The sequence below is a fragment of the Acinetobacter sp. WC-743 genome, from assembly GCF_000335555.1.
Taxonomy (GTDB): Bacteria; Pseudomonadota; Gammaproteobacteria; order Pseudomonadales; family Moraxellaceae; genus Acinetobacter; species Acinetobacter bereziniae.
In genome coordinates this window covers 1-115343 of sequence record NZ_AMFQ01000118.1, presented here as the reverse complement: position 1 = coordinate 115343, position 115343 = coordinate 1, and the positions used below count along the sequence as shown (strand labels likewise).

The following is a 115343-nucleotide window of genomic DNA, read 5'->3' as shown; positions in this document are numbered from 1 at the left end:
AAAGAGGACACCTCAATGAAAGCCTTTTTAAATCAACTCAGTGAAGAATCATTTATTTTTGATTTGGAGTATCCAATCGAGCCCATCACTGTTGACATCATCGGGGTTAAATTTAATTTAATTGATCCAATGACACTAGAAGTCACGATGGACAAAGCACACGCTTTAAATGATTTATTCCAACTTTTAGAAGCTCAAGGTATTCGTGTACGCAGTATGCGTAATAAATCGAATCGTCTGGAAGAACTCTTTGTTAAAATAGTGGAGAAAAACCTGCAAGGAGCAGCACAATGAATTTTAATCAACTGCAAATTGCACTTTACACACTGGTCTTAAAAGAAATTCGCCGCTTTATGCGAATCTGGCCACAGACACTATTACCACCTGCCATTACCATGAGTTTGTACTTTGTGATCTTTGGTAATTTGGTTGGTTCTCGGATTGGTCAAATGGGTGGATTTAGCTACATGCAATTCATCGTACCCGGTCTGATTATGATGGCTGTAATTACCAACAGTTATGCCAACGTCTCTTCAAGTTTTTTTAGTGCCAAATTTCAAAAAAGTATTGAAGAGCTTATCATGAGCCCAGTTCCATTACACATGGTTTTATGTGGTTATGTGATTGGCGGGGTGTGTCGTGGTGTGCTTGTCGGTGCGATTGTCACTGCCATGAGTATGTTTTTCACTGACCTTTATATACATAATATTTTCGTGACCATATATACGGTGATTGTGACCTCACTATTGTTCTCTTTGGGTGGTTTTATCAATGCTGTATATGCAAAATCTTTCGATGATATTTCAATTATTCCAACCTTTGTATTAACACCACTGACTTATCTTGGTGGAGTATTTTACTCGATCAGTGCTTTAAGCCCATTTTGGCAAAATCTCTCTTTAGTTAACCCGATCGTATATATGGTTAATGCTTTCCGTTTTGGAATTTTAGGTCATAGTGATGTCAATGTTACTTTGTCTTTAATCATAGTGACACTTTGCTGTGGCTTACTCTATGGTGTTGCTTACTATTTACTTTCTCGTGGTTCAGGAATGCGTGAATAATGTCTGTTGAACAATCTTTATTGGGTAAAGAAACCAATTACCCGACTACCTATCAGCCTGAAATTCTTTTCCCAATATCACGTGCACAAGCACGTGAACAATATGCTGAAGTTGAAGGCATATATCAAGGTCAAGATTGGTGGCATGTTTTCGAAATTTCTTGGCTAAATGCTAAGGGAATTCCTCAAGTTGGGATTGGGCGTATTGCACTCCCAGCAACATCACCGAATTTGATCGAATCTAAATCACTCAAGCTGTATTTTAATAGCATGAACTTTACTCAGTTTGATTCCCGTCAAGCTTTTATCGATACTGTTGAAAAAGATTTGTCTCAAGCAGCGCAAGCACCTGTCACTTTAACCTTGTTTCAAGTGGATGATTTAGACATTACCAAACCGACAGGTATTTGTATTGATGATCAAGAACCTGACCGTCTGGTCAATCATCCAGATGCTAGCCTTTTGGAATTCGATCAAAACACTTCAAACACAGATAAAAATGTTGAAATTCAACTATTTTCACACTTATTAAGAAGTAACTGCCCTGTGACAGGTCAACCTGATTGGGGAACTGTTTTTATCCGTTATCAAGGTAAAAAACCTTGTTATCGTAGTATTTTAGCTTATATTATCTCCTATCGTCAGCATAATGGTTTTCACGAACAATGCGTGGAACAAATTTTTGCCGATATTTGGCAAAATTTAAAACCAGAAAAGCTGATGGTTTATGCAACATATACACGCCGTGGCGGTTTAGATATTAATCCGTGTCGTGTATCTGATGAATCATGGATGCCAAGCCCAATTCGATTGGCGCGACAATAAACATTGAGGTTGAACACATGCCTTTTTTTGGTTTTGTACCTTCTGAAGAACTACTCAAGAATATTCAGACAGGTATCGAGAAAAAAAACTCTAACGAACCACTCTATCCTTTACGTGATCAAACAGCCTTACTCATTAATGAAGAAATTATTGATACGCTTTTGATTGAACTTGTTCGTCGTTTCCCTGCAAGCGACAAGCGAGACACTGCGGAAAAACTCGCGGGTTATGTCAAATCAACCGTTGCTGTATTACTTAAACAGTTATTAAGTAAGGCAGACAATGATGTGGTTCGCCAGTCTGTAGATTTTTCAGAACGTAGTCTATTTAAAGATCCGCAAGGTCAATATCGGGTTGGGGTTAACTTAGATCCTAATTTGGTTATTAACCTAAAAAATAGCTTTGCTGAAGTTCAAGCCAATGGCGATGTCAATCGTGCCGTTTTAGCAGAGCAATTTAAACAGTTTGCTGATGCAACTACCAACCACTTTATGCGTGACTTTAATAAAACCCTAGATTTAGGAATGATTAAACGTAAAGCAGCAGATATTGGTGCAGCAGCTGTAGGTAAAGCTGTACATATCGCAATTGATAAATTGATTCCAAATTTAAATAAGGATGAAATTACAGCAGTTGCAGAATATTACGACACTTTATTTTTTAATTGATCAATAAATTTTAATTGATTTTTTGAATATAAAAATGCCCTTTTGATTCAGGGCATTTTTTTTCATGCTCTCAATCTGTCAGTTTTAAAATATATAATTTCTTTTTAAATTCAAATAATTATTCATAGTTATAATTATATACTATTGGAGCGTACAGAAAATTGTTGAATTAATCTCACCATATCAGCGTAAATTGGCGATTCAGCTTTAGCTTTAACATCTTTCATCTATAAAAAACTCCCTCTAAATATTCAAACATAATTTTGTTGCGAAGTATTGATATTCATTGCCTTCGGGGGGGATTGTGATAGCATGCGCGAAACATGTTTTTGTACAAAATAGACCAATGGCACCAAGCGCTCAATATAAATTTTTACGGCATTCTCCTCGTGATGGTTTAAGCACCGCCACGCTCCCTTCTCGTTGGCAAAGACTACATATTGACCCTTGGTTGAGTTTATTTCTCATTTTAAATGCATTACTGGGCTTAACCGTGCTTTATAGCGCATCGGCACAGGATATGGGGTTGGTTTCCAAACAAGCAATGAGTTTTGGGATCGGTTTCTTAGTGATGTGCAGTTTAGCCCAAGTCCCACCCAAAGTTTATCAAGCATTCGCACCATATTTTTATCTTTTTGGTTTGGTCTGTCTGGTTGCAGTTAAGCTATTTGGTGAAGTGCGAATGGGCGCACAGCGTTGGATTGGTATCCCAGGCTTCGGTAGTGTACAACCCAGTGAGTTCTTAAAAATTGGTATGCCCTTAATGATTGCTTGGTTTTTATCACGTAATCCACTTCCACCAAGCTTTAAGAATGTAGTGTTGTCATTATTGATGATTGGTATACCTTTTATCCTAATCGCTGAACAGCCTGATCTAGGGACATCACTGTTGATCTTAGCCAGTGGAATTTTTGTGCTGTTTCTCAGTGGGCTTTCATGGAAAATGATTTTAGGTGCGGTTAGCGCAGCTGTTGTGGTTATTCCAGTGGCTTGGGAGTTTTTACTGCATGATTACCAACGACAGCGTGTTCTCACCTTATTTAATCCTGAAGCTGACGCCTTAGGCACAGGCTGGAACATCATTCAATCTAAAACGGCGATTGGCTCAGGCGGATTTATGGGCAAAGGCTACTTAGAAGGGACTCAATCACATTTACACTTTTTACCAGAAGGTCACACTGACTTTATTATTGCTGCATTTTCGGAAGAATTTGGTTTGATTGGTATTCTACTACTCATCACTATCTATTTTTGTATCATCTTTAGAACCTTTCAAATGAGTCTACAATGCTTTCATAATTTTGGACGTTTGGTTGCCGGTGCTTTTGCTTTGTCATTTTTTGTTTATGTATTTGTAAATGCAGGCATGGTCAGTGGTATTTTACCTGTAGTCGGTGTACCACTACCCTTTATGAGTTATGGTGGCACGGCAATTATTACTTTAATGGCCACTTTTGGCATTGTGATGTCGATCCATACGCATCGTTAATTTTTTATCATAAATAATTAGGAAATATAACCTATGCTTACTTTTGGGCTTTTACAGAAGGTTAAAAATATCACTTTCTGTGCGGCAGCATTTTCACTGACCAGTTTTTGTCAAGCCAATGATTTTGCCAGCAACCCTGAATACAATAATTTTAAAGCCAGAACTATGCAAACATACGGCTTAAGTGCAGAACAGATTGATTGGGCAATGAATGGTTCACGCAATTTACCGAATATCATCAATATCATGGAACGCCCAGGTGAAAGCAAGCCTTGGTATCAGTATAAGACTAACTTCTTAGCCGAAGGCACTATTCAGCGTGGCGTGCGTTTCAAACAACAATATGCAGATACCCTAAATCGCGCAGAACAGCAGTTTGGTGTGCCTCAATCGATCATTTTGGGCATTCTAGGGGTTGAAACAGGATATGGGTCGAATAAGGGCTCATTTATCACCCGTGATGCACTTGCTACACTGGGTTTTGGTTATCCTCGCCGTGCTCAATATTTTCAGGATGAATTAGGTGCCCTTATTGCATGGTCATATAAAGATGGTGTTCCAACCAACTCGATTGTTGGTTCCTATGCAGGTGCTGTAGGCTATCCGCAATTTATGCCAAGTAATGTGTCTAAGTTTGGTGTGGATTATGATGGCAATGGTCATGTCGACTTGCGAAACTCTGCTGTAGATGCAATTGGTTCTATTGCGAACTATCTTGCTCAGCATGGTTGGCAACGCGATCAACCGATTGCATTTTTAGCGCGATATACAGGAAACAATCCTGATGCAATCATTGCCAAAGATTTAACCCAACCTGTTCCTTATGGTTCACTGAAAAATTTAGGAATTTCTCCATTAAACCCAATTGTTAAAATTGATGATTTAGACTTGGTCAATATTATTCAGTTACAAGACACAAATGGTCCTATTTATTATATTACTTATCCTAATTTTCAAGTGATTACCACATATAATAGAAGCCGCATGTATGCCACCGCTTTATGGCTTTTAGGCACTGAAATTGTAAGTCGATAAGACTTACAATTTCCTTTAGATAGAATAAGTCAAGAAATATTTTTGTTAATTTGATCACATTATATACTTTTTAAATAAATCGTTACAATATTGGTTATTTTTTAATCAAAACCTGTAAGAATTTGTCCTTTTTGTAACGGTTTCTTAAATAATGCTAGACACCTTTAATGCAGCTTGAATATTATCCTTTCCGTTAAATGCAGTTGCAAAAGTGAATTTACAGACCTCTATGGTTAATTTTCAGCGACTTAGAAAGTTAAAATTGAGGTTCCAAGGAGTTAAACGATGCATGCTTCACTCAAATGTGTGATGGCCCTGACCATGGGTCTGAGTATGACGCAAGTCAACTCAGAAATGGTTCAGTCATCATATTTAAATAATGATTCGGATAGTTCGAGTCTAGCTTCTCGTGTGATTAGCAAAGATTCAACAAATTTCAATTCTCATTTTTCAAACCTAAACAGTTTGTCAATTACTGAACGTTCTGGCGACCAAGTACGTCGTCAAACTATTGCAGCAAAGATTCAAGTTCCTGAAGATGAGCCTTCAGTAATTGATAAACTTAATGAAGTTGCTTCTAATACAGTTCGCAAATTTAGCCAAACTGGTGTTGCATCTTGGTACGGTCGTCAGTTTCACGGTCGTAAAACTGCAAGTGGTGATACATTCGATATGAATGATCTCACAGCAGCTCATCGTAGCCTGCCATTAAACTGCTTTATTCGTGTAACCAATAAAGACAATGGCAAGAGTGTTGTGGTTAAAGTTAACGATCGTGGTCCATTCCATGGTAATCGTGTACTCGATCTCTCTTATGGCGCTGCGAAGCGTTTAGGTATTACAAATTCAGGAACGGCACGCGTTAATATTGAACGCGTAGACGGTCCAAACTCGTAAATCACTGCATGCATTTAACAAAAGCCACTTTCCAGTGGCTTTTTTATTATCACTTAAAAATACTCATGTCCGAATTGCCCCCTTATTTTTTAATTATTCCCCTTTTCTTTAAAATTATTTCCAATCAAAATTAAAATTCAATGAGCACAGGAAGTGTTCGAGAACATATCCAAAAAAAGCAAAAATCTAAAATTAGGCAAGTGAGTCCAGCATGGAAGCAAACCATAAGATCCACCGTGTAGATCATCGAATACTCAGCAAAACACACAAAGTGATTGCGCTCGGGTTTGCGACACAAGGACTTGGTTATGCCACAGTCATGACTGCTCTCCCCACGATAAAAGACCGATTTAAGTTAACTGAAGACCAGTTAGCAATGATCATTCTAGGAGTCTGTATTGCTGCAGCACTCGGTTCAATTTTAGCCGATCGTATAGCGGTTAAACTGGGGTCACGACTTGCCATTGTGACTGGTTTTATTTTTGAAGCCATTGGAATAGCAATTGCTGCATTTAGCCCAAATGTGATGCTGATGATTGCGAGCTTCTTAGTGTATGGGCTTGGACTAGGCTGCTTAGATGCAGCACTTAATATGCAAGCCGTCATGATGGAACAACGACTTGGGAAAAGTGTTTTTGGCGGTTTCTTTGCTTGCTATACAGCGGCTGCTTTTCTAGGCGCATTGATGATGTCAGTCACTGTTTCAACCCCACTTGGCGCAACGACAGCATTATGCATCGCTGTGGTGATTGCATGCATCACCTCGCATTTGTCTAGAAACTGGTTATTTCAGCAAAAACAGTGTGCAGAATTAAATCCACAGCAGAAGCCAGCCATCCCATATCAACAACTACTTATTTTTGGGCTAATTATCCTAATTGTATTTACTGTCGACTCCGCAATCAGTACTTGGAGCTCCATTTATCTCAAAGATGTTTTAGCAAGTTCAGCAACGATTGCTCCTTTAGGTTATGCAGCTTATCAAATTGGAATTTTACTGACGCGATTAAGTCTTGATTATTTGCTGCGATTTAAAACAGCCACATGGGTTGCATTAGTCACAATCCTGATCGGAGCATTTGGATGTGTATTATCTGGAATAAGTCATTCACTCGTTACCGTAATCATTGGTTTTGCGCTGGCTGGTGTCGCCGTAGGTGCCTTGGTTCCATTGACCTTTTCCGCCGCAGGTCGTTTAGATGAAAATCGACGAGATGAAATTATTGCTCGAGTTAATATTTTTAATTATGGCGGTGCTGTTGCAGGTGCAGTTATTGTTGGCTTACTTGCAACGCCTTTTGGTTATGCCCCATCATTTATTGGCTTGGCATTTGCTTTGCTGGGCATCCTTTATTTTAGAAAAAGACTGGTTTAATCTGTATCAATTCTAATCTTACATTCATAAAAGTGACTAAATAGCCCAGTTTAAATATGTGAAAAGTAAACATCATTTCTATACTTAGCATGAAATCTTTGTTAATTTAATTCTTATTCTATTCGCTATTTTGAATTCAATTGTAGCGACGTATATTCAATTCTAACAATACAAAAACTAGGGTGATTCACTATGTTGCAACTTAACCCATCCCAGCTTGTTCGATTTATTGCTCCTATCATCTGCATCAGTAGTTTTGGCTTGCTCAGTGCTTGTACCAACATCGCTCAATCAGATCCCACAAAATCTCAAACTGTCACAACTACCCTTCCACAAGCCAGTACACTTTTTTATGGTGGCTCGATTTTAACCATGCAGGGGATGTCACCACATTATGTAGAAGCATTGTTTGTCAAAGATGGAAAAATTGTCTTTGCAGGTGATTTAAACCAAGCACAGAAACTTAAACAAAAGAATACTCAAGTAATTAACTTAAAACGTCATACTCTACTCCCCGGGTTTATCGATGCACATAGCCATTTAAACAGTGTGGGTTTACAGCAAACTGTTGCCAACCTCTATCCAACACCAGATGGCAATGTATCCGATATCCCCTCTCTGATTCATGAACTTTCCTTGTGGCAACAAAAAAATCCTGATTTTATTAAGGCAACCTCAGGATGGATTATTGGCAATGGCTATGATGATGCGCAACTGAATGAAAAACGCCACCCAACCGCTGATGATTTAGACTTGGTTTCGACCAACCATCCTATTATTGTCTTACACCAATCAGGTCATTTAGCCTCAGTCAATCATAAAGCGCTTGAGGTTTTAAACATCAATCAGAATACACCTAATCCAACTGGAGGGATTATTCGCCGTAAAGCAAATTCTCAAGAACCCAATGGCGTACTTGAAGAAGCTGCCGTTTTCTCAGCAATGGCAACTGCTTTTAGTCAAGTGCCACCTGAGATCATGCAAAATATGGCAAAAACAGCGCTCAATACTTACATCAAAAATGGCTATACCACTGTACAAGAAGGTCGTGCTGATCACGGCACAGCTGAATTGTGGCGAAGTTTTGCCGCCATCAACCAATTAAATATTGATGTTGTAGTTTATCCCGACATCATGAATGAAAAAGACTACATGCTTAAAAATGGCAGCAGTCTAAATTACCAAAACCATTTTAGAATTGGCGGGGTAAAAATCAGCCTAGATGGTTCTCCTCAAGGCAAAACTGCATGGCTCACTCAGCCTTATCTTGTTCCACCAGAAGGCAAAAGCAAAGATTATCGAGGTTATCCTGCTTATCCTGATATCAAACAAGTTCAAGATGCAATTAATCTTGCTTATCAGAATCACTGGCAAATTCTTGCACATGCCAATGGAGATGCTGCAATTGATCAATATTTAACAACCATTGAAAAAGCAAATACTCAATATGGATATGCAGACCGCCGTAATGTCATTATTCATGCCCAAACCATGCGTGAAGATCAATTAGATCAAGCCAAAAAACTTGGACTGATTCCATCATTCTTTTCATTACACACCTACTATTGGGGTGATTGGCACAAACATGAAACGCTTGGCGCAGAACGCGCTAACCGAATTTCCCCAACTGGATCTGCTTTACGCAAGAATATGATTTTTACTGAACATCATGATGCGCCTGTTATTCCACCCAAGAATATGATGGTGATTGATGCCACTGTGAATCGAACGACCCGTTCTGGAGATGTTTTAGGTGAAGATCAAAAAGTCAGTCCCTATATTGCTTTAAAATCAGTGACTGATTGGGCTGCATACCAGTACTTTGAAGAAAAAAATAAAGGTACTTTAGAGCAAGGAAAATTAGCGGACCTTGTACTTTTAGATCAAGACCCTTTAAAAGTCCCTTCTCAAAAGATCAAAGACATTAAAATATTAGCGACCTATAAAGAAGGTCGATTGATTTATCAACGCCCTCAATAAAGATCAAAAAGGATAAGTCATGCTCAAGCAAAAAATTTTAATCATGATTTTATTCCTGCTCAGTGGTTTTGCTTATGGCGATATTTCCATATTCAAAGCCACTTTTCCAGCGTTGAAAAATAACAAAGCGCCACATCAACAACACCACATCGAAAAGCTGCCAGCGACCAGACTTAATCATGATGTTTTCGTCGACACGTATATTGCTGCCATTCCCAATCCATTTAACGATACTGGCTTTTATAAAGACGATTCCGTATGTAACAACAACAAAACCCAAGCTGTGAAGTGTCAATTTAATTATCAATTGTCCACAACACAGGCTAAAAATTTCAAAATTATCTTGTTACCTGGTATTGGTCCCGTACTCATCCCTAAAACATGGCAGGTCATCAGTACAGATTTAGGACCTTCTGGTGTCGCTTATGCTGTACTCGCAAGTCCTCAAAAAGATGAAGCGATCACAATTTACAATTCATCTGCTTGTGTTGGCTGTGCCATGCACAGTGCCAGTTTATATTTTCCAAATGTTCGAAAACTCAGTCTAGCCAATGAGTTTGGTGCTATTGAGGACAAAAATCATCTATTAAAGATCGTCAGAGTGAACAAAAACAAAGTTTATTTTAGTTATCAGATTCCCAACCACAACGCACATACACATGGTATCGCCTACTATAGCGATGAAAGTGACGGTAATGACATCACCAACTTTCAAGAAATCAAAGTCACGCTCAAACCGCAACACCAAACTTGGGCACGTGATATCTTAAATTTTTATCAAAGCATGCATTAAAATAGGTCGACTAAAACAATCGGAATTGATTTGGTCAGTCGGATTTTGACCTCAAGCCAATTCTGAATTATATTATTTTCAGGAAAATTAAAGCTAGATGAACAATAAAGCCAACCATCTGCATGGAGCGCCAAATGAAAAACATTACTGAATGGTTTGATGAATATAGTGAAAGTCATCAAAACAAAACCAATAAAGCCATCCATTGGGTCTGTGTTCCTGCGATTTTATTTGCCATCATTGGAATCCTTGCACATTTTAGTGCCTTGCTTACAGCCCTTCTTTTAGTGCTTACACTGGTTTTCTACACCCGCTTAGATATTGTGCTTGCTGTCGCCATGACCGCATTGATTGCTGTTATGGCATGGGTGATCTATCTGCTTCCTGTTGGCGTTGGTTTTTATATTGGCGTGTTTGTTTTGGCATGGATTGGACAGTTTTATGGGCATAAAATTGAGGGTAAAAAACCTTCATTTTTTAAAGATCTTCAATTTCTCTTGATTGGTCCTGTATGGTGCATGGATGCATATCTAAGTAAAGTACTGCCAAAATGGAAAACACGCCAAAAACTGGCTTTTTAAGGCAAATACGTTGAGGGGAAATTCTATATCAGCTTTTCCCTTCAGATACAGTCAACTTAATAAGTAAAATAAACCATAGAAACACAGTAGACTTAGACCAAGATTGACTAAGATTTTTTTAGAAATCAGCGCTAAAACAATACATATGATCGCTGTTAAAAAATAAGCATCTAAAGGTAAAGCTCGCAATTGTTGATCATTAAAGAACACAATCGGTGCACAAATGGCGGTGAGTAAACAAGGTGCAGAATACTGCAACATATTTTCAATCCAATGCGGTAACTTAAATGCAACTTTGGGTTCGAGAAAGAAATAACGATTTAGAAATACGATAAGTGCCAAGCTTAGTAGCAATAACCATGTCATTGTTGAACTCCTAAGCTTCTAAGTTTTGTCAACTTTGCTGCACACATCGCACTCAACATGCCAAAAATTCCTGACAATACAATACCACCTTCGAATTGAAAATATTTAAAGATACAGGCAAAAATTAAGGTAAAGATCACCCCAATCAAGGTTGCCTTGGTTTTAATCATCGGCACAATGATGAGAATAAATACTGCAACAATCGAAAAATCGAGATGTAAACTTTCTAAATTAGGTATCGACTTTGCCAACAAGATGCCAAATAAGCTAAATAAACACCATGCTAAATAAAAACATAAGCCAGCGCCAAATAGATAAGCGAAGGTTCGTTGCTTATTTTCCCCTATTCCTACTGCAAATAATTCATCGGTTAGCAGAAAGCCGATCACCAGTCTCTGTCTAAAAGAAAATTGAGTTACATCCTTACGGAAGTTCAAGGCATAAATCAAATGTTGACTGGTTAAGAAAAACACCGTAATAAAAATGGTCCAAACCGAAGCCCCCGCCATAACCAAACCCAAACTCACCAGTTGAGCAGCACCTGCAAATACAACAGCTGACATCGAAAAAGCCTGAGCAAAGGTCAATCCTGCGTTGATTGCCATCGAACCTGCTAGAATCCCCCAAGGCAATACAGCGATTGATAGAGGCAAAATATCAACAACGCCGCGTAAAAATGCTTTTTTATTCAAGTCGGATTGCGATTGAATGTCAGCAGAACAAGGTTCTAATTGATGACTCATTAATTAAATCCAAAACCACGAATAGGATGAGTATCTTCAAAAGCAGTGGACGTGGCTTGCATGAAATTGCTGCTTTATTGCTGTTCTAAGGATTTCTTATGACGTTTAAAAGATATTGAATTAGGCTAAATATTTAAAGTGCTTAAATACTGGGAAGGTGTTATCCCCATTGCCTTTTTAAAATGTCGATTAAAATGGCTTTGATCTGAAAAGCTACAATTCTGTGCTGTCATTGCGATCGTATAACCTTGTTTTAATAATTGCCGTGCTTTATGCAAACGGACTTGTACCAACCAACTGTGTGGCGGCAACCCTGTATACTTTTTAAATTCTCGCAAAAAGTGCCAAGGACTCAATCCTACAGTTGCAGCCAAATCAGTCAATGAATAATCACGCTCAGGAAAAGCACTCAATAAATCTTTGACAATTTCAACTTTACGTTGTGCTTCAGGAAGCTCTGCGGGCGTTAACTTTGCTCGACCATAGCGACTGATTAAACGAGCCAAAGTTGATAAATACAGACTTTCCTTGAGCAACGTATTTTCTTTTTGCTCCAACAGATCAAACAGTAAGCTAAACTGCTGTGCCAAGCCAACATCGTGAACAACAGCATGAGGAAACCAAGGCACACTATTTTTGACACTAAAAAAATCTTGCCCTGCATCAAGCAACATTTCGGGTGTTGGATAAATTGCTCGGTATTTCCAACCCGACTCAACCGCAGATGAACCTGTGTGAATTTCATCTGCATTGACTAAAATAATGTCACCTTTCGGCGCTGTATGTAACTGCCCTGTTCGATAAAAACTTTGCGCACCATCTTCAATCACACCAATACAATAACCTTCATGCACATGCTTTGAAAATTGCTTATGGTGATACTGTGCTTTTAACAACTCTAATCCACCTAATTCTTTAAGGTGGAAATAGTTTGCCCACTCCTGCATGTTTTCGATTCAAACGTCTTCTGATGGCTTAAAAATAGCACGATTAGAAACAAGGTATAGAACAAAATTGCTGTCTAAATCTGAATAGAATAACAATCAACTAAATTTTATAGAACCGAATGAACAATGCACTATTTATTGATAGGTTTTTCCATCATGCTTTAGCCAACCATCTTTATGACGGCGACTTGGATCATGATGTGTCCAATGAATCACACCACCTTGATTACTGTATTCATACTCTCCAAAAAACTCAACACGATCGCCTTTACGTAAATGATTAATTCGTGGCGCTAAATCAATATTATGTGCGATCAAGACAGTTAAGCCGTTATCCAACGAAAGAATGAATTTTTGATGACGGGAACCTTGATTATCGTCACGTAATATTGCTTTTACTCGCCCTTCCGACTGAACTTGAACATTACTCAACTTTCCATCAAAAGCTTGACGAATAACCGTTAACCCTTGCTGATTTTGACTATTGTTTGACTGCGTGTTTTGAAAATTTTGCTGATCACTTGATTTAGAATCAAATTGTGCAGCACGATTGTTTTGATCTTGGGAATTAACTTGAGCTTGCTCAGTTGATGCCTTGTTTTGTTGGTTTAGGTCAATACCAAAATAAGCAGCAACAATTACAGCGATTGCAGCACCAATACCAAGTTGCGTTTTGTTTGCCATTAAGTTTTAGTCTAAGCAATATGAATAATAGAGATTATAAAAGAATAACGCCCATCATTTGTATAAAATCATTTTACTGATTCTTCTTGAATTTATTTTTCTATAAAATCAACAGCAATAAAAAACCCCTCAAATGAGGGGTTTTCAATAATTATACTTAAAAAGTAAAATTATTTAGCAGCAGCCTGAGCAGCAGCAACTTCTTCAGCAAAGCTCATTTCAGCTTTTTTCTCAATACCTTCACCTACTTCGAAGCGAACGAATTGAGCTACAGTTGTTGCAGTCGCTTTCAATACTTCAGCAACTTTTTTGTCGTTGTCGATAACGTATTGTTGACGCTCAAGAACAACTTCGTTCAAGTATTTTTCAACTGAACCAGTTACCATTTTTTCAACGATGTTTGCTGGTTTACCAGATTCAATTGCTTTAGCTTCTGCAATTTCTTTCTCTTTAGCGATAAGATCAGCAGAAACGTCTTCAGCAGTTACAGCAACTGGGTTGAACGCAGCAACGTGCATTGCAATACCTTTACCAGTTTCAGCAGAACCTGTGTAAGAAACAACAACACCAATTTTTAAACCGTGTTTGTAAACTGCAAGGTTTTCACCTTCTACAATTGCAGCACGACGAACTTGAATGTTTTCACCGATTTTTTGAACAAGCGCAATACGAGCTTCTTCAACAGTTGAACCGTCTTCAAGTTTCAATTCAGCAATTTGAGCAGCGTCAGTTACGCCAGCAGCAAGTGCAGCAGCAGCAACTTTAGCAGAGAAACCAGCAAAGTTTTCGTCTTTCGCAACGAAGTCAGTTTGACAGTTTACTTCTAAAAGAATTGCTTTGTTACCTTCTTGAGCAATCGTGATTGCACCATCAGCAGCAATATTACCAGCTTTTTTAGCTGCTTTTGCTTGACCTGATTTACGAAGGTTATCAATCGCTAATTCGATGTCACCGTCTGCTTCTGTTAATGCTTTTTTGCATTCCATCATTGCAAGACCAGTACGGTCACGTAATTCTTTTACCATGCTCGCAGTAACTGCAGTCATGTTGTTCTCCTAAATACGGTAGAATATGAATCTGTTCAACAAAAACGGCCCAAAGGTTTCTCTGGGCCGTTTTGCTTTATCGACGCTCAATTTGTCATCATTTTAATTCACAAAAATGACAAGCTTGCGTCAAAACGCATTAAGCCTCAGGAGCTTCTTTCGCAGCTTCTTCGCCTTTAGCTTGAGCATTTGCCTGAGTTTGAGCGTATTCTTTACCAGCAATAATCGCATCAGCCATTGCAGAAGCATAAAGTGTAACAGCACGGATCGCATCGTCGTTACCAGGAATAACGAAATCTACGTTATCTGGGTTAGAGTTTGTATCAACGATACCGATTACTGGAATACCAAGGTTTTTAGCTTCTTTAATCGCGATTGCTTCGTGATCAACGTCGATGATGAACAATGCGTCAGGTAAACCACCCATGTTCTTAACACCGCCTAAAGAGCGTTCAAGTTTTTCCATTTCACGAGTACGTTCTAATGCTTCACGTTTAGTAAGTTTAGCAAAAGTACCATCTTGTGATTGAGTTTGAAGATCTTTCAAACGGTTGATTGACTGACGAAGAGTTTTCCAGTTAGTCAACATACCACCCAACCAACGGTGATCAACATAAGGTTGACCAGCGCGTTGAGCTTGCTCACGAATGATGTTAGAAGCAGCACGTTTTGTACCAACGAACAATACTTTGTTCTTTTTGCTTGCTAGATTGTTAACAAAATTCAAAGCATCATTTAACGCAGGAACAGTGTGTTCAAGGTTGATGATGTGAATGCGGTTACGCGCACCAAAAATGTATTGACGCATTTTTGGGTTCCAGAAGCGAGTTTGGTGACCAAAGTGCGCACCAGCTTGAAGAAGGTCGCGCATGCTTACGTTGTAATCTGCCATTTTCTTTACCTTAAAAGTTTGGGTTAGGCCTCCATATGTCCGCATTCTCCACCCTTTCAGGCACCCAGAGTAATGTGACGACATATGTGCGGATTTTTAAATTGCCCTTATCAAAATTCCCATAAACGATTCATAAAGAAAGTCACAGAAAGCATTTGATAAATTGGGCGGCTATTTATACCATAGTCACATACAAATTTCCAAAAGTTTTTAAAGATCATGAACAGTACTTACGAAGCGCCCCGTCGATTAATCAAAACCGCAGATGAAATTGAGAAGATGCGTGTTGCAGGTCGATTGGCTGCAGAAGTTTTGGATATGATCAAACCGCATATCAAACCAGGTGTCAGTACACTGGAGTTGGATACGATTTGTCATGACTATATTGTCAATACACAAAATGCTATACCTGCATGTTTGGGTTATGGCGCTGCACCCGGTCGACCTGCTTTCCAACATGTGATTTGTACTTCTGTGAACCACGTGGTATGTCACGGCATTCCGTCTGAAAGTAAAATCCTGAAAAAAGGCGATATCCTGAATATTGATGTCACAGTGATTAAAGATGGTTACCACGGCGATACCAATATGATGTATGTCGTTGGTGGAGAAACTTCAATCATTGCAGACCGTTTATGTAAAGTTGCTCAAGAAGCAATGTACCGTGGTATGGCAACCGTTAAACCAGGCTCTACAATTGGCGATATTGGTGCTGCAATCCAAAAGTATGTTGAGTCAGAGCGTTTTAGCGTTGTCCGTGAATATTGTGGTCATGGTATCGGCACTGTATTCCATGACGAACCCCAAGTTTTACATTATGGACAACCAAACTCAGGTATGGTTTTAGAAGAAGGCATGACCTTTACCATTGAACCTATGGTCAATGCAGGCGTTTGGCAAACCCGTTTAATGGGCGATAAATGGACTGTCGTAACCAAAGATCATAGCCTTTCAGCGCAATACGAACATACACTGCTAGTCACTAAAAATGGTGTTGAAGTTTTAACCGCGCGCCCTGAAGAAGACTTGTCTCGCTTTCAGAAATAAATAAGTCATTGACTAAACTGACTTGAGTCATTTAAGAAAAGGTCATATTGATATGACCTTTTTTTATTACTGCAATTTTCCACTATAAATAAGATATTGTTTTAAAATATTTTTTACCGTCAAAATCTTCTATTTTTACAATGTAATGCAATGTTAACACAATTACACAGATGCTAAGATTATCAACCCGATGATAAATAAAACATTAAAAAAAGAACATTCACTTAAAAAAACACCTTGCAAAAGCAACATTCAAACACAGCAAAAAATCCTAATAATAAAAATACATAAAAATTAGTATCAATTGCGGACATGGAGTCCAATTCTATGAAGAAATCATTACTTTGCATGATCACCACATGTGTGACTTTACCCATGCTGACACATGCGGATTCACCTTATTTTAGTTTGAAAGATGGTGATGGATTTAAGCGATTTTCTGTCTCAGCAGGCTGGTTACATGCTATGCCACAAGGCAATGGCAATCCGATCAAAGTGAATACCGCCGTTGCTGAAGGAACCCAATCAAAAGTAGGAGATATTTCTAAAAAAGCTGTACTAGATGCAGCTGTTAAGGAATCAAATCCTTTTCTATATGGTGCAATCGGACTTTTAGGTGACACAATTCCCAGTGCTTTAACTGGTACAGCAACGGTCAATGGCTTATCGAGTTGGACTGCTGAAGGTACAGGCTTAACAGCAAAAGATGTTGATACTTTTGGCTTGATGGGCAATTATTACTTTACTGACAATATTTCTCTAGAGTTTAAAGCGGGTATTCCACCTAAAGTTGAGATTGAAGGTAAAGGTCAAATCTATGCCCCTTTGACAGGCAAAGATTCAACTCCACTCGGGAGTATTGACTTACAGAAAGATATTCCGATTACCGATTTATCCAAGCACGCTAAAGCAGCATCGGCAACTGCATGGTTACCAGCAGCAGAGTTACATTATCAATTTGGTAAATCTGGTGTAAATAAATTTCGACCTTATCTTGGTGTCGGTGTGATGTATGCACATTTCACCCATTTAAAAGTCGATAATGGCGTGAAAGATGATTTGATTGCAGCAGGTCATATGATTCAAAATGTCTTAGATAATCAAGCAGGTGCTGCACTTGATGGTAAACTATCTTCAGCAAATCCTGTAGTCAAAGTCAAAGCAGATGATGCTTGGGCGCCTATGGCAACATTAGGTGCAACCTATGACTTTAATGAGCGTTGGTTTGGCGTAGGCTCAGTAACTTATGCTCCTATGAGTAGCGATGCCACAATTACCATTTCAAACTCAAATACCAATAAAGATCTTGTTACTGCTAAGACTAAAATTGATATCGATCCTCTGATTACCTATGTGGGTGTAGGTTACCGTTTTTAATTTCTGAGACTAAAATGATTTCATTGAAAAATCATTTAATCAATAAATTAAAATCATTGACCTAAACCGAGCAGATTGATCACTAAAATTTATCGATTGATAAAATTTTATTCTATCGCTAAGTCCCATTGAATCCTCTACAATTCTCATATGATGATTCAATGGACCACTTATGTCAGCGCTACAGGACGACACTCGCTTTTCTAAACCTCTCATTTATATGCTCATTGGAAGTGCCTTCATCTTGGCACTTTCTTTGGGTGTGCGTCATGGTTTTGGACTTTATTTAGTCCCGATGAGCCATGAGTTTAACTGGAGTCACCAAGTTTTTAGCTTGGCGATTGCCATGCAAAACTTACTCTGGGGTGCTGTTCAACCCTTTACAGGTGCACTTGCTGATAAATACGGCAGTAAAAAAGTTGTTGCAGTTGGTGGTGTACTTTATACGATTGGCTTGTTGTTGATGTCAGTCAGTTCAAATGCCCTTTTACTTGACCTCAGTGTCGGTTTAATTATTGGCTTAGCTCTCTCTGCAACTTCTTTTTCGGTACTCCTTTCAGCAGTTGGGCGTGCTGCTCATCCAAGCAAACGTAGCATGGCTATGGGGATTGCAAGTGCGGCAGGTTCATTTGGGCAATTTATCATGTTGCCTACCACTCTCCTACTGATTAAAAACTTTGGATGGTCTTCAGCACTAGTCATTACAGCCGTCTTGGTTGTATTGATTATCCCATTGGCATGGATGCTGAAAGCACCAATGTATACCCCGCCAAATGCAGTCAAGCAGGCGCTAAAACCGAGCTTAACCTTTAAACAAATTTTAAACATTGCATTTCATCATAAACCTTTTCTGTGGTTGGCCTTTGGTTTCTTGGTGTGTGGTTTCCAAGTGGTGTTCTTAGGGATTCATCTTCCAGGCTATCTGATTGATCATGGTTTTGATGCTTCAACAGGTACAGTATTTCTTGCACTGGTTGGATTATTTAATATTGTAGGAACCTATGCCGCAGGCTGGTTAGGCGATAAATATTCAAAACCTCATTTGTTAATGGGTCTCTATGGCTTACGAGGCGTAACCATCATTGCATTTTTGATGCTGCCACTGAGCATCTGGACGGTATACGCTTTCGGCATCATTATGGGCATTCTTTGGCTTTCAACGGTTCCTTTAACCAATGGCATTGTTGCCAATATGTTTGGTGTAAAATATTTAACCATGCTCAGCGGTATTGTATTTTTCACCCATCAAGTCGGCTCATTTTTTGGTGGCTGGTTGGGTGGCTTAAACCATGATATAACAGGTAACTACAACATCATCTGGGGTTGTTCAATTGCGTTAAGTCTGTTTGGCGTTATTGTGCATTTCTTCGTGAATGAGGAGGCGGTTGTCGATGACTGATACTGATATATGGTTAAAATTTGCTGTTTGGGGTGTCATTATTCTATTGTTGCTCTTGTCTAGCCTACTGTGGTTTAACACACCTGAACTGTTTGAATATTTTAATATGGCTTTTTGTGCACACTAATTTGAACTGAATTTGACGACTTAACCGTTTGAGCTGAATCTCAGTGCGATTGATTCAAAAGTGCTCAAAAAAGGCTGCCAGATAATCGTGATTATGGCAGCTTTTTTAAAATTCACTATTCAGTCTTTATTTTTTGAATAAAAAAGTTTAGGCGTTAAAAAGACCATTTCACAATGGTCTCTTTAATGATCAATCTTAGATGACCTTAAGCTGATTTGCGTGAGTTTATTCGCCCTTGAATCACAGCTTTGACATTATTTTTGGCATAATTCAAGAAAACTTTTAATGGTGAAAGTTTTGGATTTGGCTTTTTGCCTTCACCGATTGCTTTAAATTGTGCGGCATACCAAAGGATTTCCATAATTGCCATTTTATCAACAAAAGGAATACCAGTTTTGATTTGCTCTACTGCATAACGCACATCTTGACCTGCGATCAAATGATTACTCACATCAGGCTCTACTGCCAAAGGACGAGCAATACCAATAAATTCGCAAGCGCCACTCTCCAGTGCTGCATTCATCCCTTGCGCTGTGCGGAAACCACCTGTCACCATCAGATGACATTTAACCTCTTTACGGATTTTTTCAGCAAAATCTAGGAAATATGCTTCACGTGCAATAGTGCTTTGTTTACGCTTGTCAGCCTTTGCTCCCGCCATTGCTGGTGCTTCATAAGTTCCACCAGAAATTTCGATAATATCAATACCAGCTGCATCAATCGCTTTGAATACTTGCACCACTTCTTCTTCAGTAATTCCACCACGTTGAAAGTCCGCAGAGTTCAACTTAACCGATACAATAAATTTTTCTGAGGTTTTGGCACGAACTGCTTGATAAATTTCCAATAAGAAACGCATACGGTTTTCAATCGAACCGCCCCACTGATCTTGACGCTTATTGGTCAACGGTGAGAGAAATTGACTGATCAAATAACCATGTGCGCCGTGGAGCTGCACCCCTTCGAATCCCGCTTTTTCACAAATCCGCGCTGATTCTGCAAAACGCTGGATAATATCTAAGATTTCAGCTTCACTTAGCGCTCGAGGAGTCCCAAATGTGGTTGCCAATAATGGACTAAACGGTACGGCAGATGGCGCAACTGTTTCTTTATTTAACCCTTTTGGACACTGACGTCCCGGATGTGACAATTGAATCAATTGCACCATGCCGTGTTTTTTTCCGATATTTGCCCATTCAGTCAATTTGGCAAGATCTCGCTCGGTTTCAACCACAACCACACCCGGCTCATTTTTAGCACGGAAATCAACCATCACATTACCGGTGATCGCACAACCCAAACCACCTTTGCCCCATGCATCATACAATCCCAAATGCAGTTGATTGGGTTGTCCGGCATGGTTTGCCAGTGCCTCACTCATCGCACCTTTAATAATGCGGTTTTTAAAAATGGTCTTATTTATTTCTAATGATTCTGCAAGATGGCTCATGGTCAAATCTCTTCAATGATTAGAGTTTTTACTCTATTTTAAATTTATCATAGTTCAAGCGTAAATCTGACAATTTAATTTGTCAATTTTGTAAGTGTGACTGAAGAGATTAAAATTACTCAATCATTACAGCTTAATATTGACTCGCTTTAATTAAATTTTTTGTGTAACTATTCAACGGCTTGTCAAATAAATCTTGGGTATCTTGAAACTCGATAACCTTCGCCTCTTTCAGCACCAATACTTTCTGACAAAGTGCTTTGACTACTTGCAAGTCATGACTAATAAATAAATAGCTCATTTGATAGTCTTGTTGCAATTGACGCAATAATTTCACAATTGCACGCTGTGTGGTTCGGTCAAGTGCAGATGTTGGCTCATCAAGAATCAGTAATTTAGGTCGCAGGACCACTGCACGTGCCAAAGCGACACGTTGACGTTGTCCTCCTGAAAGCTGATGCGGATAAAGTTGTTTCACGACAACAGGTAATTCAACTTTATTCAAAATTTCATTGATCCGAATAATCATTTCTGATTCTTTTAAATTTTGTAGTGCCAAGCCCTCTCGAATAATCTGATCGACCGTCATTCTTGGGTTTAAACTGCTTAATGGATCTTGAAAGACAATCTGAAAATTGCAGCGTAGCGGTCTTAATTTGCGTTGATTCAAGCGATTAATATCTTGATTTAATAAAACAATATTACCTGTACTTTCAATCAGTCTTGCAATTGCCAAAGCTAAAGATGTTTTGCCAGAACCGCTCTCTCCAACAATCCCAATGGATTCAGCACGATTCAAACGCAAATTTAAAGGCTCAACCGCAATAAAATAATCTTGGATTCGATTGAAAAGCCCTTTCCGAATTGGAAATTTGACCCCGAGTCGATGTAAAGACAGTACCAAATGACTGTCATTCGGTGCTGGATTGGCTTCACCAAAGTTATGATCCAGTAAATATTGGGTATATGCTGTTTTAGGTTTTAGAAAAATATCTCGTACTAAACCCTTTTCTTCAACTCGTCCCTGATTCATCACGATCACTTGATTGGAATATTTACGAACCAAATTCAAGTCATGGCTAATCAGGATCATCGCCATTTTATGATTCAAAATCAGCAATTGTAATAAGTTTAAGACTTGGGATTGTAAAGTAACATCCAATGCTGTGGTTGGCTCGTCTGCAATAATAATTTCGGGTTTTTGTGCCAATACCGAAGCGATTAAAACACGTTGTCTTTGCCCGCCCGACAGTTCATGTGGATAACGTTGTAACTTATCCTCAGGATCATCCATCCCGACATCACACAATAAATCATAGACACGTTTTCTGGCTTTTTCTTTAGACATCCCTTCTAAAATTAAGGTTTCACCCACAATCCGTTCTACTTTATGCAATGGATTTAAAGCGGTCATCGGTTCTTGAAAAATCATGGCAATTTTTTTACCACGAATATTTAATATACCATTTTGATTGAGTGCCAATAAGTCGTGTTGATCATAGACAGCTTGCCCTGAAACTTTTAAATCATCGGGAAGTAATCCCAGTAAAGCCAAACCGCTGATAGATTTCCCGGACCCACTCTCCCCGACAATCGCTACAGTTTCACCGACATGTAAATCAAAATTCAGATTCTCAACCAGCACTTTCTGTTGTTTATTTTCAATGTGCAAATGTTTAACAGACAATAATAAAGATTCATCATTATTTTTGGCGTCTTGGATCGAATGCATCGCGTGTCGCCTCCCCAATATAAATTAATAATGACAAAACCAACGCCAATGTAAAAAAACCTGAAAGTGCAAGCCACGGTGCATCTAGGTTATTTTTGCCTTGTAGCAGTAACTCTCCCAAAGATGCGGCATCAGGTGGTAAGCCATAGCCTAGAAAATCCAACGCCGTAAGTGCTGTAATATTTGCAGTCAACATAAAAGGTAATTGTGACAAGCTTGAACTCATGACATTCGGCAAAATATGCCTAAAAATAATCACTAAATCGCTTACACCTAATGCACGCGCTGCTTGCACATAATCCAAGTGACGCGCACGAAGGAACTCCGCTCGCACAATACCCACCAACTCTGTCCAGCCAAAAATCAACATGATCAAAAACAGCCAATACACACTTGGCGTAAACAAACTGACTAAAATAATCACCATGAATAAAGTGGGTAATCCTCCCCAAACTTCAAGGATTCGTTGCCCAATCAAATCAATCCATCCACCATAATAGCCCTGAATCGCACCCACAACGACACCAAGAAAAGCAGCAAACAACGTAAGGGCAAAACCAAATAACAAGGATAAACGTAATCCATACAGGATTCTGGCCAAAACATCACGTCCTTGGTCATCTGTTCCCAACCAATTTTGTGCTGTGGGTGGCGATGGTACAGGGACAGCTAAATCTAAATTAGGGGTCTGATAGGAGAAGCGTAGAATAGGCCAAATCGCCCAGCCTTTTTCATCAATCAGCTGTTGAACAACAGGATCTCGATAATCAGCTTCAGTTTCAAAAACTCCACCAAAGGTTGTTTCTGGATAGGCTTTAAACACAGGCATGTAATAGTGCTGATCGTATTTGACCAATACTGGCTTATCATTGGCAATAAATTCAGCTGAAATAGAAATCACAAACAGTGCCATAAATAGAATAAAACAGCCAAAGCCCAATCGATTTTGTTTAAATTTCTCTAAACGGGCATGCATGATTGGTGACATTATTTCGCACCTCTTGATTCAAAATCAATCCGAGGGTCAATCACCCGATACAACACATCGCAAATCAATCTTAAAATCAGACCAAAGAGGGTCAAAAAGAATAAAGTACCAAAAATCACAGGATAATCACGCTGTTGTACAGCTTCAAAACCCAGTAAGCCTAATCCATCTAAATTAAAAATTATTTCGATCAGTAAGTTACCTACAAAAAACACCCCCACAAGCACTTCGGGTAACCCTGCCACAATCACCAATAAGGCATTACGGAATACATGTTTGTAGAGTACTGTATTTTCGGTCAAACCTTTGGCACGTGCGGCAAGGACATAATGCTTATTTAACTCTTCCATAAATGTATATTTTGTAAGATAGGTTAAACTGGCAAAACCACCCAGCACCATTGCCAACAAAGGTAAAGCCATGTGCCAAAAATAATCAATCACCTGCTCAAACAAGTTCAAACTGTGAAAGTTGTCTGATACAAAACCCTGTAATGGAAACCACTGAAAATAAGAACCACCAGCAAAAAATACGATCAACAAAATCGCAAAGACAAAAGCAGGAACGGCATAACCTACAGCGAGTAGCAATGATGTTGCTCGATCAAAAAAAAGACCATTCTGTTTGGCTTTCCTTATACCCAAAGGAATGGAAATTAAGTAAATCAGCAAAGTGCTCCATAAACCCAAAGACATTGTGACTGGCATTTTTTCGAGTAAGAGTTCTGTAACAGGTTTATCTTTAAAAAAACTGCTGCCAAAATCAAAAGCCAAATAATTGCTCAGCATCAGTCCAAAACGTCGATACGCGGGTTGATCAAAACCATATTGCTTTTTGATTTGCTCAACCATTTCTTGGCTCAAACCTTGCGCACCACGATACTCATGACGGTCAATCGAAGCAGAAATCCCACCCGTGCCGATATTATCTCGTTGAAAGTTTTCTGCTTGCTGAATCGCCTGTTCAACAGGTCCGCCTGGTGCAATTTGAACCACAACAAAATTGATCAATAAAACAAAGAACAATGTTGGAATGATCAGTAATAGCCTTTTGAGTATATATGTGCCCATTGCAACAAGGTTCCTTATGTCCTCATGAGGATGGATGAATCAATTTAACTACAACTTAATTTGAGTCACTTATGTTTTGCATACTATTGTCTTTTAGACAATTTTTTTCATCGATTATCTTTTTAAATATTGCTCTACTTTTTTAGTTTCAATCGGATCAGCCCACCAATACTCCAAACCGAGTGATAGTTTGGGTTTAATTACAGGTTGATGATACATGTTCCAATAGGCATACCAATTTTTATCATTGCCATAGGTCAGAATTTGATAATAACCAGCACGTAACACACGATCGAGTACACGTGTATGTAATACCAGTTGTTCACGATTTGGGGAAGCAATCATCTTTTGGATCAATTGATCAATCACAGGATTTTTAATTCCTGCATAGTTATAATTGCCTATCTCATCTGCCGCTTTAGAACCCCACATTTGAGCCTGTTCAGCACCTGGTGTCAAAGATTGTGGCATGTCCATTGGCGTCATCTGAAAATCCAAACGGCGCATAAGTTCAGTATATTGCGGCAAATCCACTTGGCGAATCGTGGCTTGAATACCGAGTTTTTTTAAATTGCGTATATAGGGCAGTAAAGTTCGTTGCGCACCATCCTGATGAATCAAAAACTCAATGCGAATAGGTTTCCCCTGCTGATCAAGCAATTGACCTTGGTAAAAACGATACCCTGCTTTTAATAAAATAGAACGTGCAATCAACAGGTTTTGACGATTAAAACCACTGGCATCAGAAACAGGATATTGCCAATCTGCTAAAACACCTTCTCGTTGTAAAGTTGGAAGTTGTTTAAGATAAGGTTTAAGAATCTCTAGTTCTTGAACACTGGGTTTCCCCGTTGCAGCTAGCTCACTGTTTTGAAAATGGCTTTGTAGTCGAATATTTTGACCATATAACAAAGCTTTGTTGATCCATTCAAAATCATAAGCATAGGTTAAGGCCTGTCGAAAATACAGATCATTAAAAGGTGTTTTTCGGGTATTAAATACCAAACTTTGAGTTAATGCCGGTGTTTGAATTTTAGCGGTATAAGTTTTGACTAGTCCTGCTTTTACCGCAGGAAAATGATAAGCAGTCACCCAATTGCGCGCGCTTTTCTCTTGGTAAAATGTATACTGTCCGGACTTAAAGCCCTCAAAAGCAACTTCAGGACTGCGATAATAAACATATTTGATTCGATCAAAGTTATAACGTCCGCGATTTACAGGCAAGTCTTTTGCCCAATAGTGTGGGTTCCGTCTATAAGTAATACTACGTCCAGAATCAATTCGTTCAATTAAATAAGGACCAGATCCTAAAATCGGTTGCAAAGTCACTTTGCTATAGTCTTTATTTTTCCAATCCGCTTTTGAGTAAATTGCGATCTTTGCCAAAATATAAGGCATATCAGGATTATGGGCAGATTTAAAGGTCATTTTTACCTGATACTTGGACAACACTTCCGTTTTTGCCAAATCAGATAAATACATTTGAAAGCCAAGATTGGCTTTGGTCTGAATCGTATCAAAGCTAAATTTGATATCTTCAGCGGTGACTGGTGACCCATCACTAAAACGGGCTTGAGGATTTAGGTGAAAAATGACAAATTTGGTTTTAGCGGGGTCATAACTGACTTTTTCAGCAAGTAGTGGATATAACACACCTGGTTCATCCAATGAGCTATCCATCAAGCTATCAAATACATAGTTGATTCCTTCAGTCGAACTGCCTTTGCCATTCAAACTGTTTAAATTATCAAATGTACCGATACTTGACGTACTGATATAACCGCCTTTTGGCGCATTGATATTGGCATAAGGCATAACCTGAGCTTTGACATATAATGGCGAATTATAAACCGCAATATAAGGTGTAGTCTGAATTGCAGCAGCTACATCCACTGCAATACCTCCCCCCAATGCCAATACGAACGTACTGACATGTGTAAAACTCAGGTGCATTCCCCTACTTTCCTTGATTCAAAAAATCATTTTGAAAATTTAAATCACTCAGTAAATCCATCTACCACCCAAATCAATTAAAGATTTGGAACTTTGATAATACTACCAATACGTAAAGCGGCATTTGGTTTCAGATCATTCATCTCAGCTAATGCGCCAGTATCGATACCGAACTTACTGGCTAAACGAATCAATGAGTCGCCACTTTTCACTTTGTACTCAGTGACAGTTTTAGGAATACGAATGGATTGACCGCGCTGTAAACCAGCACGTGGACTTAAATCATTCATCTCAGCCAGTTCTTGTACGGATAAACCCACACGACTTGCAATGACATTTAAAGATTCGCCTGCCTTAACAGCATAACTTTCAGTATTCTTACTCGCTGCTTTAGATGAAGACTTTGCTGAAGCTTTTAAGTCTTCCTTTTCCTTAGAAAACGAGGATTTACTGGGTAAATCTCCTTCAATTTTCAAACGTTGTCCAACATCAAGTGCTTGATTACGAGATAAACCATTTAAGTCGCTCAAATAGCTCAACTGTAATTTATATTTCTTGGCAATACTTGCCAGCGTCTCACCTGATTTTACGACATGAATGTCCTTGCTTGAAGCTTCAGATTTCGCTTCATTTTTGCTATGTGCTCTGTCTTTAGCACTACTTTCAGGTGTCCCTGTTAATTTGAGCTTTTGTCCAACCAGCAAACCTGAGGTCGTCGTTAGACCATTTAACTCAGCAATTTGGTTAACTTGTAAATTATATTTGTTGGCAACTGCAATCAAACTATCGCCCGATTGAACTGTATAGGTCTCTGGAGTAGAACTTCCAGCAGGAATTTTGATCACCTGACCTACAAGTAAGTTTCGAGATGGAGAGAGTTTATTCAACTCAGCCAACTCCGTTAAAGATAATTTAGACTGTGCTGCAATACTGGATAAACTATCACCACTTTGAACTTTATAGTTTTCCGTTTTATAGCTTGGTTCAGATTTCAGATTTTTAAACTTACTTTGCTCAGCCACTTTCGACTCAAGCTTGTTCTCTTGCTCATTCACTTCATTAAGGGGCACATTGATTTTTTGCCCGACAAACAAACTGCTTGAAATATCTAATCCTGGAGTTAAATCAGCAAGTTCATGAACTGATAATGCATAACGATCAGCGATGATTTTGAGATATTCACCACGTTTGACCACATAAGATTTAGTTCTTACTTTAGCAACGGGCTTAGATGTATCTGCTCGAACCACAGTCTTATTAATTTCTGATAATTTATCATCAGCAGTATCTTTAAGTTTTAATTTTTGACCAACAAATAAATTACTGTTGGTATTCAAATTGTTATAACTTGCCAATTGTGAAACCGATAAATCAAATTGATTGGCAACGCCAGTTAAGCTGTCATTCGGTTTAACCACATAAGTGGTCGGTGCTGACTCTGTTGATTTCCGTGAGGTGGTTGGCGCATCAATCTGTGGTTTAGCATCATACAAATACAATGTTGCACCAACAAATAAAGTTCCATTTGGATCCACTTGGTTCCATTTGGCAATGTCACGCCAATTGACTCCATTTTTCAAAGCAATCGTTGCTAAAGTATCACCTGCCAAAACAGTATAAGTGCTGCGTTTACCTTTAGGAGGCTCCACCACGACTTCAGTATCAGTTTTCTTAAAGTTCTTATCTTGATTCAGTTTCGCTTCTTCAGAATTTGCTGGTGTAGTATCAGCCAAGCCTTTAGGATAGGCAAATCCAACCGTATTTTCTCTACCCTGCACTTCTGCGACTGATTGACTGGTCTGAATCGCAGTCAATTTAATTTTGCCATCATACGGATCTAAAACTTCCGTACCTTGTGGCGCAATTGCTTTAATTTCTTTAACAACTTCTTCTTTTTCTGCTTGTGTTGCTTGTGGCTCTAACACTTGTTTAACTGTTTCTTTTTCACCTTCAGCTTTCACCGCGGCAAGAATTTGGGCCTTTTCTCGTGCAGAAATAGGCGGTTCTACGGCAACAGGTTTAACATTGGCAGCCGTAGTAACGGCAACAGGAATACGTGGTGCACTTGGAATATCTGCATTGGCGGCAAATCGCGCCAAAGCATCTGAGCCCTGTGGCGTATTCTTTAAAGTATTTACTGAATTTGCAGTGCTGGTTGTCGTAGTGGTTGCTTTATTTGAACTCAATACAGGTGGCGTGGTACGGGTCGGCGTAATCGATTGCGTTACCGTAGACGTTACACCAGCAGGTGTTAAAGTCTGGGTTGCTGTCGTTGGGCTATTATTGCTTGCCCAAAATCCACCATCAGAGCTTGATTTTAAAGCTCTTAACTTGGAATCAATTGTTGGGCTTAAATCAGCAGGAATCAAAATTCGTAAAGTACTTGATGGATCAACAACTTCACCACGATGCCCCGGATTCAGCGCGTACAATTCCGCACGGCTTAAACCTGTGATGGACGCAATTTGATTCAATTGTGCACCTGGTGGAACAGCGACTTCTCTAAAATGCGGACGATTGGCAATCGGCGGTAAACTTACACCATATTTAGATGGATTTTTAATGATTTGTGCGACCGCCAAAAAGCGCGGAACATAGTTCATCGTTTCTTGTGGTAATCGTAATGACCAATAGTCTGTTGGCAACCCTGCTGCTTGGTTTCGATTAATTGCCTGTTGAATTCGTCCTGGACCAGCATTGTATGCTGCCAATGCCAATTCCCATGAACCAAACTGATTATACAAACCACCTAAAAACTCATATGCTGCACGAGTGGATTCAACCACATCACGACGCCCATCGTACAAACTGGTTTGTCTTAAACCGTAAATTTTACCTGTGCTTGGGATGAACTGCCACATTCCCGCTGCCGCAGCACTACTGGTTGCAGCAGGATCGTAAGAACTTTCAATGATTGGTAATAATGCCAATTCAGTTGGCAAACCGCGACGTTCAGCTTCTTTTACTGTATGGTAAAGATAACGTGATGCACGGGCACTCAAACGATCTATATAAGGTTGACGAGAAACGAACCAGCTTCGTTGCGCATCAATCCGTGGGTCCCAATGGTTTTCATCCATTTTAAAACCAACAGACATGCGCTTCCAAACGTCACCATGTTTTAAAATCAATAAACGATCACCTTCTACCGCACGCATATCAGTTGCTGACAGAAGATCCTCTAGTGAATCCAAACTGTTCGCGTCCAACATTCCTGACGACTTTGATGTTTGAGTTTTTGACGTCGATGGGTTCGAAGAACACCCAGCAGTCAAACCCAGTGCCGCCAATGCAGATGTTAATAGTGATAGTTTAAAGAAAACAGATGCAGTAGGTTGCCACACCATTGTGGTAGGTTTAAACATAAGGGTTCCGAACAACATTTAGTAAATTATTTTATCTTTGCCATTTTAGTAGAGCTTAGGGCGCATACAAGGCAAAATTTGAATGCGAATTGCATACAAATGTTACAAGAAATTAAAAAAATCTCAGTTCATGCGTAGAAAACGCTGATTTGCGTATACAATAAATTCTTAAACCGCGATGTTCAACTCTTAATTCACTTTCATTGGTTATTACTATGTCACAAACAATCACACTTTATGTCGACGGTGCTTGTAAAGGCAACCCAGGTCCTGGTGGCTGGGGTGCTTATATCATCACTGAAACTGAAGAGCATAAATTGTGTGGTGGTGAGCTGGATACCACCAATAATCGTATGGAGCTAAGTGCTGCTATTGAAGGCATTTCATTTTGCCCTACAGAAGCGAAACTGATTATTTGGACCGACTCCAACTATGTAAAGCGCGGTATTACCGAATGGATTGAAGGTTGGAAAAAGAAAAATTGGAAAGATGTCAAAAATCCTGATTTATGGCAAAAATTAGATCGCGTATGTAGAGGTCGTGAAATCGAATGGAATTGGATTAAAGGTCATGCAGGTCATGCAGGCAATGAAATGGCTGATCAGTTGGCAAACTTAGGTACGGAACAAACATTGGCAGCAAAAAACACGAAGGTGCCTCAATCAGCCACCGAACAGATTGTAGAAAATAATGATAAAAAAAAAGATGAAAAAGACTGGTTGCTTGATGATCCCTTCGGATTTGACCTGATGGAATCCGATGAAACTATCGATACTGAATTGCCGACACCCAAACAAACTGTGACAAGTTCTGAGACACCAAATAATAATTTGCGTGATCAAGATGTAGTAGAACAGGTTGAACAAAGTACTCAAATGAAAGATATGAATATTCACCCGCAAATTGTGATTACACCTGCGACCATAAAACTGCATGGACCTAAACAGTTTATTCTTGATACCGAAACCACAGGTTTTTATTATCAGGACAGTGATCGAATTGTTGAAGTTGGTGCGATTGAAATGGTCAACCGTAAACTCACAGGCAGTTCGATTCACATCTACATTAATCCAGGAAAACCTGTAGGTGAGTCAGAAGCCATCCACGGGATCACTGATGAATTTTTAAAAGACAAACCCAAGTATGAGGAAATTGCAGAAGTCCTATTCGACTACTTAAAAGGCAGTGAAATCATTGCACATAATGCAAGCTTCGATATGAACTTCTTGGATATGGAATTCAAACGCAGTGGTCTTCCTGCCCTGTCTGAAGTGTGTACAGTGACTGATACTTTAGCGATGGCTAAAAGTAAGCATCCAGGACAAAAAAACTCTTTAGATGCACTTGTTCGACGTTACGAAATTGTTCAACGTGATCGTACTTTCCACGGCGCATTGCTTGATGCTGAAATTTTAGCCGATGTTTATCTCGCAATGACAGGCGGACAAGTATCCTTTGACATGGATGCTATTTCTGCACATACTGAACAAGCTCAGGGGAATACAACACGGCAAAAAATTGAAATTGATGTTCCAGTAATTTACGCTTCAGATGAAGAATTGGAAGCACATGAGAACTGGGTCAATAAATATCAAGAAAAACATGGGGAAGCCTGCATTTTTGCAAAATAAAATTTCCTATTTAGGCTGATTTTTTTCTGTAAAAAGTCCCTTGTTCAGCTATATTAAAACTTAGAAAATTAGCCTCGTTTTGAGGCTATGCAATAGAACATTTAGATACCCAGGAAAGGTGCAGATCAATGTCTTACCAAACCTCTATACATTTTGATCCGACGGCATTACTGATTATTAAAAAAGAAGTCGATAATTCAATTTTACAAGTTGAATCTGCTGTCAGCAGTTTAGTTGAAGATCAAACTTTACCCTTTGGTATTGATGATGCATTGCTACAACTGGAACAATGTAGTCATGTACTGATGCTGATTGACATGCCTCAAGTTGCCAAAATTGCCGAACTTTCAGCACAAGTCATGCGTAAAATCATGCAAAACCCACGTGAAATCAATACTCAAGATGTGATTGCATTGAGCGAAGGTACAACCATGCTCAAACGTTACATCGAGTTTAGTTGTCTACGTGAAGTCAAAGTGCCACAATTTTTGCATGACACACTAAACCGCTTGGAACTTTCTTTAGGTTTAGAACTCACGCCAGAAGGTCAAGCTATTATGCCACTACTGGATTGCGTGACGCCTAGTTTTAATCTCTTACAAACTCCAGATTTGGAACATTCAGTGCATGTACATAAGCTTTATAAGCTGTGTCTGCATAAACTCTTAAATCAACAAGAGACAGATTTAGATCTGCAAGGGATAAAACTGGTTGGCAATTATTTAGCCAATATCGCTCAAGGACAACCGAGTGCTCAATATTGGGCGCTGATTGCTGTGGCTTTAAATCAGATTGAAAATATTATCCTCAACGATACACGTTTAAGAACATTAATTAGCATCGAAACCAACATTTCATCATTCTTTAAAGACCTTGCAGGATTTATTCCATCCTTAACCGATACTGCAAATGTATTGAGTATTTGTATTAGTCAGGAAGATGAAATTTCCCAACACATTCGTGAGCAAATCAATGTAGGCGAAGATATTTTAACGGATACTCAATTACAGATTTTTAGTCGTCATTTGTACGGACCAGATTTCGATACGATTCATAGTGTCAGCCAGCTCATTACAGATGAAATGTCGCAAATCCGTAATGATATCGAGTTTAATTATCAAAATATGAGTGATGAGAAAACTCAAGAATTAAAGAGTAAACTCACAGACCTTGCACATGTATTTAAAGTACTTAACTTAAATGAAGCCTATAGCGAACTAAAACAGCAAGCTGATCTGTTGTCTCAAGAAAACATGCTGAGAGATGAAAACTATGCACAGCAATTGATGAATAGTATTCTATCTGCGATGAACTCTATTGGAATTCTTGAACGAAATTACACTTCTAATCGCTTGCAATTAAAGGTCAATAATCTACATATTTCTTTAGACCGTCTTGATGAAGCTCACACCGCTTTACTGACTGAAACTAAGGCAATGGTCGATTTAAGCTCACAAACACTGGTTCAATATTTACAAGATCCGCAATCTACAAGTCTAGAACTACTACCTTCTCAATTATATGAAATTGGAGGAGCTTTATTGTTCCTTGCAGCCAAAGATGGTCAAAAGGCATTGGCACAGTCTGCCGAATTTATTCAGTCTGGACTCAACAAAGAACAGATATTTAACCAACAACAGATCAATAAACTTCTGGATGTGTTAGCCAGTGCAGATATGATGATTGAAAATCTACAGAACAAACAACCTGTTTTGCAAACGATGTTTGATGTAGCATTAGCAAGTAGTCAAAATTTAAAATCGGTAGCCTAATGTCAGAATTATCAGTTGCTTATATCTTTCATCACCAACAACTTTTAGTAGATGAAAACTTACAACTTCCGAAAGTAGAGAAATTGGCAAGTGATATCAGTTTTAACTCGGGTGATCAAATCATTGCCCGAGATCTTTTTATCGAAGATGAAATTCCACAAGGTTATCAACTGATTCCAATTCGACAGCTCATCTCACAATGGACAAAATCTGAATTTGAACAAGCCAGCCGAGCAGTGCAACTGCTTGAATGGCGTCGAAATCATAAATTTTGTAGTCACTGTGGACATGAAACAGAAGTTCACCCGATTGAATATGCAATGGTTTGCCCTGCCTGTCGTTATCACCAATACCCTCGTGTACAGCCGTGTATTATTACGGTGATCACACGTGGCGAGAATGAAATTTTATTGGCTAAAAATGCCAAGAATAAAAGTAATATGTATGGTCTGATTGCAGGTTTTGTTGAAGTCGGTGAAACCCTTGAAGAAGCGGTAAAGCGTGAAACTTTGGAAGAAGTCGGTTTAAAAGTAAAGAATGTACAATATTTATCGAGTCAACCGTGGCCTTTTCCAAGTAATTTGATGCTCGCCTTTAAAGCCGAATATGAGGCGGGTGAAATCGTATTACAAGAAGAAGAGATCAGTGATGCGCAATTTTTCAAATTTGATCAATTGCCTGAAACGCCGTTCACAGGCAGTATTGCACATGCCATGATTGAACATGTGATTCACAATACACCGATGCACCAAGATTAATTTGATCCATATCCTTAATAAAAAGCCTAGCGATTGCTAGGCTTTGTTCATTGCATCATCGAGTACTTTTATAATTTCCGATCGTGTCATAAAGAAACGACTGAATAAACTCGAAACACTTCCCATAATCGAGATATGTCCCGTTTTAGGAATCGTCAAGATTTCACAATGATTACCTTGTTCATGTAATTGTTGTTTGAAATCAAATGAGTTCGAAGGCTTTACGATTTGATCATTTTCAGCCAGAAATAAATAATGCTTTACATCATTCTTGGCAACAAAGTAATAAGGCATCACTTGTTGATATGGAATCGCCTGATCAAATGCATCTTCAGCCAAAGCATCACCTGTATAATCAAAATGATAAGGTCCCGCAATTCCAATCATGGCTTTGATGTTTGGTTTTAGCGCCAAAGCATAACTTTTGGGATGATAAAGCAATGAGGCAATATTAAATGCCCCAGCTGAATGCCCCATGAGTGCAATTTTATCTGTAGTAATCCCTAAACGTGTTTGCTGTTGTTCAAGATAATTCAAAGCAACGGCTAAATCATCAACATAGCTTGGAAACTTATGTTCAGGTGCTAAATGATAATTCATAATCGCAACGTTATAGCCATAGCGACTAAATGCTTCACCTACAAATTTATAGGCACTTTTATCACCATGATTCCAAGCACCACCATGTACAAAAACAATTAAAGCTTTGTTATGTGTTTGATGGGAAAGATATAGATCTAAACGTTGTCGAGCTTTTAAACCATAAGCAATGTTTGATTTTATGGAATACCCCTTTTTAGGGGTTAGTCCATTGATCGTTATGCTGCCTAAATCATATAAACGAAAATCTTGATAATGTGCTTTAAACTTGACTTTAAGCTGTTGAAATTGCTTATCAAGTTTAATTTTTAGCAATTCTAATCTATTGTTGGATAACATTATTGTTTTGCCCTGAAGCATCTGGATCAATTGCAACAGGGGTTTGCACATCTGGTTGTTGTGCATTGTTTACCACAGGTGCCGTAAACGATGAAGTTTGAACTGAATTATTTGCTTGCTCAACATTGTCAATCAAGGTCACAATTTTAGTCACATTTCCAACCTTTTGTAGAACATCATTTAAATCTGCGATTTCAGCATTATTTAAACGACCCAAAACATACAGTACGCCATCTTCAGTATGAACCAAAACTTTGTTATCAGAAACGACAGGCGCTTTCATGATTAAGCCACGCGTATTTACGGTGACAGAAGCGTCTTGCATAATGGTGCTATAGCCGATTTGATTGCCAACAGTTAAATAATTATGTACCGCTTTTACGTCACTCATTGCACGTAAATTGTCTTCGGCAAGCTGCTTTAAATGTGCATCAGGCACTTGTCCAGTCAGTAAAACATTACTATGGAAACTATTAATATTTACACGAGATTGTTTAAATCGAGCATCCAGCTTATATAGATTAATTTTCGCAGTACGCTCAATAGAAGAATCAATAAAAACCTGCCCTAAAGATCGGACACCGCTTTCTGTTCCCACTGGTGAAGAACCAGTACCACCTGAGATAAAACTAGCGCAACCAGACAAACTTGCTACACACATCATGGTGATGACAATACGCTTTAACACTCAGCAAGACTCCTAATGATTTTAACTGACAACACAACATCCTGATTACTCATTAAGATGTTGGAACATATCTTTTTTTTGATAAAAAACTGTGAGGCAATTCTTCATCACAGATTAATCAAGTCTGCATCCAAAGTAAATGCATTTTCAATCCAAGACTGATCATAAGAGATTTTACTTAAGTCTTGCTGTACGTTTTTTGCAATTTTATGATGTAAATCAAACCCAATTACATCAAAACGACAATAATACTGTTCATATTGCGGATATTCTTGTAAAAACCTAAACGCCGTTTTGATCATTTTTTGTTGCTTAATCAAATTCACTGCTTCAAAGGCATATCCCCTATAGCTTGACGTTCTGGCTTTCACTTCAATAAAAACTAATTCTTGCTGTGTCTCAGCAATAATATCGATTTCGCCAAAGCGAGAAAAATAGTTCAATTTGACAATCGTGTAGCCAGACTGCCGCAATATTTTTACTGCCTCTTGCTCTGCCCATTGTCCTAAATTATTTTTAGCCATCGATCATTCAACTATAAGGGCACTAAGTTATTTTTAGAGCGCTCAAAACATTGTGGAATGCGCTCAACGCGATTACCTTCAATTTTAATTTTTCCTGTCCGCCCATTAAAGGTTAGACTTTTGACATTGGGATCTAACACAAATTGTTCAGCAATGTACCAAGCATCACCACCAAATGCATATAAACGTTGATAAGGTAATGACGTTGGTTGATCCTTATAGGCTTTCACCACATCTTCCCATTCTTTGATATACAAAGCAGGCACATCACAGAACTTCATGCCTTTCGGTAATGTTTTACTTTCATTCACGGCGATCGCTTGAGTATAAATATTCTTTTTCTTTAACTTCTTTAAATTTGCCAACCATTGATTTGACCCAAGCAATAAAATACCTTCACTTGCTTTGGTCGTATTTGGCATCGCATCTACTGGGTCAACTTCTCCTGCATAATTTGCGAAAAGTGCATTTAAAAAGCTGATTGATTCTGCCTCAGTGCCCTTTTCACGAACAACATAAAGTTTGCTCACTTTATCATGCTGAATATAATCCAGAAGTGCTAAAGCATCGTCATTTTTAGACAGACTATATTGCCAAACATTTTTATGGGTCGGATACACCTCATTCAAAGCAAGCACTGGAACTTTAGGTTTTAAATTAATCAATGCTTCTACATCTGGACGTGCCAAAGGACCAATAATCATTTTGGTCTTTTTATTCACATTTTGCTTCAATATGGTTTTGATGGGTTTTTGATCAGAATCGACAAATTTTAATGGAATTTGGTTCTTGGATGCATGAGATGCATTCAATATTCCTTGTTTGATACTTAAACCTGCTCGCGACATGGGACCTGTTTCAGGTAAGATAACAAGAATTTCTGCGTGAACTTGGATTGTAAATCCAATTATTCCCAAACATACCAGTCTTTTAATACTGTTCAACACTATCTTATTTTTCATGGAGACCTTTATGAGTGCTCAATTATTTGTCGTAGCGACCCCAATTGGGCACTTAGATGATATGACTTTCCGTTCTATTGAAGTTTTAAAGTCGGTTTCTATTATTGCGGCAGAAGATACCCGCCAATCCGCTCAATTATTAAAACATTATAATATCTCAACTCCACTTACAGCGTGTCATGATCATAATGAAAGTAACAAAATTGATATACTTATCGAAAAATTAAAGCAAGGTCAAGATATTGCACTGGTCAGTGATGCTGGAACCCCGCTCATTAGTGATCCTGGATTTAAATTGGTTCGTGCTGCACAAGACAATGGAATCCGTGTCATTCCTGTACCGGGCGCTTGCGCTGCAATTGCAGCTTTGTGTGCTGTTGGCTTACCTAGTGACCGTTTTAGTTTTGAAGGCTTTCTATCTTCAAAACAATCTCAGCGCTTAATACAACTAGAAAAATTAAAATATGAAACGCAAACCATGATTATCTATGAAGCGCCCCACCGTATTTTAGACAGTGTCAAAGATATGGCTCAGGTTTTTGGTGAACAACGCCCCGTCGGTTTCGCTCGCGAGATCACCAAGACCTTTGAAACTATTAAAAAAATGACGCTAGGTGAATTGGTGAGTTTTATTGAAAATGATCATCACCAACAAAAAGGTGAGATCGTTTTAGTCATCGGTGGTCTACCTGATGCCAAAGATCAAGATGTTGAACAAGATAAGTTAGATCAACTACTCACACGATTATTACAGGACTTATCTGTTAAAGCTGCATCGCAACTCGCAGCTGATTTAATGGGCATCAAAAAGAAAATTGCTTACCAACGAGCGTTAGAACTCACCAATCAATAATCATGTGATATAACAACAAAAGTAGAATGATCATCATTGAGGAATGGGATGTTTAGTGACTGTTCCTCAATGTATCTAAGAATATGATTGAACATTTATTTTTTATTTATCAGAAATTTTAACTTATGATCAATAAACCAAAGATTCAAATTTTTAAAATATCAAAACCACGACTCTTTTTATTGTCATGGCTGATGACATCATCTTTATTTGCTGCACAAGATCCGGATTTTAATGAACCACTTCAACTGTCAGGTGATTTTGCTCAATTTAATATCCATAACTCCTCTGGCTATTACAAAGGGAACTTTAGCGCCAAACAAGGAAGTATGCAGATCACAGGAAATGAAATACAGCTCAATCAAGATAAAAATAAACAACTTGTGTCTATCATCGCTTTTGGCACCCCTCTAAAACTGAATAAGAGAATCTATAAAACGAAAGAAAACATTCAGGCTTCTGCAAATAAAATGATTTTCGATGCTAAAAAATCAATAATCACTCTAGAAGGTAATGCGATGATTAGAAGTGATGTTGGAAAACAAATTAAAAGTTCAAAAATTACTTATGATTTAATCAGTAATGACTTTGAAGCAATTGGGAATGATCAACAACGTGTCGAAATCATCATGCAACCTTAAACGTTGAATCAAATCAGTCGCCCCTAATCAAATTTTAAAGACATTAAAAAAGCACCTGACGGTGCTTTTAAAATCAATCTCTTGCAGATTCATCAGGGGGAACTTCAGTAATTTTCCCACCACGCGCTAAAAATGCAGCGATTTCATCTTCTAATGCTTCACGTTGTCTTTTTTTCGCAGTCACCGTGAGTGTTTCTGCTTCAGCCAAATCTGTATCAGACACCGTTGATTCACTTACCGCAGCACCTTTTTCCGCTGCTTTAGCTTCATCATCGTCAACTGCATGATCTTCTGAATTATCATCATAATCATTTGTATCTGTCATCTTGAACTCCCCATCAACGACGTCAATTTACCATCCAAAAAATGGTGATGTTTTACAGAGAAATGTACCAATCTCTTGCGGATTCGACTAGTCTCTAGATACATAAAATCGTGTTTTTTTTCATCAAATTCGTAATATTGTTTAAATGATTGTTTAAAAAGTATCAGTCAACTCATGAAATGGCATATTGCGTGCTTTTTAACGTTTCTAATCCACTGGCTTTTGTTAAAAATTGATCTTTTAAAAGCGGAGTATTTTCCACTTGTTTCAGTCCAAAATTACGCGCCCAGATCATAGGAAAGAATTCAGCAGTTTCCAAGAAACCAATCATCGACATGCTATGCATCATGGCATCATTTTGCCCTTTACGAGTGTGTTCATAACGTTTTAAGGTCTGTTGGTGTGCCCACACACCACGCTTTTTATCTTGCAATAAGACATCACAAAGCACTGCCGCATCCAAACAACCTATATTCACTCCTTGCCCAGCCAAAGGATGAATCACATGTGCTGCATCACCAATCAATGCCAACCCTTCCTTGACATAACGCTGCGCTGCGCGTGCTTTGAGTGGAAATTTTGCACGTGGTGTTGCTTCAATTATTTCACCCAACATATGATGACTTTCACGAGTGAGCAACTGGCAAAAATCTACATCATTCAAACTGGCATATTCATCTGCATAATCATCAGGCAGTGTCCAGACAATTGAAATCCAATGCTCAGCTTGTTGAGGATTCAAACTCGCCATCGGTAAAAATGCCAAAGGACCAGTTGGATGGAAAATTTGACGAGCCACATAACGGTGCGGTTGTGTGGTACGAATCGCACAAGTCAAACCTGCTTGCTGATAATCAAGAATATCGTAATCAATAAAAGCCTGCTCACGCACAAATGAGTTTGCCCCATCTGCCCCAATGACTAATTTTGTCTTTAACTGACTGCCATCTGCAAGATGGATTATCCAACAACCAACGCCTTGTTCAACACGAACGACTTTCACCTCGGTACGATAGTCGTTTAATTGTTCCAGCATTTGTTGTTGAATGGCGAGATTTAATAAGCTGGGTTCAACCATTGAACCTAAACTATGTTCATCCGTCGGAAAATTTATGGATTCTTGACCAAAATTAATTTCTCCATAACCATTTTTATTCCAGACTTGCATCCCTGTATAAGGCATCTTTCGGGCAATTTTATCCCAAACATTCACAGTTTTAAGTAAATGAATGGTTGCTTGACTGAGTGCCAAAACTCGTGGATTCGCTTGGGCTAAAACTTTTTGCTCGTCTAAAATGGGTGCTGCGTCTAATACTGTTGCTTGAACACCGCCTTGCGCCAAAAGTAATGCGGTTAAACCGCCTACCAGACCGCCACCAATAACAATAACATCTAAAACATTTTGTTCTATCATGCTTTTAACCCCATTGCGTAATTGGCAACCAAGGGTTTTATTCCAGGGATGACATCAAATGCAACCAACCCTGTATTACGTAATAATTTTAAAACTGGATTCTGATTACTAAAGCCTCGTACAACCGAATCACAAAATTTGATGACCCGTTGTTGATCTGTTAAGCGAGCCTGTTCGTATGCCTTTAACATCTCAGGCTCACCTATATCTTCAGACTTAGCCATTTGTGCTGTGATATAACGCAGCAATACATCAGCATCACGCATGCATAGATTAAATCCTTGCCCTGCCACAGGGTGAATCGTATGTGCCGCATTTCCCATTAAGATCACACGTCCAACCGCCTGTTTATCTGCCAGCACTTGTGACAATGGGAAACTAAAACGTTTGCCTGTTTTTTGGAATTTACCTGCACGATCTCCATAGGTTTGCTGTAAGGCATCCAAAAAATGTTGATCATTCTCTTCCCCTAGCCACTCACCCTCTGTTCCTTTTTTTACTGGCCAAACAACTGAACGGCGGCATTCACCAGGCAAAGGTAATAATGCTAATGGACCTAAGTGGCTAAAGCGTTCAAAACCCACTTGCTGATGCGGTTTAGACGTTTGTACAGTGGTGACAATTGCAACTTGATCATAATCATGTACATCCACACCGATGCCTAAGGCTTGACGGCAAAAAGAGTCTCGACCATCTGCTGCAATCACCAATTTAGCTTTGATTGAATGACTATATTCTTCACCACGACTTGCTTCTATATAAACAAAGTCATTGTCTTGTTTTAAAGAGTTTACTTGCACACCATCAATCAACTCTATAAGAGGTTGTTGTCTTACCTGAGTAAGAAGTACCCGTCCAAGCCATGCATTTTCAATCACTTGCCCAAAGCTTTCGACTTTTTCTTGATCTGCTTTTAAACGGGCTTTACCGAAACTGCCTTGCTCTGTGATATGAACTTCAAGAATCGGGGTTGCATGCTCTTGTAAAGCATTCCACAAACCGAGCTTTTGATAAATTTGTACAGTACGACGTGAAAGTGCTGTATTTCGAGCATCAAAACTTGAATGATAAGCTACAGCATTGTTGTCATCATAATTTGGGTATTTCACCGCTTCTAAGAGCTTTACCGCAATATTCGCTTTCGCCAACATGAGAGCCAAACTCAGCCCAACCATTCCACCGCCAACGATGATGACTTCTTGTTGCATGCTTTGATCCTTTCTATACGTGATTCAGCTTACTGAATACTTATGATCTTGATGAATTTTATCTTACATCAAGCGCGATTATTTTTATATTGAAATAGGAAATTGTTGCTATCATTTGTACTGAATCAATACGTTATTTTAAAAATGGGATAATCAATCAATGAACAATATAAAAAAATAAGGCTGTAATTTATTATATTTAAATCACAGCCTTAAAGTTGTTAAAAGGATGACAATCAAACGAAGCGATTGTTTAATCGATATGCGCTTGAACACAACCAATATTAGAATACTTTAGTTATCTCACGTATCTCATGTAAGACATGGACTAGAACGATAGTTTAAGATTGAGATAATACTGACGACCTCTTAAATCACTATATTTACTCAGATAACCTTTTGTACCAGATAAATCAACCGCGTAGTCATTAAATAGATTTTGGATGCCAAAACCGACTTCTGCAGCGTTAACCTTATTAGATTTGCCAAACGGCAATTTAGCTTTGGCAAAAATATCATGATATAACTGATCATTTATTTTTAGAGTTTTGATGTCTTTTCCTGTCTGATTTAAAATTGCAGTTGCATTAGTTACAGTATATGAACCATAGTATTGTGTAGCCCAACCAAAAGCCCATACATCGTTAGGTTTCAGGTAGATTGATGCATTGGCACGATGCTTTAATGGATAATCATTACTACTTGCCATTGCGACATAATCAACAAAAGGCGTGTCGGCAGTGTCTTGTTGCTTATATTCACTGACATAGGTATACCCTAAATTAAACGAAGTATTTCCGACTGCACTGTCGAAAGCATAACTTAAATTAGTATCAATCCCTTTAGTTTTTAATCCTAATGCATTGAAGACTGCAGTATTTATCGACGTTATATCACCGTTGGCATCACGTTTTATTCGATTGCCGTATTTATCTTGATTATCCAAAATATACTGTGCATTTACCGATGTAATATTATTACTTTTTTTAATCTGATGATAATCCACAGATAACCGCAAGTTTTCAATTATCTCTGGTGTCAAGACCACACCAAAATTATAACTTTTCGATTTTTCAGGGGTAATCGTTGGATTACCGCCTGAAATAATATCTGTGGTCATATCCAATATTTTCCCTGTAACAGGATCTTTAAGTGAAGTGCTAGTATTTTGACTGACCGTCTCTAATGCTAACTGCCCTGCTGTTGGCGTAACAAAACCTTCACTATATGAAGCACGGAACATCATCTGATCATTAGGCTCAAATTTAAAACCAATCGTTGGTGAAATAGCATCAAATTTAGCAGTTCCTGAGTCACTATAGCCCAAAAAATTAGACTTATAACCTGTAGTAGGATCAGCTTTAGGATCATACTGAGGTACTTTTGCTGATACTTTGAAATCCTCATAACGTGCAGCTACCTGCATCTCGAGTGACTTCGCGAAACGGTAATGATGATCTGATGACAGTAAAGGTATACTGAATTCAGTATACACACTTGAAGCTTGAGTTTTACGTTCAGTAGGTTTAACCCAAGGATTATCGACATACTGATGATCAGCATAACCTTCACTTGCATAGCGTCGGTGTTCGATTCCGGTCGCCAATCGAATATCCCCTGCATACCATGTCGCAATTGGTCCTGTTGCCCGTATCGACATGTCATTTAAAGTTTGCTGAGTATTATTTTTAGTATAATGCCAATACTTTTGAATAAGATCAGTCGGTTTCGTGGTGTAGTCTTCAATGAAGTCAATCAAATTATTGGCTGTATCTTTATTCCATTGGGTTGCTCTCGGATTTACATTTCCTTTACGGATATATCTTTGACCAATATCCGATTTACTCCAAGAATAATCACCAGATAGTAACCATTTAGGTGTCAAATCAAAAATAAAACCTGTTGCAGCCTTTTTCTGTGTCGTTTCAAAAGTGTCTTTCGCCCAAGCACCGAAACTGTCTCCATTCAGCGTATAGTTGACCAATACATCTTTACCAAATGGATTATATTGACTGTTTTTGCTTACTGTGACCACACCAAAACCATGTGGTGAACTGTTATAGCCCCAGCCTTTTTCACGATCATAACCTGCCTCAAGAAATACATTGAAACGATCAGTAAAATCACGATTGATTGAGACTCCCACAGACTCAGTATCTGTATCATATAAAATTGGTGAGTCTCCAGACCAACTACTTACCCCTTTTCCTAGACCTAAAGCATAACCTTTTTCTAATGTATTGATATCACCATTCCAACCCTTGGGAATATGTGCAGTTGAAGAACCACTTCCAGGAATCAATTCTGAACCATCTTTGGAACCAATATTGGTGAGATCACCTGCTGGTGGATTTACTGTTGGACCAATAAGTGCATTTGGATTATTTTTTAAAATTCTTTGCCGTTGTTTATCTTTAAAGCCCCGCTCACGGTCTAATAAACCATCCTGACTCTTTTTCGAAGCAGTGAGCATTACGTTAGTACGTCCCTCTTCCAAAGCAAAACCAGAGACAAAGTTAAAGGATTTCACGGGCTGCTGATCATCTGTGGTATTGGCATAACGTAAATCTAAATCTGTACCCACGTAGTCTTTACGCAATACGACATTGATGACACCGCCAACAGCACCACTACCATAAATTGCTGCTGCTGACGTTGGTAAAATCTCGATTCTTTCAATCGCTGCCAGCGGAATATTATTTAAATTGGGCTGTTGTGTGGATTCTGCTGAACCACGATTTCCAGTTCCTGCACTACGACGACCATTGATTAACACCAAGGTTTGGTTTGCACCTAAACCTCGTAGATTAATCTGGCTTGAGGTAGCGCTAAAGTAATCTGAATTATTGGTTGATGTTGCCATTGGAAGTAGCTTTGTAATTGCTTCTGTGACTGTTGTTGTCCCTGAGCGCTCTAACTCCTCTTTCTTGATTATCGTATACGCCTGAACATCATCTTCTGTACGAGGAATGTCCATATTGCCTGATCTATATGCCACAGGTGTTTCATGTAATGCACTAATTGCAATTGTAGGTAGTGCAGATACATTTTGCTGAGTCTCTTGAGCATAATTGTGCTGTGAAAAAATAATGCCTAATATGGAGATGCTTAGTTGAGTCCTGAAAGAAATAAGAGGTTTTGTGTAGTTCGTGTTTTTTTTCATTAAAATTATCATCAATTATGTAAACACAATAAATCATACACAAAAAACCACAAAAGTAAATGATAATAATTATCATTTGTATTAATGATTTTAAAATACTCCCTTCTTCTAAACTTTAAGTTATGGAGTTTTTAATCAAAAATGAAAAGACTATTTATCGTCGAGACAATTCAGCAAAAATAATCTTATCTTATTGAAATATCAAATTATTATTTAACTCAACAATAAGAAATATATTTTGGCATCTCAGATTTAAAATAAAAACGAACGATTATTTCCGCAACTCATCCAAACGTTTTTGAGCATCTTCATTAAAATGACTAGCTGCCTGATAGTACCAGCGCATTGCCATTTTGATATCCGCGGCAAAACCATATCCATACTCATACATTAGACCTAGTTTATAGGGTGCAACAGCATGTCTTTGTTTCGCTGCCTTACGGTAAAGGATTGCTGCTTCAGCAAAACTTTGTTCTACACCTTCACCCAATTCGTACATTTCCCCCAACACAGTTAGCGCATCAGCGTTTCCATTGGTGGCGGCTTTAGATATCCATTGCAAAGCTTGTTCTAGGTCTTTTTCGACACCTTTTCCTGCTTTAAAAAGTAATCCTAGATGAAGTTGCCCGCAATGATCATTTTGATTAGCAGTTTTTTGGTACCAATATCGTGCTTTTTCAATATCTTGTTCAATACCATGACCCTGCTCATACATCATGCCCAGTTCATTCTGAGCCGGTACATCGTTCTTTTCTGCTCGTTTTAAAATTCGGTCATACGCTGGAATTGTGTTGTAATCAATTTTCAAAGACTGCTTAACCTTACAATCACCATCAATAATATCAAAACCTAAGAAGTGTTCGAACATCTCTACCATCAGTACACGAGCCAATCTTGTGTGATACATCGTCTGATTTTTTAAAGTAATATGGTAATATTTAAAATAATTTTCATGATCCTCAATGTGCTCTAATGAAAACTTAGGATCCGTTATTTTTTCTTTTTTTATTTTCCCATTTTCTACATATTCATGTTCATAATAGATTGAAAAATCAAGCCATACTTTCTCAAAATCTTGCACCTCACCCTCAAAATACAGATCTTCATCTTCTTCCTGTAGCATCCTTCTAACTTCATGATTATTTTTGTAAATCAGATAACTATAACTATCACAACTGTCGACACATTCGAAGAAAATAATCCAATCGTTAAAAGGCAAATCAACAACGAGTTCTTGCCATAACTCAGGGTGATTATATGCTGAATAAAAAATATCGATATTATCAATAATTACAAAGTTATCGTGTATCAGCTCAATTCGAATTGTAGTATAGCTTTCAATAATTTCAACTTCATGTTGCATCCATGTATAAATCATTGTTTTGATTTCTTGGATGTCACCTTGGAATGGAAATACCATTCCAGTCATTCGAGTACCCATCGTTTTTATAATCTTAAGCAAAATATCAAAGCAACTTCATATCTGATCAAGATCAAAAATGATTGAGTTGATATGTTTAATTTAGAAAAAAGCGCAATATCGTCAAAATATTGCGTTTGTTGAAGCCATTTCAATGCAATGGCTCAGTCGAACATCAATAATTAACATACTCAGTTGTGGGATGCCATCAAGGCTTCAATATCCTCAATCGTTTTCACAACATTCTTGGTCAACACCAAAGGACCGTGTTCGGTTGCCACGACATCATCTTCAATTCGGATACCAATGCCACGCCATTTTTCCTCGACAGTTTCATCATCTGGCGCAATATATAGACCCGGCTCTACTGTAACCACCATGCCTTGCTCATAGGTTCGCCATTGACCATTGTCATCTTTATAAGCACCAACATCATGTACATCCATACCTAACCAATGCCCAGTTCCATGCATATAGAACTGACGATAACTTTCAGATTCGATAATTTGATCAACATCACCTTGCATAATTCCAAGTTCAACCAAACCTTCAACCAGAATTCGTACTGCTACCGTATGCGGTTCTTTATAGGAGTTTCCAATTTGAATCGCTTCTATCGCTGCAGTTTGTGCATCTAAAATAATTTGATACAAGGCTTTTTGTTCAGGACTAAACTTACCATTGACTGGAAAAGTCCGTGTAATGTCTGAGGCATAACATTCATATTCACATGCAGCATCAATTAAAACCAAATCACCGTTTTTTAGGGGCTGATTATTTTCTACATAATGTAAAATACAGCCATTTTTACCACCACCGACAATGCTGTTATAGGCAGGGACACAACCATGCTGACCGAAAATATAATTCAATTCAGCTTCTAAAGCATATTCCATCATTTCGGGACGAACTGTTTGCATGGCACGGGTATGCGCATCCGCACTAATATTTGCTGCGATTTGCATCAATTCAATTTCTTCAGCTGATTTATGCAAACGCATTTCATCTAAAATCTGATCAAGTTGCATAAGCTGTGTTGGCACGCCGAAACCACGACTGGATTCTTGTGCTTTGGAAATCCAATGCGTTATTTTGGCATCAAACTCTGCTCGTTGACCAATCCGATAGAATAGTTTTTCTTTATTGAGGATTTTGGCAATAATCTCTTCATCAAGCAGATCTATGGCATATGCTTCATCTGCTTCATAGTCATCAATTGCTCCATCAATTCCTGCTCGATAACCATTCCAAATTTCCATTTCACGGTTTCGCTCACGGCAAAATAGACTATAAATATACATTTCACCAGTTTCATCTGTTTCGAACACTGCTACTGCTTGAGGTTCGGCAAAACCTGTAAGATAAAAGAAACTACTGTCTGCACGAAACTTATAGTCAGCATCTCTATTTCGCATGACTTCCGGACTAGTGGCGATAATTGCAATACTATTGGGACCCATTTGTTCAGCCAGGCGGTCACGACGTTCCTGAAAATCTGCTTGAGTTAATTTCATTCTCTATTCAGCTTGTCTTTCAGTTCATTAAATCAATTGGTGAATGTTTAAATTACAGTTTGATTGGGTAAGATGTAAATACGAATACAACAATATTTATCCATTTATTTTAAAAACAAAATCAGCAGTATTCTATGAGATTGATTGATCGATCCTTATCAATATCCTTAAAATGACTTGGTTTGGTGATCAAAATATATCCGCATATCATGATAAAAAAATGGCTGATTGTGCTCTCTAAATTTTAGAGATTTATACAATCAACCATTTCATTAAAACTTAGCAGTGCTTCATCTTGAACAAAAAATTTAACTTGGACGGTGTGGTGTAAACATTTCGACCACATTGTTACTTTCAGATGAGTCTATAGCTTGCTTCATTTTGCTATGGAAATTTTGCAACAAAGGGCTTTCTGAAACTGGTACTTTTTTGCGCCCTACAGATAGGGATACTGGAATCAAGCGAACAAACTCGTATAACTCTTCATAGCTTGCTTCACCCTCTTCATCGTCATCTGATTCATCAAACTCAACAGATGCCACATCTTTTAAACTTTCAATTAACTCTTGTTCGTCTGAACGAATGTGACCTGAAGCCAAACCAAAACCTAAAACTACACCAGCACACCAGTCAGCCAAAGCTTGAACACGCTCCGATAAAGTATGTTCATCATCTGGAAGCATCGGAAGATAGTCTAAATCATCTTCAGCAAGCGCATGTGACACATCTTCGGTTTCATCTGAGAGTACAGCCAATGCTTCATCGTCTAATTTTGGTACATCCAACGTCGATAAAATTTGTAACCATTCATCTCGGGTTGGTACTTCGGTAACACAAACTATACCTGTTAATAAGCCATGTAACTCACTCGGGCTTGAAATTTCCTCAATCCCTTTAAAATTTTGGTTCCAATCTGACCAACCTGAAATATCGTCTTGCATTCGCTTATCCAATCTCTATACTTCTGTATATATTACCTTTGATTGCAAATCTGTGCGACCCGTTATGTTAGAACAATTACAGCGTCTACAAACGCATATTGGTGTTTTAAAAACACGAATCGAGACTGTTGAGAAAGAAAATGCATCGCTGTTAAAAGAAAAAGATAACAGTGAAGAGCAAGCTCACGCTCAAATCAGCCATAAAAACAGTATTATTACCCAAAAACAAGATGAAATTGATTCGCTCACTGAACAGCTTGCTCAGTTGCAAAATCAATTTCAACAGCTCAACACTGATGCCTCATCTTTAGCTGAACGCTATAGCCGTTTAGAAAAAAGCTGTACAGATTTAAAAAATCGTTTTCAGGAAATTTTAGCCGAACGTAATGAATTACGCGTGGTTAAAGAGAAAATGGCAAATGAACAGCGCCATCATTTGCAGGACATTAAAAACCTGCAAGATGAGCGTGAACGTTTAATCCAAAAAAATGAACATGCAAAGACCAAAGTTGAAGCGATTATTCAACGTCTTTCTATTTTAGGGACTGAACAAGATCATCATGCGCAAGAGATTCAACAACTTGCTCATCCTTCAGAATCTAATGAGGAAGTATAATTATGTCTGAACATGTTACCGTAGAATTGCGTTTAATCGAACAGACTTTCCGTCTAGGTACGACAACAGAAAAAAGGCACGAGTTAGAACGTGCTGGTCAGCTGTTAAATGATAAGTTTCAAGAGTTCCGTCGCAAAGCACCCAACGTTGAACATAATAAGTTGGTGATTATGGTGGCGTTAGAGTTAATGCAAGAAGTTTTGAGCATGAATAAAACGTTACAAGAATACGCACAATGCGAACGTTTATTAGAAGCAATGCTCGAAGATGTTGAAAAAGCGGGCTAAACCGCTTTTTTTTCGTGCATTTGATTTCATTTTTTTATCTATATTTATAATTTGTGACCTTTGATGATTTGCCACAAACATCAGATTATGTATACTTAATACAACTCTGGGGTGTTCGCCAGTACGTCTATTCCCCTGCCGATACTTAAACTTATGGATGTGTTCTGTATATTTTGAGTGTATGCCCACCGCGAGTGGGAAACCCAGTAAGTGTACGTCACGTCCACCTTGAACTCATCGGGTTCAGGGTAACGACCATGCAGCGGCATCACCGGAGTACTTATTTTTATTATAAAAATTTAATGTTTAAAATTCATTCTAGTTCTCTGACGATTCTCTTTATACTGTATCCTCTTAAAATTTTCATGTTTTGATTTATATGGTCATTTCAATTGTATGATCCGCATAATCCTTACACTTATAACTCAACATCACATTAGGTTCTCAATTTAAGACCTGATACTTCATAAATACGTTCATTCAAACACAACACAGATCAACTTCATATTTTGACTTGAAAAACTTGATATTTTGCTAAAGCTTGATTGTGTCTATTTATGATTTAGCGCTTCATAGCAAAGATAGCCTGTTACACCACCACCCCCATCTTTCGGGTGCTGGATACCATCCATAACTGGAACTTTTTCAAAATCAAACGGTGAGACTCCAACGATACAGGAAACATTCACTCCAAACTGCTTAGGATTGGAGCGACGTTGATGAAAAGTATAAATTCCACAAACTGAACAAAAATAATGTGCAGCTTGTTTTGTGTTAAATCTATACTCTGTTAATTTATCACGACCTTCATAAACATTTATTCCTGAAAGTGGAGCAGACACGGCTACAGCTCCCCTCATACGACAAAATGAACAATTACAACGTCGTATTGTCTCAAAATTATCTGACAACTCTACGGTGAATTTCACTGCCCGACAGTGGCATTGCGCATTTAAAGTCATATTCATTCAGTTATTAAAGTCATGTTTATTATGTCTAAAATAAGCAATAACACTGAGAAAAAGCAAAATATTTCACTAATATTAGATAAAGAATCAATATTAATTTTCTTTATGGTTTTTCTTCAAATCTGGTCTTACCATGTAAATATTATTCTGCAATTCAAAAATATGACTTAAAGCCTTTGCTATAAATAAAATATTTTCTCTATGATCTAAATCAGGGACTTCTTGTATTCTTTTAGGAATACTATCCAGTTTCAAGGCAATCTCGTATAAATCTGAATAAATAGTTTCTAAGGTGCTCATTTATAGTCTCTTACAGGAATTTTGGCTCATGCCCCTACAGGTCATTAAAAGTCTTTTTTAATCATTGATTTTATCTTTATAAAATCACAAAAAGGGCAACCAGTAAACTCACACATTTCTTGAATATTGATACTGCATAGACAAATCTAATCATCTGAAATATTGCTATAGTATTTATCCGAATGACAAGAGTAGATGGATATAATGTTAATTCGCCTCGCCAGTGAAGCCGATCTCAAATATTTAATAGCGATTGATAGTGTTGCCTTACATGAGGCACAACGGGTATTACAAATTCACGCTTGGTGTGCTCAAAGTACATGTTTTCTTGCTGAAAAGGATGGCGAAATCATGGGTTATGGTGTTTTAAATTACCATTTCTTTGGATGTGGCTTTATTGAAATGTTAATGGTTGGAGAGCATTATCGTCGTCATGGCATCGGACTTGCCTTACTGAATGGTTTGAAGTCAAAATGCCTACATCCTAAGCTTTTTACCTCCACCAATCGTTCTAATTTACCTATGCAACGCTTGTTACGCACTTCTGGATTTATAGAAAGTGGTCAAATTGAAAATCTTGATGAGGATGATCTAGAATTAGTATTTTTTATTCCAATCCCCCAATAAGTTACTTTTAAGCAGTCGCATTTCTAACTTTTAGGGCAATCCGTCACTACTGCTTTCAGATTGAAAGGCGGAACGATAGCTCGATATGATTTAATCAATGAAGACTACATTTATATATTAAATCATAAAGTAAAAATTGGTCATTGAGTTCTTGGGCTAATTGTTAGAATCAAATTGTAATTATTTACCACTTTTTAGAGTTTGCAATAAGAAAATTAATTTCAAACAATATCAATGACAAATAAAAAAATACCCACTTGATGGAGTAAAGTGGGCGATAAAAACTGCGTATATAGTTGAAGCACAACCTTCAGCACTATGATTTGAATATGGCAAAGAAAACTTTAAAATTCAAGTTTATTTTTTACCCATTGGTAAATTTTTACGATCATTAAGTAACCAAAATGTAATTTAAAAAAATGATGATTAATACTTGGTTTACGTGTAAAAATAAAGTTTTGTTATTTCAATCGCTTGTAATTCCAATAGCTTATCAGTAACCCAAAACACATCATCTTTTCAATACGTTTAGATCCAACAAGATATAAGTAGCCCATTTTCAATGAAACCCTATGGGCTACTCATGAGAGATACTAAGTGTTCAACATCCAGACTTCAACTTTAGAATTTTTGAGAAATACTGAACTTATAATCGCGCCCTGTACCCGTCATATATTCACCTAAATACATTTTATAGTCTCGATTAAACAAATTATCTATAGAGAAATTAAGTGTTGGTCCTTTCTCACCCACAGGTTGCCAATCTGCATATACGCCATGAAGCGAGTAGCCTTTGGTTTTAGGTAAAGAAAAAGAAGATGCAGCAATTGATTTATCATTATCAGATAAACTTCTGTCTTGAGCCGCAACAAAAATTCCTCTCCATCCCATGGTTAAGTGATGCTCAGGCACATTTACCCCTAAAGTTGCTGTGGCTTTTTTAGGTGGGATATCAACCATCCATGTTTTTTGGTCAAACCATGGATTCACAGGTGAATTATCACGTTGCCCACGAATATATGAATAAGTTAAACCAGCAAACCAAGTCGGTTGATTGTAGAAAACTTCAGCTTCATAGGCTTTAATGGTGTAATCGGTAACGTTTCGATAGAAACCATGATTGTAATTACCATTGCAGTCTTTAACACTGCCCTCACCTGTACTTGCATTATTTTCTGCTTGGGCTTGGCAAAAGGTTGAACGGTTTCTAAATATTTCGTCAGCACCACGATTGCGATGATAGGTCAATCGTACTTGCAGATGATCATCTGTACTGAACAAATCATCAAAATTCATTTCATTACCGATACGTATCGCCAGCATTTTTTCAGGAAGCAAATAACGACTGGTCGATGGAACAGTGGTTGCCGCTGATTGCACATAATACTGCTCATCAACACGAGGAGCACGCCATGTCTTACTCACATTGGCAAACCATGTCATGTAGTCTGTTTGCTTCCAAGACATTGCCAAACGAGGTGACCAACCTGTATAGGTTTTACTTGAGTAATCATGTCCTGCGCTAGGATCATTATAGCGTGATGCTCGATTGGGTTTTCCTGTGTTTTCAATATGATCGTAACGTAACGATGGTGTGATAATGATATTATTGAACTGATATTGATCTTCAACAAATGCGCTCAACATTTGCTGATCGCCTGCTGGCATATAATTGGGTTCATAATAGCCAAAATTATAATCAGGCTTGGTCACATTGGTTTTATCAAAAATCAGGGAATTCTGTTCCATCTTTTGATATTGCGTACCGAATTTTAACTTATGAGTACCATATTTAGTTTCTATATCACTGATATTACTGAGTTTAAATACTGTATTGGTATAGGTTACCCAACTTTCATTGCCTAAAAGTGCTGCTGAACCATTTACGCTTGGTAGTCTTTGGTCATGCTGATAGGTTTTTGAATATGAAACAACCCCTTTGAGATTCAAATATGGATTATCTGCTGGATTAAACTCATAATTTGCTGAATAACTGGTATCTTCCTGATCACGATAAACCAAGCGTCGTTTCCATGCTTCATCATAGCCATATTTTGCAATATCTGCCTGTGTAGGCACAGCATCCTGATCACGCATGGCAGCAAATGGCTCCCAGCCCTCATGTCCGCTGCGCATAGCATTGAGAGAGATTTTATGTCCATCCGCAGGATAAAAATTAAGTTTTGCTAAGTAGGTCTCTTGCTCTTGGGCAGAGTATAAAAATGTACTGCCATCTGGACGTTTAACATTACCACTGTCCCGATTGGTATAATAAAACAGACCATCTACGACGCCATTATCAGCTTTACCATATACCGCACCGGTGTAGGTATTTTGGCGATTATTTGAATATCGAGAATACTTTAAAAAAGTCCCTAAATTTTTATCTTTATCTAACAAATCTGTCGCATCTTTGGTTTCTAAAGTTACCTTCCCACCAAAACCACCATTTCCAACTTCAACATTATGCGGACCTTTATCTACAGTGATTTTCTTTAAAATTTCAGGTTCTATAAATACCGATCCCTGACGATATTTATCAAAACTTTTTACAGAATCATCTAAAGTAATCGGAACATCTGCCACGCCACCCATACCCAGAATATTGATCGTTTGACCACCGGGGCGAGGAGATCCAGCAGACCCAACACTTGGCATGTTATCTAAGAGTTGTGCCACATTATTGGCCTGATAACGATCAATTGCTTTTTGGTTTAAAACACTTTGTCCAAACTTAATTGTATCTTTTTGAACGGCTTCTACCACAATCGGCGTCATTTGATAAATTTGATTTTGCCCATTCTGATTTGAAGGCAGATTTTTGTCTAAACTCACTTTTTCATGGTTAATTACAGGGGCACTTTCAACACTGGGCTTTTCCATTAATACATAGCCAGCTGAAGTTTTTTGGATTTGAAAGGGGGTATTTTGAACCAACATTGTAAATATCTGGTCTAAGGTGTATTTACCTTGGATACTTTTAACTTGGTAACGATTGGTTTTGTTGGGATCAAGCAATAATGAAACATTGGCTTGTTGTGCCAAACTGTTTAAAGCTTGAGTGAGTGAACCACGCTGCACTTGATAGAAAGTCATGGGCACAGCAGTTTCTGCGTAAATTTGTGTACTGATGACTCCCATAGACAAGGCTATGGCAGCGGTCAATGCGAGCGGTTTTATGGCATTTCGATATAAAGACTGGGACATTTTGAAGCCACCTAAAGTCAAATGATAATCATTCACTTCATTCAGTTAAAAAAAATATGTGTTCTAACTTATATGACGAAGACCACACAAAAAAACCGCAATGAATGGTCATTTTTTTTAGAGCATACTGTTTAAACGTTTTATCACTCTGCACTTATTGCAATCACATGTTGCCCTATTTTTTTGATTTTTAAAGGATACTGTGTTGCCAAGAGCGCAAGTGTCAGTTCCAAATCTTGTTGAGTATTAATCACACCGCTCACTTTGTATTGCGCTAAAGTTGCTTGGTTAAATAATAAATATTGGTGATGATAGCGCCCTAAACGGCTGAGTAAATCTGACAGTGGTAAATCATTCGCCAAGATTTGCTGTTTCTGCCAAGCGAATTCTGTTGATGCAGTATCTATTTTAGTTATCTGACTTAAACCTTGTGAATCCGCTGTGATATTTTCACCTTGCTGAACTACTTTAGACAAAGGAGCTGCCTGCAAAGCCGTCGCTTCGACTTTAGAATGCAGCATATTCAATACACTGCGCTTTGGATATTGATTCACAATAAAGCGAGTTCCTAATGCCTTATAATCTGCTTGTGGCGTGTGGATAATCAGTGGTCTATTTGGATCTTTGGCAACATCGATATAAATGTCACCCTGAACTAAGTCAATCTGGCGTTTATCTGCTTTGAAATCCAATTTAATTGCAGATCGTGCCCCCAAAGATACTTTTGAGCCATCCTCCAAAGTGAATGACTGCATTTCACCTATATCTGTTTTTAAATCAGCTGTATAGTAAGAGAATATTGTTGAGTGATAAGCAAAATATGTTGCACTTCCTATACTTAAACAAAGTACAAAAACTTTGGTAAATAATTTCTGGATTTCCGTTTTACTCTGCTGACTGATTTGCATAGAGTGATGAACATTCTGACTGGAAATACCATGTGTCATCGAAAGCTGTTGCATCGTTTCAGAAAAACTCAGCATTTCATCTAATTGATCCTGATATTCAGGATATTGATTGCGCCAAAGATCAAATTCAATCTGAGCCTGACGGCGCTCCTCTTGATCATCCGCATTTAAGCGAACAATCCACAGCGCCATATCTTTACGCAACTGTTTAGCGTTCATCTTGCTCCAGCTCAAGCAGATTATTTTTCGCTTCGTAACATAGTTGTAGACATTCAGCTAAATACAATTGTGTACTACGCAATGATCGACCAATCTCTAAGGCAACCTCACTTTGACTATAACCTTCAAAGTAATACATGATAAAAGCCTTACGCATCAGCGGGGTGGTATTTTGTAGCGCAACCGTCAAAAAGTCTAAAATTAACACTGCTTCTTCGATTTGATTGGATGACAGCAAGCTTTCTTGTTCATCTACGTGTTGCTTTAGGGTCTCTAAATAATTTTGCTCTAAGATATAACGACGGTGCTTATCAATAAGCAAATGTTTAGCCACATTGACCAAATAGGCTCGAGGTTCTTGAATGGAAAATAGCTGTTTGGTTTGCAACAGTTTTACAAAAGTATCTTGAACCAAATCAGCTGCGCTAAATGGATACTTGATCCTTAAGCTTAGCCACTGACGAAGCCAATCATGATGATCCAGATACATTTCTTGCAGTAACTGCTGACGTGATTGAGTTGTGGGAGTCTGAATCATAAAATGTAGTGCGCAAATACAAACAATAATAATTATCGTTTACATAACAACTTTTGTAAATGCTCTAACCGACAACTTTTTGTCCTTTATTGAATGGACTTTTTTAAGAAATTAATTGATAATGATTATCAATTGCATTATTTAAAATTTGGTGAATATTGTGGAACAGCCTACTCTAGCAACAGAAGCCATCCGAGCATTTTTCACACTACAATGCTGTTGGCTAAATAATGAAGAAATTTATCTTGAAAAAGGTTGTTTACATTGTGGTTCTGCAGCCACCTATTTAATTTACTTTACCAATACACCAATTCAAAACTTATTGTTGAATTTTATTCAAAAATACAATTGTCATCATAGCCGTAAATTGGACTTACTTGATCTGTTAGATTTTGAAGAACAATACAATGATTTCCTGCAAATCTTAGAAAACGCTGTTAACAGTTACGCTTGCCAATATCAAAATCGTCCAAGAGTACTTGCCTTTGAACAGGTTGATTCTATTTTTGAGCGAGAAGCTGCAGTTGCATGTTAAAGCGCTATATATTAAATCGTAGTAAGCCAAATCAATACACGGCTTAATTCTCAAAGTTTCAACGATGACTCAAATCATTGAAGCTTATAACCGTGCCCTGCTCTCTTTGATTAATTCAAAAATCAAGCATCATAAATCATATTGAAAGCGCCCTATTCTCAAAGAACAAGGCGCAGATGATCAGTTGATTTCTGTTGAAATGCTGCATGATTAAGATAGCAAAAACAATACTTCTCAATCCGGTTAATCAAGCCAATTAGATTTTTATATTCACACCGACTTGAAAGCCACGTCCAGGAAGCGGTGCAATATATTTTAACGGCGAGTTTTGTGGTCTTGCATCTTCATTCAATAAATTCGATCCATTTAAAAATACGTCCATACTGGTTTTTTGTAGTTTGAAGTGTTTTTGAATTTGAAAATCCATCATGTTATATGCTGGCAATGGCACTTCTTCAGACACGCTTTTTCCCAAATATTGAGGCTTATCATAATAGATACTGGATAATCGTGCAGACCAATCATTTTGTGCCCATTCAACACTCATGCCATAACGGTTGGTTGGCATATTGGGTAAATAGTTTCCGTCATTAAACAGACTAAACTGATTCGGATGAAGGTTTTTATTTTTAACAAAATCGGCAAATGCGGATAGCACAACTGAGCCATAGGCATTTAATTCAACTTTTTGTTTTAAATCAACTTCAAACCCTGTGATTTCAGCATCTGTCTGTGTCCAATATTTAAGCGGTAAACGGTTTTGAGTCTGCACACCTGAATGGGTTAAGTATAAGTAATTGTCATATTTCATTTTATAAACAGTGGCAGTTAAATTAAAATTTTGATAATTCAATAATCCTGTCAATTCTAGATTTTTCGACTTTTCTGCTTTGAGCTTTTGATTTCCTTCCTCTTGCATCATGGTAGAGTAGTGCGCATTACTCGCATAAAGCTCATTGATTTCAGGCGCTCGATCTGAAACCGAATAGCGTAATTTTAAGCCCAATAAATCATTATATTTGAAATAAGACCCAAAGCTATAACTGTCTAAATCAAATTCAGTATCCTTTAACTTAGTATTTGGTGAGTTTCTTGCTGTTTTAAAATCACTCGCTTGAATTTTGTGTTCTACTTTTTCATTACGGTAACCTGCATCTAATTCTAGCCAGTCAAAGTCTAATTTTTCCTTAATAAATACAGCTTGTGTTCGAGTATCAACATGAGGTAAATAGCGTAATTTCCCTTGCCCTTCAACTTTACGATCTATTTGATTTAGACCAACAAAACCACTCCAAAATTCGGTTGGTCGATGTTTAAGTAATAATTCTGCTTGTTGTGTATCAAATTGATAACGATTGGCCATCCCAGTACCCAGATACTCAGCAGAGGTATTGACTGTTTTACTGGCATTAAACTGAATTTGATTGAGCAACAATGGGCTAAAGTTAAGTTCACTCGCAAGTGAATATCTTCGTTGATCCGTTTTAACCCCTACTGGAACGCTTTCACTGGTCGATTGAAAGGATTTATTTTCAAGAGAAAATCCTGGAACACCGTATTCACTTTTCTTCGAATCAGCACTGAGTCCGATATATCCTCGATCAAGAAAATATGTTGTGCCTACAGCAAAATGCTGATTATCTAAGTAACTGTTTCCAAGCTTACCGCTATAGTTCGGGGTAACGTCCTTATTAATTTTATTTTCCGTAAACTGTTTGCTATTCGGAACATAATTTGGATTTACAGGATTGGTATAAGTTTTCCCACTCCATACAGATGTTGGCTTGTCTGTATAAAAAGAAAATGTACCATCTGCCCAATCTGGATTTTCTGTCATGAATTGGTCAATATATGGCTGTGATGCCGTGTTATACACCTGTTGAATTCGTGCGTCTTTTTGGCAAGCATCAGCTAAACCTGTATTCACTCCACCTGTTGCAGGAAATAGTGCGCTATTACAGACTTTTGCTTTACCGTTACCCGGAATTTTATATGCCGCAATCTCTTGCGTCGAAAATAAGAAATTGGTCGAAAAATTCTTTTGGTTATTTAAATTTAATTTAAAGCCCTTTGCATCAAAATCATTCCAGCCCTTTTTAGCGACAAGTTTCAGTTCAGTTTTTTTTTCAGGAAGCACTTGATCAATGATTCCTGTATCAATGTCCACACTCCCACCAATAGCATTCCCGCCATAACGCACCGTATCAGAGGATTTATTGACCGTAATTGATTGGCTAAACAATGGATCAAATGGAATATTAATATTGCCACTGATTGCATTCATTCCATAAAGCGATTGACCATTTTCTAAAATCTGTACTCGATTGCCGCCTAAACTACGGATGACTGGTGCACCAGCATTTGGACCAAAAGCACTACTTTGCACTCCTGAAACTTGCTTTAAGGCATCTCCTAAAGTTTTATTGTCCGCATTTTTATTTTTTACAACCACAAGATCTTGTTTAAAAATGTCTTTTTCTGCATCTACTCGAATGATGGGTAAAACATTGAGCTCTTTATTATCCACCGCATAGGCAGGAAAGATCGGTAAAGAAATTGCAATGGCTAAACTATGACGACGCACGATGATATATCCAGATTGTAATTTATTGTTATGTTATAACATTACATTTAACTATTCAACGACAATAATCTTAATGATTTATCCAACAAACAGCATTGTGATAAAAAAATTTGAATAAGCCTTTGATCTAACTTAATAATTTAAACAATTGATGCTATCTATGAACAAATTTCTTTGTTCTGAAATGCTGCATCATTGATCTGATACTTATATTGATGAATTAAAGATGATTTTTATGAGCTTAAGTTAAAATATCAGTTTAAAAACGATGTTCTAACTTTAAGCTGATATTATGTTTATCATAGGAATACAACCACTCTACATTACTGTTATTTTGATTATATTGATAAGTAAGATTCGGTGTTAAACCGTAAAAAGCCCAACGTGGCGCACTTAAAATCAAGGTATAGTTTTGTTCAAAATCATGTCGCCTAGCCTCCAATGCAGGCGTAAATTTATCAAATTGACGCCAACGAAAAGAACTAAATAAATTGGTGTTAAAGCCTGCGGTAAAATTTTTGGACAGCCCTAAACGTATGCCTTGTTGTTGATATGCTGTGAAATATTGCTCTTGGGTATTATGGTCAACGAAATCCAGTCCACCAAATAAGGTCCAGTTTTTTGGTAAAATTTTCCAAAAAGTTGAATAGACTGAATATTCCGTGCCATTCTGCCCCTTATACTGAGAATAGTTCATATCTTTCATTTCAGCTTCTAACTTGACGGCTTTATCGTTGGAAATAAAACGCATCCACTCGCCTCTTAACCCATAAGCACTGTAGAGTGGATCATGTGCATAGTATTTATGTTCAAATACAGGAGCAACCAAGACTTGATTACGTTCATTATAAAAACTATAACCCGCATTTAAATTAAAAGTTAATTCATTATAATCTGTCTGTTCTGGGTAAACTTGACCATAGAATAATCCACGTAAAGCAATACCATGCTGTCCAGAAAGTGACCAACGCTTGGTTAAAGTGGCTTCATAATCCAGACCTTGCGCACTGATCGCATCTGGTGTACCTCGCTTTAATTGTTCGACAGGCACGACTTCCTTCGTCTCTGGGTCAATACCGTAATAGGTCACAATGTCGTATTTATTTGAAGCGTTATTGATATTACTGGCATAACGTGAACCAAAAGCTAAGGAACCTTGCCATGCATCACGTTGTTTAAGTCCTTTAAGATACATCTCTACAGTTTGAAGAATACCTTGAGCAGCAGGATCGGTAGACATGCTCAATTGAGATTGAATCTGCTGAAATAACTGTAGTCCTTGCTGATTTTTCTGTTGTTCGGTGTAGACACGTGCCAGCTCAAGCTGTGTCATTAAATTATTGGATTGAATCTTTAGACTGTGTTGTAGTTTACTTTCAGCTAAGCTTAAATTTCCCTGTGTTCGTGCCATGACGCCTTCAGCGAATTCAGTCAAAGCCTGATCATAATTTGGAAAATTTTTATATTTTTCTAAATAACGTAAAGCGACTTGCCATTGTTTTTGCATCACTGCCAAATAAAGCGCATAAGCAACTTCTGCGGGTTCATCCTTCACCATATATTCCTGACCTTGTATGATCAGATTCGGTAATGCTTGGTCTTTTTTGGGATCATCTGATTTGAGTAGTTTCTTATCATTTTGATATTGCTGCTGACTAATTTCCTGATTTAACCTGATACTGGTATCATCTGCTGCATAGACAGTTTCTCCACACAGTAGCACAACGCCAAGCAATACTATTTTTTTCATTGATCACCCTATAAAATAAAAAAAAGAAAGACTTACCAAAGCAAGCCTTTCTTATTCAAATCATTATTTCTTACCGCCGAATGCAACATCATATGTATTGTTACCTACAAATGTTGCAATGCCTGCTAAGCTGCTTTGGCTATTATAAAACTGACCTGAAACATCACCACCAGAAGGTCCACCTGTCCAAGATGCATTTGAACCACTAATCGTAGCGTCATTATTAATTGTTGCAGTACCTAAATTAAAGGTACGTGAACTATCGCTCAATGAACCAGTTAACTGTTTGGTTGCAAAGTTTGCAGTAAACGTACCTGACAACAAATTAGAGCCATTATAATTATTGACACCTTGAACGCTATAATTTGCAGTACCTGTAGACGGTACGCTGGTATCCGCATCTTTACCATTGTAATAAACAGTATGTGTTGTTGGATCAACTGTACCTAGACGGTTTCCACTGGCATCTTTGGCTTCGGCATTCCACTCACCAAACCAAACGTCTTGCGTAGGCACTTGTTTATAGTTGGCATAACCGATAGCAGCATGTGTTGGCGGAAGACCTGGTAAATACGGGTTCAAACGCACTACCCCATTGCCATCTGCATAACCGTTAAAACCCGAGAATGCAACAACTGCGCCGTTATAAAAGTCTTTGATTCCGAAACCTACACCCGAGTTTGGATGAGTTGGTCCAAGTGAACCTGTAGCTGCGACCTCGATTTTACTAACATCACTCGACTCACCGACTATAGCTGCCTGAGCAGCACCGACTAAACCAATAGATAGTAAAACAGCCAGTGAGATAGATTGAAGTTTCATTTTAAATTCCTCGTTATGAGTTTAAAGTTTTACCATTAAGAATAAAAATAAAAAACTTAATGATTATCATTTAAAATAAAACATGTGCTGCACTGATTTTAATTTTTCAATTTAAGTGTAAAATCAAGGAGTACCTGTCTTATTTTCCACACATTTATCGCACAGCACGTGCAATAAATTCGGTTAATTACCTTTAAGTTCCTTAAAACTTATGGGTAATGCTTAGCTTAAATGTTCGACCAGGTGCTGCGATTGCCGAACGGGTTAAAGGATCAATATAGAATTCGTCAGTAAGATTAGTTCCCACCAGTTCAAATAAAGTGTCCTGCTTCAGTCGATAATTGATATAAGCATCTAAAATGGTCATTGAGTTCCAAGCCAAAGGGGTATTGGCGTAATAACTCATCTCTATCCCGTTATAGTTTTTCGTTTCAGGATTTTCATATTTTTGGTAATAACTCGCTCGTGTACCCAATTCCAATTTCTGATCAAAGAAACGTCCTCCAAGCGTCAAATTTACTGAATATTTGGGAATTGCCATACTGACCAAATATCCCCCTACAAATCCATCATCGACACAGCGATTTACTGAGAACTGCTTATTTGCCCCCAAAATCATTGCTGAATTTTCATCACATACTTTATTCTTAAAACGGTAATTGGCACTCAAATCCGTAAAGAAATGTCCATTGTCAAAACGACTTTGTAGTTCCAGTCCTTCTGTAGTGAGACTATCGACATTACTAAATGCCAAAGTTGGACTACGCTCAATCGCATTCTTGGTTTTGTTATAGTAATAAGCCAATTTAATATCGGCATAACTGCTGTTTTTAAAAAACTCTGAAAGATTATGAACATAGGCGAGTTCATAGTTCGATGCATGTTCAGGTTCTAACTTATAACCACTTAAAGTTCCAGAAAAACCAAGCGTACTTTCAAACATACTTGGCATTCTATATGCTTCGCTATAGCGCAAATACATTCGACTATTCGAGTTAAAGTTAACCGTTGCTGAAGCCGTCGGTGTCCAACCACCATCTTTGCTTTTTTGCACACCTGTTTTGGTTAAGTCAATATCTTCATAAGCACTAGGAGTGCCGCTCGCATAATATCCATAATCCCGCCCCTCCACTAAAGTCCCATTTAAAAAGGGATTATTGGCAATGGTTAATTGTCCACGACTATCCTTTTGATAGTTAATCGTATTACGTTGAGTATATATATATCTTTTTAATTCTTTTTGCTTATATTCTTCCGTCCAGCCCTGAGCCAAAGCGGATGCATCTAATGTATTTCTTATTTGTTGTTCTCGTTCTGGGGTCATATTTGCTTTTTTGGTAAAATAAATCATGCTTAATGCAGTGGCTTTTTTAATCAGGTTAAACTGGGGATCACCTGCATTGACCCGTTCATTAAGAAAATCATCAAAGGCCCAATAGTTTTGATATCTTGCACCTGCATTTAGCGTCAGCCATGATACAGGCTGATAGTCAAAGTTAAAATTAAACTCTTTTTCTTCTCGACGTCCTGCTCTCGGTACCATTCGATAACCTGAATTCGTTCCGTTAATATTTGGGTCTTTATAAATATCATCTGAACTGAGCTTTTCTTTTTGAAAACTTCCACCAACAGTCAAGCCAAGACTAGACAGTAATTTAAACTTATTGCTCAAGGTTATTCCTTGGCGAGTATTGTCTGAGTTTGCGACGGCACTGTTCACAAAGATGCCCAAGTTCTCATTGGTATCATTGGGAAATCCACCAGAACTATAGGTATTGCTTTTGGTATCAGTTCGCCAAATATTGCTGTAAAAATCAACCAAATTATTGTTTTGAGGCTGATATTTGTATTCCATATTATAGGCTTTGGAGTCAATATGACTTAAAGGCCACTGTGGTACGCCTGTTTTGTTTTTTACCAATGCCTCCCAAGCAATTCTCGAGGGCAGTATTTCTCCGTTGGTGATTGAACTGTCCCGATAACCGAACTCTAAACGCTGTTCATCAGTCGGCTTCCATGTTGCTTTCAACAAATAAGATTCTGTTTCCAGAGATGTATTCGGAACTTCTGTACCTCCCGGATAAACTTTGGCAAGATAAGGAACATAGTTATAACGTTCCTGCGATGGTTTATTATAATATTCACTGCCATTTTTTCCGGCAAAATGATTGCCCTTATTCCGATAAGCATAAGCAGCCAATACTTCAAAGTTATCAGTACGCCCCGCCAAAGCGATACGAGTCGCAACATCATCACCTGAGTATATATTGTTCTCTTTATTCTGGCGTGCCATCTTAAATAAAGACGGATCATAATAAGGTTCGAATATTGGCTTACCTTGCCAGTTCGTTGCTACTGGCGGATAGTTGGGATTATCATAAATACTTTGACCTGTGAGTAATTGCGGTTCTCTAGGTTTCACTGCATTACTGCTGGTTTCTACTTTTATTTCTCCACCAAAATTTTTACCTTCTTTTAAAACATCATCTACAGCCAAAGTATGAATAACGACAGCACCGCCGACACCTGTGTTTACATTGCGGGTGATGGAAGGTCCTTTGATGACTTGTAGCCCACCGATTAAATTCGGATCGATATAACTACGGTTATTTGCACCGTTATAACCGCGCCATACTGTTAGTGCTTGCTCTGTCCCATCAATAAGCACTGGCACTCGTCCCGGTCCTTGAACGCCACGTATGCTTGGATCTAAAGCACCACTATTTCGAGCATCCCCACTGTATACTCCGACCATTCCCTTAAATAAGTCTGCTGGCTGAGCGCCTTTATATCGTTCTATTTGCTCTTTGCTGGCGTAGACGCTAGAAATATCTTGGTCATAAACATCATTCTGCCCTTTTGTATCTCGACTAACTGTGCCAAAAACAGTCATTGGGCTAAGTTGTACCGCATTTTCATATTCGGTGGCTGTTGATTGAGTGGTTGCTGCTGCGGTTTTAAGTTCAGCTTGAGTCACTTGCTTGAGCATATAGCCACTGCCCACTTTTGCTGCAACAAATTCAGTGGGTGCTAAAATACGCTGGAAACCACTTTCCACATCATATTGCCCAGTCAAACCAGAACTGGATTTTCCTTTTAATAAATTGGCATCTATGGCAATCGTGGTACCTGCTTGTTCAGCAAAAGTGTTTAAAACACTGGCAAGTGAACCTGCTGGGATATGATAAGAACGTGATTCCAAAGTTTGCGCAGAGACGCTTTGCGCCAGGCCCATTGCACCAATCCCCACACAAGCAACATGAATAGCAAATGCCAATGATGAAACTCGAAAAGAAGATTTTGTTTGCTTTTTATCCCAAGCAGCTTTGCTCATTTTACGCCCCAGTAAATGTAAATAAGAATCATTCAACATACATAATTAAATGAATCCTAATCTTTGCTTCTACTTAATATGACGCACGAGAAATAAAAAAGTGGAACCTAGAATTAAAATTTTTTTTTAAATGAAACTTGAACGGGTCTTAGACTTATGACGAAACGGAGCTTTGGGAAGCTTTCCAAATCTGATTGATCTTGATCAGGCAAGAAACTTTTGTCTTTAACCTGAGTTCGATCAAATTCTTGATAAAATATGAAACTTGAAAAAGTCAGCCACAATTTCCTGAGACAGGGCTTTATTGATAAAATGTAATCGTCTGTTCTCATTCATCAGTGCGTTTCAGATCACTCATTGTTGAGTGTTGAGAGCAATGTGGTTGATTGAGATGTAAACCGACTGATAGATGTAAACCGACTGATAGATATAACTACTTATTTTATTGAGTCGTTACCACAGTCAGATACGGCGTGATTTGATAAATCTTGAGCTGTGGAAACACACTATTCAACAATTTCAAAGCATTTTCAGTTTGATCTAAAGGCAAGACTGCATTGACTTGGATTTTTTCCAGTTGATCCGTTTTAAATATAATTTTCGTTCGGCTATTTTGATCTAATTCCGTCAAAACTTTCGATAAAGGCATATTTTCAACAATCAACTGACCTTGCATCCATTTTTGTTGTTCGTTATGGATGTTCAAATCATGAATGGGTTGTATAGCATATCCATTAAATGTGACTTCCTGCCCTGCGGATACAATCACGGAAGATGGCTTGGATGGTTCTTTAACGAAGTGAGAAGTTTGTACTTTCACTTTAGAATGCAACATCTTGAGTTCTGTAAGTTCTGGCTGATAACGAACACTAAATGCAGTGCCTAAAGCTTCGATTTGACCATGTTGTGTTTGAACAATAAATGGACGTGCTTGGTCTTTAGCGACATCTACAAATATTTCGCCTTGGACCAATTCAACGACACGTTGATTAGCAGAAAAATGTACATTAACCGCACTTTGACCACGAAATTTCAGCGTTGACCCATCGTTTAAGCTTTGAGTCTTCCATTCTCCTGCCGAAGACTTGAGGTCAGCCGTGAGGTAAGCGATTGGATGATAGGCAAGATAAGTATAAATCCCCCCCAAACTGCATAATGCGATGGCAAAGAGGCTACCATAATGTAAATTCTTTTGTTTATTTGCACTTTGCAAACCTGCTTTCAGAACGGATTGCGTCATTTGTTGCTGTTGCGGGGTCTGTACCAGTTTTTGAATGGAATACAGATAATGTTCAATATCTTGTGCAATTTTTTGTCGTTGCGGACTCATACTTTTCCAAGCATCAAAATCCATTTTAGCCGCTTTTTTTGTTGAATCATCATCAGCACTGAGCAATACAATCCACTCTGCGGCTTCTTCAATTAATTTTTGTTTGCTTTTCTGATCATCTATCATTTATACAAACAGATCCTTCTCTTGCTTTAACACATAACATTGCACCAAGCATGTTGCGAGATATTTTTGAATCATTTTCGTTGAAACACCAATCTGCTCGGCAATCTCTTTATGAGTCAAACCTTCAAAATAATGTAAAACAAACGCACGTTGGGCTTTTTCAGAAACAGATGCCAATGCTTGACAAATCTGATCAATCGCTTGAATAATCTGTAGTTGGTCTTCCGGTGAAGGAATCGCATCTAAAAGATATTCCATTTGACCTAATTCATCCCAATACGCTTGCTCAATGCGTTTGCGGCGGACTTGATCAATCATTAAATTACGTGCGATCGTGACTAAATAAGCACGCGGCTCTTTTATCCCAAACAACTCATCACGCGTCTGTAAAATCTTGATAAAAGTATCTTGAACCAAATCAGCCGCATGTTCACTGCTACCCATCTTTTTTCTCAGCCATTGATGTAACCAAGACTGATGATCACGATACAATTGATCTACAAATGCAGGATTTTTGTTCACAATAGAATCAACTCGTTTAAGCTCACACAAATGATAATAATTATCATTTAAATGTCAAGCAGCTCTTCTCTAAAATCACTGAATTTTAAATTACATTTTTGTCGACCAATCGTATATTGTTGCGATATATGGATTAAAAATAACAATTATTTTTCTATAAAACCTTATTAAAAACATCTATGACAGCGCATCATTTTTGTATCCAAATTTATATACCTGTCCTTATGAATATTTTCAAATAAATATAGATTTTATTGTCATCAATATAAGTGAAACATCATTTTAACCATCACAATAGAAACACTCCGACTTTTCCAAAGTGAGATGATAAGTGCTAGCACCATGTGCCAGCATCAACGCTTGAAGATGACCTTCCAAATCTTGATCATGAATCAACTGTAATTGACCACATTTTTTACAGCATATTCGGATATTGGTCTGGCAATTTTTAAATGAATAGAGTGCCTGTTCATTTCCAAGTTTAAATTTCACCAACACACCAGCTTCTTCCAACTGCCTCAAGGTCTGATATACGCCTGCAAAAGACAGCTTTTTAACCTGAGGTGATGGATTGTATAAAATTTCTGCGGCAGTGAGTTCACGCCGTGCATTTTTTAAAATATTCAGTACTGTTAATCTTGTTGTAGTCACTTTTAAATTTGCTTGTAGAAGTAAATGTTTTAATTCTTCAATATTTTTATAGGGGTTAAAGATTTCCATCCAAAGATAATCCTCATTGATTCATGCCTTAAGCCACATCCATAATTGTACGCAAATCATCATCATAATAATTGCACCGACTGCCCACGGATGAGGCACTGTCAAAATTAAAATTCCAGCTGCTACACTCATACTCAACAAAGAAAATAACTTCACTTTTGTAGGTAATGTGCGCTGGGTCTGCCACTGCTGTAAAATTGGTGCAATCAGTCGATTGTTTACAATCCAGTGATGCATTCGTTTTGAGCCTTTGGCTGCAAAAATTGCTGCAAGAAAATAAAAATCAAACGTAGGCAAACCTGGTACAACTAAACCAATGGTACCCAAAATCAAACATAAACCTGCGAGTGCAATACACACGCAACGTACCAACCATGACTTCGCCAGTTTCGGTTCTGGCAATGTCATACTGGTATTAATATCTGTTTCAGTTCCTGTTTGCTTCATTGTTTGATTCCCTTTTCAACGATTCATCATTTATTTCAGTGTTTTCAATTGTGCTAAAAGCTCACCAAAACGCTGAAAGCCTTGCATCGCTCCTTCAATAATTAGTTGTTGATCTTCTGAACTAAAATTTGCCTCATCCAGCGTTTGCTTGAAACGTTTCCATACTAAGCCTCGACCTTCTGGATATGCTGCCAAATTACGTGCACCAAACTCTGCATTAAAGCCAAATTTAGCTTGCGCTTCTTTGAGTAAAAATGCTGCACCTAATGTCGAACCTTCAGAGACATAAATCCAGCCTAATGATTGTGGAAAGCTCACGGTATGCGTCGCAATATCGCTTTGTTGTGGCTGCACACCTAAATCAGCCAAATCCTGCAATGCTGCATCAGAACGACCACGCACATCTAAATCAGGAATCAACTGTTGCACCTTTGAATCTTCATATAAATGCTCAACATCTTTCTGAAAGTAATACTGTGAAAGTGTGAATTGGGCATAATTTTCTTGGCTGGCAAAAGCACCCGATTGTTGCATCAAAACTTCCATGCGATCATGTTCTTCAGCAGTCGTTTGCTTTAAACGTTGCATTAAACTTTCTGTCATTGCTTTTTCTGTCGCTGCGTTCATAAAAATTCCTCAATAAACGTTGTATACACCTGTTAGTCCAATCAGCGGTTGCGACCAAGCTTAAGCTGAATGGGAAAATCCACCACGATAGCAACTGCTTCACCGTTTAAGATGTGTGGTTTAAATTTGGTTTTTTGTGCAGCCTGAACACCTCGTGCATCTAAACTGCTTAATCCTGTACTTTGTTTCACTTTGACATCAATCGCTTGTCCTTGAGGATTAATCTTGATAGTCAAAACCAGTAAACGCTGTTGATTCTGTAACTCACGGTCATCGTAATTCAGCTTGCCAAAGCTCAATACATCAACCTTACTGACCATAATCGGTTGTTGCGGTTTTGGTGCAGATTCAGCACTTTGCTCCTTTTTATTTTCTCGACCTTCTTCGCCACCAGATTTTTGAGTCTGCTCATTTGATTGCCCAGAAGATGACTGTTGTTTCGAAGTATTTAAATCAGTCTTGGTTTGCGTTTGCATGGATTGTTGTTGATTCGACGCTGTGCTGTTATTTGAAGATTGATCTGTTGTTTTTGTCAGTGTGGCTTTTTGAGTATTTTGTTTTGGTTGATCCATGATCACTTTCTTGGATTCGCTACTCTGAATTACTTTGCTTTGTTTTTGCTTGGATATCGGTGTCTTAGCATTCTGTTGCTGTGTTACTGCTTGCATTTGTGATTGTGTCGAATCGGTTGCCGTATCTGTACGGCTCTCTTGAACCGTTTCTGTCTTATTCATACGGACAAAGCGAATTTTGATCGCATTTTCTGGTGAACGCGTTTCAACGAATTGATCAGTTTGTAAAAAAGTCATCGACCAAATCAATAAGACATGCCCCAGCATGACCCCACACAACGTCATATACGTTTGTCGATCATATCTACTGGTTAATACTACAGACATCAATTGAACTTAATGATGAAGTGATGAAATATTGGAAACAGCATCCTGAAATAAATTGCTCAGGATATCTTGGCTATTTGATCTGTAATGTTGAATTACCATACTCATTCCTCTTTAGCTAAATCAAAGCAGACCCATAAAAAATCTGCCTTATATCTATATAGACGAATGAGAATGGAAAAAAGCCTAATGAGAAATGTAATGAAATGTAAACTATTCTTATTTTAGTTCTGTTTTCTCTTAAATTTTATCCACCCTACTGAATCAACTTTCAATATCTATCAAGACCTTGCAAGTTTTATATAACCAAACAACCAACCGAACCAAGATATTGATTTTATTAAAATTATTTAAAAAGTATCGTGCTTATTGTCCTAAAAACCTCAGTCCTACACCTGGCTCGGTGACAATATATGTGGGTTGAACAGCGTTATCATTCAGTTTGCCTCGTAGTTTTGCCACTAAAATTCTTAAATAGTGTGTGTCTTCTTGATGAGTAGGTCCCCACAAATCATTTAAAATTTGCGGTTGAGTAATCAATTGCCCTTTATGCTGGGCCAATAGGGTCAACAATTGATATTCCTTACGGGTCAACGAAATCAATTGTTGGTTTAAAAATACTTGTCGATGTGCAAAGTCAATTTTTAGCACCCCATCATCAAAACAAGCAGACTCCACAGCCACATTTTGATATTGGCGAAGCAGCACCCGTATTCGCGCCATCAGCTCCTGTACGCTAAAAGGTTTTGTCACATAATCATTGGCTCCAGCATCCAATAACTTCACTTTTTCTTCTTCACTTGAACGTACAGACAATACAATGACAGGCACATGTGACCAGACTCTTAACTCTGCCAATACTTCTGCACCATCTAGATCAGGTAAACCAAGATCAAGAATCACCAAATCTGCACCATGCAAAGCTAAAATTTCCAAGCCCTTTTGACCATTTTCAGCCAATAGTGTCTTATAGCCTTGAGCACGAAGTGCAATATCTAAAAATTTACGAATCTGTGTTTCATCATCAATAATCAATACATTGGTCATCGAGCTTGTTGATACATTTTGCTCTGGCATGATATTTCCTTAAATCAAAAAGCAAGATTATCCAATTTGCTGGATCGGGAGTTGCATACGAATACATGTCCCTTGATTATTCTTCGCAGATGAAGCCATAATTTTACCCATATGTGCGCCAATAATCGCTTTGACAATTGTTAATCCAAGCCCTGTACCATATTGTCCTCGATCACCACGCTCCATGGTGTAGAACATATCAAAAATTCGCTCACGCTCATCTTCAGGAATACCCTGTCCTTGGTCACTGATTGCAATTTCAATTTCATTTTCACTACATTGTACAACGTCGATACATACTGCTTTATGTTCTGGCGAAAACTTAGCAGCATTTTCAAGTACATTGAAAATAGCCTGTTCAATCAGTGCGGCATGAACATATAAACTTAAACTCTGCTCAGGTAAATGTACTTCAACGAGACTGTGTGGCATATAGCGTTTTAAACGACGCACTGCTGAACCAATTAACTCATCTACACCAATCCAATCCCGTTTAAGACTAAGACCTTCATGTCCTAAACGCGTCATATCGAGTAAATTTTGGATATAACGGTCTAAACGTTCACCTTCTAAACGGATGGCTTCCAATAAACTGTCCTGATCTTGTTCATCCATAGAATGACGGTAATTGGTCAAAGTATCTGCTGCACCAATCATAGACGCTAATGGCGAGCGTAAATCATGTGACACCGATGAAAGCAAAGCTGAGCGCAGTTTTTCAGTTTCCGAATTAATATTGGCAATTTCCAATGCTTTGCTCAGTTGAGTTCGAGAAATTGCTTGAGCAATATATTCAATCATCGTTTCGGTTAATTGCTTTTGCTCAGTATTTAAAACAGATAAATGCTTGGGAAACTTGATTCCAACGACGCCTAAACACTGTTTAGATGCCAACAAAGGCAAAAACCACCAGTCATTTTCAGTTAGAGTTTGAGTAAATCGTCCTGAAGGTTGATGATTTTTAAAGGTCCAATCTGCTGAAATTTTCTCTTTATCACTAATGGTCAATAAAGGACTTACTTCAGCAGACAAACCTGGAAAATAAAACCAGATTTCAGCATTTAAATTTTTACTTAGGCTATTTTCTGCAATCTCTTGAACTTGCTTCAAATCAACGGCGACAGAAAGCTTTTGTCCCAAATCCTGCATAATACTGTTATAACTATTTGCCGCTTTTAACGCGACAACTTGTTCTTTTAAACGTGAAGCCAAACGGCTGGAAATTAAAGCAGCACCCAGAAAAGCGACCACAGTAATCACGCCTTGATGTGCTGAAATCTGAAAAGTAAACTTAGGTGTAATAAAGAAAAAATTATACGCCAAGAAAAATAGAATCGCTGAAAAAACCGCCGCCAACATGCGTGTTTTCGATGCAACAAAAACCACCGCGGTAATAAAAATCACTGACAGCTCTTCAATACCTAAATATTTTTCACCTAGACTCGCAATGAAAATACTCATCACCGTCGTCGATAAAACGTAAAATATTTCTCTTAGATTTAAAAACCGACTTTGTTCAAGAATCGTAGAATATGGTTTATTTTCTGCAACAATCGGCACCATACTGAGTTCAAAACTCGGTTGATATTTTAATAATTGATCTACAAAATTCTGCTTAAATTTTAAATGGAACTGAAAGCTCTTTGCCTTAGGTTGGGTGAGTACCAATGTCGAAATACCCCGATCAATCACATAATCAAACAGCGTTTTTGCATGTTGTTTACCATAGAGAATTTCTGTCATTCCGCCCAATTGACGGGTCAAATTTAAGGCGCTTTCGATCTCACGACGCTGAGAATTTTCAGATTTATGATGAATTTGAGAATCTTCTGAAAATGCCACCACAGTCCAATGTGCTTGACGATTTTCAGCTATACGACAACCTGCCCGAACTAAAGCCTCTGCATGTCCTCCACCATCTAACATAATCAGAATATGGTTTTTCAATGGAATGGGAACAAGTCCCTGTATCGAAAAATTTTCTCGAACATCGCTATCGACATGGCTGGCAACGGTTTGCATCGCCAATTCACGTAAAGCTGTCAGATTGGAATGATTGAAAAAGCGCTGTAATGCTTGTTGTGCTTGTTCAGGGACATAAACTTTACCTTGATTTAAACGCTCAAGTAACTCACTTACAGGTAAATCAATTAAACGAATATCTCGAATACGCTCAAATACACGATCTGGGACTGTTTCAGCCACCCGAATTCCTGTAATTTGAAATACCACATCATTTAAGCTTTCCAAATGCTGAATATTCATGGTGGTAAAAACATCAATGCCTGCATCCAACAATTCATTGATGTCTTGCCAACGCTTTTCATGGCGGCTATTTGGCATATTGCTATGGGCAAACTCATCCACTAAAGCAATACTGGGTTTGGTTGCAAGAACAGCATCCAGATCCATTTCTTCAAGCTGATGCCCTTGATACTCAATGACTTTGCGTGGAATAATTTTCAAGCCTGCAAGCAAGTTTTCTGTTTCGACTCGACCATGCGTTTCAACATAACCGATCACAATATTGTTGCCCTGTAAGGCTAATTCATGTGCACGCACCAACATGGCAAAGGTTTTGCCAACACCCGGAGCAGCCCCCAAAAAGATGGTGAGTCGTCCAGATTGATAGCGTTGGGTATGTTGTAACAAGACATCTGCTTTATTATTTCGATCATCTACCATAGCGCTAGTGTCTTCCAAATATTGGCAGTGATGCCATCCTTTTTAAATGTGATTAAATCAGTTTGCTTTACTTATCATGCTATTGGTATCTATTTTATGCTGTCTTTTCAAGTTTAGAATACAAGAAAACATTGAAGCAGAATGCGATAAAAATCAAATGCTCAATTAAATTTTTATCACATCCTGTACAGCCTCTAAAAATAACCGATCCAATATGGTCTGTTGACATTTCATAAATGGTTTGCGTTGTAGGTTAAAATTGAGCAGGCATGAGGAGTATACTCCGCAAGGAAATGAAGAAAATAGCGAGACTATTTTCAACTTTCATAACATAGGCTGAGATAATTTTAGCCACAACCCTGAGCAAGAACAAAGCACTGCTTTGTTTGCAGCGCAAGGCGTAGTAGGGACTAGCGTGTTTTTTGTCGCTTCGTAGTTACGAACTACTCATTTAGAACGACTAAATTTCGTATTTCGCGCCTAGAATCGTCTAAAAAACACACTTAGTCGCAAACCTAGACGAATTGCCAACAGACCCTAATAAACTTGGCAATCTACTGGATTATTTTCCAAGCTGATCCAGCGCTAAATTTAATTCTAGAACATTGACTCGTGGCTGCCCTAAAATTCCAAAAGTAGCTTGAGTGGTATATTCCTCAACAAATTGCACGACATTTTCTTCAGTTAAATGACGTGCTTTGGCAACTCGCTTAACCTGAATCATTGCAGACTGAACACTAATTTCAGGATCAATACCACTTCCCGAAGCAGTCACTAAATCCGCAGGAATTTTGGATTTTTCAACATGCTCTTGCTGAGCAATTTTATCCAAGCGTTCCGCAACAATATGATGTAATTCAGGATTGGTTCTTGCCATATTACTCCCTGCCATGTTCATGGGATCATAGTGTGCAGCCGATGGTCGAGCTTGGAAATATTGCGCTTGTTGAAAAGGCTGTGCGACTAGACGAGAGCCCAATACATGATTTTTTTCAATCAACAGACTTCCGTTGGCTTGTTCAGGGAAAATCAGTTGCCCAAGCCCAGTAGCCGCAGAACTATAGACAAAACCGCATAGCCCCAAAGCGACGAGTGTCAAACCAAATGAAGCACGAATTAAACTGGATAATGATAAGTCAACATTTTGATGCGTTTCAGTATTCATTTGCATATTCCTCTCTCAGTTTACAGTGCAAGCAATGGACTGATCATCAAATCAATCAATTTAATTGCAATAAAGGGCAGAAGCACACCACCAACACCATAAATCAGCATATTACGGCGTAACAATTGGGTAGAAGTTGCAGGTTTAAACTTTACCCCTCGTAGAGCAATTGGAATCAATAACGGTATAATGATGGCATTAAAAATGAGTGCTGAAAGTATGGCACTTTCAGAACTACCCAAATGCATGACATTCAAACTATTCATTTGAGGAATGGCTGCCACAAATAATGCAGGTAAAATAGCAAAGTATTTGGACACATCATTCGCCAATGAAAATGTGGTCAAAGCACCTCGGGTAATCAGTTGCTGTTTACCGATCTCAACGACAGACAAAAGCTTGGTTGGGTCTGAATCCAAATCCACCATATTTCCGGCTTCTTTGGCAGCCTGTGTTCCCGAATTCATTGCCAGACCAATATCCGCTTGCGCCAATGCTGGCGCATCGTTGGTACCATCCCCGACCATAGCAACCAAATGCCCTTTATTTTGCTCAGCACGAATACAGCTTAACTTATCTTCAGGTTTGGCTTCTGCAATATAGTCATCTACTCCAGCTTCTGCTGCGATTGCAGCTGCAGTCAGTGGGTTATCTCCTGTGACCATCACAGTTTTGATTCCCATTTCACGCAAACGTGCAAACTTTTCCTTGATGCCTTGCTTAATCACATCAGAAAGTTCAATGACCCCAAGAATATTTTTGTCTTTTGCAACGACCAATGGCGTTGCACCTTTGGATGCCACCTGCTCTACACGAGTTTTTAACTCACTATGATTTTCTAGATGCTGTGATGCAAATTGAAGAATTGCATCCAATGCTCCCTTACGAATTTGATGTCCATCACTTAAATCTATGCCTGAGATGCGTGTTGATGCACTAAAGGCAATAAACGCAGCATGCTCAGGTTCGCTCATACGTTCCCCCAACTCTTTTGCCAAGGCAACCACTGACTTTCCTTCGGGCGTAGGATCTGCAAGCGATGTTAATATGGCAGCTTGACGAAGTTCTGATTCAGTTACTCCGACTAAAGGATAAAAAGCTGTTGCTTGACGGTCGCCATAAGTAATCGTTCCTGTTTTATCCAACAGCAACACATCCACATCACCTGCAACTTCAACGGCTTTACCTGATTTCGCAATCACATTGGCTTTTAATGCTCGGTTCATCCCAGCAATCCCAATTGCTGGCAATAATCCGCCAATCGTGGTGGGAATTAAGCAAACCAGTAATGCTACTAATACAATCGGATTGATTTCGATTTTTAAGAAATGTCCAATAAACGGTAAGCTGAGCACCACCACGATAAAAGTTACAGTCATGACGGTCAGTAAAATACCCAATGCAATTTCATTCGGTGTTTTTTGTCGATTAGAACCTTCAACCAATGCAATCATACGATCAAGGAAACTATGCCCAGATTCGGCTGTAACTTGTACAATGATCTGATCAGTTAAAACTTTAGTTCCGCCGATCACGCCAGACTTGTCTGTTCCTGCTTCACGTAACACAGGTGCAGACTCCCCAGTTACCGCAGCTTCATTGATGGTGGCAAAGCCCTCAATAATTTCTCCATCCGCTGGAATCAATTCACCTGCACGAACTTCAATCAAATCATTCATTTTTAATTGGGTTGCTGCAATCTGCTCACCCTCTGTATCTGTTTTAGATTTGAGTCGTCGTGCGGTCAAATTTTGGCGAGCTTGTCGTAACGAAGAGGCTTGACCTCTCCCCTTCGCTTCCGCAATCGCTTCGGCATAGTTGGCAAAAAGTACGGTGATAAATAAAATCAAGGTGACTGATAGACCAAATAACACATTTGCTTTGCCCATCACCGTACTGATCAAAGTAATGATCGTACCCAGCCATACGATTGCCATAACAGGATTTTTTATAGCATGTTGTGGGAGTAATTTAACCCATACATTCTTCCAAGCTTCAGCTTGAAAAAGCGTAGAAGATTTATTTGTATTCAATTGTTTTGAAGGATTCATTTGATTCACCCTAACCTTGTACCAATAACAGATGATCAGCAATCGGTCCTAAGACTAGGACTGGCATAAATTGTAATAAGGTCAACATCACCACAATGGCAATCAGCGTAAAAGCAAATGTTGGGGTCTCAACTTTTAAACTGCCTTTGCTTTCAGGCGCTTGACGTTTAGCAGCCAAACGTGCAGCAATAATGAGCGGTATGATTAAAGTCGGAAAGCGACCAAGTAATAAAGCAATAACACATGTGACATTCCACCACACCGTATTGTCTGCCAAGCCTTCAAAACCTGAACCATTATTGGCAAAAGCAGAAACATATTCGTACAGGACTTGGGAAACCGCGTGATATTGTGGATTACTGTTACCCGTCAATTCAGGGAAAAATAAAGCAATTGAAGTTAAAGTGAGAATCACAATGGGTTGAATCAAAATCACCACTGCCAATAATTTAATTTCGCCTGCTTCAATCTTACGTCCGAATAATTCAGGAGTACGTCCTGTCATTAAACCTGCGATAAAGACAGCCAAAAACAGATAAATAATGAATTGCTGTAAACCACAACCAATCCCACCCCAGATGGCATTTATCAGCATGTTGGCGAGCGCCACTAGACCTGTTAAAGGGGATGCCGAGTCATGCATCATATCCACTGATCCATTGTTGACTTGTGTGGTCACTGCTGCCCAAAGTGCGGAAGATGCTTCACCAAAACGTAGTTCCTTTCCTTCCATTGCATAGAGTTGTGATGCCGTAGAAGAAAGGCTTTCAGACCAAATCGCAATGGTCGCAGAAAGCACGGACATGAACAGCATTGAACCAAAGACAAAGCCTGCAAATTTTGCGCGTTTGGTGAAAAAACCCAACATGAAAATAACAGAGACTGGAATCAGTAAAATGGCAATCATTTCTAAAAAGTTAGACAGTGGTGTTGGATTCTCTAATGGCACACTACTGTTTGGTCCATACCATCCTCCCCCATTACTACCGAGTTGCTTAATGGCAACCATCGGTGCAACAGGACCTAAAGGAATTTTTTGTGTTTTTAATTCAGTGGATTGATCTACTACTTGAACGTCTGGACCACCTTGAAAGGTTGCTGGAACGCCTTGGCTATTCAATAACAATGACCACGCCATACACAACGGAATCAAAAAACGAAATGTAGGGCGAATCACATCTGCCCAATAGTTCCCGACATTTATTTTTTGAACTTTACTATTAAATGGTATTGAATGATCTGCTGTGGAAAAATCATTTGTTGGTAAAGAGAATAAAGCACGGACTGTTGCAACAACCATCGCCAACCCCATCATTGGAGTGATGATTTGCAAACCAACGATCCCCACCATCTGAGACAAATATGACAATTGGCTTTGACCAGAGTAATGCTGTTGGTTGGTATTGGTTAGGAATGAAACCATCGTATGCAGTGCCAAATCCCATGACATATTAGGTGCATGATTTGGGTTTAGTGGCAGACTGGCTTGGAACATAAACAACAACCAAGTGATCAATCCAATCACCAAACAACTGATCACAAAACTCAGTGAATAGGTTTTAACATTCATCCCCTGTTTAGGGTCTGTCCCCAATAGCGCATAAATCGGCTTTTCAATCCAATTGAACAGTGGGTCAATTTTCATCTTGCCATTCTGCATAATCCATGCAAGATACTTTCCTAAGGGATAAGCCAGTGCAGTCACAATGACCAAGAGCAAAATAAACTCTAACATGACCTTGCTCCTTGGTTTGAAAGACTGAACTGAGACATGCCAATCCTATTAATTTGGGCATATTTTTTAAGTTTTTGTCGTAAGCATATTTTTGGATGCTGTACTTGTTGATGCGCTATATATTTAGCACTCATCTTTTCCATCCTAAACACTGGGATATTCCATTTCCCAGTATCGGAAAATAGCCCGTAAACTCTCTATTCTCGGTCAGATCAACTGCGTAAAAATTTCGTAAAATTTTGTCTTTTTTCATTTATAAGTAGCGTTAAATACATTAAAAAGGTTCAATTTTTTAAATTCTTGCTTATTTCATTTATGGAAAATTTTGAACTATTCAAAGCTTTGTTTTTGGGGCTTATTGAGGGTCTGACCGAGTTTTTACCGATTTCCAGTACTGGTCACTTAATTCTATTTGGGCATTTGATCGACTTCCACTCAGATTCAGGTCGAGTATTTGAAGTGGTGATCCAACTCGGGGCAATCTTGGCTGTATGCTGGTTATACCGTCAAAAAATCATCGAATTAGTACGTGGCTTTTTCTCAGGTGATGTACATGCCAGACATTTTACAATTAATGTCTTGGTTGCCTTTATACCCGCTGTGGTGATTGGCGTACTTGCTGTTGACTTTATTAAACAGGTGTTGTTTAGCCCCCTAGTTGTTGCTTTTGCTTTAATTATTGGCGGTTTGATTATTTTTGCCGTTGAAGCCAGAAAGTTTGAGCCAAAAACCATAGAAGCCACTGACATCACCTTGAAACAAGCTATTTTGGTGGGTTTTGCACAATGCGTTGCCATGATCCCTGGAACATCGCGTTCTGGTGCAACCATCATCGGCGGAATGTTATCAGGCTTATCGCGAAAAGCGGCCACTGAATTTTCATTTTTCTTGGCAATGCCGACCATGTTAGGTGCTGCAACCTATGATTTAATTCGTAATGCTGATGTTTTGACGTCTGATAATCTGATGAATATTTCAGTGGGCTTTGTTGCAGCATTTATTGCCGCTATTTTGGTGGTTAAAGCTTTGGTAAAATTTGTTGAAAAACATACCTTAAGAGTCTTTGCATGGTATCGTGTCGTATTGGGTATTATTTTATTGATTGTATTTTTATAAAAAATTTAAATCGTTTGAGCAGGCTATGATCGGGTTGTTATGATTTTGCCCTACATTGTATCGACCCACATTCACTGTGGGTCTTTTTTTAAATTTAAATTCCCTAAATAGTTTAGAAATATCTTGAACACTTTAAATCATTGAACATGGTCAACATGAAAATTCTATAAGGCATAAGGCCATTCGCGCTCATTATTCCTGACTATGAGCATTCATTTCATTTTGTGAAAACGCTTCATATTGAGTTTCATCCTCCAAATCATCTGGACGACCAAAACCATATCGAGCACCAAATTGAGACAAATAAACGCCAATATTAGGACGTGGATTACGTGTTGGAAATACAGTAGAAATCGAGTGTTTATATATAATCTGAATTTGACCCATGGTATTTTTTAGCAAAACAACATAAGGATCAAAGGACTCAATATGCCCTTGTAGTTTAATTCCATTGACTAAGAAAATATAAACAGGGATATGCTCTTTTCGAAGTGCATTCAAAAAGGGATCTTGTAAACTTTGATTTTTTGACATTTTTTTAACTCCAAAATTAAAAATAGGGATCAGACTCGACTAAGTTGTTAAAACTATTCATCCATGAAGCCACACATTATGTTGTTTAAAACTAGACCATAGTGTGTAAGCTCCTACTCATGTCTCAGTGTTGCATCCCGATTTTCATTGGATTATTTAGAAGTTTTATTTGACATCTTTGAATGATCCATTTTCGACATATCAGTCGAGTTTCCATGCTGATGTTGTGAATGATCATTTTTTTGAGTTTTACTTTCCTTGGTTGGTTTACAAGGCTCTTTACACTTCTCCTGTTTTTTTACTGTAGTTTTACCGTCAGTTGTTTTATGTTCATCACCATGTGCCCAAGTTTGTGTAGTGCCGATTAATGCCCCTATACACATGAATACCATTACACTTTTACTGAATATTTTTTGCATTTTGTCACCCAAGTTGGCTTTGATTCGCTCTACAATAAGACAGTGACTCAAACTTCAAGATGACATGAAAATGACATTTATGTCATTCATAGGCATATTTGCTTTTATAACGTTATGATGACACCGAATGAGATAGGCACTTGAGGAAATTACAATGAGAATTTTATTGGTCGAAGATGAACAAAAAACTGGTGATTATCTCAAACAAGGTTTATCTGAAGCTGGTTATATGACTGATTGGGTCACAGATGGACGCATGGGCAGACATCAAGCGCTTTACGAAGAATATGACCTGATTATCTTAGATGTCATGCTACCAGAGCTAGATGGTTGGCATATCATTCATGATGTCCGTAAGAGCGGAAAAACCATGCCTATTTTGTTTTTAACCGCACGTGATCAAATTGAAGATCGAGTTAAAGGACTAGATCTAGGTGCAGATGACTATTTGGTTAAACCTTTTGCCTTTGCAGAATTATTAGCACGTATTAAAAGTCTGCTTCGTCGTGGACAACAAAGAGAAGACAGTAACTTAATTCGGATTGCAGATCTTGAGCTAGATTTAAGAAAACGTCGTGTTACCCGCGCAGGACAACGTATTGATCTCACTGCAAAAGAATTTGCACTGATGGAATTATTCATGCGCAGACGCGGAGAAATTCTTCCTCGAGCACTCATCGCATCGCAAGTTTGGGACATGAACTTTGACAGTGACACCAATGTGGTTGAAGTTGCAATTAAACGTTTGAGAAATAAAGTCGATCAAGATTTTATGCCGAAACTGATTCAAAATGTTCGCGGAATGGGCTATGTGCTTGAGGTAGAAGATGAGTAATCGGCTGTTTAATGCTTTAAGTTTTAGAATTGCCATTATTTTTTCTTTTTCTACCATTACTATTCTAATGACAATGGGATTAGTCATCCATAAAGGCGTCACACGGCACTTTGAGAAAGAAGACCAAAAGTTACTTGATGGAAAAATCCAACTCATTCATAGCCTATTAGCGCAAAACCCCACCGACTCGTTTGAGCTGTCCATCTCATTAAATGATGCACTCATTGGGCATGATAATCTGATTGTTCAAGTTGAACGACCAACAGGTAAGATTATTTTTAGTTCAACCAATGCCATTATTGCCACACAGAAAAACACCAAATCTCAGCACTATCCGTGGATTGAATGGAAAGTACAAGATAAAACCTATCGTGGATTTATTTATAAAAAAAATATTAAAAGCAATAATATTGTTCAATCTACCCAAATTCTAGTGGGTATCGACACCTCCGAGCATTTAATCTTTTTAAACGAGTTTAGGCGCCAACTGTTTTATATCGGTTTAATTGGTACACTGTGTTTGATGTTTTTGGGTTGGTACGCCGCATGGCGTGGCTTACGTCCTGTGCAAAGAATGGCGAAAGTCGCAGAAAGTATTTCAGCACAACATCTTTCTGTTCGTTTAGAACTTAAAAATACTCCTTTGGAATTAAAACCTTTGACCATTGCATTTAATGAAATGCTCGATCGTTTGGAATTTGCGCTGGAAAAGCTCTCAGACTTTTCATCAGATTTAGCCCATGAAATCCGTACTCCGATCAATAACTTAATGACACAAACACAAGTTTGTCTTTCTCGTAGCCGTGATATAGATGCCTATAAAGAAGTTTTATTTTCCAATTTAGAAGAGTTTGAACATCTGGCAAGAATCGTCTCGGATATGTTGTTTTTAGCAAAAGCAGAAAATGGTTTAACTTTAGCCAAAGTTGAACAGATTGATTTAGCTACAGAAATCGAAGCATTATTTGAGTTTTATGATGCACTCGCTGCGGAAAAAAATATCCGTTTTGAACAATCAGGTTCAGGTAAAGTCAATGCTGATCCAACCATGTTACGCCGTGCTTTAAGCAATTTATTTTCCAATGCGATTAAATATGGAAAAGCAAATTCAGTCATTCGTGTTAAATTTCAACAACATACAGAAAATACTTTATTTTCGATAGAAAATGAAGGTCCTGCCCTCTCTCCAGAACAATTATCACGTGTATTTGACCGCTTTTATCGGACTGATGCATCTCGTCAAAGAGTTGAAGATGGCACAGGGCTTGGCTTGGCAATCACCAAGTCAATATTGGATATGCACAACGCACTGATTTATGCAGAATCTAGAGATGGGCTGGTGATTTTTTCGATTATTTTTAAGAATTAATACTTTGACTATGCATTTCAATCACAATTGCGAATCAATAGGTCAAGATCGTCAATCCATTTGATTCTTCATAGAAGTGATTCGATTTCAATTATTCATATTCAATAAACTTTATGCTTTTATAAAAATGATTAGACACTTTTAGAGATTTATTTTTGAATCATAGATGGTCTTTCTAACCTAAGGCGACATGGATGTCGCCCTGTTGGGCGAGGGTGTAAGTTCCCCTCGCTCAATAGGGTAAAAAACCAAGTACGGTTTTTTACAGCACACGTTTTAACAACCTCTCAGAATATGAACTTTTTATGCACTTAGCCGTAAACGTAATGCATTTGCGATCACGGAAGCAGAACTCAAACTCATTGCAAGCGCAGCGATCATTGGAGACAACAACCAACCTGTAAAGAAATAAAGCGCTCCTGCGGCAATAGGTATTCCCAAAGCATTATAAAGAAAAGCAAACATCAAATTTTGCTTCATATTTTGGACAGTTGCTTCAGAAAGTGCGCGCGCAGTCCCAATTCCTCTAAGATCACCCTTAATCAAAGTGACTTGAGCGCTATTCATTGCAACATCAGTACCTGTTCCCATTGCAATGCCAACATCAGCTTTTGCTAAGGCTGGTGCATCATTAATGCCATCTCCTGCCATTGCAACAATGCGCCCCTCACTTTGTAATTTACTGACCAAATCAAGTTTATCTGCGGGTTTAACTTCGCCATAAACTTGGTCTATTCCCAGTTTTACCCCCACTGCACGAGCAGTAGTCATACCATCGCCTGTTGCCATTACGATCGTCATACCATCTTTCTTTAAAATTTCGATCGCTTCTAGCGTGCTGCTTTTTATGGGATCAGAAACTGCCAGTAACCCCATTAGATACCCATCTGCTGCCAGATACATGACACTGGCACCCTCAGATCTTAATTTCTCTGCTTGAGGTACTAAAGCATCCACAGAAACATCCAACTGTTGCATTAAAGCAGTATTACCAAGCGCTAAGCTCAAACCTTCTACTTTACCCATCACCCCGATTCCAGAGTCAGAGTCAAAAGATTCAGGTGTCGTTAATTCAATATTTCGTTCACGAGCAGCGTGCACTATGGCTTCGGCTAAAGGATGCTCACTTCCTTGATCTAAACTTGCCGCCAAACGTAATACATCATCACTTGAAACACCTTCTGTGGCAATAACACGATCAAATCTCGGCTTCCCTTCAGTGAGCGTCCCTGTTTTATCAATAATTAAGGTATCGACTTTACGTAAATTTTCAATTGCAGCAGCATCGCGAAACAGCACGCCCTTTGTCGCCCCATTTCCAGTTGATACCATAATGGACATGGGCGTCGCCAAGCCCAGAGCACATGGACAAGCAATAATTAAAACAGCAACAGCATTGATTAAACCATATACCCAACTTGGATCAGGTCCGAAAATCCCCCATCCGATGAAAGTAGCAATCGATACGCCAATCACAACCATGACAAATTTTCCTGCAACTTGATCTGCCATACGTTGCATCGGTGCCTTTGATCGCTGAGCTTGCGAAACCAACTGCACAATTTGGGAAAGCATGGTCGCAGAACCCACTTTTTCTGAACGTATAATCAATGAGCCACTTGTATTTAAAGTCGCTCCAATCACTTGATCTCCAATTTTTTTATTGACAGGTAAAGGTTCACCAGTCAGCATAGATTCATCGATAGAACTTTGTCCCTCTACAATAACGCCATCAACGGGTACTTTTTCACCCGGTCTAACTCTTAATACATCTCCAACGTGTACAGAACTCAGTTCAACATCTTCTTCAGTTCCATCAGCATTGATTTTTCTTGCTGTTTTTGGGGCAAGACCAAGTAATGATTTAATCGCGGCTGAAGTTTGGGAACGGGCTTTTAATTCTAAAACCTGTCCTAATAAAGTCAGTGTAATGATTGCGGCAGTTGCCTCAAAATAGACCGATACACGCCCCATGGAAACGAAAGAGTCAGGAAAAACCTGAGGAGCTATTGTTGCAACTACACTATAGACAAATGCAGCACCTGTTCCTAAACCAATTAATGTCCACATATTTGGATTTCGGTTTACAACGGACTGCCAACAACGAATAAAAAATGGGCGACCTGCCCAAAACACGATAGGTAAGGTTAAAACCAACTCAATCCAACTTTGCGTCGACATCTTAAACCAGTTCACTTGATGACCAAACATAGCAAGAAAAACAACAATAATCGTGATTGGTAAGGTCCACCAAAAACGCTTTTGAAAATCCTCTAATTCAGAATGATCTTCATTTTCTAAAGTGGGCAATTCTGGTTCTAAGGTCATACCACATTTAGGACAATTTCCTGGATGATCTTGTCGAACCTCAGGATGCATCGGACATACATAAATTGTCGCGGAGTTTTGAAGAGATTGATCCTTCTCACTTGGCTGAGCAGAATGGTGTGAATGACTTGCCTTTTCATGTCCTACTGGATGTTGTATTTCCTTATTGCTGGAGGTGTATAAATGTGGAGCTGCGCTAAATTTTGATTGGCATTTCTCACTGCAGAAATAATACGTTTTCCCTTCAAAATCATGCTGAAGCGCATTTTTTATATCTACATTCATATTACAAACAGGGTCTTTCATAGAGTTTTCTATAGTTTGCACTTTTTGTTCGTGTTCCATATTTCTCTCCGTGATTTTTTTCACATGCTCTTTAATTTAATACTTCGATTGTTGTGACAGATGCTCCTTTCTACACGTTGTTGGCTTCAATAGTGTTCAAGCCGACAATTTATCATCGCGCATTATTTAATTTTACTAAACAACAGAAATGTAATTTTAAAGTCATACTATTGTATGTTTGGATATTGAATAATTGAATAGTTAAGCAATCGTAGAGACTGAGGTGATACGGTTGCTTAACCATTATCTTATTAATAGGAAGTTTCATATGCGCTTTTTTCAAAAGAAAATCTCGACAGTATCCAGCATATTTCTTGGTATTACGCTGCTTTTCACAGCAACCAGCGCACTTGCTCATGTAAAATTACTCAGCGCAGTTCCAGCCATGAATGCAACTGTGACGGATCAACCTAAAAACCTCACTCTCAATTTTGGAGAAGAGGTCATGTTGATGAACATTAAGTTAATAGATGCTCAACAAAAAAATATTTCATTGAACTACAAAGTGAATCATGACCTTAAAAAATCCTTTAATGTTCCAGTTCCAAATCTTAAAAAAGGAAAATACACTGTGACATGGACAACCATGGGCAAAGATGGGCATAACATGAGTGGTGAGTATAGTTTCACGCTCCAATAAAATATTTGAATCGTCAATGAAACACCAGCAGATTTCTAGCACCGTATTGATTTGGGAAAATCATGATTTCTGAATATTGGATTGGATTAACTTGGCTGAGCAAAGTCACTTTGTATTTAAGCATGGCATTTATTACAGGTGGCGCATTTTGTTACTTGTTATTTAATCGTTTCATCTCACTGAAAAAAAGCATTCTTCAATATATGTGCTTTGGAGCAGGTTTAGGGCTGATCTCTAGCATTGCTGGTTTTTTCATTCTGGTCGGTAGTTTTGCAGATTCAGGGTTTGCTGGAATATTCAATACGACGTATATCCAGATCCTCTTGAATACAGTTACTGGTCAAATGTTGATTGGACGTATCCTTATTTTTCTCGTTCTTCTGCTTTTATTGTTCATCAAGTTCACTCAAAAAACCACACAGACGTCTATGTTTGAACGATTTTTATTTGGGCTATTCTTGCTACCGCTTGCCTATAGTTTTTCTCAAACTGGGCATGCAGCAAACTTACCTTTTTTTGCTCAAATTCTACTGACAGTTCATGTACTATTCATTTCCGTTTGGATGGGTGCTTTATATCCATTATTCAAAGCTACCCGTCAATTGGAAGGACTTGCTTTGAAAGACCGTACACATTTATTTGGGCAGATTGCTGGATTTATTGTGGGCATCTTAATTGTTTGTGGTGCAAGTGTTGCGGTGCTTTTATTTAAAGATATTGATACCTTGACCAGCACCCCTTATGGCTATGGATTTATACTCAAAATCTTGTTTGTTGGTTGTATATTACTTCTCGCTGCATTTAACAAATGGTTTTTTACCCCGCAACTGCACAAACCTCAATTTGGACGATATCTGGGTTATGCCATTTTGTTTGAAATGTCGATTGGGTTTATGATTCTGTTTACCACGGCCTATATTACAACAGTCGTCGGGATTGAATGAGTGACCTATACGGACTGACCCTGTCATACTTTTTGCTTAGCTTTTTTCAAAATGCAAGACTTACTGTTCTTAGACTGTATTGCCTCATCTTTAGTCTTGCTTCGTTCCAAAGCCCATCCAAATATTAAATAAAGTATCAGCTTGTTTGGCTTATATTTTTAAGGATACATCTTACACAATAGTCAAATCGTCTGATGATTCACATAAGTAATTTTATTTCGATCATGCATATTCAATAAACTTTCTGTTTTTATACAAGTTGTTAGATGCTTCAGTGATTCATTTATTTTTGCAAGCATGGATGGGCATTCTATCGTGATGCGAGATGGATATCGTCATGTTGAGTGGGAGTGTATGAGCAAAAACAAACTCTGATTTGTTTGCAGCATAAGAACGCGGTTAAACAAAAAAATGATTTAGACAAAGTGAGACATCATCTATACAACGTTATTCAAATTTTAGATGTAAAGCATGGCAACGAAAGCTAAATATTTTTAAACAATAGATTCATCTCATTCATTTTATTGATCAAGAGAAATTCTATTTTACGATATGAGTTTTACTACAGATTGATTATATTTCGCTTGACCTTCCCATGATGGAAGAGTTTAGGATTAAATCATTCAAGAAAATAGTAAGGTATAAATGATGGCAAATTCTCCATATAGTACTGATTCTGATTTAAAAATGAACTTACAAATCGAGGGGATGACATGTGCCAGTTGTGTGGGTCGTGTAGAAACTGCGCTTAAAAAAGTGGATGGTGTAAAAGATGCTGTCGTAAACTTAGCAACAGAGCGCGCAGATATTTCACTCGATAAACCAATACAACGTCAACAGCTCATTCAAGCTGTTGAACAAGTTGGTTATGATGTTATCGATGAAAAAATTGAATTCTCCATCGATGGAATGACCTGCGCTTCCTGCGTAAGTCGTGTTGAAAAAGCATTAAAAGCAGTTGATGGCGTAAAAGAAGCGGTTGTGAATTTAGCGACTGAGCGCGCAACTGTCAGTGGTCATGCCAGCGTCGATGCACTCATTGCCGCCATAGATCGAGCCGGCTATGATGCCAAACAAATCCAAAATGCAGTTCCTAATCAAACACAGCATCTTGAGAAAAAAGACAAAGAACGAAGTGAATTAAAAAGAGATTTAACGTTAGCAACAGTTCTTGCTCTCCCAGTTTTTATACTAGAGATGGGTTCGCATATCTTCCCTAGTCTGCATCACTGGATTGCACAAACCATCGGTATACAAAATAGTTGGTACCTACAATTTATTCTGACCACTTTAGTGCTGATTATCCCTGGTCGCAGGTTTTATGTACATGGTTTCCCTGCTCTGTTCCGCTTCGCGCCAGACATGAATTCACTGGTGGCTGTAGGTACATTAGCGGCCTATCTTTTTTCTCTTGTTGCAACATTTGCACCGCAGATTTTACCCGCTGGCACCGTCAACGTTTATTATGAAGCGGCAGCTGTTATCGTTGCCTTGATTTTACTTGGTCGTTTTCTCGAAGCAAAAGCAAAAGGAAGAACTTCCGAAGCCATACAACGCTTAGTCAATTTACAAGCAAAAATCGCACATGTATCGCGTAACAATCAAGTCGTCGATATTCCTATAGATGAAGTAGTTGTAGGTGACTTTATCATTGTGAAGCCAGGTGAACGAATTCCAGTCGATGGTAAGGTGGTGGATGGGCAAAGTTTCGTTGATGAATCCATGATTACTGGAGAACCTATTCCTGTTGAGAAAAAGGTTGAAAGTGATGTTGTCGGGGGTACTATTAATCAAAATGGTACTTTGACCTTTACTGCTGTTGCTGTTGGCGGTGAAACCATGCTTGCTCAAATTATTCGCTTAGTTGAACAAGCACAAGGCTCTAAAATGCCGATTCAAGCTGTGGTTGATAAAGTCACATTATGGTTTGTTCCTGCCGTAATGTTGGCAGCGACACTCACTTTTTTAATCTGGCTTATTTTTGGTCCATCACCAGCCTTAACTTTTGCTTTGGTCAATGCTGTGGCTGTCTTGATTATCGCATGCCCTTGTGCCATGGGTTTAGCAACACCAACATCAATTATGGTGGGTACAGGACGCGGTGCTGAATTAGGCGTGTTGTTCCGCAAAGGTGAAGCATTACAACTGCTTAAAGACTCTAAAATTGTTGCTGTAGATAAAACTGGAACTTTAACAGAAGGTCGTCCCGTATTAACGGATTTTGAGGTCACTCAAAATTTCAAATATGAACATGTTTTAAGTTTGGTCGCAGCTGTAGAGTCGCGTTCCGAACATCCGATCGCGCAAGCAATCGTCGATGCAGCAAAACGGCAAAATCTTAAACTCTCTCGTGTGGATAGTTTTGACTCTGTCACTGGTATGGGCGTTTTAGCAACGATCGATGGGCATACGATTCATGTCGGTGCAGATCGTTACATGCTTCAGTTAAATGTGGATATTTCACCATTTGCAAATACCGCACAACGTTTAGGAGATGAGGGAAAATCTCCACTTTATGTTGCGATTGATCACGAGTTAGCCGGTATTATTGCCGTTGCTGATCCAATTAAATCCACCACACCAAGTGCAATTAAAGCCTTACACCAATTGGGTCTCGAAGTCGCGATGATCACAGGTGACAACGCGCGTACAGCGCAAGCCATCGCGAGAAAATTAGGTATTGATCAAGTGATCGCAGAAGTCCTACCCGAAGGAAAAGTAGACGCGATAAAACAGCTAAAAGCACAACATGGCAACATCGCTTTTGTTGGAGATGGTATCAATGATGCACCTGCTTTGGCGGAAGCAGATGTTGGTCTTGCAATTGGTACAGGAACAGATGTTGCGATCGAATCCGCAGATGTCGTATTGATGTCTGGAAACTTACAGGGTGTTGCCAATGCGATTGCATTGTCCAAAGCAACCATTGGTAATATTCATCAAAATCTATTCTGGGCATTTGCTTACAACGTTCTGTTAATCCCCGTTGCGGCAGGGCTGCTTTATCCTGCTTACGGTATTCTTTTATCACCCATATTTGCTGCAGGTGCAATGGCATTATCAAGTGTATTCGTTTTAGGAAATGCTTTACGTTTACGTCGGTTTAACCCGACGTTGACTGCACAATAACATCCAAGGAGACTCAGATGAACATTGGAAAACTGTCTAAAGCTGTCGGTATATCTGCCAAAATGATTCGCTACTATGAACAAATTGGTTTAATTCCCGCTGTCGGACGCAATAATTCAGGTTATCGCTCATACAGTGCCCAAGATGTAGAGCGCTTAAAATTTATTAGAAAATCAAGAACATTGGGTTTTTCAGTCAGTGAAATTACCGATCTTCTCGATTTATGGAATGATAAAAAAAGACAAAGTGCAGATGTGAAAAAATTAGCACAATCTCATATTGAAAAACTGGAATTGCGGATTTTTGAATTGCAGAAAATGACGGAGACTTTACAGAATTTAATCAATTGTTGTGCTGGCGACCATCGACCAGACTGCCCTATTCTTGATGGATTGCAGACAACAGATCTCGAAATAAGTGATGTGCATCACCATAACGATACTTTATCCCTGTCACCTCTTGGCACATCCAAAGCTTAAATCTTCATCTATTTTTAACCCGAATCCGAGATAAGAAAACTGTTAAAGAATAGGCATTTGAGTCACAATTTAATCACGACAAAAACTGAATATCCTCAAATGCCTATAGATATACAGCTTATATCACTTTTTTGCTTAATTGATGATTTTTGTTCAGATATTTCCGATGATATTAAGCAATATATGTTCACTCATAGCAACACAAATTGAGCGCTCAAAAGTATCATCCGTTGGAATCGCCTTCATTGACTCTACTAAACTTGCTGTATGCCATAACAAAAGAATAAATCAACATCGTGTATTAACTGATAGTGCCAGTCGAGGAAAAAGTTCAGTAGATTGGTTTTATGGCTTTAAATTACATTTAATTTGTGACCATGTTGGACAATTCGTTTCTTATTGTATTACAACAGGTAACGTGGATGATCGTAAAGTTTTACCTGATTTAGTTCAGTCATCAAAACTAAAGGGGAAAATGTTTGGTGATCGTGGTTATATTGGCGAAAATTGGAAAGTTCGTCTTACTGAGATGGGTGTTCAACTAATCACACGAATTAAAAGAAATATGAAGCCACAAGCTTTAGACCCACTTGATCGTGCGGTATTAAGAAAGCGAGGCATTATTGAATCACCATTTAATTTAATGAAAAGTCAATTTGATCTTGAACATACACGACATCGATCAAAAATAGGACTGCTAACCACGATATTTTCAGCTTTAACGTTAGACCTATTGCGAAAGTAGGTTTTTGGGTCATTTAGCTATATGCAATACCTTATATAGTCAAACCGCCTGATTATTCATACAAGTGATTTGGATGATTCATTTATTTTGTACTTTTGAATCATAAACAGTCTTGCTATCACGAGGCGACATGGATGACGCCATGTTGAGCGGGGGTATTAGGATGTACCCCTCGCTCAACGGAAGATTTTTGTTACTTTTCATCTCTGAAAAGTAAAGTATCGCCTACGCAAAACAATTTAAACTCTAGAGCTAAAGCGTGGCAGTGCAAGGCGTATATCATCAAACAATATATTGATCGCTTTAATTTTATTGATCAACAGAAATGATATTCTACTGTATGAATTTTTCAACAGATTAACTATATAACAAAGATCACAGCTGCTCAAATTTTGACTAACGCAAGAGCTCTGTTGTACGCTTTACTACTTGTAAAAGACGATAACTCAGAAATTCAACAGATTTTAGCTCCTCTTAAATTAAAATCCTTTAAGCCGAATTCACGTTATTTTTAGTTTATGTGAATAAATATAAAAAAAGCTACTGACCAGAGTAGCTTTTTTATGCCTCAGATTTTATCGTGCCGGATAGCCAATTTCAACAAGCATCCCTCTTACATCTTCTTCAGTCACGATTGTACTGACTTTCAAATGACGGTTCGGTGTATCCGCGATAATTTCTGCGTCCTCGTCTAATGTTTGAATCGCTTTTGCTATACGGCGCACGCACGCACCACAGGTCATATTTTCAACATGGAATTCCATATTTGGCTCCTTAATTAATCGTAAACTCATGATAAAAGTTGCCATTATTGTAAGGTCAAGTGTTTGAAATCATTTCTTTAACGATCATTGTAATTTTAAAATAATCAGGATGAATGACTTTAATTAAACGTATTTATTTATCTTTATGGATTGTTCATATTTAAGTCATCTTTATCCTTTTAATGATGCATTGTGTATAAATAAAAAATTCAAAAAAATGTAAATAATTTTTTAAATAAAATTCGGCTTTTAAATAAAAAAATCGCACAAAAATAAAACCAAACAACATTAGAAAATTATTTCAAAAATCACCAACAACACTCATAATTTACCCTATAGAATTTTCAAAACAATCAACACAAAACGGAAAACTAATTAATAAATCTAATGAAACAACTTAAGTAAAAAAACATCACATTACTTATATTCAATAAAAAACATGATTTTTTGTAAAGAAAAATTAAGAGCAAAATAATAAAAATCAATTTTTATCGTTATAAAAAAATGTATTACATTTTCTCAATCATACACTTGATTAATCATCAAATTAATAAGATTGCTAAGAATAACTTCACTATATAAACTAATCCTGTTTATTCATATAAATATAACCTCAAAACCCACAAATATAGAGCAAGGTCTTAAATGGTTAAAAGGATTTCATTAAACTCATTTAAGTTTTTTTATTATGTAGCGATGTATGAAAGTGTGACAATTGCCTCAGAAAAGCTTTTTGTTACACAGGGTGCGGTTAGTCGACAAATAAAAAACTTAGAGGATGATCTAAATACGGTTCTTTTCATCAGAAAAGGTAAAACCTTAGAGTTAACCAATGAAGGTTTATTACTTCTGAATTGTTGTCAAGGCATTTTTCATGAAATTGATAAATGTCTTATTCGTCTTGACAATAAAAAGGAAAATATCAAAGAACTGGTAATTTCTTGTGAATCCACATTATGTATGAAATGGCTAATTCCCAGATTAAAAGATTTTAATGAATTAAACAGTGGTTTTGATTTAAAAATTACCACAAATGATAAAACTGTAAATTTTAGCAATGTTGATATCGCCATACGTAGGGATGATATTAATTGGAAAGAACATATTTACAGCATCAAACTCATGGATGAAACCATGTTCTTTGTTAAAAATTCAACCAAACATAATAATAACATTTTAATATCATCTTCGAGACAGAAGTTCTGGGGGACTTTATTAAAGATCAATCATATTAGAGATAAGATCACACAGCTGAATTATAAAGAGCTTGATCATTTTTATCTTTGTATCGAAGCATGCTTATCTGGTTTAGGCTCAACAATAGTATCTGGATACATGATCGAAAAAGACTTAAATAATGGCAACTTAGAGCCGATAACAGAGCCATTTCATGATGGCTCTTCCTACTATTTACTATCAGCATCTCCTTTAGAAGAGGACTATCGAAAAGTTGTTTTCAAAAACTGGTTAATTGAAGAGATAAATAAAACACAATTGAATTTAGAAAAATTTTCTTATCTTAAAAAAAAATTAGTTAAAGACCCTAATTATTCAATAAAATCATTAAAATAATAAAAATTTATTCAATTAAATAAAAATTTAAGATATGAGAAAATAATCAAAAGGAGAAAATTAATGCTTAAACCCAACATTTCATTCAAAACCAAAAAGTGGACCTGTAAACATTGTGGTCTACTCAAAGATATTTCAAAATGGCGAATTAAAATTGGTGACTCCGTTTTTTTTAATACGGGTCATCTTGATAAAAACTTTGAGTATATTAAAAGAACAACTCATGGCATTGTAATTGATCGGCAAAATAAATTTTTAACTGTATTAGACCAAAACAAGAATCAAACCTATTTTATTGATCAAAATGAGGTGCACTTAACGGATTCACCCGCACTTTTCTTATATCATATGTATGGAAAATGTGCCTGTAAACATGATAAAAATTAAATAAAATAGATGATTTTTACTAATCTTTACGACTAAATACATTGCGATACATTACAAAAAATTATAATATCCATTAAAATAAAGTACTAATACTTGATTACATCAATCAGTACATCAATTAATTCAATGTATGGATTACAAGAGCCTTTAACATGATAGAAAGATTATCGCTTAATTCATTAAAGTTTTTTTATTATGTGGCGATTGAGGGAAGTGTAACCATTGCGGCTGAACGCCTATATGTTACTCAAAGCGCAGTAAGTCGACAAATTAAAAATTTAGAGGATCTACTGAATGTTGCTTTATTTGAAAGAAAGAATAAATCTTTAATTTTGACTGCAGAAGGTAAAGTTCTTTTAGATTGTTGCCAACATGTGTTTAATCAACTTGATCATTGTGTCATTAGCATTAAACAGCAAAAATATAAAAGCAATAATTTAATTATTTCTTGTGAACCCACGATTTCGATGAAATGGCTTATTCCTCGTATGGTGAGCTTCAATGAGTTAAATCTTGGTTTTGGAATCACCCTTTTAACGGGTGGTGGACCTCTAGATTTTCAAAATCAAGATATCGATCTTGCCATTCGAAGAAATGATTTTGCTTGGGGTGATCATATTTTCAGTACCAAAATCATTGATGAATTTATGTTTATGGTGAATTCCAATCAACAAAATGCCTCAAATTTGTTACTCAGTTCATCACGTCCAAAGTTTAAAAATTACCTAGCGAAAGAATATCCTGAAATCTCAAAATTAAACACCATTGAGCTTGATCACTTTTATTTATGTATTGAGGCATGTTTATCCGGTTTAGGACAAACAATTGTTTCTGGCTTCATGATTGAACATGAACTTGATCACGATTTTTTTCAAGTTGAAAAGTATCTCCACTTTGATGATTCAGCATATTACCTATTGGCATCCTCTTCAATCGAAGAAGACAACAGAAAAGTGATTTTTAGAGATTGGTTGATTAAAGAAATGCAACAAACTCAACAAAACCTGCTGCATAAATTTGGCTTTGCCAATAGTGATCAAGAATTTGGTTGATCTCGCATAAATTTTTATAGCCGCTTTTATAGTTGTATTTCAACATCCCCTTTTCCAACTTTCTTCCCCGATGGAGAGGCAACTTAGAAAATCTACAGGATGTAGATACCATGAATTTAATCAAAGCCACGAGATATTTTTCATAGTTTAAAAATAAGGATGTAGAATTTTCGTATTTTTAAAGAGTGATAAAACATAGAGTCAAACCGTCTGATTATTTATACACGTGATTTACATCGATGGTCTTTCTATCGTGAGATGGCATGGATGCCATAGTCGTTCAAAGGCGATATGAGCAAAAACAAAGCACTGCTTTGTTTGCAGCGCAAGATCCCTGTTAAAGAAAGATTTTTGCTCTCTTTTCATCTCTGAAAAGTAAGATATCGCCTAAGCCAACGTATTAAACTTTAGAACTAAAACATGACAATACACGCTTTAAATCTTGCAATACTATTTTTATCGTATTGATTTAATTAATCAAAAGAAATAATATTTTATGCTATGCATTTTTTAACAAATCAAACATCGAAGTTAGTTTCTTATACGCAAAAAGCTAAAAATGAATATTTTTAGCTTTTGATTGATTTATTGATAGTCTATTGAAACAGTTGCCTGAGTCTGTACATAACCTGGAGTAGCTGTTGCTAAAGATCTATAATAACGTGCCTTTAATGTTTTCATAAATGTCGTTGCAGTTGAACCAACAGGAATCGAATAAAAAGGGCTTTGTGTCCCAATCGCCAATGGCACATCAGCATTGTCTCTTAACTGTACATCGACATTACTACGATTTGCTAAACTTGGTGAATTTTTTAATATGCCATTGGTATTTACATTACTTGGGGTATAGCTATCGGTAATTGTTGCCAATAAAACTTTATTGGGCATTGCTGCAGTACAATAAATATTGACATTAAAAGATTGCTCATTTGCGGTTTGATTACTGTTCAACGTTGCTGTCGGTACGGGTGCTAAATTCACTATTTGGTTTGCCATGGTGCAAGTAGGAAGAGCAAAGTTCATTTGGATGTTCACATAAACTTCAGATGTTCCAACTTTAGGATTTCCACTTGGGGGTGGTGCATTTCCTAAAGCCCCTCCCCAATCATCATATTTATAGGCAAAAGTACCTAAATGAATACGAACTACTGAATTATTTAAAGCATCGATAACAGCGGCTGAAGGTTTAGTTGTAGAAAGTAAAGTCAGTTTAAATCTGCTATTTCTGATTGCGCTATTGGTTGTACCATTACCATTTAATCCCGCATAATAGCCTTCACCATTTATGATCTTAATCGGTCCTGCACTAGTGTCTGGTACTACACTATAATCCGTATCTAAAGCCAAGATATCGAATGATAAAGGATTAATATCATTATTCGATCTTAATCTATATTCAATCCGTAGATTATTCATCAACCAAATCTTTGCTGCTGCTAAGGTTGTTGGATTAGCGTTAGAACCTGAAATAGTAATACCATTACTAACTGAAAAAGGACTACTGCCAACTAAATCAGTATTACCAGAAGCCGCTTTAAAAACTGCCCTTACAGCAACAGTATACGGCGCTGGTGTACAATTATTTAGCAATAAGGTGTTATTTGTATCATTAAATGTTTGTGTATATGGAAAACTATTAATTGTGCCACTTGTGCGATTAAACTCAATCATTGGATAGGTTACACAATTCGAATTTGCTGCAAATATCTGTGTTGACGTAAGGCATAATGGTGCAAATAACCAAAGTAACTTCTTCATGATTTATTTACACTCCACTACAATTATTTTAAACAAATATAGATTTATCAAATTGAATTCACTTTACTGATAATATTCTAATTATTGATAATCTAATGAAACAGTTGCCTGAGTTTGAACATAACCTGGTGTTGCTGTTGCTAAAGATCTGTAATATCGTGCTTTTAACGCTTTAATAAATGTCGTTGCAGTCGAACCAGTAGGAATTGAATAAAAAGGGTTTTGTGTCCCAATCGCCAATGGCACATCTGAACTATCTCTTAACTGTACATCGACATTACTTCGATTTGCTAAACTTGGTGAATTTTTTAAAATCCCATTGCTATTTATATTACTTGGGGTATAACTATCGGTAATTGTTGCCAATAAAACTTTATTGGGCAATGCTCCTGTACAATTAATATTGACATTAAAAGGTTGTTCATTTGCTGTTTGATTACTGTTCAATGTTGCCATTGGTACGGGTGCCAGATTCACGATTTGGTTTGCCAGCGTACATGTAGGTAAAACAAAATTCATTTGGATATTTACATAGAGCTCAGTTGTACCCGTTTTTGGTACACCACTTGGAGCAGGATTTGTTCCACCATTTCCCCAATCATCATATTTATAAGATAAAGTGCCTAAATGAATTCGTACAGTCGAATTATTGAGTGCATCAATCACAGCGATGCTCGGCTTTGTAGTGGAAAGCAGGTTCAAGGTAAATCGATTGTTTCTCATTGCTGAATCTGGTGTTCCATTATTACCAAGTCCTGTAAAATAGCTTTCACCATTAATAATCGCTGAAGACCCATTACTGGTTAAAGGCATAATATTATAATCAGTATTTAAGGTTAATATATCTTGCGATATAGGATTCACATTATTATTTGATCTTAAAGTAAATGCTATTCGCATATTATTAATTAACCAAATCTTAGCTGCTGCTAAAGTTGTCGGATTCGCAGTTGAACCCGTTATTGTAATATTATTATTTACGGCATAAGGACTTACACCGACTAAATCAGTATTGCCTGTCGTAGCTCTAAATGTCGCCAAGGCGGCAACATTTCCTCGCGGTTGACAATTATTAAACAACACCCCATTTGTTGTATCATTAAATGTTTGCGTATAAGGAAATATATTAATCGTACCGCTAGTGCGATTAAATTCTATTGTCGGGTAAGTCGTACATGTCGCTGTCGCTGCAAATATTGATTGCATTGATAAAAAGCATAGTGGCGTAAATATTAAAAGTAACTTCTTCATGATCTATTTACACTCCACATTGATAATATTGAAGTTTTCTGTATTTTTTTGTGTTAACAATGACTTAGATATCGGTCCAATCTTACACTGTTGATTGGCTTCAGCTCCCCAAACTACAGATGTATCATGCAATAATGCCTCTTGTTTATCTACGATCACTTGGCTAGATGCACCCACAATACCCAATACATTGCCCTGTTCATCCTTTAATTGACTGCCCATCGCAATTTGTGAATCTAAAGCGTAACGAATACGCAGTAAAATATTACTTGATTTATTGGCTTTAAATTCAGTAAGTTGTGAACTATATCTACGTGGAATCACTTCAGTTTGGTTAGATTCCAAAGTCACATTTGCAGGCAAATCAGCAGGGTCAAGCGTGATTAAATTTTTACTGTATGGTGTGTTGTATGGATAAATCGCATTTCCAAAGCGATCAACTTTTACCCCCCAAGCATTTGAAACAACAGCGCCCATCCCTTCTTCCGCATGCACAATAGTGTAAGTGTCAGGCAACGTATTGACTGGGGTAATCCCAAAACGATGGGCAACAACAGCACCTTGTGCGGATAAAGAATACTGGGTGTTGTTTTGATTGGTTGAAAGGGTTGCGCCTAGATTTACGGCAGGCAATAAATAATTAATGTTGCCATTAAATAAGGTATCGTGCTGATTATTAATCACCCCTGCACCAAAGTTCAATTCATTATGCGCACCCAAAACGCCTGATAGACTGACATTTGAAGTGGTATTTGAATCTTGGTCATGCTGAACACTGGCATTCAGTGACATATTTTTCTTGCGCCAATCGAGTGGAACGGTCATGGAAAAATAAATAGTATCGCCTCGTTTACGCGCATGATCTGAATAGTCGGTACGTGATAAGCCAAGGTTATAACTTATTCTGTTCCATGTATTGCCATAACTCAGGTTATATTGATAATAATCTTGGCTGTCATCCCAATAGTTATTTTTACGAACTGCTAAATTAAAATTACCGAGACGTGTATTTGGGAATGACTTGGAAACACTGATGCCCATATTTTGTTTTAGATTATAATTATACAAAAAGTCATCATACTCACGATCAGTTAAATCAGCCAAATTACGCTGATACAAATGTGAGGAAATACTCATATATTCACGGTCATAAGCCGAATAATCTGCATAAAAATTTAAATTTTGAGCTAACCAGTCATAACGATAATTCAGACTGTATTTTTGCCCACGATAATCCTTACGATATAGTTCAGATTCAGTATGTTCTATAGAAGCAGTTACGCCACCAAGTAGTGTATTAGTAGATATTGCCAGCAAGCCACTGGCATAGTCATCACTAAAATTTGCACCTGCACCAATGGTCAAGGCATTATTGATCCCGTAATTAAAACTGCCTTGAAACAATTTATCATGGGTTGTTTCATGACGCGTGCGATAACGACCACCCGCAACACTGTAGTTATAACGACCTTGACGCACTAAATCATAATTGCTTTGCATCGGAACATTAAAGCTTCTTCTTTCACCGCCTGTTTCAGTAATTTCAACGGTTAAATCTCCTGAAGTTGCCGTATTTAAATCAGTAATACGAAATGCACCAGCAGGTACGGTACGCTCATAGATTTTTTGACCACTTTGATAAATTCTGACCAATGCATTGGTATTGGCAAAATTTTCAATTACAGGGGCATACTGCCGAGCTGACCACGGTAACATTTCCTGATCAGACGCCAATTGTGCACCTACAATGGGTAAATTATCCAAACGATAAGTTGTGGTATTAAATTGACCTAAACTTAAACGTGATTTTAATCGGGTCATATCGCGATATAACACGTTTTGATCAGAATAATAGTGCCCCAAACCTGAGTTTTCAGACTCAAATGCACCTGCATGTCGGTAGTACCAACCCGCAATATTTAATCCCCCATTTAATCCCAAGTATTTACTTTCTCGATCTTCATCACGGTTATAGTTAAATGCATAACCAATAAAACTTGAATTTACCCCTTGATTAAATAATGCTGGATCAATATATCCTTCTGGACGTTCGACTCGTATTGCTTGAGGAATGGAAACATTCAGTTTTAATTGAGATAAATCAAAGTCATAATAGGCATCAGCATTGACTTGTTTAATGGTTCGACATGGCATTTCAGTTAAACTTTTACGAAACGCTGGTATTAAATCAAATTGATTTAATAAATTCGTATCTACACAAAGCACAGCCGAACGTTGCCCATCCAAATGATCAAAGCGGACTTCCTGATTACCGATCACTTGCTTATTGACCGACAACTCGACTAGATATTTACCAGGCGCAACGAAGTTTTTAACTTCAAAATTACTCAAGGAAACATTACGGTCATTACCAAATAACGACGCCGAATTGAAAGTCACTAAAGCATTATTTTGCGCAACCAATTGTGTATTGTCTTGAGCAATCAAATGTTGATTGTCTTGTGCGAGCAAATTTTGTTGATTTTCTTCAGCTGACACCTGCAAAGCAATCGCAGACAACAGCATTAAGCAGAGCTCGCTTTTTTTAAAATTTAGCATGCTAAACGATCCATTATTACTGTTTTATTACTGCATGACGGCTTCGAATGTTTGTACTGCGCCTAGATCATTGACAATTTCATAGGATATTTTTTTTGTTGTGAGATCGGGGATAAAATTTTTTAAACTACGGCTACTAAAAGGCTCTAACATGATGGCATCTTCGCCTGAGTTAAAAGCATGATTTTTTCCACTTTCCACTTGTAAGACCGTAATGTAATACGGTGTTGGATTACTGATGGTCAAACTATTTATAGAACGATCTAGTTTAAATTGAAGGCTTTTTTGTGCATGATCTGCTTTCATTGCCAACTGTGTTGGACGATAAAATAATTTAACGCGTGTCCGTACCGTAAATGACAAATGATTTTTATCAGCTAAATTCGGGTCACTCGGTGGAATATCTAAAATATTAAACCAATAAATTGACTCTCGATCTTTTGCCAATTTTGATGTGTCTAAAGGGATAATTCGAATAATTTGCCCTTTATTTGGTTCAATGCGAACTAAAGGTGGATTAAGTACAAATGGGACTTCTTCTGCCTGAGGGGTTTTCTTTGGATCGCCATTATCAATCCAAGCTTGTACCAATGCAGGTGTGTCATATATGTTTCTGAGTTGGACATTTACACTTTTAGACTGAGCAGGGAAAATTATACGTGTACCATCTATAGACACCCCAGCATAAGCAAGTGGCATGGTTAAGAATACACATATAGCAGCTTGTAGATAACGCATAATATTCCCCTTCACAATTTAAGCAAACACAGATTAGTTATATTGCAATGTATAATTTACAGTTGCTGTCACATTCTGCGCATCTACAGAACCAGTTTTAGTGAAGTAGCGTGCTTTATAAGTCATGGTTGCGGTGCCAGTACCATCTGCTGCAAGCCCTGTGATCGCACTTTTTGCTTGTGTACCCCAAGCTTGTGAGTAATCTACAGGTGTATCTGCATCAGTTAAAATTTGAATAAATACTGGCTTAGCAGATGAAGCATCTGTTGACTTGTTTACTAAAGCTGTTTTTTCTGTTGCATCATAATCCGCAGCCGCCGCTGTTTCTAAAAACAAACCTTTAAGTGCTTTATTTGTTGCCGCATCACAGCCACCTGTACCTGCACCATTTTTAAGTTGTAGGTCAAAGCTTTTCGTTGCAGCAGATTGGTTTGCTGTTGTAAAAGTAGAAGTTGGAACTGTATCTAGAGTCACGATAATATTTTTAGAGCCAGCAGTGCCTGGACCTAACCCAGTTAATGTACATGTGCTATCCGTCACTACACCATTGACAGTGATTGTGCCGTCTACAGCAAAAGTATGTGTACATGCCAAACCTAAAACTAACGCACTTACTGTCGATAAAGATAAACTTTTCATGCAATAAACCTCATTGGATTTTAATAAAAAATAGTACTGAATAATTATTTTGTTCACCTATATTTATTAACAGTAAGGTTCACTTAATTAATAATTCCAAATTTGTGAATCTAGTTACTATTTATTTAAAACTACCTTGTTATAAAAAAAATAACAATAGTTCAAAAATAAATCAGGAACTTCACTCTGATTCAAATGATACATCTGTCACATTTTTTTTGATTGATTTATTGTCATACTAATACATTACTTTTTGTCATTTATATTTTTTATCAATGTAATACAATAAGATAAACACAAATCATTGTTGTTAAATTTATAAAAATATTATTTGCTCTTTATTTCTCCAATTAATAATTATTTTTATCATGAACAAATAATGAAGAAATTATAATATTTTAGTTAAACTAATTAATTTATTTTCAGTTTAACTTAAACTAAATTTTTAATAAAAATTAAAAAATACAATTATATTTTAAAAACAACTAAATATTATAATTTTATTAACATAACCATTATTTACTTTTACCTTAATTAATTACCAATTAAAAAAATAAATTATTGATCTATTTAATTTAATGACATTTCTGTAATCATTCAAATAGTAAGTTTAACTAAAATCTAAGGAAAAAATTAAAACCTAAATCACATTCTAGATTAAAATAGATCTAGCATCCTGATTCAAAAAATAATTATAAATTCATGATTTTATTAAATTTTTAAATATAATAAAAAAGATTAAAGTCTTATTCATTATTTGTTAATGATCCAAGCTATTTAGAAAAACTCATAAAAAAACTGCAATCACTTAGGATTGCAGTTTTTGCTAGTGTTTAAAATAAAGACTTATTTCAAACTATATGCAATCACATAGTCACCATGATCAGGTGATTGACGCGCTCCACCTGCTGTGATCATGACATATTGTTTGCCTGTTTTCGGAGATACATAGCTGATCGGTGTGCCTTGGCTACCCACAGGTAAGCGTGCTTTCCAAAGCTCTTTACCAGAAGATGAGTCCAAAGCGCGTAGGTAGTAATCTTGCGTTGCAGCAAAGAATACCAAACCACCTTGCGTTGCCATTGGACCACCAATGGTTGGCATTCCAATCGGTGCTTTCAGCCCCATCTTAATCCCCATCGGTCCAGTATCTTCTACTGTTCCCATTGGTACTTGCCATGCAATTTGACGAGTTTTCATATCAATCGCAGTCATGGTGCCATAAGGCGGTTTTTGGCATGGAATATTCAACTTCGACCAGAAACGATCTTTATTGACTTTATACGGCGTACCTTTCATCGGTACTGCACCCATCCCAGTATTGACCTTCTCACCACCATTTGCCTGTTTAGCCAAATCTTCAGGTGTTTGTTCAATCAACTGAATCCATAAACCTAAGCGCATGTCATTGACAAACATATATTGATGACTTGGATCGAAAGCAATACTGCCCCAGTTCATACCACCGAGAGAGCCTGGGAAACTTAACGATTTATCTTTACCCGGTGCAGTATATAAGCCTTCATAACGCATTGATTTAAAGTTGATACGACACATCAATTGATCAAATGGTGTAGCGCCCCACATATCCGATTCAGTAATGGTTTGATTACCAATCTGCGGCATTTCAACAGAGCGAGGTTGTGTCGGACTATATTGTTCACCTTGAATATCTGCTGGCTTGACAGCTTGCTCAATCACCTTGGTTAAAGGTTGCCCCGTCAAACGATCCAAGACAAAAAACTGACCGGATTTCGTTCCAATCACCACAGCAGGTTTATTCGAACCATCTTTCATTGGGAAATCGACCAAACTCGGTTGCATCGGTAAATCAAAATCCCATAAGTCATTATGAACAGTTTGATAAACCCACTTTTCCTTGCCCGTAGTCGCATCCAAAGCCAAGACAGATGAATTGTATTTATGGTCCAACGGTTGGCGATTGCCACCCCAAACATCCACAGAAGAACTGCCCATCGGCAAGAATACCGTATTCATTTGCGGGTCATAAGACATCGCAGCCCATGAGTTTGCTGAACTGCGTTTATACGTTTCACCTTCTTTTAACACATGGTTTGGATCTGGATTACGTGGATCAAAAGCCCAACGCAATTGCCCTGTAATCACATCATAAGCGCGGATCACACCACCGGGCATATCTGCTGCAAAGTTATCCGCAATTCGACTTCCCACGACAATTACTGTACCTGCGATGGTTGGTGCTGAGGTTACTTCAAATCGTGGTGCAGTGGTTCCCTCACCCAAACCTTTGAGTAAGTCTACAGTACCATCCACCCCGAAATCTTTACAGCGTTCACCTGTATCCGCATTGACTGCGATTAAGCGACCATCAGGCGTGTTGGTATAAACACGACGCAAACATGAGGTATTGTTTGCCACAGCTTGAACAGGCGTAGCACCTGCCAAAGTTGGCTGAACCAATGCTTGGGTTGAATCAAAATAAGCCACACCACGGCAACGTTCCCACGCATCAGACTTAGAATTCACTTCAGCTTTCCAAAGTTGTTTTCCTGAATCTGCTTCTAAGGCAAAAATGTTATTGTGCGGTGTACATAAGTAGATCTTATTGCCGACTTGCAATGGGGTCATTTGATCTTCAGCGCCATTGCCTGTACCTGTAGTAAAATCACCTGTACGGAAACGCCATGCTTCTTTTAACTGATGTACATTATCTCGAGTGATTTGATCTAATGCAGCGAAACGGCTTCCCCCTGCATCCTGCCCATAATGTTGCCAGTTGGTTTGTTTCATGTCTGTTTTAACAGGAACCAAGGGCAATGCCTGCCCCGTTGCAGCAACCGTTGGATGTGGTTGGAACATCTGATAAAGTCCAATCAGCATCCCAACAACAGTCACAACACCCAAGCCATAAGCGGGTAGACTCATGCTCGGTTGAGCTTGATAACGGCGAATGGCTGGTAAACTAAACATCAATGCTGCAAATAAGCCTGCTGGAAACATCAGTCTTGAGAATAAAGGCCAAAACTCCCAACCTGCGTCAATCAAAGCCCAAATCAATGTACCGATAAAAACCAGACTGAATAAGCCGACACCGATCACTTTTTTCTTAAAAATGAAAATCGCAGAAGCTAAGGTGAGTACGCCAGAGATCACGAAATACCATGATCCTCCCAAGGTCACCAGTTTTATCCCACCCACTGTAAAAAACAGTCCTGTGAGTAATAAAGCCAATGCTAAAATAAAACACCATATTTTCAGTATAGTATGTGAGTTCGAAGATTCAGACATACGTCATACTCCTAGATTAGAAATTTACACGCATGCTTAAACCTGCAACCCATGCATCATCCACTTCTTTAACACCTGCGGGTTGATGAATATATTGTAGATTTGGTCTGAGCATGACCGCTGGTGACCATTGGTAGGTATAGTTCAGTTCAATATTTAACTCATCACGTTGAACAGGAACATAGTCTGCTGCAAATGCATCGTATTCGTCATAACCACGACTATTATTCAGCGCAATTTGACGATCTTTATAACGATCATTCACCATATAATTGGCGAGACCAAAACCAATAGAATCATTTGGACGACCATCAAATGGTCCTTTGTACCAAAGCGCCAATTGTTGTGTGCTTTGGACTGCTGTGGTGGCTTTATCATTCACCACGACATTCACACTGGCATATAGACCACGTTTAGGATCATTGCCTTTTTGGCTCAATTGTTGTTGTGCATTCAACCAAAAACTGTGTTTACCGTCATGTACTTTACCCGTGGTTGCAATATCATTGGCTTCAGCTGTCGAATACAATGCACCGACTTTATATTCACCTGGCAAACCATCGAATATCGCGAGTTTCGGTCGCCAAGCCAGTTCAACAGGAATTGTTGCACCTTTGACATTATTCATATCCAAATTAAAACCATCGCTATTTTTGGCGGTTTTAATATTATCTGGATTCACTTCATAGACACCCACACCCAGTGTCCAATCTGGCGCAAATTGATATTTAACATTGGTTCCCCATAGCCCCACAGGTAAGTTGTACCAAATGGAGCCAATAGATTTTCCAAGCTGTCCGCCACATAGTAATAAATTCTGGAATTCACACTGTGAACCATTGAAGTCGTCAGACATGCCCATACGCCCAATCTTGAATTGAACTGTATTGTCAGCAAATCCTTTTTTGACCCATGCTTGAGTCAGGCGCCAAATTTTACCTCGACCATAAATTTCTTGTGAATTTCCCAAAGCGCTCGAACGAGGATCTTTAATACGATCCAAAGTCAAAGCATTGCCATCACGCTTGGTGATTAAAATATTGGCGGTGGTATTGTCCCAACCTGCTATTTTCTCTAGATCAAAATTTGCACCTAACGCCAGTTGCGCTGCATTTTTAAAAGTATTGCTATCGTTATAACCGCCATCTAAATTGGTGGCTGCTTGGCTCATAATAGAAGCAGTAAATTTATAACCTTGTTTTTCCAGTTGTTGACGCTCACCATTCCAATCACCCAATAACCATTGACGATCCTGTGACCACGGTTGATTCGCAAAGCTGTGCTGAACAGTACAAAGCGCAACAGTCAAGCAACTCAGTTTGATCAAAAATCTTTTCGAATTCATCTCAAGCTCCTGATTGTTATTTTAATTTCACAGCTGAACTGAGTTCAGAAGTTGCACCCAAACGATCTGTAATATTTGCGGTAACAGATGCGACTTTATTGGTCGGTTTCCATAAAAGCTTGGCTAGACCTTGTCCATTGGTCGCAGCAACAGCTGAACCTAAATAAAATTCTGCTTCATTTGAACTCGCTGAAGTGTTTCCAAAGAACTCAACCTGATAACGTTGTTTTGGTTGCCCCTTGACTTCAACCGTAACTTGACCTTTGGCATAGCTTAATTTAGGTGCTTGAATGCCTTGATTTGGTTGAGCATTACAACCTTGCTCATTCGGCTGTTGACAAGTTTTCTGTAAATTTGCTGGATCAATCTTGACACCATGACCACGTGAACCCACAAAGTGCGCATGCTCCAATCCCGGAATATCAAAGATAATCGCACCTACACGTAGATTAGGTACACAACTCCCCCCCGCTTCACAGCGCTTAATGTCTTGACCGTTATTCCAAATTTGGTTCTTGGTAAGCGTGATGTGTGCATTTGCATCTTTTTCAGAACGAATCGCAATACCAACACGGTTTCCATGGACTTTATTGCTGTCAAAAATATTGCCATCGCCTGTTAAGTTAAAACCATTCGAGTTATTAGTCAGTTCATTGTAGGCAATATAATTTCGCTTGCCCCAGTTGATCTGCAAGCCATCTGAATAGTTTTCAAACTTATTGCCCACCACGGCATTGTCATTGCCCCATAAAATCTCAATACCTTGCGATGGCTCTGGATTTGCAGATGTTGAAATAAAGTGATTATTTGCAACCAAGTTAAATGCTGCACCACGGGTTAATTCAAGCCCATCACCATTGTCTTGGAAATAATTATTCAGCACTTTATTGTTATTGGTGGTGGTTGCAGTAGGATTGCCCTTGCCATCATCCCCTGTCAACATCACGCCTGCACCACCATAGTTATGCATAATGCGGTTATTTTGAATCAGGTTATTACTGGCACGATTCATTAAAATACCAATACAGAAACGGCGAATTTCTACACCTTGAATGGTGACCCCGTTGATGTCACGCAAAACAAGTCCCGGTAAAGTTGTGGTACGCACATTGGTACCAAACTGCCCTTCGACCGCTCCCGGACAAGCTTCAACACCTGTCCCTTTAATATAATTCGAACCATCAATGGCGATAAATTCACCAGTTTTCGCCCATTGGGTTCCCGTAATTTTTACGGGTGCTTTGATCTCAGGTAAAGGACTATTCACCTTGATGGTATGAGGTGCTGTCCCAACCGCTTGAATCAAAATCTCACTGGCCTCAGTCGGTTTGGCATTTGCCTGTTCAATTGCCCAGCGCAATGAACCTTTTTCACTGTCATCCTGATAACGGTCTACCACATAGCTTTCAGCCATCGTTAAACCAGAAACTGCAAGCCCTATCGCCAATGCGCTTAAACGTAAAGAAATCAATTTCATGTCTTAAAAGTCCTTTTAAATTATGGTGTAGGTTGAACAGTTTTCAATAACTGCTTCAATTGGGTTACATCAATTTGACCAGGTGCAGAAGCTTCACCGATCATGCCGAAGCTAAAGCTTCCGCCCATATTTGCTGTAGCAATTCGAGAAATAGTGCCCAACTTGCCCATCGACATGGTCAATAATGGCTTTTTGGATTGTTGACTCACTTTTAAAGTGGCATTCATTAAGGTGAATACATCTTGTTTGCTTTGTGGCATCACTGCGATTTTTAAAATATCTGCACCAAGCTCATCCTGTTTAAGCAATCGTTGAATGATCTCATCTTCATTGGGTGTCTTTTTAAAATCGTGATTCGACATCACAATCAATACTTTTTTGGCATGTGCCAGTTTTACGATATTGTTTACGGCTTGTGGATCTCGGAACATCTCCACATCTAACATGTCCATAAATGGCTGCTTTAAATAAGCTTGATAAGTTTTTGCATAATCCGCATCAGTGATGGTCAACTGCCCACCTTCATTGTGTGTACGAATGGTAGCAATCATCGGCTTGCTGCCTAGAATCTGTTTAAGTTGATGCCCCAAAGCAATCACTTGTTGTGTGTTGTTGGCAAAGTCGAGCAAGTCGATACGGAATTCCGCTAAATCTGCATCGGGATTACTTGCAATCACTTTGGCTTGCGCCAAGGCTTGTTCTTGAGTTTTGGCAGTAATCGGTACAATCGTTTTCACTGGAAGTTTTGCCAGTTCGGATAATTCAACACGCTGTACAGGAAGTGTTTGTGCTTGTGTCATTTGCAATGTAAAGATTGGGGTCAGTGCCAGCATCACTGCTGCAATTTTTTTTAATTTCATTTTCCATCTTCCTTAATAGATGATCTGTAATAAATAATTCGAATATAGATACTGTTTTAATGTCCTATGCTTTAAACCAATGTACTTAAATCGCATTCATCCTCCCTTTTTACGGGGAGGAAAATCATAAATTGATCAAACTCCATGATGATCAAAGTAAGATTTGACAAAATACTTAGATATCAAAAAATACCGTTTCATCTTCACCTTGAATACGAATATCAAAGCGATAGACGATTTCGCCATCAACTTCCGTACGTTTGGCAATAAGAGTCTGACGACGAGTCGCCCATTCAATACTGTTTAAAACTGGATCATTGGCATTGGCATCTACTTCATCCTCAAAATAAATACGGGTATGTAGTCCAATGTTGATGCCACGTGCAAACAGCACCACAGCAATATGAGGTGCTTGAATCGAACCTTTACGTCCAGCTACAGCACCGGGTTTTATAGTTTCAAAATGCCAAAAACCTGTTTCAAAATTCGCCCCTGTACGCCCCCAGCCTTGAAAATGTGGATCTACAGTTTTGCCTTGGGTATCTGCCTGACTTGGATAAACACCATTGCTATCTGCTTGCCAGATTTCCAGTAACACATCTCTTAATGGCAAACCCAGTCCGTCAAAAACTTGACCTTCCAGGCGAATACGTTGCCCTTGAGTTTTGTCATTGGTCAATTGGTGATTAAAGTTGTGTTCAAACACTTCAATATTGGCTTGTTGAGGCAATAAGCCAATATGAACATAAGGACCACCTGTTTGAGATGGAGTCTCTTTCAGTTCTTGAAAATTCCATGCATTCATCGTATTCACCCTTAAGTCAAATCATTTTCAAAATAAGTCGCACGACGACCACGAAGATGAATATCAAAGCGGTAACAACGGCTATCCGCTTCAATAAAGTTGTTTTTATCTTCGAGTGCGATCAGGGCACGACGCTGATCTTCAGAAGGAATCGTTTTTAAAATTGGGCAGCTATCAATCAGCGTATCGCCTTCAAAATAGAACTGCGAAATTAAGCGCTGTGCCCAACCATCTGCAATCAATGAAAAATGGATGTGCGCTGGACGCCATTCATTGATACGGTTACGCCACGGATAAGGACCCGGTTTAATGGTACGAAAAATGAAGAATCCATTTTCATCAGTTAAAGTACGACCACAGCCACCAAAGTTTGGATCCATCGCGCCGATAAACTTATCATTTGGATGACGATAACGCCCTGAAGCATTGGCTTGCCAAACTTCTAACAAGGCATTTTTGACTGGACGACCAAACTGATCACGAACATAACCATGGACAATAATACGTTCACCGACGGGTAAACCGTCTTTGGCATAGTTCAAAATCAAATCATTGTCTTTCGCACCAAAAAGATTGGGGGAAAAATGCGGTGAGGTCACTTCTGTCAAGGTTTCATTAATCGAAATCAATGCATTTTTTGGCGAGCGTAATACACTGGTTTTATAGCCCGGTGTATATGCTGGCGGATGATCATCGGTGTTACGTTGTGGATATGCACCCAATGTATGACTTAACATGCTGGTCTCCTTAATCTTGTAGTGGTGTCGCAATAGGCTGCACTTCGATACCCAGCTCTTTAAAAACGTCTTCAGCCATATGCATTGCTGCATTTGCTGCTGGCAAACCTGCATATAATGAACTATGCAAAATCAATTCTTTAAGTTCATCCTTGGTCACACCATTGTTAAAACAAGCACGTAAATGCATTCTGAGTTCATCCTCTCGTCCCAATGCCAATAAAATCGCAATGGTCACTAAACTACGTGTATGACGAGGTAGACCTTCACGAGACCATACTTCACCCCATGCAAATCGACTGATAAAATTCTGGAAGTCTTGATTAAAATCATTTAGGTTCGCTAAAGAGCGGCCGACATGTTGTTCACCAAGTACTTCGGTACGGACTTTAAGCCCTTGTTGATAGCGTTGATCATCATTCATTGACGTTATTCCTCATCTAGAAAAATGAGCATTAGGTTGCATCGGTATGAGCAACCAAAGATTTAACAAAAATAGCGATGGCTGCTGCGGTTGCTGGAATCATGAGCAAACTGAGAATAGCGGTAAAAGACCAATCATTGCCCAATAAAACAGCCCCGATCCATGCACCAAACACAGCACCAAATCGTCCAATACCCGTCATCCAAGCAACCCCTGTTGCACGGCATTGCGTTGGGTAAAAACGAGCACTTAAAGCAGGCATAGAAGATTGCGCACCATTGATGGCTATCCCGGCACATAACACCAATAGTGCCAATAAAGTTGGATTGCTTAGGCTTTGCCCCACAGCGACTGCAAACAAACCTGCGATAAAATAGAAAGCAGAAATAATGCGATTTGGGTTAAAGCGATCCATCGCCCAACCAATAAATAAGGCACTCATCACACCACCGAACTGGAATAAACCACCGATAAATGCAGCTCGTTCCATGGTCGCGCCCGTTTCACGCATCAAGGTCGGTAACCAGCTGGTCAGCAAATAAATCACCACCAAGCCCATAAAATAGGTCGACCAAAGTAAAAGCGTGCCTTTGGCATATTGTTTTGAAAACAACATACCGAATACATTTTTCTTTTCTGCAACCGCAGACTGCTCTTCTGGAATATGAAAGGTTTGCGCAGTTTTTACCTGCTCTGGTGCAATGTGGTTTAAAATTTTGCGAACCTTCTCTGTTGATCGTCCTTTGACAATCAAGAAGCGATAAGATTCTGGCAACACGAAAATGACCAATACCATGAGTATCAGTGGTGCGATTCCGCCCAGTAAAAATAGACTGTGCCAACCAAAGGTCGGGATTAACCAACTACTGATAAATCCACCAATCGCCATCCCCAAGTTATAACCACAGAACATGCAGGTCACGAGCAATGAGCGAATGCGCTGTGGACAATATTCTGAGAACAAGGTGGTGGCATTTGGCATCGCCGCACCTAAACCAATACCTGTTAAAAAGCGTAATATCACAAGGCTGTTTAAGTCTTGTGCATAAGCAGATGCCAGTGTAAAACCACCAAAAATCAGCATCGAAATAGTCAAAACAATCTTGCGACCAAAGCGATCTGCTGTAGGACCTGAAACCAATGCACCGATGATCATTCCACCCAGTGCTGCACTCATGACAGGTCCAAGTTGGGAACGATCAATGCCCCAATCTTGCGCCAAAGCAGGTGCAATAAAGCCCATTGCAGCAGTATCAATGCCATCGACAAATACGATGAGAAAACAAATAATTGCAATCATCCACTGATATTTACTGACAGGTGCATCATTGATCAGCGCCTGCGCATCCATACTCTTGTTTGGGGCAGCAAATTCCTGTGCCATAGTTGCCTCCTTGTAGGCGAATTCCTTTCTAACCCTTGCGGTTATATGCTTTGAATAAACTTAGACAGCGCCTGATTGAACACTTGAGGCTGTTCAATATTGGATAAATGGGAGGCTGCCAAGATTTCAAGCTGACTGTTTTGAACAAGTTGATGCATAAATTCTGCATCTTGAACTGTGGTGACAGGGTCATACTGCCCCGCAATAATCAATGTGGGTATTTGGATTTGATTTAGCTGATCGCGAACATCTGCATCTGCCAAAGCTCTACAGGCATTGGCATAACCTTGTGAGGGTGTCATTGCTAAACTTTGAATGGTTTTTTGTGCCAATACATCATGGGCATAATCAAAATGCTCACTAAACCAACGGGTATGTGTCGTTTTTACGATTTCAGCTAAACCATGTTGCTCCACACTCTCCGCTCGACTGTTCCAAGCTTCGGCAGTGCCAATTTTTGCGGCTGAGTTTGCTACGGTAATACTATAAAAACGTTCAGCATGGTTGATTGCCAAAGCAAGCGCAGTAATTCCACCCATCGAAATACCACAGAAATGTGCTTTGGCGATGTTTAAAGCATCAAGGATATCGACTGCATCTTCAGCTAGGTTTTGCAAGGTCGTGTGGGCAACCACCTCACTCTCACCATGACCACGTGTGTCATAAGTAATAATTTGATAATGCTCTGCTAATACAGCAACCTGTGCTTGCCACATCCCATGATCAGTTCCCAAAGAGTTGGAAAACATAATCACTGGAGCATCTTTCAAACCCTGTACTTGCACTGCAAGTTGGTGTCCTTGACGGTTATTGATCATCATGATCTTTGATCCTCTTGTGCGGCTTGCAGTACTGCATCAATTTGAGCCTGAATATTGCCCAAGTAAGATGTCGGGTTAAACAATGCTTGCAACGCCTGCTCATTGAAGTAGGTATTGACTTGATCCATCTCGGCTAATACCGTTTTTAAATGTTTCTGTTCAGCCACTGCTTGTTGACATGCTTGTTCAACCAAATGATGCGCATTTAAACGCCCAATTTTTACTGCAAGTGCCATCATGACTGCTTCTGCCATGATTAAACCTTGAGTACACTCAAGATTACGCTGCATGGCGACTGCATTTACTTGCATATGTGCCAATACATCATGTGTGCGCTCTAAAGCACCTGCACATAACTGAAAAATTTCAGGAATTGCCAACCATTCAGCATGCCAAGCCCCTAAAGCACGTTCATGCTCTTGCACCATACTTTGGTAAACGCTTGCCATCAAAGCAGGAACACGATTGGCTGCTGCAAGGATTGAAGCTGCCGCAACAGGATTACGTTTATGGGGCATCGTGGATGAACCACCTCGACCTTTTGCAGTGGGTTCAAAGACTTCGGCGATTTCAGTCTGCATCAGCAATGACCAATCTTTTGCCATTTTGCCAACATTGCCGACAATCAAAGCTAAAGCGCTGGCGATCTCAACCATGCGATCTCGCTCACCATGCCATGTACATGTCGGTGCAGTTAAATTGAGTAAGTGTGCATAAGCTGCAACCACAGCTGAACCTTGATCTTGCAAAGAAGCCAACGAACCTACAGCACCTCCCAGTTGGGCGGTTAAAACTCGTTGTTGCATACGATTAAGACGTTCAAGATCACGTTGCAAAGCAGCCGCCCAACGTGCAAACTTATGTCCAAGTGTGATCGGTAAAGCCTGTTGTAACCATGTACGCCCAATCATGACTTGATCACGATATTGTTGTGCTTGCTTTAAGCAGACCTGATACGTCTGTTGCAATTGTTGCTCAATCAAGATCAATGCATCTCGACACTGCAAAATGGTTGCTGTATCAATAATATCTTGACTGGTTGCACCCCAATGTACATAACGGGCGGCATCTTCATCTTGCTGTTTAACTAAGGCTGTAAATTGCTTCACAAAAGGAATCGCAACATTTCCAGCCAAACCAGCTGCAACAGCCAATGCATCTATGTCTATGTACACTAAAGCATCTTGCCCTACACGTTCAATAACGGTAGCCGCTGATTCTGGAATCACATTGACCTGCGCCTGCGCTTTTGCCAAAGCGACTTCGGCTTGAATCATATAACCCAATAAAGCTTGATCACTAAAGATCGCAGTGACATCAGGTTGATAAAATAAGCTGGCGTATAACTGGCTCATCACAGACCTCACTCGACACGTTGAATAATCATGGCGATGCCTTGACCTACACCGATACACATTGAACACAAGGCATATTGCCCTTGAATCTGTTCAAGTTGGTTGAGGGCGGTTGTCACCAAGCGAGCACCTGATGCACCCAGTGGATGTCCCAAAGCAATCGCACCACCATTCGGATTGACCCGTGCATCATCATCTGCCAAGCCTAAATCACGAGTCACCGCTAAAGCTTGGGCGGCAAAGGCTTCATTCAGCTCAATCACATCCATCTGCGCCAAACTCAGATTTGCCTGTTGAAGTAATTTCTTGATCGCTGGTGCAGGTGCAAATCCCATGATTCGAGGTTCTATACCCACGGTTGTCGCTGCAATGATTTTGGCACGTGGTTTTAATTGATATTGTGTAACGGCTTGATCTGATGCGATCAGTAAAGCTGCTGCACCGTCGTTAATTCCTGAAGCATTACCCGCAGTTACCGTACCTTCTGCTTTCACCACACCTTTTAATTTTTGCAAGGCTTGCAATGTGGTTGACGCTC

Annotated in this window: 95 protein-coding genes, 1 other RNA gene and 3 pseudogenes (1 of these 99 running past the window's edge); 36 read left to right on the top strand and 63 right to left on the bottom strand. The window is 38.4% G+C overall.

The features are described from left to right. From ACINWC743_RS18400 to ACINWC743_RS18350, 11 genes are all read left to right on the top strand, one after another. Positions 1–294, top strand: the 3' portion of a protein-coding gene (locus ACINWC743_RS18400; protein ID WP_005030406.1) for an ABC transporter ATP-binding protein. The gene continues 642 nt to the left of window position 1, outside the view; 294 of the gene's 936 nt are visible here — the last part of the coding sequence; the start codon falls outside the window, past its left edge; its stop codon occupies positions 292–294. Further along, complete coding sequence (locus ACINWC743_RS18395; RefSeq protein ID WP_004831680.1) at positions 291–1064, top strand: ABC transporter permease; 774 nt, start codon at positions 291–293, stop codon at positions 1062–1064. The genes ACINWC743_RS18400 and ACINWC743_RS18395 overlap by 4 nt, the downstream gene beginning before the upstream one ends. Continuing rightward, positions 1064–1888, top strand: coding sequence for an NADPH-dependent 7-cyano-7-deazaguanine reductase QueF (gene queF / locus ACINWC743_RS18390; protein WP_009586505.1), 825 nt, complete (start codon positions 1064–1066; stop codon positions 1886–1888). The genes ACINWC743_RS18395 and queF overlap by 1 nt, the downstream gene beginning before the upstream one ends. 17 nt (positions 1889–1905) lie before the next feature. Beyond that, a complete protein-coding gene (locus ACINWC743_RS18385) occupies positions 1906–2556 on the top strand; it encodes a hypothetical protein (RefSeq protein WP_004831684.1) in 651 nt (216 codons plus the stop codon). A 346-nt stretch (positions 2557–2902) separates the two neighbouring features. Then, a complete protein-coding gene (gene rodA / locus ACINWC743_RS18380; RefSeq protein WP_009586461.1) occupies positions 2903–4045 on the top strand; it encodes a rod shape-determining protein RodA in 1143 nt (380 codons plus the stop codon). Between the two features lie 33 nt (positions 4046–4078). Then, a complete protein-coding gene (gene mltB / locus ACINWC743_RS18375) occupies positions 4079–5080 on the top strand; it encodes a lytic murein transglycosylase B (protein WP_004831688.1) in 1002 nt (333 codons plus the stop codon). A gap of 285 nt (positions 5081–5365) precedes the next feature. Then, a complete protein-coding gene (locus ACINWC743_RS18370; protein ID WP_009586515.1) occupies positions 5366–5977 on the top strand; it encodes a septal ring lytic transglycosylase RlpA family protein in 612 nt (203 codons plus the stop codon). A 211-nt stretch (positions 5978–6188) separates the two neighbouring features. Continuing rightward, a complete protein-coding gene (locus ACINWC743_RS18365; RefSeq protein ID WP_009586507.1) occupies positions 6189–7352 on the top strand; it encodes an MFS transporter in 1164 nt (387 codons plus the stop codon). A 192-nt stretch (positions 7353–7544) separates the two neighbouring features. Continuing rightward, positions 7545–9332 (top strand): amidohydrolase, encoded by a 1788-nt coding sequence (locus tag ACINWC743_RS18360; protein ID WP_009586457.1) that lies wholly within the window; start codon positions 7545–7547, stop codon positions 9330–9332. A 19-nt stretch (positions 9333–9351) separates the two neighbouring features. Continuing rightward, entirely contained in the window at positions 9352–10125 is a 774-nt protein-coding gene (locus tag ACINWC743_RS18355) for a DUF4850 domain-containing protein (protein WP_009586458.1), read from the top strand. A 134-nt stretch (positions 10126–10259) separates the two neighbouring features. Then, positions 10260–10706 carry a DUF962 domain-containing protein gene (locus tag ACINWC743_RS18350; RefSeq protein WP_005030417.1) on the top strand — a complete coding sequence of 149 codons (447 nt, stop codon included), beginning with the start codon at positions 10260–10262 and terminating at the stop codon, positions 10704–10706. Positions 10707–10757: 51 nt separating this feature from the next. Here ACINWC743_RS18350 and ACINWC743_RS18345 read toward each other — a convergent pair whose 3' ends face one another. The 6 genes from ACINWC743_RS18345 to rpsB form a co-directional block, all read right to left on the bottom strand. Continuing rightward, the gene (locus ACINWC743_RS18345) at positions 10758–11072 is read right to left on the bottom strand and encodes an AzlD domain-containing protein (RefSeq protein ID WP_004831697.1); all 315 of its coding nucleotides are present in this window, start codon (positions 11070–11072) and stop codon (positions 10758–10760) included. Beyond that, a complete protein-coding gene (locus ACINWC743_RS18340; protein WP_009586443.1) occupies positions 11069–11815 on the bottom strand; it encodes an AzlC family ABC transporter permease in 747 nt (248 codons plus the stop codon). The genes ACINWC743_RS18345 and ACINWC743_RS18340 overlap by 4 nt, the downstream gene beginning before the upstream one ends. A 125-nt stretch (positions 11816–11940) precedes the next feature. After that, positions 11941–12762: an AraC family transcriptional regulator gene (locus tag ACINWC743_RS18335; RefSeq protein WP_009586446.1), complete on the bottom strand. Its 822-nt coding sequence runs from the start codon at positions 12760–12762 to the stop codon at positions 11941–11943. 135 nt (positions 12763–12897) lie between these two features. Further along, on the bottom strand, positions 12898–13446 hold the full coding sequence (locus tag ACINWC743_RS18330; RefSeq protein WP_009586500.1) for a DUF3465 domain-containing protein: 549 nt from the start codon (positions 13444–13446) through the stop codon (positions 12898–12900). Between the two features lie 170 nt (positions 13447–13616). Further along, positions 13617–14492, bottom strand: a complete 876-nt coding sequence (gene tsf, locus ACINWC743_RS18325) for a translation elongation factor Ts (protein ID WP_004722025.1) — start codon at positions 14490–14492, stop codon at positions 13617–13619. A gap of 139 nt (positions 14493–14631) precedes the next feature. Beyond that, complete coding sequence (rpsB, locus tag ACINWC743_RS18320; RefSeq protein ID WP_009586494.1) at positions 14632–15384, bottom strand: 30S ribosomal protein S2; 753 nt, start codon at positions 15382–15384, stop codon at positions 14632–14634. Positions 15385–15603: 219 nt separating this feature from the next. Between rpsB and map the strand changes: the two genes are divergently transcribed. The 4 genes from map to ACINWC743_RS25105 all read left to right on the top strand — a co-directional run bounded on the left by map (position 15604) and on the right by ACINWC743_RS25105 (position 19334). Next, on the top strand, positions 15604–16431 hold the full coding sequence (map, locus tag ACINWC743_RS18315) for a type I methionyl aminopeptidase (protein ID WP_004831704.1): 828 nt from the start codon (positions 15604–15606) through the stop codon (positions 16429–16431). 327 nt (positions 16432–16758) lie between these two features. Continuing rightward, positions 16759–17808, top strand: coding sequence for an OmpW/AlkL family protein (locus tag ACINWC743_RS18310; protein WP_009586497.1), 1050 nt, complete (start codon positions 16759–16761; stop codon positions 17806–17808). A 172-nt stretch (positions 17809–17980) separates the two neighbouring features. Further along, on the top strand, positions 17981–19207 hold the full coding sequence (locus ACINWC743_RS18305) for an MFS transporter (protein WP_009586510.1): 1227 nt from the start codon (positions 17981–17983) through the stop codon (positions 19205–19207). Beyond that, on the top strand, positions 19200–19334 hold the full coding sequence (locus ACINWC743_RS25105; RefSeq protein WP_004831707.1) for a hypothetical protein: 135 nt from the start codon (positions 19200–19202) through the stop codon (positions 19332–19334). The genes ACINWC743_RS18305 and ACINWC743_RS25105 overlap by 8 nt, the downstream gene beginning before the upstream one ends. A 205-nt stretch (positions 19335–19539) precedes the next feature. Here the strand turns inward: ACINWC743_RS25105 and ACINWC743_RS18295 are convergent, their stop codons facing one another. From ACINWC743_RS18295 to ACINWC743_RS18270, 6 genes are all read right to left on the bottom strand, one after another. Continuing rightward, positions 19540–20784 carry an NADH:flavin oxidoreductase/NADH oxidase family protein gene (locus tag ACINWC743_RS18295; protein ID WP_009586482.1) on the bottom strand — a complete coding sequence of 415 codons (1245 nt, stop codon included), beginning with the start codon at positions 20782–20784 and terminating at the stop codon, positions 19540–19542. Between the two features lie 133 nt (positions 20785–20917). Next, the gene (locus ACINWC743_RS18290) at positions 20918–22516 is read right to left on the bottom strand and encodes an ATP-binding cassette domain-containing protein (protein ID WP_009586485.1); all 1599 of its coding nucleotides are present in this window, start codon (positions 22514–22516) and stop codon (positions 20918–20920) included. After that, positions 22488–23504: an ABC transporter permease gene (locus ACINWC743_RS18285; RefSeq protein WP_009586483.1), complete on the bottom strand. Its 1017-nt coding sequence runs from the start codon at positions 23502–23504 to the stop codon at positions 22488–22490. Before ACINWC743_RS18285 ends, ACINWC743_RS18290 begins: the two co-directional genes overlap by 29 nt. Next, complete coding sequence (locus tag ACINWC743_RS18280) at positions 23504–24574, bottom strand: microcin C ABC transporter permease YejB (RefSeq protein ID WP_009586477.1); 1071 nt, start codon at positions 24572–24574, stop codon at positions 23504–23506. The genes ACINWC743_RS18285 and ACINWC743_RS18280 overlap by 1 nt, the downstream gene beginning before the upstream one ends. A 114-nt stretch (positions 24575–24688) precedes the next feature. Then, entirely contained in the window at positions 24689–26527 is a 1839-nt protein-coding gene (locus ACINWC743_RS18275) for an extracellular solute-binding protein (protein ID WP_009586466.1), read from the bottom strand. Positions 26528–26604: 77 nt separating this feature from the next. After that, on the bottom strand, positions 26605–29892 hold the full coding sequence (locus ACINWC743_RS18270) for a LysM peptidoglycan-binding domain-containing protein (protein WP_035301413.1): 3288 nt from the start codon (positions 29890–29892) through the stop codon (positions 26605–26607). Between the two features lie 215 nt (positions 29893–30107). Here ACINWC743_RS18270 and dnaQ point away from each other — a divergent pair, with 215 nt between their 5' ends. From dnaQ to nudC, 3 genes are all read left to right on the top strand, one after another. Next, a complete protein-coding gene (gene dnaQ / locus ACINWC743_RS18265; protein ID WP_009586486.1) occupies positions 30108–31523 on the top strand; it encodes a DNA polymerase III subunit epsilon in 1416 nt (471 codons plus the stop codon). A gap of 128 nt (positions 31524–31651) precedes the next feature. Next, entirely contained in the window at positions 31652–33295 is a 1644-nt protein-coding gene (locus ACINWC743_RS18260) for a hypothetical protein (RefSeq protein WP_009586503.1), read from the top strand. After that, positions 33295–34053, top strand: coding sequence for an NAD(+) diphosphatase (gene nudC, locus ACINWC743_RS18255; protein ID WP_004831720.1), 759 nt, complete (start codon positions 33295–33297; stop codon positions 34051–34053). Before ACINWC743_RS18260 ends, nudC begins: the two co-directional genes overlap by 1 nt. 36 nt (positions 34054–34089) lie before the next feature. On the opposite strand, the gene ACINWC743_RS18250 is transcribed toward nudC, so the two are convergent. The 4 genes from ACINWC743_RS18250 to ACINWC743_RS18235 all read right to left on the bottom strand — a co-directional run bounded on the left by ACINWC743_RS18250 (position 34090) and on the right by ACINWC743_RS18235 (position 37166). Next, a complete protein-coding gene (locus ACINWC743_RS18250) occupies positions 34090–34992 on the bottom strand; it encodes an alpha/beta hydrolase (protein ID WP_009586468.1) in 903 nt (300 codons plus the stop codon). Continuing rightward, positions 34976–35680, bottom strand: coding sequence for a BON domain-containing protein (locus ACINWC743_RS18245; protein ID WP_004831722.1), 705 nt, complete (start codon positions 35678–35680; stop codon positions 34976–34978). The genes ACINWC743_RS18250 and ACINWC743_RS18245 overlap by 17 nt, the downstream gene beginning before the upstream one ends. Positions 35681–35787: 107 nt before the next feature. After that, on the bottom strand, positions 35788–36204 hold the full coding sequence (locus ACINWC743_RS18240; protein ID WP_009586441.1) for a YraN family protein: 417 nt from the start codon (positions 36202–36204) through the stop codon (positions 35788–35790). Positions 36205–36215: 11 nt separating this feature from the next. After that, positions 36216–37166, bottom strand: coding sequence for a penicillin-binding protein activator (locus tag ACINWC743_RS18235; protein WP_035301412.1), 951 nt, complete (start codon positions 37164–37166; stop codon positions 36216–36218). A gap of 10 nt (positions 37167–37176) precedes the next feature. Between ACINWC743_RS18235 and rsmI the strand changes: the two genes are divergently transcribed. Next, the gene (gene rsmI, locus ACINWC743_RS18230) at positions 37177–38019 is read left to right on the top strand and encodes a 16S rRNA (cytidine(1402)-2'-O)-methyltransferase (RefSeq protein ID WP_004831728.1); all 843 of its coding nucleotides are present in this window, start codon (positions 37177–37179) and stop codon (positions 38017–38019) included. Between the two features lie 194 nt (positions 38020–38213). Continuing rightward, complete coding sequence (gene lptA, locus ACINWC743_RS18225; protein ID WP_227510936.1) at positions 38214–38660, top strand: lipopolysaccharide transport periplasmic protein LptA; 447 nt, start codon at positions 38214–38216, stop codon at positions 38658–38660. 73 nt (positions 38661–38733) lie between these two features. Here the strand turns inward: lptA and ACINWC743_RS18220 are convergent, their stop codons facing one another. The 7 genes from ACINWC743_RS18220 to ACINWC743_RS18190 all read right to left on the bottom strand — a co-directional run bounded on the left by ACINWC743_RS18220 (position 38734) and on the right by ACINWC743_RS18190 (position 48645). Further along, the gene (locus tag ACINWC743_RS18220; protein ID WP_004831732.1) at positions 38734–38985 is read right to left on the bottom strand and encodes a hypothetical protein; all 252 of its coding nucleotides are present in this window, start codon (positions 38983–38985) and stop codon (positions 38734–38736) included. A 172-nt stretch (positions 38986–39157) separates the two neighbouring features. After that, positions 39158–40399 carry an FAD-dependent monooxygenase gene (locus ACINWC743_RS18215; protein ID WP_009586452.1) on the bottom strand — a complete coding sequence of 414 codons (1242 nt, stop codon included), beginning with the start codon at positions 40397–40399 and terminating at the stop codon, positions 39158–39160. Beyond that, complete coding sequence (gene ubiH / locus ACINWC743_RS18210) at positions 40396–41607, bottom strand: 2-octaprenyl-6-methoxyphenyl hydroxylase (protein WP_009586444.1); 1212 nt, start codon at positions 41605–41607, stop codon at positions 40396–40398. The genes ACINWC743_RS18215 and ubiH overlap by 4 nt, the downstream gene beginning before the upstream one ends. Before the next feature lie 328 nt (positions 41608–41935). Further along, the gene (locus tag ACINWC743_RS18205; RefSeq protein ID WP_035301410.1) at positions 41936–44770 is read right to left on the bottom strand and encodes a TonB-dependent receptor domain-containing protein; all 2835 of its coding nucleotides are present in this window, start codon (positions 44768–44770) and stop codon (positions 41936–41938) included. A 271-nt stretch (positions 44771–45041) separates the two neighbouring features. Beyond that, positions 45042–46133, bottom strand: coding sequence for a tetratricopeptide repeat protein (locus ACINWC743_RS18200; RefSeq protein ID WP_227510937.1), 1092 nt, complete (start codon positions 46131–46133; stop codon positions 45042–45044). A 248-nt stretch (positions 46134–46381) separates the two neighbouring features. Beyond that, positions 46382–47704 carry a Xaa-Pro aminopeptidase gene (pepP, locus tag ACINWC743_RS18195; RefSeq protein WP_009586496.1) on the bottom strand — a complete coding sequence of 441 codons (1323 nt, stop codon included), beginning with the start codon at positions 47702–47704 and terminating at the stop codon, positions 46382–46384. A gap of 308 nt (positions 47705–48012) precedes the next feature. Beyond that, positions 48013–48645 carry a UPF0149 family protein gene (locus tag ACINWC743_RS18190; protein ID WP_009586484.1) on the bottom strand — a complete coding sequence of 211 codons (633 nt, stop codon included), beginning with the start codon at positions 48643–48645 and terminating at the stop codon, positions 48013–48015. Positions 48646–48709: 64 nt separating this feature from the next. On the opposite strand from ACINWC743_RS18190, the gene ACINWC743_RS18185 reads away from it, so the two are divergent. From ACINWC743_RS18185 to ssrS, 3 genes are all read left to right on the top strand, one after another. After that, a complete protein-coding gene (locus ACINWC743_RS18185) occupies positions 48710–49261 on the top strand; it encodes a hypothetical protein (protein ID WP_004831739.1) in 552 nt (183 codons plus the stop codon). Between the two features lie 2 nt (positions 49262–49263). Next, on the top strand, positions 49264–49548 hold the full coding sequence (locus tag ACINWC743_RS18180; RefSeq protein WP_004831740.1) for a cell division protein ZapA: 285 nt from the start codon (positions 49264–49266) through the stop codon (positions 49546–49548). A gap of 100 nt (positions 49549–49648) precedes the next feature. Further along, positions 49649–49830, top strand: a non-coding RNA gene (gene ssrS, locus ACINWC743_RS24020) — 6S RNA. A gap of 269 nt (positions 49831–50099) precedes the next feature. On the opposite strand, the gene ACINWC743_RS18175 is transcribed toward ssrS, so the two are convergent. Beyond that, positions 50100–50510 (bottom strand): GFA family protein, encoded by a 411-nt coding sequence (locus ACINWC743_RS18175; RefSeq protein ID WP_228129117.1) that lies wholly within the window; start codon positions 50508–50510, stop codon positions 50100–50102. A 99-nt stretch (positions 50511–50609) separates the two neighbouring features. Then, positions 50610–50816 (bottom strand): hypothetical protein, encoded by a 207-nt coding sequence (locus ACINWC743_RS18170; RefSeq protein WP_009586519.1) that lies wholly within the window; start codon positions 50814–50816, stop codon positions 50610–50612. 195 nt (positions 50817–51011) lie between these two features. Between ACINWC743_RS18170 and ACINWC743_RS18165 the strand changes: the two genes are divergently transcribed. Then, on the top strand, positions 51012–51443 hold the full coding sequence (locus ACINWC743_RS18165) for a GNAT family N-acetyltransferase (protein ID WP_228129116.1): 432 nt from the start codon (positions 51012–51014) through the stop codon (positions 51441–51443). A gap of 621 nt (positions 51444–52064) precedes the next feature. On the opposite strand, the gene ACINWC743_RS18160 is transcribed toward ACINWC743_RS18165, so the two are convergent. The 3 genes from ACINWC743_RS18160 to ACINWC743_RS18150 all read right to left on the bottom strand — a co-directional run bounded on the left by ACINWC743_RS18160 (position 52065) and on the right by ACINWC743_RS18150 (position 56315). After that, a complete protein-coding gene (locus ACINWC743_RS18160) occupies positions 52065–54650 on the bottom strand; it encodes a TonB-dependent hemoglobin/transferrin/lactoferrin family receptor (protein ID WP_009586478.1) in 2586 nt (861 codons plus the stop codon). 143 nt (positions 54651–54793) lie between these two features. Continuing rightward, positions 54794–55777 carry a FecR family protein gene (locus tag ACINWC743_RS18155; RefSeq protein WP_009586463.1) on the bottom strand — a complete coding sequence of 328 codons (984 nt, stop codon included), beginning with the start codon at positions 55775–55777 and terminating at the stop codon, positions 54794–54796. Next, positions 55767–56315, bottom strand: a complete 549-nt coding sequence (locus ACINWC743_RS18150) for a sigma-70 family RNA polymerase sigma factor (RefSeq protein ID WP_009586475.1) — start codon at positions 56313–56315, stop codon at positions 55767–55769. The genes ACINWC743_RS18155 and ACINWC743_RS18150 overlap by 11 nt, the downstream gene beginning before the upstream one ends. 160 nt (positions 56316–56475) lie before the next feature. Between ACINWC743_RS18150 and ACINWC743_RS18145 the strand changes: the two genes are divergently transcribed. Next, entirely contained in the window at positions 56476–56850 is a 375-nt protein-coding gene (locus tag ACINWC743_RS18145) for a hypothetical protein (protein ID WP_009586476.1), read from the top strand. Between the two features lie 256 nt (positions 56851–57106). On the opposite strand, the gene ACINWC743_RS18140 is transcribed toward ACINWC743_RS18145, so the two are convergent. The 15 genes and pseudogenes from ACINWC743_RS18140 to kdpA all read right to left on the bottom strand — a co-directional run bounded on the left by ACINWC743_RS18140 (position 57107) and on the right by kdpA (position 78724). After that, a complete protein-coding gene (locus ACINWC743_RS18140; protein ID WP_009586439.1) occupies positions 57107–59434 on the bottom strand; it encodes a TonB-dependent receptor in 2328 nt (775 codons plus the stop codon). A 259-nt stretch (positions 59435–59693) separates the two neighbouring features. Next, on the bottom strand, positions 59694–61184 hold the full coding sequence (locus ACINWC743_RS18135; protein ID WP_009586467.1) for a surface lipoprotein assembly modifier: 1491 nt from the start codon (positions 61182–61184) through the stop codon (positions 59694–59696). Between the two features lie 63 nt (positions 61185–61247). Beyond that, complete coding sequence (locus ACINWC743_RS18130) at positions 61248–62006, bottom strand: Slam-dependent surface lipoprotein (protein WP_009586465.1); 759 nt, start codon at positions 62004–62006, stop codon at positions 61248–61250. 202 nt (positions 62007–62208) lie between these two features. Further along, positions 62209–65340, bottom strand: a complete 3132-nt coding sequence (locus ACINWC743_RS18125) for a TonB-dependent receptor (RefSeq protein WP_035301417.1) — start codon at positions 65338–65340, stop codon at positions 62209–62211. A gap of 442 nt (positions 65341–65782) precedes the next feature. Beyond that, positions 65783–66796: a FecR family protein gene (locus tag ACINWC743_RS18115; protein WP_009586490.1), complete on the bottom strand. Its 1014-nt coding sequence runs from the start codon at positions 66794–66796 to the stop codon at positions 65783–65785. Continuing rightward, positions 66797–67365: pseudogene (locus tag ACINWC743_RS18110) on the bottom strand (sigma-70 family RNA polymerase sigma factor). It abuts the gene before it with no gap. A gap of 235 nt (positions 67366–67600) precedes the next feature. Beyond that, the gene (locus ACINWC743_RS18105) at positions 67601–68038 is read right to left on the bottom strand and encodes a Fur family transcriptional regulator (RefSeq protein WP_004828689.1); all 438 of its coding nucleotides are present in this window, start codon (positions 68036–68038) and stop codon (positions 67601–67603) included. A gap of 21 nt (positions 68039–68059) precedes the next feature. Beyond that, complete coding sequence (locus ACINWC743_RS18100) at positions 68060–68485, bottom strand: YbaN family protein (protein ID WP_009586455.1); 426 nt, start codon at positions 68483–68485, stop codon at positions 68060–68062. 30 nt (positions 68486–68515) lie between these two features. Beyond that, a complete protein-coding gene (locus tag ACINWC743_RS18095; RefSeq protein ID WP_009586442.1) occupies positions 68516–69112 on the bottom strand; it encodes a biliverdin-producing heme oxygenase in 597 nt (198 codons plus the stop codon). Positions 69113–69153: 41 nt separating this feature from the next. Further along, positions 69154–70011 carry a TonB family protein gene (locus tag ACINWC743_RS18090; protein WP_035301401.1) on the bottom strand — a complete coding sequence of 286 codons (858 nt, stop codon included), beginning with the start codon at positions 70009–70011 and terminating at the stop codon, positions 69154–69156. A gap of 366 nt (positions 70012–70377) precedes the next feature. Continuing rightward, positions 70378–71088: a response regulator gene (locus ACINWC743_RS18085; RefSeq protein ID WP_004828685.1), complete on the bottom strand. Its 711-nt coding sequence runs from the start codon at positions 71086–71088 to the stop codon at positions 70378–70380. A 27-nt stretch (positions 71089–71115) separates the two neighbouring features. Continuing rightward, positions 71116–73773: a sensor histidine kinase gene (locus tag ACINWC743_RS18080; RefSeq protein ID WP_009586488.1), complete on the bottom strand. Its 2658-nt coding sequence runs from the start codon at positions 73771–73773 to the stop codon at positions 71116–71118. 562 nt (positions 73774–74335) lie between these two features. Continuing rightward, a complete protein-coding gene (gene kdpC, locus ACINWC743_RS18075) occupies positions 74336–74938 on the bottom strand; it encodes a potassium-transporting ATPase subunit KdpC (RefSeq protein ID WP_009586469.1) in 603 nt (200 codons plus the stop codon). A gap of 20 nt (positions 74939–74958) precedes the next feature. Continuing rightward, a complete protein-coding gene (gene kdpB, locus ACINWC743_RS18070; RefSeq protein WP_009586499.1) occupies positions 74959–76989 on the bottom strand; it encodes a potassium-transporting ATPase subunit KdpB in 2031 nt (676 codons plus the stop codon). 10 nt (positions 76990–76999) lie between these two features. Then, positions 77000–78724 (bottom strand): potassium-transporting ATPase subunit KdpA, encoded by a 1725-nt coding sequence (gene kdpA, locus ACINWC743_RS18065; protein WP_009586508.1) that lies wholly within the window; start codon positions 78722–78724, stop codon positions 77000–77002. 315 nt (positions 78725–79039) lie between these two features. On the opposite strand from kdpA, the gene ACINWC743_RS18060 reads away from it, so the two are divergent. Then, on the top strand, positions 79040–79840 hold the full coding sequence (locus tag ACINWC743_RS18060) for an undecaprenyl-diphosphate phosphatase (RefSeq protein ID WP_009586456.1): 801 nt from the start codon (positions 79040–79042) through the stop codon (positions 79838–79840). A 192-nt stretch (positions 79841–80032) separates the two neighbouring features. On the opposite strand, the gene hfq is transcribed toward ACINWC743_RS18060, so the two are convergent. Together hfq and ACINWC743_RS18050 are read right to left on the bottom strand one after the other, a co-directional pair. Next, positions 80033–80374, bottom strand: coding sequence for an RNA chaperone Hfq (gene hfq / locus ACINWC743_RS18055; protein WP_004828675.1), 342 nt, complete (start codon positions 80372–80374; stop codon positions 80033–80035). Between the two features lie 152 nt (positions 80375–80526). Next, positions 80527–80793, bottom strand: a complete 267-nt coding sequence (locus ACINWC743_RS18050; protein WP_035301399.1) for a hypothetical protein — start codon at positions 80791–80793, stop codon at positions 80527–80529. A 154-nt stretch (positions 80794–80947) separates the two neighbouring features. Between ACINWC743_RS18050 and ACINWC743_RS18045 the strand changes: the two genes are divergently transcribed. Then, positions 80948–81628 (top strand): heavy metal response regulator transcription factor, encoded by a 681-nt coding sequence (locus ACINWC743_RS18045; protein WP_004828666.1) that lies wholly within the window; start codon positions 80948–80950, stop codon positions 81626–81628. Beyond that, positions 81621–82997 (top strand): heavy metal sensor histidine kinase, encoded by a 1377-nt coding sequence (locus ACINWC743_RS18040; RefSeq protein WP_009586502.1) that lies wholly within the window; start codon positions 81621–81623, stop codon positions 82995–82997. The genes ACINWC743_RS18045 and ACINWC743_RS18040 overlap by 8 nt, the downstream gene beginning before the upstream one ends. A 303-nt stretch (positions 82998–83300) precedes the next feature. Here the strand turns inward: ACINWC743_RS18040 and ACINWC743_RS18035 are convergent, their stop codons facing one another. Beyond that, complete coding sequence (locus tag ACINWC743_RS18035; protein ID WP_009586459.1) at positions 83301–85670, bottom strand: heavy metal translocating P-type ATPase; 2370 nt, start codon at positions 85668–85670, stop codon at positions 83301–83303. A 268-nt stretch (positions 85671–85938) separates the two neighbouring features. Between ACINWC743_RS18035 and ACINWC743_RS18030 the strand changes: the two genes are divergently transcribed. The 5 genes and pseudogenes from ACINWC743_RS18030 to ACINWC743_RS18010 all read left to right on the top strand — a co-directional run bounded on the left by ACINWC743_RS18030 (position 85939) and on the right by ACINWC743_RS18010 (position 91607). After that, the gene (locus ACINWC743_RS18030; RefSeq protein ID WP_009586473.1) at positions 85939–86310 is read left to right on the top strand and encodes a copper resistance CopC family protein; all 372 of its coding nucleotides are present in this window, start codon (positions 85939–85941) and stop codon (positions 86308–86310) included. Between the two features lie 62 nt (positions 86311–86372). Continuing rightward, positions 86373–87254, top strand: coding sequence for a copper resistance D family protein (locus ACINWC743_RS18025; protein WP_009586514.1), 882 nt, complete (start codon positions 86373–86375; stop codon positions 87252–87254). 648 nt (positions 87255–87902) lie between these two features. Then, on the top strand, positions 87903–90383 hold the full coding sequence (locus tag ACINWC743_RS18020) for a heavy metal translocating P-type ATPase (protein WP_009586493.1): 2481 nt from the start codon (positions 87903–87905) through the stop codon (positions 90381–90383). A 17-nt stretch (positions 90384–90400) separates the two neighbouring features. After that, a complete protein-coding gene (gene cueR, locus ACINWC743_RS18015; protein ID WP_004828653.1) occupies positions 90401–90862 on the top strand; it encodes a Cu(I)-responsive transcriptional regulator in 462 nt (153 codons plus the stop codon). Between the two features lie 99 nt (positions 90863–90961). After that, positions 90962–91607: pseudogene (locus ACINWC743_RS18010) on the top strand (IS982 family transposase). Positions 91608–92182: 575 nt separating this feature from the next. Here ACINWC743_RS18010 and ACINWC743_RS18005 read toward each other — a convergent pair. Further along, complete coding sequence (locus ACINWC743_RS18005) at positions 92183–92371, bottom strand: heavy-metal-associated domain-containing protein (RefSeq protein ID WP_004828649.1); 189 nt, start codon at positions 92369–92371, stop codon at positions 92183–92185. Between the two features lie 645 nt (positions 92372–93016). Between ACINWC743_RS18005 and ACINWC743_RS18000 the strand changes: the two genes are divergently transcribed. The 3 genes from ACINWC743_RS18000 to ACINWC743_RS17990 all read left to right on the top strand — a co-directional run bounded on the left by ACINWC743_RS18000 (position 93017) and on the right by ACINWC743_RS17990 (position 95382). Then, positions 93017–93943, top strand: coding sequence for a LysR family transcriptional regulator (locus tag ACINWC743_RS18000; protein WP_009586449.1), 927 nt, complete (start codon positions 93017–93019; stop codon positions 93941–93943). A gap of 63 nt (positions 93944–94006) precedes the next feature. Beyond that, positions 94007–94330 carry a hypothetical protein gene (locus ACINWC743_RS17995; protein WP_009586498.1) on the top strand — a complete coding sequence of 108 codons (324 nt, stop codon included), beginning with the start codon at positions 94007–94009 and terminating at the stop codon, positions 94328–94330. Positions 94331–94482: 152 nt separating this feature from the next. Continuing rightward, positions 94483–95382 carry a LysR family transcriptional regulator gene (locus tag ACINWC743_RS17990; protein ID WP_009586481.1) on the top strand — a complete coding sequence of 300 codons (900 nt, stop codon included), beginning with the start codon at positions 94483–94485 and terminating at the stop codon, positions 95380–95382. Between the two features lie 585 nt (positions 95383–95967). Here the strand turns inward: ACINWC743_RS17990 and ACINWC743_RS24940 are convergent. From ACINWC743_RS24940 to ACINWC743_RS17910, 16 genes and pseudogenes are all read right to left on the bottom strand, one after another. Next, the gene (locus tag ACINWC743_RS24940; protein WP_009586454.1) at positions 95968–97140 is read right to left on the bottom strand and encodes a fimbrial protein; all 1173 of its coding nucleotides are present in this window, start codon (positions 97138–97140) and stop codon (positions 95968–95970) included. 81 nt (positions 97141–97221) lie between these two features. Further along, on the bottom strand, positions 97222–98346 hold the full coding sequence (locus ACINWC743_RS24935; protein ID WP_227510915.1) for a fimbrial protein: 1125 nt from the start codon (positions 98344–98346) through the stop codon (positions 97222–97224). A 48-nt stretch (positions 98347–98394) separates the two neighbouring features. Beyond that, entirely contained in the window at positions 98395–100950 is a 2556-nt protein-coding gene (locus ACINWC743_RS17975) for a fimbria/pilus outer membrane usher protein (protein WP_009586450.1), read from the bottom strand. Between the two features lie 27 nt (positions 100951–100977). Further along, a complete protein-coding gene (locus ACINWC743_RS17970; RefSeq protein ID WP_009586491.1) occupies positions 100978–101688 on the bottom strand; it encodes a molecular chaperone in 711 nt (236 codons plus the stop codon). 33 nt (positions 101689–101721) lie between these two features. Beyond that, positions 101722–102327: a fimbrial protein gene (locus ACINWC743_RS17965; RefSeq protein ID WP_009586501.1), complete on the bottom strand. Its 606-nt coding sequence runs from the start codon at positions 102325–102327 to the stop codon at positions 101722–101724. Between the two features lie 846 nt (positions 102328–103173). Further along, positions 103174–105597: a glucose/quinate/shikimate family membrane-bound PQQ-dependent dehydrogenase gene (locus ACINWC743_RS17960; RefSeq protein WP_005030547.1), complete on the bottom strand. Its 2424-nt coding sequence runs from the start codon at positions 105595–105597 to the stop codon at positions 103174–103176. 16 nt (positions 105598–105613) lie between these two features. After that, positions 105614–106942 (bottom strand): carbohydrate porin, encoded by a 1329-nt coding sequence (locus ACINWC743_RS17955; RefSeq protein WP_009586479.1) that lies wholly within the window; start codon positions 106940–106942, stop codon positions 105614–105616. Between the two features lie 16 nt (positions 106943–106958). Continuing rightward, the gene (locus ACINWC743_RS17950) at positions 106959–108419 is read right to left on the bottom strand and encodes a right-handed parallel beta-helix repeat-containing protein (RefSeq protein WP_009586438.1); all 1461 of its coding nucleotides are present in this window, start codon (positions 108417–108419) and stop codon (positions 106959–106961) included. A gap of 20 nt (positions 108420–108439) precedes the next feature. Next, positions 108440–109219: a type I 3-dehydroquinate dehydratase gene (gene aroD, locus ACINWC743_RS17945; protein WP_373867733.1), complete on the bottom strand. Its 780-nt coding sequence runs from the start codon at positions 109217–109219 to the stop codon at positions 108440–108442. 235 nt (positions 109220–109454) lie between these two features. Beyond that, on the bottom strand, positions 109455–110084 hold the full coding sequence (gene pcaG, locus ACINWC743_RS17940) for a protocatechuate 3,4-dioxygenase subunit alpha (protein WP_009586509.1): 630 nt from the start codon (positions 110082–110084) through the stop codon (positions 109455–109457). Positions 110085–110095: 11 nt separating this feature from the next. After that, positions 110096–110821 (bottom strand): protocatechuate 3,4-dioxygenase subunit beta, encoded by a 726-nt coding sequence (pcaH, locus tag ACINWC743_RS17935; protein WP_004828629.1) that lies wholly within the window; start codon positions 110819–110821, stop codon positions 110096–110098. Positions 110822–110831: 10 nt separating this feature from the next. Then, positions 110832–111245, bottom strand: coding sequence for a 4-carboxymuconolactone decarboxylase (pcaC, locus tag ACINWC743_RS17930; protein ID WP_004828626.1), 414 nt, complete (start codon positions 111243–111245; stop codon positions 110832–110834). A 31-nt stretch (positions 111246–111276) separates the two neighbouring features. Further along, entirely contained in the window at positions 111277–112629 is a 1353-nt protein-coding gene (locus ACINWC743_RS17925) for an MFS transporter (protein WP_009586504.1), read from the bottom strand. 41 nt (positions 112630–112670) lie between these two features. After that, a complete protein-coding gene (gene pcaD, locus ACINWC743_RS17920) occupies positions 112671–113450 on the bottom strand; it encodes a 3-oxoadipate enol-lactonase (protein ID WP_009586492.1) in 780 nt (259 codons plus the stop codon). Next, a complete protein-coding gene (locus tag ACINWC743_RS17915) occupies positions 113447–114805 on the bottom strand; it encodes a 3-carboxy-cis,cis-muconate cycloisomerase (RefSeq protein ID WP_009586487.1) in 1359 nt (452 codons plus the stop codon). Before ACINWC743_RS17915 ends, pcaD begins: the two co-directional genes overlap by 4 nt. An 8-nt stretch (positions 114806–114813) precedes the next feature. Beyond that, a pseudogene (locus tag ACINWC743_RS17910) lies at positions 114814–115343 on the bottom strand (acetyl-CoA C-acyltransferase); the annotation flags it as partial.

Excerpts from the sequence above, each read along its gene's own strand:
- rpsB (WP_009586494.1), bottom strand. The coding sequence starts at position 15,384 with ATGGCAGATTACAACGTAAGCATGCGCGACCTTCTTCAAGCTGGTGCG.
- ACINWC743_RS18280 (WP_009586477.1), bottom strand. The coding sequence starts at position 24,574 with ATGGGCACATATATACTCAAAAGGCTATTACTGATCATTCCAACATTG.
- ACINWC743_RS17960 (WP_005030547.1), bottom strand. The coding sequence starts at position 105,597 with ATGTCTGAATCTTCGAACTCACATACTATACTGAAAATATGGTGTTTT.
- ACINWC743_RS18305 (WP_009586510.1), top strand. The coding sequence starts at position 17,981 with ATGTCAGCGCTACAGGACGACACTCGCTTTTCTAAACCTCTCATTTAT.
- ACINWC743_RS18030 (WP_009586473.1), top strand. The coding sequence starts at position 85,939 with ATGCGCTTTTTTCAAAAGAAAATCTCGACAGTATCCAGCATATTTCTT.
- ACINWC743_RS17915 (WP_009586487.1), bottom strand. The coding sequence starts at position 114,805 with ATGAGCCAGTTATACGCCAGCTTATTTTATCAACCTGATGTCACTGCG.
- queF (WP_009586505.1), top strand. The coding sequence starts at position 1,064 with ATGTCTGTTGAACAATCTTTATTGGGTAAAGAAACCAATTACCCGACT.
- ACINWC743_RS18340 (WP_009586443.1), bottom strand. The coding sequence starts at position 11,815 with ATGAGTCATCAATTAGAACCTTGTTCTGCTGACATTCAATCGCAATCC.
- pcaH (WP_004828629.1), bottom strand. The coding sequence starts at position 110,821 with ATGTTAAGTCATACATTGGGTGCATATCCACAACGTAACACCGATGAT.
- ACINWC743_RS18355 (WP_009586458.1), top strand. The coding sequence starts at position 9,352 with ATGCTCAAGCAAAAAATTTTAATCATGATTTTATTCCTGCTCAGTGGT.
- ACINWC743_RS18200 (WP_227510937.1), bottom strand. The coding sequence starts at position 46,133 with ATGCAACATGAAGTTGAAATTATTGAAAGCTATACTACAATTCGAATT.
- ACINWC743_RS18045 (WP_004828666.1), top strand. The coding sequence starts at position 80,948 with ATGAGAATTTTATTGGTCGAAGATGAACAAAAAACTGGTGATTATCTC.
- ACINWC743_RS18285 (WP_009586483.1), bottom strand. The coding sequence starts at position 23,504 with ATGTCACCAATCATGCATGCCCGTTTAGAGAAATTTAAACAAAATCGA.
- ACINWC743_RS18260 (WP_009586503.1), top strand. The coding sequence starts at position 31,652 with ATGTCTTACCAAACCTCTATACATTTTGATCCGACGGCATTACTGATT.
- ACINWC743_RS24935 (WP_227510915.1), bottom strand. The coding sequence starts at position 98,346 with ATGCAATCAATATTTGCAGCGACAGCGACATGTACGACTTACCCGACA.
- ACINWC743_RS18180 (WP_004831740.1), top strand. The coding sequence starts at position 49,264 with ATGTCTGAACATGTTACCGTAGAATTGCGTTTAATCGAACAGACTTTC.
- ACINWC743_RS18135 (WP_009586467.1), bottom strand. The coding sequence starts at position 61,184 with ATGAAAAAAATAGTATTGCTTGGCGTTGTGCTACTGTGTGGAGAAACT.
- ACINWC743_RS18125 (WP_035301417.1), bottom strand. The coding sequence starts at position 65,340 with ATGAGCAAAGCTGCTTGGGATAAAAAGCAAACAAAATCTTCTTTTCGA.
- pcaG (WP_009586509.1), bottom strand. The coding sequence starts at position 110,084 with ATGAATGCATGGAATTTTCAAGAACTGAAAGAGACTCCATCTCAAACA.
- ACINWC743_RS18385 (WP_004831684.1), top strand. The coding sequence starts at position 1,906 with ATGCCTTTTTTTGGTTTTGTACCTTCTGAAGAACTACTCAAGAATATT.
- ACINWC743_RS18185 (WP_004831739.1), top strand. The coding sequence starts at position 48,710 with ATGTTAGAACAATTACAGCGTCTACAAACGCATATTGGTGTTTTAAAA.
- hfq (WP_004828675.1), bottom strand. The coding sequence starts at position 80,374 with ATGTCAAAAAATCAAAGTTTACAAGATCCCTTTTTGAATGCACTTCGA.
- dnaQ (WP_009586486.1), top strand. The coding sequence starts at position 30,108 with ATGTCACAAACAATCACACTTTATGTCGACGGTGCTTGTAAAGGCAAC.
- rsmI (WP_004831728.1), top strand. The coding sequence starts at position 37,177 with ATGAGTGCTCAATTATTTGTCGTAGCGACCCCAATTGGGCACTTAGAT.
- ubiH (WP_009586444.1), bottom strand. The coding sequence starts at position 41,607 with ATGCAACAAGAAGTCATCATCGTTGGCGGTGGAATGGTTGGGCTGAGT.
- ACINWC743_RS18395 (WP_004831680.1), top strand. The coding sequence starts at position 291 with ATGAATTTTAATCAACTGCAAATTGCACTTTACACACTGGTCTTAAAA.
- ACINWC743_RS17950 (WP_009586438.1), bottom strand. The coding sequence starts at position 108,419 with ATGAAATTGATTTCTTTACGTTTAAGCGCATTGGCGATAGGGCTTGCA.
- ACINWC743_RS18370 (WP_009586515.1), top strand. The coding sequence starts at position 5,366 with ATGCATGCTTCACTCAAATGTGTGATGGCCCTGACCATGGGTCTGAGT.
- ACINWC743_RS18330 (WP_009586500.1), bottom strand. The coding sequence starts at position 13,446 with ATGGCAAACAAAACGCAACTTGGTATTGGTGCTGCAATCGCTGTAATT.
- ACINWC743_RS18040 (WP_009586502.1), top strand. The coding sequence starts at position 81,621 with ATGAGTAATCGGCTGTTTAATGCTTTAAGTTTTAGAATTGCCATTATT.
- ACINWC743_RS17975 (WP_009586450.1), bottom strand. The coding sequence starts at position 100,950 with ATGCTAAATTTTAAAAAAAGCGAGCTCTGCTTAATGCTGTTGTCTGCG.
- kdpB (WP_009586499.1), bottom strand. The coding sequence starts at position 76,989 with ATGAATCCTTCAAAACAATTGAATACAAATAAATCTTCTACGCTTTTT.
- rodA (WP_009586461.1), top strand. The coding sequence starts at position 2,903 with ATGGCACCAAGCGCTCAATATAAATTTTTACGGCATTCTCCTCGTGAT.
- map (WP_004831704.1), top strand. The coding sequence starts at position 15,604 with ATGAACAGTACTTACGAAGCGCCCCGTCGATTAATCAAAACCGCAGAT.
- ACINWC743_RS18250 (WP_009586468.1), bottom strand. The coding sequence starts at position 34,992 with ATGTTATCCAACAATAGATTAGAATTGCTAAAAATTAAACTTGATAAG.
- ACINWC743_RS18005 (WP_004828649.1), bottom strand. The coding sequence starts at position 92,371 with ATGGAATTCCATGTTGAAAATATGACCTGTGGTGCGTGCGTGCGCCGT.
- ACINWC743_RS18115 (WP_009586490.1), bottom strand. The coding sequence starts at position 66,796 with ATGATAGATGATCAGAAAAGCAAACAAAAATTAATTGAAGAAGCCGCA.
- ACINWC743_RS18035 (WP_009586459.1), bottom strand. The coding sequence starts at position 85,670 with ATGGAACACGAACAAAAAGTGCAAACTATAGAAAACTCTATGAAAGAC.
- ACINWC743_RS18060 (WP_009586456.1), top strand. The coding sequence starts at position 79,040 with ATGGAAAATTTTGAACTATTCAAAGCTTTGTTTTTGGGGCTTATTGAG.
- ACINWC743_RS18080 (WP_009586488.1), bottom strand. The coding sequence starts at position 73,773 with ATGGTAGATGATCGAAATAATAAAGCAGATGTCTTGTTACAACATACC.
- ACINWC743_RS18155 (WP_009586463.1), bottom strand. The coding sequence starts at position 55,777 with ATGAACGCTAAACAGTTGCGTAAAGATATGGCGCTGTGGATTGTTCGC.
- ACINWC743_RS18235 (WP_035301412.1), bottom strand. The coding sequence starts at position 37,166 with ATGAAAAATAAGATAGTGTTGAACAGTATTAAAAGACTGGTATGTTTG.
- tsf (WP_004722025.1), bottom strand. The coding sequence starts at position 14,492 with ATGACTGCAGTTACTGCGAGCATGGTAAAAGAATTACGTGACCGTACT.
- ACINWC743_RS18240 (WP_009586441.1), bottom strand. The coding sequence starts at position 36,204 with ATGGCTAAAAATAATTTAGGACAATGGGCAGAGCAAGAGGCAGTAAAA.
- ACINWC743_RS17990 (WP_009586481.1), top strand. The coding sequence starts at position 94,483 with ATGATAGAAAGATTATCGCTTAATTCATTAAAGTTTTTTTATTATGTG.
- ACINWC743_RS18105 (WP_004828689.1), bottom strand. The coding sequence starts at position 68,038 with ATGGAAATCTTTAACCCCTATAAAAATATTGAAGAATTAAAACATTTA.
- nudC (WP_004831720.1), top strand. The coding sequence starts at position 33,295 with ATGTCAGAATTATCAGTTGCTTATATCTTTCATCACCAACAACTTTTA.
- ACINWC743_RS18205 (WP_035301410.1), bottom strand. The coding sequence starts at position 44,770 with ATGAAAAAAAACACGAACTACACAAAACCTCTTATTTCTTTCAGGACT.
- ACINWC743_RS25105 (WP_004831707.1), top strand. The coding sequence starts at position 19,200 with ATGACTGATACTGATATATGGTTAAAATTTGCTGTTTGGGGTGTCATT.
- ACINWC743_RS18360 (WP_009586457.1), top strand. The coding sequence starts at position 7,545 with ATGTTGCAACTTAACCCATCCCAGCTTGTTCGATTTATTGCTCCTATC.
- cueR (WP_004828653.1), top strand. The coding sequence starts at position 90,401 with ATGAACATTGGAAAACTGTCTAAAGCTGTCGGTATATCTGCCAAAATG.
- ACINWC743_RS18290 (WP_009586485.1), bottom strand. The coding sequence starts at position 22,516 with ATGCATTCGATCCAAGACGCCAAAAATAATGATGAATCTTTATTATTG.
- ACINWC743_RS18335 (WP_009586446.1), bottom strand. The coding sequence starts at position 12,762 with ATGCAGGAGTGGGCAAACTATTTCCACCTTAAAGAATTAGGTGGATTA.
- ACINWC743_RS18050 (WP_035301399.1), bottom strand. The coding sequence starts at position 80,793 with ATGCAAAAAATATTCAGTAAAAGTGTAATGGTATTCATGTGTATAGGG.
- ACINWC743_RS17965 (WP_009586501.1), bottom strand. The coding sequence starts at position 102,327 with ATGAAAAGTTTATCTTTATCGACAGTAAGTGCGTTAGTTTTAGGTTTG.
- ACINWC743_RS17970 (WP_009586491.1), bottom strand. The coding sequence starts at position 101,688 with ATGCGTTATCTACAAGCTGCTATATGTGTATTCTTAACCATGCCACTT.
- ACINWC743_RS18025 (WP_009586514.1), top strand. The coding sequence starts at position 86,373 with ATGATTTCTGAATATTGGATTGGATTAACTTGGCTGAGCAAAGTCACT.
- pcaD (WP_009586492.1), bottom strand. The coding sequence starts at position 113,450 with ATGATGATCAATAACCGTCAAGGACACCAACTTGCAGTGCAAGTACAG.
- ACINWC743_RS18000 (WP_009586449.1), top strand. The coding sequence starts at position 93,017 with ATGGTTAAAAGGATTTCATTAAACTCATTTAAGTTTTTTTATTATGTA.
- aroD (WP_373867733.1), bottom strand. The coding sequence starts at position 109,219 with ATGACACAAGCACAAACACTTCCTGTACAGCGTGTTGAATTATCCGAA.
- ACINWC743_RS17925 (WP_009586504.1), bottom strand. The coding sequence starts at position 112,629 with ATGGCACAGGAATTTGCTGCCCCAAACAAGAGTATGGATGCGCAGGCG.
- ACINWC743_RS18095 (WP_009586442.1), bottom strand. The coding sequence starts at position 69,112 with ATGAACGCAGCGACAGAAAAAGCAATGACAGAAAGTTTAATGCAACGT.
- ACINWC743_RS18020 (WP_009586493.1), top strand. The coding sequence starts at position 87,903 with ATGGCAAATTCTCCATATAGTACTGATTCTGATTTAAAAATGAACTTA.
- ACINWC743_RS18310 (WP_009586497.1), top strand. The coding sequence starts at position 16,759 with ATGAAGAAATCATTACTTTGCATGATCACCACATGTGTGACTTTACCC.
- ACINWC743_RS17995 (WP_009586498.1), top strand. The coding sequence starts at position 94,007 with ATGCTTAAACCCAACATTTCATTCAAAACCAAAAAGTGGACCTGTAAA.
- ACINWC743_RS18085 (WP_004828685.1), bottom strand. The coding sequence starts at position 71,088 with ATGCCAGAGCAAAATGTATCAACAAGCTCGATGACCAATGTATTGATT.
- ACINWC743_RS18365 (WP_009586507.1), top strand. The coding sequence starts at position 6,189 with ATGGAAGCAAACCATAAGATCCACCGTGTAGATCATCGAATACTCAGC.
- ACINWC743_RS18100 (WP_009586455.1), bottom strand. The coding sequence starts at position 68,485 with ATGAAGCAAACAGGAACTGAAACAGATATTAATACCAGTATGACATTG.
- ACINWC743_RS18165 (WP_228129116.1), top strand. The coding sequence starts at position 51,012 with ATGGATATAATGTTAATTCGCCTCGCCAGTGAAGCCGATCTCAAATAT.
- ACINWC743_RS18345 (WP_004831697.1), bottom strand. The coding sequence starts at position 11,072 with ATGACATGGTTATTGCTACTAAGCTTGGCACTTATCGTATTTCTAAAT.
- ACINWC743_RS18220 (WP_004831732.1), bottom strand. The coding sequence starts at position 38,985 with ATGACAGATACAAATGATTATGATGATAATTCAGAAGATCATGCAGTT.
- ACINWC743_RS18215 (WP_009586452.1), bottom strand. The coding sequence starts at position 40,399 with ATGATAGAACAAAATGTTTTAGATGTTATTGTTATTGGTGGCGGTCTG.
- ACINWC743_RS18275 (WP_009586466.1), bottom strand. The coding sequence starts at position 26,527 with ATGCACCTGAGTTTTACACATGTCAGTACGTTCGTATTGGCATTGGGG.
- ACINWC743_RS24940 (WP_009586454.1), bottom strand. The coding sequence starts at position 97,140 with ATGAAGAAGTTACTTTGGTTATTTGCACCATTATGCCTTACGTCAACA.
- ACINWC743_RS17955 (WP_009586479.1), bottom strand. The coding sequence starts at position 106,942 with ATGAATTCGAAAAGATTTTTGATCAAACTGAGTTGCTTGACTGTTGCG.
- lptA (WP_227510936.1), top strand. The coding sequence starts at position 38,214 with ATGACATCATCTTTATTTGCTGCACAAGATCCGGATTTTAATGAACCA.
- ACINWC743_RS18130 (WP_009586465.1), bottom strand. The coding sequence starts at position 62,006 with ATGAAACTTCAATCTATCTCACTGGCTGTTTTACTATCTATTGGTTTA.
- ACINWC743_RS18150 (WP_009586475.1), bottom strand. The coding sequence starts at position 56,315 with ATGATTCAGACTCCCACAACTCAATCACGTCAGCAGTTACTGCAAGAA.
- ACINWC743_RS18270 (WP_035301413.1), bottom strand. The coding sequence starts at position 29,892 with ATGTTTAAACCTACCACAATGGTGTGGCAACCTACTGCATCTGTTTTC.
- ACINWC743_RS18090 (WP_035301401.1), bottom strand. The coding sequence starts at position 70,011 with ATGTCTGTAGTATTAACCAGTAGATATGATCGACAAACGTATATGACG.
- kdpC (WP_009586469.1), bottom strand. The coding sequence starts at position 74,938 with ATGAATACTGAAACGCATCAAAATGTTGACTTATCATTATCCAGTTTA.
- ACINWC743_RS18295 (WP_009586482.1), bottom strand. The coding sequence starts at position 20,784 with ATGAGCCATCTTGCAGAATCATTAGAAATAAATAAGACCATTTTTAAA.
- mltB (WP_004831688.1), top strand. The coding sequence starts at position 4,079 with ATGCTTACTTTTGGGCTTTTACAGAAGGTTAAAAATATCACTTTCTGT.
- ACINWC743_RS18175 (WP_228129117.1), bottom strand. The coding sequence starts at position 50,510 with ATGACTTTAAATGCGCAATGCCACTGTCGGGCAGTGAAATTCACCGTA.
- ACINWC743_RS18350 (WP_005030417.1), top strand. The coding sequence starts at position 10,260 with ATGAAAAACATTACTGAATGGTTTGATGAATATAGTGAAAGTCATCAA.
- ACINWC743_RS18170 (WP_009586519.1), bottom strand. The coding sequence starts at position 50,816 with ATGAGCACCTTAGAAACTATTTATTCAGATTTATACGAGATTGCCTTG.
- ACINWC743_RS18190 (WP_009586484.1), bottom strand. The coding sequence starts at position 48,645 with ATGCAAGACGATATTTCAGGTTGGTCAGATTGGAACCAAAATTTTAAA.
- pepP (WP_009586496.1), bottom strand. The coding sequence starts at position 47,704 with ATGAAATTAACTCAAGCAGATTTTCAGGAACGTCGTGACCGCCTGGCT.
- pcaC (WP_004828626.1), bottom strand. The coding sequence starts at position 111,245 with ATGAATGATGATCAACGCTATCAACAAGGGCTTAAAGTCCGTACCGAA.
- ACINWC743_RS18160 (WP_009586478.1), bottom strand. The coding sequence starts at position 54,650 with ATGTCCCAGTCTTTATATCGAAATGCCATAAAACCGCTCGCATTGACC.
- kdpA (WP_009586508.1), bottom strand. The coding sequence starts at position 78,724 with ATGTTAGAGTTTATTTTGCTCTTGGTCATTGTGACTGCACTGGCTTAT.